This is a genomic window from Sphingomonas sp. Leaf30 (assembly GCF_001422525.1).
In the GTDB taxonomy this organism is placed as follows: Bacteria; Pseudomonadota; Alphaproteobacteria; order Sphingomonadales; family Sphingomonadaceae; genus Sphingomonas; species Sphingomonas aerolata.
The window spans coordinates 822,224-913,714 of sequence record NZ_LMKZ01000018.1 but is presented as its reverse complement, the minus strand read 5'-3'; the positions used below and the strand labels follow the sequence as shown (position 1 = coordinate 913,714).

Sequence of the window (91,491 nt, the reverse complement as noted above, 5' to 3'; positions counted from 1 at the left end):
GTTGGGGGAGCGTTGCGCTTCACGACGTGCCCTCACCCTCCCGCCGCTGCGCGGCGGGCCCCTCCCTCTCCCCGGGGGGAGAGGGGTTAGAGGGTCCAGATTGCTACGTTGGCTAGCAGGACTGCGGCCATTACCAGCATGAGTATGCCCTTTCGGCGATCGCGGTTCTTCACGATCAGCGTGATGCCGCCGATCAGGCAGGCGAACATGCCGAGCATGGCGATGGCGGGCGCGGCGGCGGCGATGGCGGTCAATGCGGCGGTCATGCTGCCAGCACCGCGGCATAGGCGGCGCGGTCGACATTGCCGCCTGACAGGATGACGAGCAGCCCGGGTTCGGGATGCACCTTGCCTGCAAGCAGCGCCGCGAGCGCGACCGCGCCGCCGGGTTCGATCACCAGCCGCAACCGCTCCGCCGCCCAGCGCTGCGCCGCCGCGGTCTCCGCCTCGCTGACCGCGACGCCGGTCGCATCGCGCCGCGACAGCACGTCGAAGGTCAGCGGCGACACGCGCTGCGTCTGGAGCGAATCGCACGCGGTCGGCGGCGGGTTCGGCCCGACCGGCTCGATCCACGACGCTTCGAGCGACCGCCGCATGTCGTCCCACCCCTCGGGCTCGACCACGGTGATCGCCGCGTCCTTGACCGCTAGCGCGACCCCCGCCGCAAGCCCGCCGCCGCCGCACGGGACGACGATGCGGCTGGGCGACCCCAGGCCGAGCGCCGCCATCTGGGCGTGCGCCTCGATCCCCGCGCTGCCCTGCCCCTCGATGATCCACGGGTCGTCGAAGCTCGGCACCAAAGTCGCGCCGCGCGCCTTGGCGAGCCGTGCGGCGATCGCCTCGCGGCTTTCGGTCGCGCGGTCATAGGCGACGACCTCCGCACCGAGCGCCAGCGTCGCGTCGCGCTTCGTCCGCGGGGCGTCCGACGGCATGACGATCGTCGCGGCGATACCGAGTCGCCGCGCCGCCCACGCCACGCCCTGCGCATGATTGCCCGACGAGAAGGCGACGACGCCGCGCGCGCGGATCTGATCGGGAATCGCGGTCAGCCGATGCCAGGCGCCGCGAATCTTGAACGCGCCGACCGGTTGCAGCGATTCCGCCTTGAACGCGACCGCTATTCCCCGGATTTCGGCCACGAACAGCGGCGTCGGCGGCAGGATGCGCGCGATCTTCTCTGCCGCGTCACGGACCCCGGCCCGTGTCGGCTGTCGCAAAATCGTCACACGTCGTCTCCTGTGGTGCAGATGCTATTTACATGGGGGGCGTGCGCCCCTAAATCGCGCTTCCGCTGCCCCATGGGACTTCCAACCGCAAGGCAGTGTTTTCGTAATTTGTCTCAGGACATTGGAGGTCCCTTGAATTGGTCAAGCATCATATCGCGCTGGGGTTAGCGAAAGCCCATTCGACCGCCGACACTCCCTTCATCGGGGGCGGCATCGACATCGCTAAGGGGCGCCCGGTCAATCCGGTCACGCTCGTTCGTCCGCACGCTGCTGCGCGCGCCGCTCGGTTCTTCGTCGAGAAGTTCCCGGGCCGCTCGATGTATGCGGTGAAGGCGAATCCATCTCCCGAACTCCTGCAGATCCTGTGGGACAATGGCATCACGCATTACGACGTGGCGTCGATCGCCGAAGTGCGCCTGGTCGCGCGGACGCTGCCTGAGGCGACCCTGTGCTTCATGCACCCGGTCAAGGCCGAGGAAGCGATCGCCGAGGCGTATTTCACGCACGGCGTCCGCACCTTCAGCCTCGACAGCCTGGAAGAGCTGGACAAGGTCGTGCGCGCCACCCGCGAAGCCACCGATCTGACGCTGTGCGTCCGGCTGCGCGTGTCGTCCGAGCATTCGAAGCTGAGCCTCGCGTCGAAGTTCGGTGCCGCGCCGCATGAAGCCAAGGAGCTGCTGTTCGCGGCCCGCCAGGCGGCGGACGCGCTCGGCATCTGCTTCCATGTCGGCAGCCAGGCGATGACTCCGGAAGCCTATTCGAACGCGATGGAGCGCGTCCGCGCGGCGATCGTCGAGGCGGCGGTCACGGTCGACGTGATCGACGTCGGCGGCGGCTTCCCGTCCTCCTATCCGGGGATGGAGCCTCCTCCGCTCGAGCGTTTCTTCGAGACGATCCACCGTGCGTTCGAATCGCTGCCCGTCAGCTATTCGTCCGAGCTGTGGTGCGAGCCCGGCCGGGCGCTGTGCGCGGAATATTCGTCGATCATCGTGCGCGTCGAAAAGCGCCGCGGGACCGAGCTGTACATCAACGACGGCGCTTATGGTGCGCTGTTCGATGCGGCGCATATCGGCTGGCGCTTCCCGGTCGAGCTGCTCCGCGAGCCGGACAGCCGTGCCAAGGACATGGAGTTCAGCTTCTATGGTCCGACGTGCGACGACATGGATCACATGGCCGGCCCGTTCCTGCTGCCCGCCGACATCCAGGCCGGTGACTATATCGAGATCGGCATGCTCGGCGCCTATGGCTCGGCGATGCGGACCGCGTTCAACGGGTTCGGATCGGACGAGACGGTGATCGTCACCGACGAACCGATGGTCTCGCTGTACGACGAACGGTACCAGGACCTCGCGTCCAACGTCGTCACGCTGTAACCACGACCTACTATTTCTACCGTCATTCCCGCGCAGGCGGGAATCCATAAACGCTATCGGCGCGGCTCCACCTAGCCCCCGAGTTTATGGATCCCCGCCTGCGCGGGGATGACGACGTTTGAGGATGATGACCATGACCGAAGACACCCGCATCGACGCGCAGCGCAAGGCTGAGCTCCTGTCCACCACCGTCGAGCATATCGACATCACAAGCTTCGACGCGCGGCCGATCGTCGACGCGATGAAGAAGATGTCGTTCACCAGCCGCGACCTTGGCCGTGCGACCGACATCTACAACCAGATGCTCGCCGACAAGGACTGCACGATCTTCCTCGTGATCGCGGGCTCGACGAGCGCCGGCGGTTGCATGGACCTCTATGCCGAGCTGCTGCGCAACAACATGATCGACGGCATCGTCGCGACCGGCGCGACGATCGTCGACATGGATTTCTTCGAGGGCCTCGGCCACAAGCATTACCAGGCGCTCGAAGTGCCGCACGACGACGTGCTGCGCTCGCTGATGATCGACCGGATCTACGACACCTATATCGACGAGGAAGAGCTCCAGCACGTCGACCACACGATCTTCGAGATCGCCGAGACGCTGGAACCCCGCCCCTATTCGAGCCGCGAGTTCATCCGCGAGATGGGCAAGTACCTCGTCGAGCACGGCAAGAAGGAGAACAGCCTCGTCAAGCTCGCCTATGAGCATGACGTGCCGATCTTCTGCCCGGCGTTCGTCGACAGCTCGGCCGGCTTCGGTCTGGTCAAGCATCAGGTCGATGCCGCGAAGGCGGGCAAGCCGTACATGGTCCTCGACGCGATCGCCGATTTCCGCGAGCTCACCGAGATCAAGATCAAGGCGGGCACCACCGGCCTGCTGATGATCGGCGGCGGCGTGCCGAAGAACTTCATCCAGGACACCGTCGTCTGCGCCGAGATCCTCGGTCACGACGACGTCCAAGTCCACAAGTACGCGGTGCAGATCACGGTCGCCGACGTGCGCGACGGCGCCTGCTCGTCGTCGACGCTGCAGGAGGCGGCGTCGTGGGGCAAGGTCAACACCGGCATCGAGCAGATGGTGTTCGCCGAAGCGGGTTCGGTCATGCCGCTGCTCGCGTCGGACGCCTATCATCGCGGCCTGTGGAAGGACCGTCCGGTCCGCAAGTGGGGCGCGAGCTTCGACAAGGCCTGAGGCGGGCGCGCTGATCCTCCCCTGCAAGGGGGAGGATTCTGCGATTGCTCCCGGTGCGCGATTGATGCAGCCTCCTCCGGGGAACCGGGGGAGGCTTTTTCATGCATGACGACCTGATCCACAGCGAGATCCTGCGGCCGATGGTCGCGCTGATCGCCTGGACGCTGGTGATGCTGCTCTGGATGCTGGCGACGCGGCTGCCCGCGATGAAGGCGGCGGGGGTCGACCTCAGCCAGCTCGTCGGCACGCGCGCCGCCGACGCGGACCGTTCGCTGCCCGCCAGTGCGCAGTGGAAGGCGCACAACTACAACCATCTGATGGAACAGCCGACGCTGTTCTACGCGGTGTGTGCGGTGCTCGCGCTCAGCCATACCGGCAACGGGGTCAACGCGTGGATCGCCTGGGCCTATGTCGGCTTGCGGGTCGCACACAGCATTGCGCAGGCGACGACCAACCGGGTGCAGACGCGGTTCATCCTGTTCCTGCTGTCGAGCCTCGCGCTGATCGCGCTCACGCTGCACGCGGCGATGGCGGTATTCTGACGGGACCATTGCCGGCGATGCGTGTCGATCGCCCCTTCCCCTGCGCGATCGGGATCGGCTAGCTACCGCGCCATGACCTTCGACCGCCGAACCTTGCTCGCCCTGCCGCTCGCGGCCGGGATCGCCCCCGCCGCCCTGCTCTCCGACGCCGCCGGCCAGTCCGCGACGAACGGGAGCGCCAGTCGAGGCGCGCGTCTTGCCGGCGATCCGGTCTGGCCACCCGCCGAGCGGTTCGCGCTGTGGCCCGGCATTCCCGCGGGCGCGCCGACCCCGCTGCCGCGCCCGCGCCCGATGATCACCGGACGCCCGGGCGGCTACCGCGACGTGCAGATGCGCGGTGTCGTCCAGCCCGAGGTCGGCGTGTTCCGCGCCGCCCGCCCCGATGGCCGTGCAGTGCTGGTCTGCCCCGGTGGCGGCTATTCGATCACCTCGCTGCGCAACGAGGGGATCGACGTCGCGCGGGTGCTGAACGGCTTCGGCATCACGGTGTTCGTGCTCAGCTACCGGATGCCGGGCGAAGGCTGGGCGGACCGCGCCAACGTGCCGCTGTCCGACGTGCAGCGCGCGATGCGGCTGATCCGCGCCAATGCGAAGCGCTATGCGATCAACCCCGAGACGCTGGGCGTGCTCGGCTTCTCGGCGGGCGGACACCTCGCCGGCTCGCTCGAGATCCATCATGGGCTCGAGGTCTATCGCCCGGTCGATGCCGCGGACCGGCTGTCGGCGCGGCCGGCCTTTGCCGGGCTGATGTACGCGGTATCGAACATGGATCCGGGGCGCAGCCATGGCGGCTCGCGCGCGCAGCTGCTCGGGCCCAATCCCGATCCGGCGATGCAGGCGCGCTATGCGATCGACCGCAATCTGCGCAGCGGCGACGCGCCGCTGTTCCTGGTCCATGCCGAGGATGACGACACGGTGCCGGTCGCCAACAGCCTCGACATGCTCGCCGCCGCGCGTCGCGTCGACATTCCGGTCGAGGCGCATATCCTGCGGCGTGGGCGCCACGGGTTCGGTACGCGGCTGCCCGCGAGTTCGCCGGGTTCGCTCTGGCCGCAGCTGTTCGACCGCTGGATGCGCGAGGCGATCGGGCCCGAAGCGCCGCTCTGACGACGGGTGTGGGTGCGTGCCGTCCGTTCGCCCTGAGCGAAGTCGAAGGGCAGGCCGCGAACGCTGGCGCCGGGCCTAGCCGAACACCCGCTTCAGCGACCGTTCGAGCATCATCAGCTGCCACAGTGTGCGGCCATGCTCGGCGCGCCCGCCGCGATGCGCCTCGGCGAGCGCGGTGATCGCGGCCATGTCGAACCACCCCGTCTCGGCGAGCATCCGCGACGATCCCAGCGCGCTCGCCTCGCCCGCCAGCGCGCCGCGGAACCACGCGCTGATCGGCGTCACGAAGCCCATTTTCGGGCGGTAGAGGATTTCTTTGGGCAGATAGGGCTCCATCGCCTTCTTCATCAGCCATTTGCCCTCGCCGTGGCGCAGCCGCATGCCGACGGGCAAGGTCGCGCAGAACTCGACCAGCCGGTGGTCGAGCAGCGGTTCGCGGGCTTCCAGCCCGACCGCCATGCTGGTGCGGTCGACCTTCGTCAGGATGTCGCCGGGCAGCCAGTGCTTGAGATCGGCGTATTGCGCGCGGTCGATCGCATCGCGCGCGGGCGCATTGGCCATCGTCGCGACATAGCGCTCCTCCGCGCGGTAGCCGCCCAGCGCCGCCTGCGCGGCGCCCGAGAACAGCCGCGCGCGGACTTCGGGCGTCGTGACACCGACCGAGCGGGCATAGGCCTCGCCGCCCCCTGCCGCGATCGCGAGCAGGGTCGATTTCGCTCGGAACGGTCGCGGTGCCCAGTCGGCCTTGGGGTAATGCCGGCCGAGTGCGCCGAATATCTGCGTCCTGAGATGCGCGGGGAGCATGCCGCGCACGCGTTCCTCCGCGGCCTGGAAGCGGTAACGGCGATAGCCCGCCAGCGCCTCGTCCGCGCCGTCGCCCGACAGCGCGACGGTCACCCGCTCGCGCGCGAGCGCGCAGACCTGATAGGTGGCGAGCGCGGATCCGTCGGCGAACGGCTCGTCGAACGCGGCGACCAGCGTGTCGATCAGCGCAAAGTCGTCGGGATCGACGACCCGCTCGGCATGATCGGTCGCGAAGCGGCGTGCGATCGTCGTCGCATGGGTGCGCTCGTCATGCCCCGCCTCGTCGAAGCCGATCGTGCAGGTCCGGACCGCGCGCGGGCTCGCCTCCGCCATCAGCGCGACCACCGCCGAGCTGTCGACGCCGCCCGACAGGAACGCGCCGAGCGGCACGTCCGCGACCATCCGCGACCGCACGCCCGCGCGCATCCGCTCGACCAGTTCCTCGCCCAGCGCCTTGGTGGAGCCGGTCGCGCGGTTGGAGAAGTCGACGTCCCACCAGCGGCGCGGCGCGGGCATGCCGCGCCCGCGCTCGATCAGCAGAAAATGCCCCGCGGCGAGCTTCTTTACCCCTGCGACCAGGCAGGCGTCGTCGGGGACGTAGCCGAGCGCCATGTAATCCTCGACCGCGGACAGATCGGGCGCGCGCCGCACCAGCGGGTTGGCGAGCAGGCCCTTCAGCTCGGAGGCGAAGGCGACCGACCCGTCCGCCAGCTCGACATAATGAAGCGGCTTCACCCCCAGCCGGTCGCGCGCGAGGAACAGCGCGCGGGCGCCCGCATCGTGAATCGCGAAGGCGAACATGCCGTTCAGCCGGTCGAGCATCGACGGCCCCCAGGCGCGCCAGCCGTGGAGCAGCACCTCGGTATCACCCGCGGTCCGGAACCGCGCGCCGCCTGCGATCAGGTCGGCGCGCAGTTCGGCGAAATTGTAGATCTCGCCGTTGTAGCTGATCGTCAGCTCGCCGTCGGACATCGGCTGCGGCGAGCCTTCGAGGTCGATGATCGACAGCCGGCGATGCCCCAGCCCGACGCCCGGCGCGGTCCAGATGCCGTCGCCATCGGGACCACGATGCGCGAGCGCGGCGATCATCGCCTGGATGCGGTTCGGATCGACCGGCTTTGGCGTGCCCGGGTGAAAGATCCCGGCAATCCCGCACATTCAGCGCAGGCCCGCGGCGTGATCGGCGACCGTGCCGACCGGTCCGAGCGCGGCAAGGAAGCGCGCCATCGGTCGCGGATCGCCGCCCTCGACCGACAGATGCACCGCAACCGCGCGCTGCGGTCCGCCGAACAGCCGCGCCTTCATCGTCTCGATCTTCACGATCATCCCGTCATCGGTGGTAGCATCGCCGACCCGGTACCACGTCGCGACGATGCGCTCCACGGGTCCCGGCGCGGTAATCCGCATCGCCGAACCGCGCGCGCCCGCGGCGTCCGCGACCGGGGGAAGATCGGCGACGCGGACCCAGCGATCCTCCTCGCGCAGCACCCCCGTGCCGAACGCGATCAGCTCGTGCCCGTCGCCCTGCCGCCCGAACACCGCGAGCGCCATGTCGACGGTCGCGCCCGAGGCGTCGGCATAGCGGCCGAACAGATAATGGTCGGCCCCCGGATACCAGGGCATCCACGGCGCGCGGACGCTGACATCGACGCGGTGCCAGCCCGGCACGTCGGGCAGCGTAATCTGCGCGGGCAGCGCCTGCCGCCGCCCGGCGACCGCCGCACTCCACGCGGGAAACGCCGATGCCACCGCCAGCACGAGCAGCGTGATGACGGCGAGGTCGCCCCGATAGCGCGGCACCGTTTGCAGTCGCGTCGGGTCGAAGGCGGGATCGTCGGGCGCGCGGTCGAACCAGCGCCAGCCGATCGCCAGCACCGCAGCCATCACGAGCGCGAAGAACAGCCAGCCATAGACGATATGATCGATCCCCGTCGCCGCCTCGACCGAGGTGAGCTCGGCCGCCCAGATCGTCCCGAACGCGCGAAACCCGTTGGCGACGACCGGCACGACCACCGACACGACCAGGAACACCGCGCGCCGCCGCCACGACACGAAGCAGACATTGGCGACGAGCACCCCGAACGCGACCATCGCGATCACGAACTTGGCGCCCGAGCACGCCTCCGCCACCTCGAAATAATAGCGGCCGGCATGGATCAGCACGCCGTCGACGACCGCGGGCACGCCGACCAGATGCAGCAACGGCATGACGATCGCGACGGTCACGGCCTGCAAGGGCGGCTCGATCCCCTCGCCAAAGGGCACGAGGAACAGCGCATAGCCGAGCGGGAACAGCAGCCCGCGCGCGACATTGGGGCCGAGGATCGCGACGACCGCGCCCTGCAGCATCAGCACCAGCCCGAATTGCCGCGCGAGATTGACCGAGGCGGCGTCGCCCATCAGCCACCCTGCCCCGCCGACCGCGACCAGCGCCAGCCCCGGCCACCAGCCGACCGGCGTCAGCTGCGCGAGCGCGCCACGCCGCTGCCACACCAGCCAGGCGATCACCGGAGCGATGAACAGGCAGTGCCCGAAGGTCGTGCTGGTCCACCAGATCGTCGTCAGATCGGCGACGTCGCGGCGGAACAGCGCGAGCAGCAGGATCGCCGCGACGCCGAGCGCAAGCAGATGCCGGGGCCAGGACGTCGCGGGGCGATCGGTCACGATGGAGACCGGCTGCCATCGACTCCGAACAGCACATCGAGCGGCGCGAGCCGCGCGTCCCAGCCATAGCGTCGCAGCACCTGCGCGCGCGCGGCCCGGCCGAGGTCTGCCGCGTCGGCGGGTGTGTCGAGCAGCGCGAGGACCTGCGCGGCAAATTCGCTCGCGTTCGCCGCGACGCGGATCGTGCCGGCGTGGTCGATGCCCTCCGCCGCCGCCGCCGAGGCGACGACCGGCCGCGCCATCGCCATCGCTTCCAGCACCTTGTTCTGGATGCCGCGGGCGAGCTTCAGCGGGGCGACGCAGACATCGGCTGCGGCAAGCCAGCCGCGCACGTCGTCGACCGCGCCGGTGACGATCACCGCGTCGCCTGCCAGCGCCTGCACTGCGGGGGTTGGGGCGCGGCCGACGATCGCGAACCGGGCTGTCGGGTGGCGCGTGCGGATCCGGGGGAGGATGTCGCAGGCGAACCAGGTCACGGCGTCGATATTGGGGCGGTAGTCCATCTGGCCGGTGAAGACGATCAGCGGGTCTTCATGCGCCTCGCTCAGTACCGCCTTACTCTTCACCTCCCCGACGGAGGCCGGGGTCCAGTTGGGGGACGTTGATGGCGACGGACTGTCCGCTGTTACTGCGACCTTTCCAACTGGGCCCCGGCCTTCGCCGGGGTGGTGGGATGGGGTTGGGGCCTGCCCAGCATGCGAAGCCGGGCCACCCGCCCTGCCCTTCACCTCCCCGGTGGAGGCCGGGGTCCAGTTGGGGGACGTTGATGGCGACGGACTGTCCGGTGTTACGGCGGCCTTTCCAACTGGGCCCCGGCCTTCGCCGGGGTGGTGGGATGGGGTTGCGGCGTGCCCGCCATGCGCAGCCTCCCCCGCCGGGTCGGACTTAGTCGAACCGATGCCGTTCTCTACCGCGAGGACGCGTTCGGTCGCGCCACCCGCCCCGCCCCTTACCGCCCCGGCGGAGGCCGGGGTCCAGTTGGGGGACGTTGATGGCGACGGATCGTCCGCTGTTACTGCGACCTTTCCAACTGGGCCCCGGCCTTCGCCGGGGTGGTGGGATGGGGGTGCCCCCTGCTCAGCCTGCTCAGCCTTCCCAGCCTGCTCAGCCTTCCCAGCCTGCCCAGCCTTCCCAGCCTGCCCCGCCGGATCGAACGTGGCCGAGTCGATGCCATTCTCGACCGCGAGGATGCGTCCGGTGGCGCCGCCGGTGCGGAACAGGGTGGCTTCGGCTTCGCTGACGAACAGGCTGGCCGAGACCCTTGCCGCGATCTCCCGCTCGAAGGCCCCTAACAGCCGTGCCTCGCGGCGCATCATCCAGCGCATCGCACCGCGGGAGTCGTCGGCGAAGCCTGCGAACTTGGCGGAGTCCATGTCGACGAAATCCATGACCACGGGTGGCCCGTCATCGGGGAGGTACTGCGCCATCTGACCCGAGAAACAGTAGATGCCGTCGACGCGCGGCAGGACGCGGTCAACCGCGGCCTGCATGGCGGGAGAGGCGAACGCCGTCAGCGAGACGGGCTTGCCGGTGGCCAGCGCCTCGAGTCCGGCGCGCGCCTGCGACTTGCCGCGTGGCAGGATCGTGCAGCTCGCCAGCATGTCCGTGAAGGCGGCTGGCGGATCGAGGTCCGCCGCGTCGTCGGCAAATGCGACGAGATGGACGCGCATGCGTGCGCCGAGATAGCGGAGGACGTGGAAGCTGCGGATCTTGTCGCCGCGATCGGGCGGGAACGGCACCCGATGCGCGAGGAACAGCAGGTCGCTCACCCCAGACCCCGGGAAATCCACGGTCCGGCGAGGTTCGCCGCCCAGAGCGGCATCTTCTTCCAGCTACGCACCATCAGCGCATATTTGGGATTGAGCGGATTGACCTCGCGCGCGGGGCCGTCGCTGCGCTTGGCATAAAGCCGCGGCACGGGCGTAAATCCCCAGTTCTTCTTGAACGCCGCCGCGCCGGTGCCGGTCTTCGACCGTCCAAAGTCGAACCGCGTGCAGCCGCGCGCGCGGGCATGCGCCATCAGCGCGAAATACATCCGGTCGTTGGCGCGCAGGCCGCGCGCCGCCTCGGTCCCGCCGCCCCAATAGGGATAGACCGTCCCGCGGTGATAGAGGCTGAGCACGCTCGCGACCGCGCGGCCGCGGTGGCGGACGGTCAGCACGTCGGCATCCATCGTCTCGACGACGCTGCGGAACAGCCGCGCGGGAAAGACCGGCGTGCCCAGATTGCGCACCGATTCGGCATAGACGCGGTAATGCTCGGCGAGCATCGCGGGGGCGCGGCCGGTCGCGATGTCGAGATCGAAGCCGAGCGCGCGCCGCACCTCGGCGCGCTGCTTGCGCGGGATGGCGAGCAGTTCGGCATCGTCATCCGCCGCCAGATCGCGCGCGAACCCCAGATAGCTGTCCGCATCGCTGTCCCACCCCGCGGGCACAGCGCCACCGCGAAGCTCGACCGACGGGCAGCCGCGCCGCTGCGCCAGATCCCAGGCCGCCGCGGCGAGCGGCTCGACCGCGGCATCGCCGAGCACGCCGCCATCGACCGCAAACCCCGCCGAGACGAGCGCACGCCCGAACAGCGGCGACCGCATCTCGGTCAGCGGCAGCACGCCGGTGATCGTGCCGCCCCGCTCCGCGACCAGATAGCGTGCGCGCTGGCCGCAACCGCGCGCGACCGCGATGCTCCACGCGGGCAGGTGGAACGGCGTCGCCGCCGCCGTCGCATCGACGAACGCCGCGATCCGCGCGCGCTCGTCCGCGTCGGCGAGATCCGCCTCGCGCACTATGGCCGTCGTCACCGCAGCCGACCCGCCTCGACCGCGACCGCGGCATCGACGCGGCCCCAGTCATGCCGGCCGAGCAGCCCGCGCAGCTTGCCCGCCATCGCACCAAGCCGCGAATAATGCCGGATCTTCGAGCGCAACGGTGCCGCCGCGACACGCGGCTGGGCGGGGTCGATCTCCCAGGGGTGGAAATAGAACATCGCCGGGTGGTCGGCGGCGTTCACCTGGCGGACCGCGAAATCCATCAGCGCGGCGGGCAGCAGCCGGAAGAAGCCGCCGCCCGTGGCGACGCGGCGCGTGCCGAACTGCGCGACGGTGACGGGCACTTCGAGCAATGCGCTGTCGGCCAGCGGGCGGAAGGCGAAGCGCGGTGCGTCGCGCCAGCCATAATGATCGTGCGCGAGCGGTGCGACGCTCGACGAATAGGCATAGTCAGCCTCCGCCAGCACGGCGTGCGCCCAGGGCGTGCGCTGGTCGATCGAGAAGCTCGGCGCGCGGTAGCCGGTGACACGCTGTCCCGCCGCATCCTCGATCGCCGCGCGCGCCCGCGCGAGGTCGGCGCGGAACAGGCCTGCATCCATCGTGAAGACGCGCTGGTGATCCCAGCCATGGCTCGCAATCTCGTGCCCGGCATCGACGATCCGGCGGATCAGTGCGGGATAGCGGTACGCGACCCAGCCGAGCGTGAAGAAGGTCGCGTGCACACCGCGTTCGGCGAACAGCGCGAGTACCGCATCGGTGTTCGCCTCGACCCGCGGCTGGAGGCTGTCCCAGTCCGCCTTGTCGATCACCGTCTCGAACGCGCCGACCTGGAACCAGTCCTCGACATCGACCGACATGCCGTTGCGGATCGGGCCGGCCTTTACCGCCGTCGTCACCGGATCACGCCGCGTCGTGCCAGTGCGACGCGCCGCGGATCGGCTTGTAATCGGGCCTGGGCTCGTCGCCCTCGACCCACTCGACGAGCAGCGTCAGGACACGGCGCAGTGCCTGGTCCTGCTGCTCGACGCGCGCCTCGAGCATCGCGAGACGGTCGAGGACCGCGGGGTCGGTGGCGGGGTCGGTGGCGGGGTCGGGCGTGGCGCGGGGCTTTGCCGCGGGTTCGGGGGCAGGCTCGGGCGCGGGCGTCGTCGCGAGTGTCGGCAGGTCCGCGGTCAGGTCGCTCTGCACGGCGCGGACGACGGCGCCGTCGATGACGCGCAGATCCTCGATCGCGGCATAGAGCATGACGCGGCCCGCCAGCATGTTGAGGCGGCGGGGGATGCCGTCCGACCCGTCGAACAGCGCGGCGACCGCGTCGTCGGTGAACGCCGGATTGCCCTCCCACCCAACCACCGACAGGCGGTGCGCGATATAGTCGGCGACCTCATGCGGCTCCATCGGATCGAGATGGTGGATCGCGATGACCCGCTGGCGCAGCTGTTCGAGCCCGTCGGAGCCGTGGAGCCGGTCGCGGAATTCGGGCTGGCCGAGCAGCAGGATCTGCAGCAGCGCATGTCCGGCGGTCTGGAAATTGGACAGCATCCGCAGTTCCTCGAGCGCGGACACGGGCAGCGCCTGCGCCTCGTCGACGATCAGCAGCGTGCGCTTGCCGGTCCGCGCGACGGCGTGCAGCCCGCGTTCGATCGCGGTCAGCAGCTGCGCCTTTTCGAGCCCCGCCGGGTCGACACCGAGCGCGGTCGCGACGATCCGGAGCAGGTCGCTCGCCTCGATCGCGGTCGACACCAGCCGGATCGCGTTCAGGCTCTGATGGTCGATCGTGTCCATCAGATGCCCGACCAGCGTGGTCTTGCCCGCGCCGATATCGCCGGTCATGACGATGAAGCCCTCGCCCTGCGCCAGGCCATAGCCGAGATACGCCATCGCCTTGCGATGCGTCCCCGATTCGAACCAGAATCGGGGGTCCGGGGTGAGCTGGAACGGGCGTCCCGTCAGTCCGTAATGTTCGTCGTACATCTGCCAAATATCCTAGAACTGATACCGTGCACCGAGCAACGCCTGTGCGGACCAGTCGCTGTCGAAGTCGCCGACCTTGAAGCTGTATAACCCGAGCGACGCGGTCGTGCCGAGCCGTCCGAAATTGCGGTAATAGGTGCCGGTCGCGCCATAGGACCAGACCCCGCCATCGCCCGCGGTAACGAAACCGCCGCCGAGCTGGCTGTCGAAATAGTTCACGAACGCGGTCGCATTGATCCCCGATACCGAAGACAGCGACCGCGCGAAATAGAGCTGGCCGTAATAGCTCTCGTCCTCAAGGCCGGTGACGACGAGGCCGGGCGCGCCGCGCGGCGCGAACAGCCGGCGATTGGCATAGCCGATCCCGCCGCCAAAGGTCGTCCGCCCGCGCGTCGCGACGAGCACCGCGTCGATCCCGCGCGCGCGGTAGCTCGAGGTGGAGATCGACTGGAACACGTCGTCGAGGCAGCCGCCCGGCGCCGCACCGGTCGCACCGAACACGCAGCCGTTGAACTGTTGCGCGAAACCCTGGTTGGGCGCGAGGAAGCTCGTCGGCAGGTTGGCGAGGCCGGTGCGCAGCTGGCGACCGAAGGTCTGCACGCCGTCATAGACGTTGACCGCGACGCCGACGTCCTTCGACGCCTGGTAGGTCGCGGTACCGGTGACGCTGAGCGAGCCATAGCGTTCGCCGATCCGCGCCTCGACCGAGGTCCGCCGGTTCGGCCGCCAGATCACGCCCGCGTCGTAATAGAGCCCGTCGGTGCGATAGGCGATGCGGCGCGGCGATCCCGGCGCGGTCCGGAACCGGCCGTCGCGGTCGAGCACGGGGACGCCGGCGGCATCGACCAGCGCGTCCTTCTGGCTCGTCTCGATCCGTTCATAGCCGAGGCCCGCGGTCAGCGCGACATAGGGCGACACCGGCAGTACCGCGTCGCCGCGGCCGAAATAGCCCTGGTAGCGCTGGCTGAGCTGGCCGGCGGTCTCGCGGTCGAACCCCGCGCTGGCGGTCAGCCCGACCGGCAGCAGCGTGCCCGGCCGGAAGCCCGCGCTGGCGGTCGCGGTGTGGCCGATCGAATCGTCGTAATAATCGAGCCGCTGCCCGCCGGTCGCGGCGGTGCCGAAGGTCGGGGTCTCGACCTTGGTATAGCCCAGCCGGTAGTTCGCGTTGACCGCGACGTCGCCCACCTGCGCGGCGAAATTCGGGCCGCCATAGACGGCATAGACCTGCGCGATGTTCGACACGTTGCCGACCAGCACGCCGGGCGCGGCGCCGCGGATGTCCGAGCGCGACCGCGTGGCAATTCCGCCCGCTTCCAGCGAGAGGTTGCGCGTCAGCTGCGCCTCGACCCGCGCGAGGCCCGAATGGATGTCGGTGTCGCCAATATCGTCGTCATAGGCGAAGCGGCGTTCGTAGCGATAGCTGACCTGCCCGTTGATCCGCGCGGTCGACACCGCCGCATCGACGCCGGCGGCGAGCGAGGTGTAGGTGAGCACGTCGCCGCCGCCGAGATCCGCGGTGAGGATCTGCGTCGCCTCGATATAGGGCCGGACGACGACGCGCCGTGCGCCCTGCCCGCTACCGGACGCGGAGTCCGACTGGGCTAGCGCGGGCGCCGCGACGAACAGCGCCGCCGCGCCACCGAGGATCAGGCGGACATCGCTCACCGCGCGCCGCCTTGCTCGTAATAGCTGCCGAACCGCGCGCCGCCGGGGACGAACGACACCGCGTTGAGCACCAGCTGGATATGCTCGCAGCTGTCGAGCCGGTTGACCGCGGCGCGGACCTCACTCTCGGGCGTGTGGTCGGCGCGGACGACGAGCATGACCTGCCCGACCAGCATCGCGAGCACGCCCGCGGGGGACGCGGCGAGCGCAGGCGGCGAATCGAAGATCACGATGCGCCGCGGATCCGCCGCGAGCAGCCGCGCGAGCACCGCGCGGGTCCGCGCGCTGGCGAGCAGTTCGGTGTCCATCGTGGTCCGGTCGCCCGCGGGCAGGATCGAGAGATGCGGCACGTCGGTGCGGATCACCAGCGTCTCGACGTCGATGCTCGTGTCGGCCAGCGCATCGAGCAGGCCGGGGCCATCGTCGAGCCCGAGCTGCCGCAGCACGTCGGGCTTGGCGACATCGGCATCGACCAGCAGCACCTCGGTATCGCGCTCCGCCGCGATCGAGAGTGCGAGGTTGATCGCGCAGAAGGTCTTGCCGTCGTTCGGCCGCGCCGAGCAGACGAGGATCGTGCGCGCCTTGTCGGGCACCGCGCTGGCCTCGATCTGCGCGCGCGTAATCAGCAGCTGCCGCTTGATGAGGCGGAACTCCTCCGCGAGCGGACCGACCGGCGCGCCGGGCACCATCATGCCGTTCGCCGCCAGCATCCCGCGATCGATCATCGCCGTGTCGCTGGCGACGAACGGCAGGTGGAACTCGTCGGGCAATTCCTGCCCGATCGGCGCGCGAAGCTCGGCCGGGATCGCGAGGAAGGTCGCATCGTCGGAGTCCGGCGCGTCGGCTTCGAACGCGGCAACGGGCTCGGCGGCAGGCTCAGGCGCGCGTGCCGGTTCGACCGGCGGCACCGGCGGCCGGGCCCGCACGTGCTGGTTGAAATCATAGACCGTGGCGGCGCGTTCGAGCAGCGACGGCGCGCGTGGCGGCTCGCCGCTGGCATCGTGCGATTCGGGGATCTTGCTACGCATGGTCACGTCCTCAGGCCGCCAGGCCACGCTGCAGGATCTCGACGCCCAGCAGCAGCACATAGGCGGCGCCGAGTGCTGCCGTGCCGCCGAGGAACATCCGGAACTGCTTGGCGCGCAGCTCGGACTGGGTGCGCGTCACGACTTCGCCGATCGACCCGATCACCGGCATTCCCGCGACGCGTTCGAGCCGGGCGCTGGTCGCGAACGTGCCGCGGAGCTGGCCGAGCAGAAACGCGCCGCCGATCCCGGCACCGAGCCCGGCGATCAGTACGCCGGTCAGCAGCAGCATCCGGTTCGGTGCGCTTGGCTTTTGCGGCGTGGTCGGCGGGTCGATCACGCTGAACTTGACGCGATCGGTCTGCGACTGCGCCTGGCCGCGGAGTGCAATCTGCTCGCGCTGGGTCAGCAGCTGGTCATACTGGTCCTTCAGCACCTGATAATCGCGGTCGATCGCGCCCTGTTCGGCGGCGACGGTCGGATCCTCGGAGAGCTTCGCGTTGAGCTGGTCGAGATCGCCCTGCAGCTGCGTGCGGCGGATCCTGAGCGACGCGACCGCCGCCTGCTTGTCCGCCATCATCGCCTGCAGCGAGACATAGAGCGGATTGGGCGACGAGCCCGCGCCGCTGCCGCCCGACAGCGGTTCGCCGCGCGACGCCGCGGTTGCCTGGGCGAGCTGCGCGCGCAGTGCGACGACGTCGGGATGGCTTTCGGTATAGCCGCGCGCACGGGCATCGGCGAGCTGCCCCTGGATCGCCGCCAGCCGGGCGCGCGCGGGTCCGGCCGCACCGGCGACGCCGCCGCTGCCCGCGACGGTTCGCGCGACGCCGGCCATCTGTCCCTGCACCGCCGCCAGTCCCGATTGCGCCGCCGCGAGATCGCCATCGACCTGCGCCATCTGCGAACGCGCGGCACCGATCCGGTCGGCGACCGACCCGGTGCCGGGCAGCGCGCCGAGATAGCGATTCTGGAAGTCGGCGCGTTTGGCCTCCGCGTCCTGGAGCTGCTTCTGCCGCTGCGCCAGCTGCTTGTCGAGGAAGCTGAGGCTCTGGCTGGTGCTCGTCCGGTCGCCTGCCAGATTGCCCTCGACGAAGATGTCGATCAGCTTCTGCGTGATCGTCCGCGCCAGCTTCGGACTCGCCGCGGTCGTCGCGATCTCGAACAGATTGTCCTGCGCCGACGTCACCTTGATCGACTGGGCGAGGCTGGCGACGCGGTCGGCGACGTCGCGGTCGCTGGCGACCGTGTTGGCAAGGTCGGTGCCGCGCACGACCTTCTCCAGATTGACCGCGGAGGTCAGCGTCTGGCGGATCGTGTCGATGTCGGTGCGGCTCGAGGCCGACGGCTGGTCCATACTCGCGGGCAGCAGGTTCTGCATCTGGACAAAGACGCGCGCGCGCGATTCATAGCGGCTCGGGATCTGCGACACGAACAGCCAGCCGAGGACGCACACGCCCCACGCGATCGCGAGCGCGAGCCACCGCCGCGTCCAGATCGCGTGCAGCGCGACCCGCGCCTCGTCATAGATGCCGTTCATACCGCCACGCCTCAGAACATCGATTCGGGGATGATGATGACGTCACCAGGCTCAAGCCTGACATTGGCGGACGAATCGCCCTTTTTCAACAGGTTCGAGATTTGCAGCGAGAACTCGCTCTGCTTGCCGCTCGCCCGGTCGTAGCGCACCAGCCGTGCCTTGTTGCCCGCCGCATACTGGCTGAGCCCGCCGACCGCGATCATCGCGTCGAGCAGGGTCATATTGGCGCGATAGGGAATCGAGGCGGGCTTTTCGGTCGCGCCGACGATGCGGACCTGCTGGCTGTAGGTACCGCTGAAATTCTCGACGATGACCGAGACGATCGGGTTTTTGACATATTCGCCGAGCGCCTTCTTCATGTCGTCGGCGAGCTGGGCGGGCGTCTTGCCGACCGCGGACATGTCGTTGACCAGCGGCGTCGTGATCCGGCCGTCGGGGCGGACCTGGACCTTCGACGACAGTTCGGGATTGCGCCAGACGAAGATGTTGAGCTGATCGAGCGGGCCGATCACATATTCCTCGCCCGGCAGTTCCTTGTTCGCGACATAGGCCGCGGGCGGCAGTTCGGGCGGACCGCCGGTGCTGCTGCAGGCGGCCAGCGACGACGCGGCGAGCCCCAGCGTGAACAGGGAACGGGAAACGGGTCCGGAACGCATGGGCACTGATCTCCTGGCGCCATCCCGGCAACGGGTGTCCGATGGCCGGTTAAACTCGCACGGGCTATGCAGGGAAACAGGTGAAGATAGCGTTTAGGAGCGCTCCGCAACCCCGCCCGCCGCCACGCTCATGGCTGGGGTTGGACTGAAGTAACGATCTCGAGCGCGGGTGGATGCCCGAGAAACGCCGCCGGGCTCGCGCTGGCACCGTATGCGCCCGCCATGAAGATCGCGATCAGGTCGCCGGGCACGACCGGCGGCAGCGCGACGCGGTCGCCGAGCCGGTCGAGCGGGGTGCACAGCGGTCCCACGACCGACACCGCGTCGGCCGCGGCCGCCTCCCCCATCCGCGCGGCGACCGCGATCGGATAGTTGCGCCGGACCACGGTGCCGAAATTGCCGCTCGCCGCGAGCTGATGGTTGAGCCCGCCATCGACGACGACGAAGGTTTCGCCCTGGCTCTGCTTCACGTCGATGACGCGGGTCAGGTACACGCCGGCCTCGGCGACCAGCCACCGCCCCAGCTCGATCGCGAACCGGGTGTCGCGCAGCACGGCCGCGCGGGTCTCCAGTGCCGCGTGCAGCGCCCCACCCACCCGCTCGACGTCGAGCGCGATGTCGTTCGCGAAATAGGGCACGCCGAACCCGCCGCCCAGATTGACCAGCGTCGGCGCGACGCCCGCCGCGTCGGCGAGCCGCGCGGCGAGGTCGAGCGTCGCCGCCTGCGTCTCGATGATCGCGCCCGCGTCGAGCGCCTGGCTGCCCGCATAGATGTGGAACCCGCGCCAGTCCGCGCCCGCCGCGACGATGTCGCGCACCAGCGCCGCCGCACGCTCCGCATCCACCCCGAAGGGCGAGGCGCGGCCGCCCATCCGCATCCCCGATCCGCGCAGTTCGATATCGGGGTTCACGCGCACCGCCATCCGCGGCGCGATGCCCAGCCGCGCGCCGATCGCGAACCCGCGCGTGGCCTCGCCCTCCGATTCGACGTTCAACGTCGCGCCCGCGCGGATCGCTGCCGTCAGTTCGTCGTCGCGCTTGCCGGGACCGGCAAAGCTGATCGCGGGCGCCGGCTTCACCGCCAGCGCCATGCCGAGCTCGCCCGCCGACGCGACGTCGAGCCCGTCGACCAGCGGTGCGACCGCCGCGAGCAAGTCCGAATGCGGGTTCGCCTTGATCGCGTAGTGGAGGTCGATCGCGGGCATCGCCGCGCGGAACCGCGCGATCCGCGCCGCGACGATGGCGCTGTCATAGACGAACAGCGGCGTGTCGCCGGCGTGTGCGACCCAGGCCTCCGCGGACCGCCCGCCGATCGTCAGCGCGCCCAACTGGTGCGCAAATTCGGGCGGCAACGCCCCCATCGGCTTCATCATGCCTGTCCCTGTTCCTGTGCAGACGACCATGCCCGGACCTCGGCCGCGATCGCGGACCGGTCGAGCTTGCCGTTGGCGTTGCGCGGCAGCGCGTCGCGCCACAGATAGCCGGCGGGCTGCATGAAGCTCGGCAGCGCGGTGCGCAAGCGGGTCCTGAGCGCGGGCTCGGCAGCCGCGTCGCCTGCGAGCATCACGACGATCGCCTGCCCCAGCCGCGGATCGGCCACGCCGACCGCGACTGCCTCGCGGGCTTCATTGCCGGCGAGTACCGCCTCCTCGACCTCGAGCGGGCTGATCCGGTTGCCCGCGCTCTTGATCATCTCGTCGTCGCGGCCGACGAAGCGGAGCAGCCCGTCCGCGCCCTCGACCACCGTGTCGCCCGACCAGACCGCCATGCCGTTGCCGTCGGGCGCGGGGCGGAAGCGCTGCGCGGTCCGCTCGGCATCGCGCCAATAGCCCTGCGCGACCAGCGGGCCTGCATGCACCAGTTCGCCCGGCTCGCCCGGCGCGGCGCGGCGGCCGTCGGGCCGGATCACCGACACCTGCGCGAACGGGATCGCGCGGCCCATCGCATCGGGGTGCGCGTCGATCAGCGCGGGGTCGAGATAGGTCGAGCGGAACGCCTCGGTCAGCCCGTACATCGCGTAGATATCCGCGCCGGCGAACCGCGCGCGCAGCCCTGTGACGAGCCGCGGGGTCAGCGCGCCGCCCGAATTGGTCAACCGCCGCAGCCGCGCCGCGGTCTCCGCCGGCCAGTCCGCCTCGAGCAGCTGCACCCAGAGCGGCGGCACGCCGGCGAGCGTCGTCGCGCCGACCCGTTCGACCGCCTTCACGACGTCGCGCGCGACCATATAGTCGATCGGCGCGACCGCCGCGCCCGCCGCCCAGGTCGAGAAGAGCTGGTTCTGGCCATAATCGAACGACAGCGGGAGCACGCCCAGCACCCGGTCGTCGCGCGCGAGCTTCAGATAGTGTGCGACCGACACCGCGCCGAGCGACAGATTGGCATGGCTCAGCATCACCCCCTTGGGCCGCCCGGTCGATCCCGAGGTGTAGAGGATCGCGGCGAGCGTCGCCGGATCGGCATCGGACGGTCCCGGGCCGCCCTCGCGCTGCAGATCGAGCGTGGCCTCGTCGACGATTGCGCAGTCCGCCGGCACGTCGCCCGGCTCGAGCGTCGCCGCCCGCGCGCCCTGCGTCACCAGCAGCGCAGCACCACTGTCGGCCATGATATGCGCGACCTGCGCGCGCCGCAGCAGCGGGTTGACCGGGACATGGACCAGCCCCGCGCGCGCCGCCGCGAGCGGCATCACGCACGCCACCCGCGTCTTGGGCAGCCACGTCGCGACGCGCGCACCCTCTGCAAGACCCTGCCCCGCCAGCCAGCCCGCGAGCGCGGCGACCGCGGTTTCGAGGTCGCGGAACGTCATCGTCCCTGCGCGGTCGATCAGCGCAACGTCGTCGGCTGCGCCGCGCGACGTCAGGTGATCGATCGGAAACGGGACGGGGTCGGGCGGGGTCATGGGTCCTCCATAGCGCCAAGCCGTTGCCGAATTCACCCCCGCACGCTAGCGGGGCCCGGTTCGCAACGGTTCAGGCGATGCTCGTGATCTTCGAAGGTACTTCCCAGGTTGAAACGACGGTCCGCGCCGTCCTTGCCGACATCCTTGGCCTCAGCGCCGAGCGAGTCGCGGCATTCACCGACGACACGCCGTTGTTCGGCGCGCTCCCCGAACTCGATTCGATGGCGGTGGCAAGCGTGCTGACCGAGCTCGAGGACCGGCTCGGCATCCTGATCGAGGATGACGAGATCGACGGCGAGATGCTCGAGACGTTCGGCGCGCTCGTCCAGTTTGCGGCGCGCAAGGCGTTGGTCTAGCCTCGGCCGGGATGACCGGCCCCCGCTTCGATCGCTATGACTGGGCCGGCGGGCGCGAGACGATGCTGCGCTTCGGCCCCGATGCCGGACCGGTGGTCGTCGCGGTGCTGCCGCTGTTCGAGGAGGCGAACCGCACGCGCGCATTCCTCGTCGCGATGCTGCGCGCGCTGGCCGGGCGCGGGATCGGCAGCATCCTGCCCAACCTGCCCGGTACCGGCGAGAGTGTGATCGAGACGCGCGACCTGCGGTTGCCCGACCTGCGCCGGGCGTTTGCCGCGGTTGTCGGGACGCTCGACGTGCCGGTTTACGCGCTCACGATTCGGAGCGGTGCGCTTGTCGATTGTGACGCCAGCCTTACCGGGCGGTGGCGGCTCGCACCGCAGGCGGGCGATGATTTGTTGCGCGACCTGAACCGGATCCGCGCTGCGTCGACGATGCCCGACGAGGATGTCTATGCGGGCAACAGCCTGTCCGCCGCGCTGCTCGCCGATCTGCGCGACGCGGTGCCATATGCGGCGTCGCGAACGGTTCGACTCGAGAGCGATCCGCGTCCGGCGGATGCGCGCTATCCCGGGGCGCCGCTGTGGCGGCGGTCGGAGCCGGGCAGCGATGCAACGCTCTCCGACAAGCTGGCCGCGGACATCGCCGGGTGGATCGCCACATGCGGCGGCTGATCGCGGTCCCCTGCGAGGGTGAGACGCTGGTAGCGACGCTCGACGACGCGGCGGGCGCGACGGGGGTGCTGATCGTGTCGGGCGGCAACGAGATCCGCAGCGGTGCGCACCGCGGCATGGCGATGCTCGCGCGGCGGCTGGCGGCTGGGGGCACGCCGGTGTTCCGCTACGACCGCCGCGGCATCGGCGATTCGAGCGGCGAGAATGGCGATTTTCTGTCGGCGCAGGCCGATCTGGTCGCCGCCGCCGCCGCGTTTCGCGCGGCCGTGCCGCACGTCACACGTCTGGTCGGGTTCGGCAATTGCGACGCCGCGAGCGCGCTCGCGCTGTTCGGGGGGGCGGCGGGGGTCGACCGGCTGCTCCTCGCCAACCCCTGGGTGATCGCGCCGACCGACGACCTGCCCCCTGCCGCCGCGATCCGCGCGCGCTATGCGGCGCGGCTGCGTGATCCGGCGGCGTGGTTCAGCTTGATCCGCGGCGGGATCGATCTGCGCAAGCTGGTCCGGGGTCTGGTGAGGCTGTCGCGGGCGTCGGGGGAGGTCGAGGGCGACCTCGCCAGCCGGGTCTGCGGCGCGATCGACGGGTGGGCGGATCGCGTCGTCATCCTGCTCGCGACTGGCGACGTGACCGCGCAGGTGTTTGCGGATCGCTACCGCGGCGCGGCGCGGATCGTGCGGCTGGCCACCGATTCGCACAGCTTTGCCGGGACCGCGAATGCCGCTGCGTTGGAGGCGGCGCTCAGGGACGTGATCGACGGCACTGAGAATGCACAGGTCCCCGCCTCTCCCACTTCGTCATCCTGACGAACGTCAGGACCCAGGGTTACGGGCAGTGCCGTTCCTGGCTCTGGATCCTGACTTTCGTCAGGATGACGGAGGTTGGGATGGGACGCTGGCACTCCCCCGTCCGTCATAATGGCGAAAGGTGTGAGGGGAACACCGGCACCTCTCCTCTCGTCATCCTGACGAAAGTCAGGATCCAGGGTTACCAGCGGTGCCGTCTTTGACTCTGGATCCTGACTTTCGTCAGGATGACGGAGGGTGTGAAGGGCGCGGATCGGAAGGACGCACGCCCCCCCGCGCTTACTCCGCGGCTTCGGCCAGCTCCGCGAATTCCGCCGCCGCCAGGAACCGCTCCGCGTCGAGCGCGGCCATGCAGCCCGTGCCCGCTGCGGTCACCGCTTGACGGTAGACCTTGTCCGCCACGTCGCCGCACGCGAACACGCCCTCGACGCTGGTGCGCGTCGAGCCGGTCTCGACCGAGATATAGCCGTCCGAATCGAGATCGATATGCCCGCGGAACAGCTCGGTCGCGGGGTGGTGGCCGATCGCGACGAAGCCGCCATCGACCGCGAGGCGCGAGCGTTCGCCCGTCACCGTATCCTCGAGTTCGAGCGCGACGAGCCCGGCATTGCCGCCGCCGTCGACGAATTCGCGGACTTCCTTGTTCCACAGCACGGTCACGCCCTTGTGCGCGAACAGCCGCTCCTGGAGGATCTTCTCCGAGCGCAGCGAATCGCGGCGGTGGATCAGCGTTACGTCGGGCGAATGGTTGGTGAGGTACAGCGCCTCCTCGACCGCGGTGTTGCCGCCGCCAATCACCGCGACCTTCTTGCCGCGGTAGAAGAAGCCGTCGCAGGTCGCACAGGCGCTGACGCCCTTGCCCTTCATCGGCTCCTCGCTGTCGATGCCGAGCCACTTGGCCTGCGCGCCGGTCGCGATGACCAAAGTCTCGCCCTCATAGACGTCGCCGCTGTCGCCGGTCAGGCGGAACGGGCGGCTGCTGACATCGACCTTGACGATCGTGTCCCACATCATCCGCGTACCGACATGCTCGGCCTGCGCCTGCATCTGCTCCATCAGCCACGGGCCCTGGATGACGTCCTTGAAGCCGGGATAATTCTCGACATCGGTGGTGGTGGTCAGCTGGCCGCCGGGCTGGATCCCCTGGACGACGATCGGCGCCATCCCGGCGCGCGCGCCATAGATCGCGGCCGACAGCCCGGCAGGCCCGGAACCGAGAATGAGCATGCGGGTCGTGTGCGTCGTCATCGTGATATCCTTGGAGTTTCGGATCTCATCTAGGCGATGGAGCATGCGATTTGAACCATCGCGTCCGCAATCGGCGTGCATCGTTTGCCGCCCCGCTTCGTTGGAAGGCAAAAGCGGAGAGACGTATGAGCGACGACCGGACCATCGAGATCGAAGACTATACCGCACCCGCCGGCGGCTGGGGGTCGATGAAATCGCTCGTGGAGATATCCGCGCGCGAGAAGATCGGCCCCGAAGCGCTGCGCGAACTCACGCGACAGAACAAGCCCGAGGGCTTTGCGTGCGTCAGCTGCGCCTGGGGCAAGCCTGCGCACCCGCATGCCGCCGAATTCTGCGAGAATGGCGCCAAGGCGACCGCGTGGGAGCTGACATCCTACCGCGTGACGCCGGCCTTCTTTCAGGAGCATACGGTCACCGAGCTGCTCGGCTGGAAGGATTTCGATCTCGAACAGGCCGGCCGCCTGACGCATCCGCTGAAATATGACGCCGCAACCGACAAATATGCCGCCTGCAGCTGGGACGAGGCGTTCGCCGGGATCGGCGCGAAGCTCAAGACCTATGACCCGACCAAGGTGATCTTCTACGCCTCGGGTCGCGCGAGCCTCGAGACCTCGTACATGTACAGCCTCATGGCGCGGATGTACGGCAGCCAGAACCTGCCCGACAGCTCGAACATGTGCCACGAGACGACCTCGGTCGGGCTGAAATCAGCGATCGGCTCGGCGGTCGGGACGATCCACCTCTCGGACTACGAGAAGTGCGACGCGATCTTCTATTTCGGGCAGAATCCGGGTGTGAACAGCCCGCGCTTCCTCCACCCGCTGCGCGACTGCGCCAAGCGGGGTGTCGAGATCGTCGTGTTCAATCCGCTGAAGGAGCGCGGTCTGGAGAAATTCCAGGATCCGCAGAACCCGCTGGAGATGGTCACCGGCAAGTCGACGCCGATCGCCTCGCAATATCACCAGGTGAAGACCGGCGGCGACGTCGGCGCGCTGATGGGGATGTGCAAATATCTGATCGAGGCCGATGATCGCGCGCGTGAACTCAACACGCTGCGGATCCTCGACCACGCCTTCCTCGCTGAGCACACCACCGGGTTCGAGAAGTTCGCGGACGTCGCGCGCGGCACCGACTGGGCGACGATCGAGCATGAGAGCGGGCTGTCGCGCGTCGAGATCGAATCGGCCGCGAAGGTCTATGCGAAATCGAAGGCGGTGATCGCGGTATACGGCATGGGCCTGACCCAGCATGTCGGCGGCATCGACAACGTCCACATGCTCGTCAACCTGATGCTGCTGCGCGGCAATATCGGCAAGCCGGGCGCGGGCATGGGCCCGGTCCGCGGCCATTCGAACGTCCAGGGGCAGCGTACCGTCGGGATCACCGAAAAGCCCGAGCTCGCCCCGCTCGACAAGCTCGCCGAGCAATATGGCTTCGAGCCGCCGCGCGAGCTCGGCTGGGATACGGTCGCGTCGTGCGAGGCGGTGCTCGAGGGCGAGGCGCAGGCGTTCATCGGCCTGGGCGGCAATTTCGTCCGCGCGATCCCCGACCATGCGCGGATGGAGCCGGCGTGGCGCGGGATCGACCTGACGGTGCACATCGCCACCAAGCTCAACCGTTCGCACCTGCTGCCCGGCAAGACCTGCTATCTGCTCCCCTGCCTCGGCCGGATCGAGACCGACATGCAGGGCACCGGGCCGCAGAGCGTCTCGGTCGAGGATTCGTTCAGCCAGATCTATGGTTCGAAGGGCAAGGCGACGCCCGCCGCGGAGACCTTGCTGTCCGAGCCGGCGATCCTTGCGGGTATCGCCAAGGCGACGCTGGCGCCCAATCCGAAGCTCGACTGGGATGCGTGGGTGCGCGACTATGCGCGGATCCGCGATGCGATCGCCGAGACCTATCCGGACATGTTCTCCGACTTCAACGCCAAGATGTTCACGCCCGGCGGCTTCTGGAAAGGCGTGCCGGCGGCGCACCGCGAATGGCTGACCGAGAGCGGCAAGGCGGAGATCAACGTCCCCCACTCGCTTAACGTCACCGGGTTCGAGGAGAGCGAGGGGCGGTTCCGGCTGATGACGCTGCGGTCGAACGATCAGTTCAACACCACCGTCTATGGCTATCACGACCGGTTCCGCGGCGTGAAGGGCACGCGCGACATCGTCTTCATGAACCGCAGCGACATGCTGCGCATGGGGCTGACCGATGGTGACGACGTCGATCTGGTCGGCGATGCGGGCGACAATGGCGACCGCCGCTTCAACAAGCTGCGCGTCGTCGAATATTCGATTCCGGAAGGGTGCGTCGGGGCCTATTACCCCGAGTGCAACCTGCTGATGCCGGTCGCGCACCATGCGCGCGAAAGCCATGTGCCTGCCGCCAAGTCGGTGCCGGTGCGGATCGAGAAGACACGCTGAGCCCGCCCAGGATCCTCGGCGTCGTCCTGGCGGGCGGTCGGTCGTCGCGGTTCGGGTCGGACAAGGCACAGGCGCTGCTTGACGGGCGCCGCCTTGCGGATCACGCCCGTGCGCTGCTCCGGCCGCATGTCGATGACGCGGTGGTCGCGGGGCGGGATGGCCTGATCCGCGACCTGCCGGGGCCCGATCTGGGGCCGCTGGGGGGCATAGCGGGTGCGCTGCACCATGCGGCGGGGCTCGGCTACATATCGGTCCTCACGATCGCCTGCGACGTGCCTGCGTTGCCCGACGGGTTGCTGGCGGCGCTGGCCCGCCGCGCGCCTGCCTTCTGTCCCGATGCGCCCGTGCTGGGGCATTGGGAGACCGCGTCCGCCGCCGCGCTGCTCGCGCATATCGAATCGTCGCCGCGCCGCTCGGTGCGCGGCTGGGCGGAGGCGATCGGCGCCTTGCCGATCCCCGCGCATGGGGTCATCCCGAACATCAACACCCCCGAGGACATGGCCGCGCTGTGACGACTGCCCGTACCGAAGCGATCACCATCCTGCGCCCCGACACCGTCGCGGCGGGAACGCGCGCGATCGCGATCGAGGTGCCCGTCGCGATCGAGGTCGACGGGCTGGGCTATGCGGTGATGATGATGACGCCCGCCGACCTGCCCGCCTTCACCACCGGGTTTTTACTGACGGAGCGGCTCGCCGACAGCGCCGACGACGTACGCGACATCGACGTGTTCGAGGCGGAGGCGGGTTGGATCGTCCGGGTCGGCCTGTCGGAGCGGTGCAGGGGGCGGATCCACGACCGCGTCCGCCACCGGACCAGCGACACGAGCTGCGGGCTGTGCGGCATCTCCGGGCTCGAACAGTTGCGCAAGCCGGTGGCGGGCACCCCGCCCCGCCCCGACGTGCCCGTCACCGCGATCTTCGCCGCGCTGGCGGGGCTGCGTGCGCACCAGCCGCTCAACGCCGCGACGGGGGCGATCCATGCCGCCGCCGCCTGCGACCGGTCGGGAGCCGTGCTGGCCGCCTATGAGGATGTCGGGCGCCACAATGCGCTCGACAAGCTCGTCGGCGGGCTGGCGATCCGGTCGACCGAGCCCCCCGCCTTCATCCTCGTCACCTCGCGGATCAGCTTCGAGATGGTCGACAAGGCGCTGGTCGCGGGCGTGGCGATGCTGGTGGGGATCTCCGCGCCGACCAGTCTCGCGATCGATCACGCGCGCGCACACGGCCTGACGCTGCTTGCGCTCGCCCGCAGCGACGCGATCCTGGTCGTCAACGACCCGTTCGGTGTGTTTGAAAATGGTAGCGAAGGAGGGACTTGAACCCCCGACCCCAGGATTATGATTCCCGTGCTCTAACCAACTGAGCTACTTCGCCGTACCGTCTGCGGGGAAGCATTCTTCCCTGCGAGGCGCGGCCTATAGGAAGCGGATTCGAGGCGGTCAAGCAAACATGTGACGCGAAATCGCTTCCCAGGGCCCGCCGCGATACCACCAGGCGCCGAGCCCGGCGATTTCGACGTCCCGCGCCACGAAGTCGCGCTGCAGATTGCCGAGCAGCAGCTTGGCGACCGACGGGTTGACCTTGTTCTGGATCGTGACGTGCGGACGCCAGCCGCCCGCGTCCTGCGGCGTCAGCATCCCCGTAAACGCATCGGCCAGCCGCGCGCGGATCCCGACCAGCTCGGGCGATTCGATCCGGTAGGCGACACCACGCCCCAGCGACATCAGCCCGCCGATCCGCGCCCGCGGTGCGGGCAGCCCGCGCGTCTCCTGGTTCAGCCGGTGCTTCAGCTCGTCGAGGCCCGAGGGCGGCAGGTGGTGGAACAGCGTCAGGTGCGAATCGAGCTGGTTGCGCTCGGGCGGGAAATGCTCGCGCCGCATCGCGTCGAAGAACGCGGTGTCCTGGCGGCCGAACAGCGCCGTGACGATGATCGGGGCGACTTCGGTCGTGCTTGCCATCATGCAGATACTTCCCCGGCGCAGGCCGGGGTCCAGTTGGAAAGGTTGATGTAACTTTGCGTGATGTCCGCCATCGACGTTTCCCAACTGGGCCCCGGCCTCCGCCGGGGAGGTGCGGGGTGCCGACCGACTGAGATCAAATCTCGATCTGGCTGCCGAGCTCGACGACGCGGTTGGTCGGCAGGCGGAAGAATTCCATCGCGCTTTCGGCGTTGCGCAGCATCCACGCGAACAGCTTTTCGCGCCACAGCATCATCCCCGGCTTGTCCGAGGCCAGCAGCGTCTGGCGCGAGAGGAAGAAGCTGGTGTCCATCATCTTGAAGTCCGCGCCACAGCTGTGCACCTGGCGCAGCGCGGCGGGGACGTCGGCATCCTCCATGAAGCCATAGCGCAGGATCAGACGGTGGAAGCCGTCACCCAGCTCGTCGCGCACTGCACGGTCGTGCGCGGGCCAATAGGGCTGGCCGACGATCTTGACGGTCAAAAGGATGACGCGCTCGTGCAGCACCTTGTTGTGCTTGAGGTTGTGGAGCAGCGCGTGCGGCACGCCGTCGGAGGTCGAGGTCATGAACACCGCGGTCCCCGGCACGCGCGACGCGGAGTTCGCCGCCGAGCCGATGAACACCTTGATCGGCATCGCCGCCTCGCGCATCCGGTCGATCATCAGCTGCCGCCCCTTCGACCAGGTCGTCAGGAAGGTGAAGATGATGAGGCCGATCAGCAGCGGGAACCAGCCGCCATCGGGTACCTTGGTCAGGTTCGCCGCCAGATAGGCGCCGTCGACCAGGAAGAAGATCGCGAGCAGCGGGATCGCGGCGATCTTCGGCCAGTTCCACAGGCGGAACAGCACGACGCCGAGCAGGCAGGTGTCGATCAGCATCGCCCCCGTCACCGCGATGCCGTAAGCGCTGGTCAGGTTCGACGAGGTGCGGAAAAACAGCACCAGCAGGATCACCATCACCATCAGCGCGCCGTTGACCAGCGGGATGTAGATCTGGCCCGCGGTCGCGGCACTGGTATGCTCGATCCGCAGGCGCGGGATGAAGCCGAGCTGGATCGCCTGTTGCGTGACCGAGAACGCGCCCGAGATCACCGCCTGCGACGCGATCACCGCGGCCATTGTCGCGAGCAGGACGAGCGGCAGCTGGAGGCTTTCGGGGGCGAGATTATAGAACGGGCTGACGAGCGCCGCCTGGCCATCGCGGAACAGCAGCGCGCCCTGGCCCATGTAATTGAGGATCAGTGCGGGCAGGACGAAGAACAGCCAGGAGATGCCGATCGGCCTGCGGCCGAAATGCCCCATGTCCGCATAGAGCGCCTCCGCGCCGGTCACCGCGAGCACCACCGAGCCGAGCGCGAGGAAGGCGCGGGTCGGGTCGATCAGGAAGAACTCGACCGCATAATGCGGGGAAAAGGCCCAGAGCACGCCCGGCGTCTGGATGATGCTGAGGATGCCGAGCACCGCGATGACGCTGAAATACACCAGCATGATCGGCCCGAACACCATGCCGATTCGCGCCGTGCCGCTCTTCTGGACCCAGAACAGCGCGATCAGGATCGCGATCACGATCGGCAGGACGAGCCCGGCAAAGCTCGGCGCGGCGACCGCGAGCCCCTCGACCGCGGACAGGACCGACACCGCGGGGGTGATCATGCTGTCGCCGTAGAACAGCGCGGTCGCGAAGACGCCGAGCAGGATGATCCCCTTGCTCCAGCGCCGCGTCTTGGTCTTGCCCGAGACGAGCGCGAGCAGCGCGAGACTGCCGCCCTCGCCCTTGTTGTCCGCGCGCATGATGATGATGACGTATTTCACCGTCACGACGATCATCATCGACCAGAACATCAGGCTGATGACGCCCATGATGTGCGCCGAATCGAGCGCGAGCTTGTGGTGCCCCGCAAAGGTCTCGCGGAATGCGTAGAGCGGGCTCGTGCCGATATCGCCGAAGACGATGCCGATCGCGCCAAAGGCGAGTTTCAGCATGCCGTCCGCATGATGGTGGCCGGTATCCGGATCGAGACCGGCGGGGGGCACGGTCGAGGCCGCGGCTGTGGGATCGACGCTCACTGGACGGTGAATCGACCCGGAAGTGCAGCAATCATCATCGAAATTCCGATTTCACCCTGTGCCCCAAGCTGGCGCATTTAGCATGGGGGTTGGAGAGCGGCAACGGGACCGCCGGCAACGTGGATTAACCGGGGCTGATCACGCCGCTTCGCCTGTTGGAAGTAGGGAGCTATCAGTAACGGGCGTTGCCGTGCATGGCCAACGTGCGCAGGAAAACGTCAGCGCGTGACGACTTCGCGAATCACGAAATGCGAGGCCAGTCGCGTGACGCCCGGCAGTTGCGACAGTGTCTCGCGGTGGATCCTCTCGAACGTCTCGCCGCGCCGGAGCTCGACGTGGAGCATGTAATCCGCCTCGCCGCTCATCAGGAAACATTGCGCGACCTGCGGACAGCTGACGATCTCCGCCTCGAACGCCGCCATCGTCTCTTTGCGCTGGTCGCGGAGCGTGACGTTGACCAGGACGATGCTCGGATCGCCGCGCGCCGCGCGCGACAGGATCGCGCGATAGCCGGTGATCGCGCCACTCTCACGCAGCTGCGCGACGCGGCGATGCGCCGCGCTTGGCGACAGCCCCACCGCCTCGCCCAGCTCGGCGCTCGTCAGGTCGGAGTTGGCCGCCAACAGGTCCAGGATCCTGCGCTCGATCGCGATACTCACAAATTTCCCGCTTCGTCATGTCTGAGTGCAATATTCTCCCGAATATGATAGGGCAGCGGGACGGCTTTGCGAACCCTTCCCGGTCGATGCGCGCTACACTGCGGTCAAAGATAATGGAGTGGAAATGATGCGCGTCGGTGTTCCCAAGGAAATCAAGAATCACGAATATCGCGTCGGCCTGACCCCGCCGTCGGTCGCCGAACTGGTCGCCGCGGGCCATGAGGTCGTCGTCGAGACCCAGGCAGGCTCGGGCATCGACTTCGAGGACCAGGACTATGTCGACGCGGGCGCGACGATCCTGCCGACCGCCGCCGCGGTGTTCGCCGCCGCCGACATGATCGTGAAGGTCAAGGAGCCGCAGCCGGTCGAGATCGCGATGCTCGAACCGCGCCACCTGCTCTTCACCTATCTCCACCTCGCCGCGGACAAGCCGCAGGCCGAAGGCCTGATGAAGTCGGGCGCGACCTGCATCGCGTACGAGACCGTCACCGACCATCGCCGCGGCCTGCCGCTGCTGAAGCCGATGTCCGAGGTCGCGGGCCGCATGTCGGTGCAGGTCGGCGCGCATTATCTAGAAAAGGAACAGGGCGGCCGCGGCGTCCTGCTCGGCGGCGTCCCCGGTGTCGCACCCGCCAAGGTCGCCATTCTGGGCGGCGGCGTGTCGGGCGTCAACGCCGCGCAGATGGCGGTCGGCATGCGCGCCGACGTGACGATCTACGACATTTCGAACGATCGTCTGGCCGAGCTCGACATGTTCTTCTCGAGCCAGATCAAGACCGCCTATGCCTCCAAGGCGGCGATCGCGGCGGCGGTGAAGAACGCGCATCTCGTCATCGGCGCGGTGCTCGTGCCGGGCGCGGCGGCCCCCAAGCTCGTCACGCGCGAGATGCTGAAAACGATGAAGCGCGGTTCGGTGCTGGTCGACATCGCGATCGACCAGGGTGGTTGTTTCGAGACGAGCCATGCCACCACGCACGAGGATCCGGTGTTCGAGGTCGACGGCGTGATCCATTACTGCGTCGCCAACATGCCCGGCGCGGTCGCGCGCACCTCGGCCTTCGCGCTCAACAACGCGACGCTGCCGTTCGCGCTGAAGCTCGCCAATCTGGGTGCGGAAGCCGCGATGAAGGCCGACCCGCACCTCGCCAACGGGCTCAACGTCTACAAGGGCAAGATCGCGTACAAGGCGGTCGCGGATGATCTGGGTTTACCTTACGAAGCTTGGTCGAATTAAGCGGGAACGGATGCGGAACACGGGGGTTGGACAGGCGAAAGGAATTTCACGCATGTCCGACACCCCGAACCCCAAGTCCGAGCCCTTTTCGAACGCCGAGAAGGATCCGCATGACTGGACGACCGGCGACGAGAAGATGACCGGCGCACAGGCCAGCTATCTGAAGACGTTGTCCGAAGAGGCGCATGAGGAATTCGACGAATCGCTGACGAAGGCCGATGCCTCGCTCAAGATCGACGAGCTTCAGGGCAAGACCGGCCGCGGTCAGTAAGCCCTTTTGCGGCACGGAACGGGACCCAGGATCCCCGGCATCGCGCCGGACGATCCGGGTCCCGTTTTGCGTCGGTGACTAGCTCGCCGGTGCGGCGTCCTGTGCGGCCATGACCTGATCGAGCAGCGCGAGGCGCACCGCAATCTCGTCGTGATAGGACACGCTTTTCGGCGTCAGCGCGAGCGCGCGGGCCCAATAGGGTCGTCCCGCCGCAAAATTGCCCGACCGGACATAGGCGAGGCCGAGGAAGAAGGGCGGCGCCGGGTGGCGCGGTGCGATCCGCATCGCCTGCTGGAACGCGAACAGCGCCGGCGGCGAGACCTGATCGCCGTCATGCGCGGCCAGCGCATTGGCAAGCCCGGTCCACAGGACGAGGCTTTTCGGCGCGACGCGGATCCCGCCGAGCAGGACCTTCACCGCCGCGCGACGCTCGCCGATCCGCGTCATCGCATCCGCCGCGACCAGATAGGCGGCGGCACCGGTATAGCGTTCGAGCATCTTGTCGCGCAGCTCGATCATCGACCCGTCATCGGGCGTGATCGTCGTGCCCGTCACGACCGGATGCCCGGCAAGCTCGGGCTCACCCTGTAACGCATAGCCCGCCGCGCCAAGCATCAGCGCGGCGGCGACCATCGACCATAACAGCCGGTCGACCCTCAGCACCGCCAGCAGCGCGAACGCCCCGACCGCGATGATCCCGAGCCAGAGCCAGCCCATCAGCGCGTCCTCCGGCGGAAACTCGACCGCGCGATCCACGCGCCGATCGCCAGCAGCGCGATCGGCGCCAGCCATAGCGGCCAGGTCAGCCCCGACAGCGGCGGGTCATAGGTGACATAATCGCCATAGCGCGACACCAGCCAGTCGCGGACCGAGGCGGGCGTCTCGCCGCGCGCGATCCGTTCGCGGACCAGCGCGCGCATGTCGGCGGCCATGTCGGCATCGCTGTCGGCGATCGACTGGCCCTGGCAGACGAGGCAGCGCAGCGTCTCCATCAGCGCCTTGGCGGAGGCCTCCTTGGCGGGGTCGGCGAGCTGGACATTGGCGTAATGCGCGGGCGGCGTGACGGGCTGCGCGACGGCGGGGGCGGGGGCGGTGCAGAACAGCAACGCGGCGGCCGTCGCGCCTGCCGCTAGCGCGAGGCTTGACCGCCCGCTCATCGCGCTTCCCTGACGGCCTGGACGATCTCGCCGATATTGTCCTCGCGGATGTCGCCGATGATCTGCTTGACGACGATCCCGCGGCCGTCGACCACGAAGGTTTCGGGCACGCCCGACGAGCCGAGCGCGAGCTGGACCCGGCTCGCGGTGTCGCTGCCAATCCGTGCATAGGGGTCGCCGTTGCGGCGCAGGAAGCCGGCGATCGCGGGCGTCGTGTCGCGGATCGCGATCGCGTCGATCGGGATGCCCATCGTCTTCAGCCGCATCAGGTGCGGAGCCTCGGCGATGCAGGGTACGCACCAGCTGGCGAACACGTTGAGCAGCCGCGGCTGACCGCCCTTGAACGAGGCGCTGGTCAGCCCCGGCTTGCCGGGCACCATCGCGGGCAGCGCGAAGTCGGGCAGCGGCTTGCCGACCATCGCCGAGCGCACGACCTTGTCCGCCGGCCGGAACAGCCCGCTCGCGACCACCGCGAACAGCAAGGCGAAGATCGCCAGCGGCGCCCAGAGCGCGAACCGCTTCATGCCCAGGCCGCCCGGACCGCGCTGCGCCGTTCGCGACGCAGCCGCCCGACCAGCGACAGCGCGCCGCCCAGCGCGATCAGCACGCCGCCGAACCAGATCAGCGTCACGAACGGCTTCCACCACAGCCGCAGCTGCCACCGCCCCTGCGCATCGGGCTGGCCGAGCACGGTATAGAGCTGGCCGTCGAGCGCGGTCAGGATCGCCGATTCATTGGTGCTGGTCGGCGGGTTGGCGAAGAAGCGGAGCTGCGGGTGGAGCCGCGTGCTGTCATCGCCACGCGTCGCGGTCAGCTGCGCCTCGAGCGCGGACCAGTTCTCGCCGATCACCGGCGAGATCCCGTCGAGCGTGACGCTATAGGGCCCCACGCGCGCCGCTTCGCCCGCGCGCACCGCGACCAGCGTTTCCCTGGTGAACGCGCTGTCCGACGCCATGCCGGCCAGGCTGACCGCGATGCCGAGATGCGCGAGGACCATGCCATAGGTAAACATCGGCGTGCGCCGGAGATTGCGCTTCCACAGGGGCGCGACGCTGGCGACTGCGAGGCCTGCCGCGAGGCTGAGCCCGGCCCAGGGCAGCACGCCCGGCCAGACGAACAGCAGCGCGACCGCCGCCACCACGGTGGCCGCGATCGGCAGCGCGACCCGGCCGACGACCGCCCTCGCCTCGTCACGACGCCAGCGCAGTAGCGGCCCGACCGCCATCACCGCGACCAGCAATAGCGCGATCGGTCCTGCGGCCTTGTTGAAGAAGGGCGGCCCGACCGACAGCTGCACGCCGAAGCTCGCCGCGACGATCGGATAGAGCGTGCCGATCAGGACGATGCCGAGGATCACCGACAGCAGCAGATTGTTCGCGACCAGCCCGCCCTCGCGGCTGACCGGATCGAAGGTCGTGCCCGCGCGCACGGTCCCGATCCGCGCCGCGAACAGCGCGAGCGCGCCGCCGATATAGATGGCGAGCAGCGCGAGGATGAACGCGCCGCGCTCCGGATCGACCGCAAAGGCGTGGACGCTGGTCAGGATGCCCGAGCGCACCAGGAACGTGCCGATCATCGACATCGAGAAGGCGACCACCGCAAGCATGATCGTCCACGCGCGCAGGCCGTCGCGCGTCGCGAGCACGGTCACCGAATGGAGCAACGCGGTCGCCGCGAGCCACGGCATCAGCGACGCGTTCTCGACCGGATCCCAGAACCACCAGCCGCCCCAGCCGAGCTCGTAATAGGCCCAGTAGCTGCCCGCGGTGATGCCGAGCGTGAGGAAGATCCATGCGATCAGCACCCAGGGGCGCATCGCTTTGGCGAAACCCGGCCCGACGTCACGCGTGACCAACGCACCGACCGCGAAGGAGAAGGCGACCGAAAGCCCGACATAGCCGGTGTAGAGCGTCGGCGGGTGGAACGCCAAGCCGGGGTCCTGGAGCAGCGGGTTGAGCCCCAGCCCGTCGGGTGCCGCCGGGGTCAGCCGTGCGAACGGATTGGAGGAGAAGAGCAGGAACGCATAGAAACCGAGCGCGATCGTAGCCTGAGCGCCGAGCGTCGCGACCAAAGTGCGTTCGGGAAGCGAGCGTTCGAAGATCGCGACCGCGCCGCCTGCCAGCCCCAGGATCGTCACCCAGAGCAGCATCGAGCCCTCGTGATTGCCCCAGGCGCCGGCGAACTTGTACAGCCACGGCTTGGCCGAATGGCTGTTCTCGACGACCAGCTTCACCGACATGTCGGAGTTGAGGAACAGGTTGATCAGCAGCGCCATCGCCAGCGCGGCGAGCACGCCCTGGACGATCGCCACCGGCCGCACCGCCGCGGCAACGTCGTCGCGGCCGCGCGCGATGCCGATCACCGCCATCGCCAGCTGCAGCGCCGCCAGCGCGCCGGCGAGCCAGAGCGCCGCGAGTCCGGCTTCGGCGATCATGAACCGCGGTCCGGTGCGAGCGTCTTGGTTTCGTGCATCTTGCCCGCCATTTCGGGGGGCATGTATTTCTCGTCATGCTTGGCGAGCAGGTTGGACGCGACGAACCGGCCGTCGGGCTGGAACTGGCCCTCGGCGACGACCCCCGATTTCTCGCGGAACAGGTTCGGGACGATTCCGGCAAAGACGACGGGCGTGGTCGCGGCACCGTCGGTGACGGTGAAGTGGACGGTGACGCCGTCCGCGGCGCGCTTGACCGACCCGTCCGCGACCATGCCGCCAAGCCGGACCGCGCGGCCGAGCGGCAGCCCGTCGCGCTTTACGTCAGACGGCGCGTAGAAGAACGACGCCTGGTCCTTCAGCGCGGACAGAGCGAGCAGCCCCGCGACGACAACCGCGCCGAGCGCGAGCAGCGCGAGGGTGAGCCGCTGATGCTTGGCCTTCATCGCTCCGCCTTCCGCATCGCCAGATAACTGAGCAGTGCGACGACGGCGCCGCCGCCCAGCGTCACGGCATAGGCGGCAATCACGAACGGCCAGGCGGTCATGCGCGCACCTTCACGCTCTGGCCATCCGACGCATCCGCGCCTCGGCCTTGGCGGTGGCGAGCAGGGTCCGCATCCGCATCAGCACGATACCGGCGAAGACGAAGGTGAAGCCCGCAAGCATGATCGGCAATGGCCAGAGGATCGCGCCGTCGATCGTCGACTTGGTCAGCCCGATGCTCGGCCCCTGATGCAGCGTGTTCCACCAGATCACCGAATAGCGGATGATCGGCAGCAGCACCGATCCGGCCACACCGTAGAGCGCGGGCACGCGCCCGTCGCCGCCGCGGTCCGCATCCGCCTTCGCCAGCGCCATATAGCCGAGATAGACGAAGAACAGCAGCAGCATCGAGGTCAGCCGCCCGTCCCATTGCCACCACGTCCCCCAGGTCGGCCGCCCCCAGATCGAGCCGGTCATCAGGCACAAAGCCGCGAACACCGCGCCGGGTAGCGCGATCGCGCGCGCGGCGATACCCGCCAGCGGGTGACGCCAGACGAGCAGCATGATGCTGGAAATCGCGATCCCGCTCCAACCGCCCATGCCGAGCCAGGCGGCGGGAACATGGATGTAGAGGATCCGCACCGTCTCGCCCTGCAGATAGTCGGGCGGGGTCTGGGTCAGTCCCGCCCAGCAGCCCAGCGCGATCAGCGCGACGCCCGCCCAGAACAGCGCAGGCGTCAGCGGCCTGGCGATCTTCAGGAAGCGCGCGGGATTGGCAAGGGCGTGCAGGGTGGCCACTGGGTGTTACCACTATGGCAAGTCGTGACGGACTTAAAGCCCCTCTCCCCACGTGGGGAGAGGGCGGGCGGATGAGGGGCTAGGGGTCGTTCGCGCCAACGTCCCCTCATCCGGCGCTTTGCGCCACCTTCTCCCCCGAGGGGAGAAGGATTTAGCGGCCGATCAGGCGCTTTGCGATCGAATCGGCGACGTCGGACGACGGTTCGCCACTGCGGTCGCTCTCGTCCCAGACCTGGATCAGCCGCTCGGGGATGCGTGCGATCCGGGCCTTCACTTCGGCTTCGTCACCCTGGCCGAGATATTCGAGCCCGACATTGATGATGCCGCCCGCGTTGATCACGTAATCCGGCGCATAGAGGATGCCGCGTGCGTGAAGCCGCGCACCGTCCTCGCGGACGCTCAGCTGGTTGTTCGCGCCGCCCGCGACGACCTTGGCCTTGAGCGCGGCGATCGACATTTCGGTTAGGATCGCGCCGAGCGCGTTCGGGCTGAAGATGTCGGTGTCGGTCGTCAGGATCCCCTCGGCGGGGACTGCTGTCGCGCCGAGCTCACCCGCCAGCGCCTGCGCGCGGCCCTCGTCGACGTCTGCGAGCGTCAGCACCGCGCCGTCCCTGGCGAGCAGCCGGGCGAGCCCGCCGCCGACCGAGCCGACGCCCTGGATCGCGACGCGCACGCCCTTCATGTCGGTTGCGCCGAGCCCGCGCTGCGCCGCCGCCTTGACGCCTAGATAGATGCCGAGCGCCGTGTACGGCCCCGGATCGCCGCCCGCCGCGCCGCTCGCGACCGGCAGGCCCGAGACGTAGCGCGTCTGCGTCGCGATCACCTTCATCCGCTCTTCGGACATGCCGACGTCCTCGGCGGTCACGTAGCGGCCGCCGAGCGATTCGACCGCGCGGCCGAACGCCTCGAGCTGTTCGGTGGTGATCACGTCGCCGGGCTTGGCCGCGAGGACGACGCCCTTGCCGCCGCCGAGCTCGAGCCCGGCCATCGCGTTCTTGAAGCTCATGCCGCGCGACAGGCGCAGCGCGTCGGTCACCGCGCGGCCGTTATCCGCATAATGCCAGAAGCGCGTGCCGCCGGCCGCGGGGCCGAGCTTGGTCGAATGCAGCGCGATCACGGCGCGGAGACCCGAAACCGGATCGGTGAAGACGTGAACGCCCTCATGGTCGTCGAAATCGGGAAGGTCCCAAACCGCTGTCATCGCCGGCTCCATCAGGAAGAAGAAAATTGCTTAAACCTGAAATATTATTTTCCGGCCGGTTTTACCAGCACAAAGCGGCGCGAGGCCAAGCAGTTGGGAAAATAATGGGGCGACCGACGGGACTTGAACCCGCAACATCCGGCATCACAAGCCGACGCTCTAACCAATTGAACTACGATCGCCGCGAAGGCCCGTGCCCCTAAGCGGGCTGTTCGGGTCCGTCAAGCGCCGCGATCATGCGGGGCGTCGAATGTCGTCAAAAACTGCCTTCGATCGCCTGGCTATAGCCGCCTGCCCCGCGCACGAAGCCGATCGATTCGAGCCGCTGCTGGACGATCGGGTCGGTCGGTTGCAGCGTCAGCACCGCGCGGTAGCGGCCCGTGCCGTCGATCCGCAGCGTGATGCCCTCGGTCCCCGCCTGGCTGGCGAGCGGCACGATGAGCGCGTCGCCCTCGCATTTGGGCGTCCCGCTGACCGACTGCGGCAGCGTGATCCCCGCGACCTCGCCGCCCAGCGTCGCGCGCACCCGCCCCTCGGCACGCTCGCACTGGCCATCGGCGAACCGCACGGTCACGCCGTCGAGATCGAGCGTGGTGACCGGCACCGGCGCGAACACCGCGCCGGTCGGGATCGTCGCGGTCAGATCATCGACGCCGAACCCGTGACGGCTGACGCTCGCCGATCCGCGCAGCGGTCGAGGGTCGGTTTCGGGGCCGGCCAGCACGATCCGCGCGCGACCCGCGAGCAGCGGCAAGGGCGCGAGCCGGGCATGGAGGTCGCCGAGCGACAGCTCGCCGAACCGCGCATCGGTCAGCGTCGCGCCCCAGATCGTGCCCGTCACGCGGCGCGCGACGAGGCCGGCATCCTCGATCCCGACCCAGCCAAGCGCAGCGCGCATCGGCAGGAACACGATCAGCGCGAGCAGCAGCATGCCGCCGAACATCGCGGTCGGGCCGGTCCGCAGCCGGATCCGCGTGACACGGCGTGCGCCGACGCCCACGAAGCGTGCGCTGTCGCTCATGCGGCGCGCGCCTTCAACGTCATCGTCACGCTCACCGTACGGTCACCCTTGTCGGTCATGGTCAGTGCGTCGACCAGGATGCCCGCGCGCTCGAGCCGCGCCAGCCATGCGGTCAGCGCACCCGGCCGCGCCGACGGCATCACGATCCGCACCCGGTCCGCGCCCTCCTGGTCGAGGCTGGTGATCGCGAACCCCGCCAGGTCCGCCTGGGTCCGCACGATCGCATCGAGCGAGCCGGTCAGCGGCGTGGGACGCGTTCGCTGCGCGTCGCGGAGCAGCGCGACCATCGCCTGCGTCTCGCCGAGCCGGGTCACGGCGTTGGCATGGCGTTCGCGCGCACTCGATAGACCGTCGCCGACCGGCCGGATCACCGCGCCCCAGAGCAGCGTCAGCACCGCGAGCGCCGCCATCACCAGCAACAGCCGCTTCTCGCGCAGCGATCGCCCCTCGAACCAGTGCCGCAACCCGGTCATGCGCCCTCGCTCCCGCCTGCACGGCCCGCCGTGATCGTGAATTCGCCCGACACGCGCCCCGCTGCCGCCTGGAAGACGCCCGCCTGCACCGCAAAGCCGGCACGCTCGAGCGCACTCCTGACATCGGTCGCCAGCGCCTCGCGCTCGACCGCGACGCCCAGTCGGACGGTCCCGTTCGGCTGGAAGTCGAGCGCGGTGATCTCGCTGCCCGGCGTCGCCTGGACCACGGCGAAGATCGTGGCGGTGGTCGTGCTGAAGCCCAGCCCCGGCCCGCGCACGCGCGACAGCCGTTCGCCAAGCTGGCGCCCGGCATCGTTCACCGTCTCGCCGCGTGGCAGGCCCGAGCGGGCGACCTGTTCGGTCTGCGCCTCGATCATGTCCGCGCCGAAGCTGTATTTCGCGATCCGGACCAGCGTAATCGCCAGCGTCACCGCGAGGATCAGCCCCGACAGCACCGCCAGCCGCCGGATCAGCGCCCAGTCGAGCGCGAATCGCCGCCGCCGCGCGAACACCCCCTGCCGCAGGTCGAGCGGCCATGTCGCGACCGCCGCCGCCAGCGCCGCCTCGAGCGCGGCGGGCTCGACGGCCACGGGCGGCGTGTCGCCCGTCACCAGCGCGGTCAGCCCCGGCTCGTCGGCAAATCCGGTCGACGTCCCGCGTACGACGGTGTCGCCGGCAAGCTCGGCGCGGACATAGCCCTCGTCCGGGCGCGGCAGCAGCATCGGTGCGGGGAGCATCGCGACCGGGTCGACGCCGGCCGCCGCAAGTATCCGCAGCCAGCCCTGCATCGCCTCGATCCCGACCACGCCGATCGGCCGGTCGCCCTGCCCCTCGTCACCGACCGCGACATGGAGTTCGCCGAGCGGCGCCGCGCTCGCCTCTGCCGCGAGCAGCCGGGCGGCGGCGGTCGCCTGCGCAGTGCTGCGCGACGGCAGTTCGGCCCAGTGCAAGGTCACCGCCTCTGCCGGGGCGACCGCGATGACGCCAGTGTCCGCGCCGAGGTCACTTCGCTCATCGGCGGTCGGGATCCCCTCGCCCTGCGCGACGATGCGCTGGTCGGCGATCCGCATCCAGCGAAAGCCGGTCACGCCGGAGGGAAGGAACAGGAGCGTGGTCATGATGGCTCGCCCCATTGCCGCGATACGAGCCGCGCGGGAAGCGTCGTCGCGTCCATCAGTGCCTGTTCCTGCAAAACCGTCGTCCCCACCGTCACGTCGATATCGAGCGTGAACCATTTCGACACCACTGCCGTCCCCCGTTCGCCGTCCGCATTGGCATTGCCCTGCAACGCCGCGCTCTTGAAGAACACGTCGGTGGTCGCGACCCCTTGCGGCGGGCGTTGCAGGATCATCTGGCGCGCGCCCGCGATCGACATCGTGTCGGGAAACAGCATCGCCAGGATCGGCGCCTGTTCGGGGAGCAGCGTGTTGACGTTGATCGGCGCCGCCTGCGCGACCGGCAGTGTACAGATCCACGGCCTGAGCGTCGCATAGATTTGCGGCGTCATGCCGACCACCGCGCGGAGTTCGCTCGGGTCGGTCATCAGCGCGCCCGCGGTGCGATAGGGCGTCTCGCGGTTCAGATAGGCGCCGTCCTCCGCGCCCATCGCCTGCTGGTCCTGATCACTGTCGATCCAGTCGGCGGCGCCCGCGGCGATCTGCTCGCCGACCTGCGCGGGGATATCGAGCAGCCGCATCAGCCGGACGAATTGCGGCCGCATCAGCGGGTCGGTGACATAGGCGCCGGCGCGCCCGCTCACCAGACTGTTGAGATTGAAGCAGTTTCCCCCGTCGCGCACGCGCGCGGTCGCAAAGCCGCCGCCGGGAAGCGGCATTCCGAACGGCTTGCCGCTCCAGTCGCCCTGCAACGTCACGCGTTTCACATTGGGCCCCAGCATCGCGTCGATCCGCGTCAGCGCGAGCGTCTCGGCGGCCAGCGCATAGGCGCGCGCCTGCTCCCCCGCCGCGGCATTGCCCGCGAGCCGCGTCGACAGCCGCAGCTTCTCGAGCGCCGCCCCCGCCATCACCGCGACGATCGCGACGAGCATGAGGACGGTCAGCAGCGCGGCGCCGCGTTCGTGCTCAGGGGGCTTCATTCTGGACCTCCCGCGCGGGCGGCGCATAGCCCGATCCGACGAGGAACAGCTGGCGATAGACCAGGCCGTCGGTGCGCTGGACGCTCAGCTCCATCGCCTCGGGCAAGGGCACGCCCTGCACGCCGTCCCAGCGGTCGCTCCACGCGCCACCCAATCGGTAGCGCAGCCGGACCTGGCGGACATTAGGCAGCAGCACGGCGGGCGGCAGCGGCGGCGCGCCGTCGACCATCGGATAGGCGATCCGCTGCAGCGCGCCGTCCGCGACCCGGTACGCAACCTTCTGCGTGCTCGACCGCGCTGCGCCGTCGATATTGGTCCAGCCACCGCGGACGAGGCGGAGCATCGGTGCGACGTCCGACCCGCTCTCGCCGACGAACGCGGGCAAGGGGGCGCCGGATTCGTCGCGCGTGCCCCGCAGCGCCGCCTGGCCGAGATCGGCGGACAGGATCGACATCGTCCGCGTCAGCGCGCCGAGATCGTCGAGCTTCGTCCCCGTCGCACTCTGCGCCTTCACGCTGAACGACAGGATCGCCACCCCCGCCGCCGCGATCATGCCAAAGATCAGCAGCGAGACCATCACCTCGACCAAAGTGAAGCCGTGCTCGGCGGAGCGCCTCACGGGCGTGAAGCCGTGTTCGGCGGAACGCCTCACGGGGGTGAAGCCGTGTTCGGCGGAACGCACCGTGCGTGGCACGGTCATGACGTCGTCACCGTCGTCGCGGTCTGACGCGGTGCGGGGCGGATCATCGTCAGGCGGCCGAGCACCGCGCCGCCGCGATCCGCGACCGCCACGTCGATCCGCAAGACGGACGAGCCGCCCATCGCGCGCACCGAGCGCGTCCAGGCCCAGCGGCGCCCGCCATTGGTCTCGGCGCCGGTCACGGTCCCGGCGGTCGGCGGCTGCGCCTGAGTCACCGCGTCTATCGCTACGTTGCGCGCCACCATCTGCGCGACCAGCGTGTCGTCGAGGATCGACGCGCCGCGGATCGTCGCACTCTCCAGCCTTACGAGCGCCATCGCCGCGAGGCTGAACACCGCAAGCGCGACCATGATTTCGATCAGCGTGAACCCGCGATCGGTTTCGGCGCGCATCGCTGCGCAGGGCAATTCACCGCGCATCGGTGCGCACGTATGAGGATCAGCGCGCATCGGCGCGCACGGTGCCATCGGCGTCGATCGTCACGGTCGCGTTCGCCCCGCCGCGGCTGAGCGTCACGACCGCGGGCCGGTCGACCAGCCCGGTCGGGTCGAAGGTCACGCGGACGCGCCCGCTCATGTCGCCGATCACCGCGCGCGTGCCGTCGTTCCAGCGTTCGACGCGCATCGGTTTCTCGCTGATCGGCGTCCAGCCGCCCGCGAGCCGCTGGTCGAAGCCATAGCCGCCGCCGGTGATCCAGACGCTGACCGGACGTGCCTCGACGATCGCCGAATCATGCGCCGCACGCGTCCGCGCCGCGAACCGCGTCGCCTCGTCGAACACGCGGCCGCGCGGATCGGGCATCACAAAGACCGCCACCGCCGATGCGAGCCCTATGATCGTCACCACGACCATCAGCTCGACCAGCGTGAAGCCGTGTTCGGCGTTAAGCCGGGACCTACTGCCAGCTGCCAATATCGGCATCGATCCCCTCGCCGCCTTCCTTGCCATCGGCGCCGAAGGTCCAGACGTCGGCCTCGCCATGCGTGCCCGGCGAGGCATAGAGATACGGGCGACCCCAGGGATCGTTCGGCAGCTTCTTGAGATAGCCGCCACGCTGGTAGCGCGACGGATCGGTCAGCCCGGCGGGCGCGGTGACGAGTGCGTTCAGCCCCTGCGACGTGTTGGGGAAGGTCATGTTCTGCAGCTTGTAGAGCTCCAGCCCGCCCTCGATCTGCGCGATATCCGCCTTCGCCTTCTGGATCCGCGCGGTATCGCCCGAGGGCAGCACGTTGAGCGCGACGATCGTCGCCAGCAGGCCGATGATGACGATGACCACCATCAGCTCGACGAGGGTAAAGCCGGCCTCGCGGCGCTTCTTCTTCTCTTCCGGACGCATACAAAACCTCATTGGCCTGCCAGCGTGTTGAGCTGGAGGATCGGGAGCAGGATGGATAGCACGATCGTCGCGACGATGCCGCCCATCACGACGATGATCAGCGGTTCGAGCAGCGACAGAGCGGTGGCGGTGAAGCGGTCGAATTCGCGTTCGAGATAGTCGGCGGCGCGTTCGAGCATCTCGTCGAGCCGCCCCGCCGCCTCGCCCGACGCGGCGAGATAGGTCAGCAGCGGCGGGAACACGCCCGCGCGCCGCATCGCCGCGGACAGGCTGCCGCCGCCGCGGATCGCGTCGACAATCTGGTCCGACGCGAGCCGCAGCCGGCGGTTGTGGATCGTGCTCGCGGTCAGGTTGAGCCCGTCGAGCAATGGCAGGCGGCTCGCGACCATCGTCCCCAGCGTTCGCGCCATCCGCGCCGCATGAAGGTCGCGCAGCAGTCGCCCGAGCATCGGGATCCTGAGCAGCCAGCTGTCGAAGGCGAGCCGGAAGCCCGGATCCTTCAGCGCGCGCCACAGGATCAGTCCCGACAGCAGCAGGACCAGCGCGATCACCCACCAATAGCCGACGAGGAAGGCCGAAAACGCCATCACCATCCGGGTCAGCAGCGGCAGCTCCTGCCCGACCGTGTCGAACTGTTCGACCACCTGCGGCACGACGAACATCATCAGCGCGGTGACCACCCCCATCGCGACGAGCGCGAGGATCGAAGGGTAGGCGAGCGCGGTGATCAGCTTGCCGCGGATCTCCGCCTGGCGTTCAAGCAAAGCCGCGAGCCGGTCGAGGATCGTCGGCAGCGACCCCGAACTCTCGCCCGCCGCGACCATCGCGCGGTAGAGCGGCGGGAAGCTTTTCGGCTCGCGCGCCATCGCATCCGCCAGCCGCCGGCCCTCGACGACGCCCGCATGGACGTGCTGGACGATCGCGCGGACGCTGTCCTGTTCGGTCTGGCGGGTGATCGTGCGCAGCGATTCCTCGAGCGGCGACACGCGGTTGAGCGTGGCGAGCTGGCGCGTGAACAAGGTCAGGGTCTTGCCCGACATCTTGGGCTTGCCGAGCTGCAGCCCGAACAGCGGCCGTCCCTTGGTCGCCTGCGGCGGCGCGCCCGGGCTGATCTTGACGACGTAGAATTTGCGCGCGTCGAGCGTTGCGCGCGCGAGGTCGATGTCCGCCGCGGCGACATGGCCGCGGCGCTCGGCGCCCTTGGTGTCGATCGCGACATAGTCGAAATCAGCCATGCGGGTTGCCCGGTTGCTTAACGCTTCCGTTCGTTTCGAGCGAAGTCGAGAAACCGTCGCCGCGCGCGCGGACAGGAGTTTCTCGACTTCGCTCGAAACGAACGGAAGGCCAGAGGGGCGTCATGCCGCCGCCACCTCGACAACTTCGGTCGTGTCGCGGCGCGAGACGCGGACCGCTTCCTCCGCCGTGGTCTGTCCCGACAGCACCAGCTCGCGCGCCGACTGCGCCAGGTTCGGCGACTTGGCAAAGGCATGCGCGGTGATGTCGGATTCGGCGCCGTCGGTGTTGATCAGCCGACGGATCGTATCGTCGATGCGGACCGCCTCGAACACGCCGATCCGGCCCTTGTAACCCGTCTGGTTGCAGTCGTCGCACCCTTGCGCGACGTAGACCACCGCGTCCGGCGCGATGCCGAGCAACGGCGCGACCGTATCCGACGCGGGTACCGCCTTGCGACAGGTCGGGCACAGCCGCCGCACCAGCCGCTGCGCGATCACCGCGCGGAGCGTCGAGGCGAGCAGGAAGCTTTCGACCTTCATGTCGCGCATTCGCGTGATCGCGCCGATCGCGTCGTTGGTGTGGACGGTCGACAGCACCAGATGCCCGGTCAGCGACGCCTGCACCGCAATCTCGGCGGTTTCGCGGTCGCGGATTTCGCCGACCATCACCACGTCGGGATCCTGGCGCAGGATCGCGCGCAGCCCGGCCGCAAACGTCAGCCCGACCTTCGGATTGACCTGGGTCTGGCCGACCCCGTCGACCGCGTACTCGACCGGATCCTCGACGGTCAGGATGTTACGGCTGCCGTCGTTGAGCAGGCGCAACGCGGCGTAGAGCGAGGTCGTCTTGCCCGAACCGGTCGGCCCGGTGACAAGGATGATCCCGTTCGGCTCGCTCAGCGCCTCGTTGAGCAGCGCGAACAAGGCAGGCGGCAAGCCCAGCGCCTCGAGGTCGATGCCCGCATTCTCCTTGTCGAGGATACGCAGCACGACGCGCTCCCCCGCCCGGCTCGGCAGCGTCGAGACGCGGACGTCGAGCAGCTTGCCACCCAAAGTCAGCCCCATGCGCCCATCCTGCGGCACACGGCGCTCGGCGATGTCGAGCCGCGCCATGACCTTGATCCGGCTGACGACGACCGGCGCGACGTTGGGCGGCATGCGCAAAGTCTCGCGCAGCACGCCGTCGATGCGCATCCGGACGACGAGCCCGGTCTCGTACGGCTCGATATGGATGTCGGACACGCCGTTGCGCGCGGCGTCGGCGATGATCCCGTTGATCAGCCGGATCGCGGGCGCATCGTCCGCGGTGTCGAGCAGATCCTCCGCGGTCGGCATGTCGCCCGCGAGCAGATCGAGCTCGTCACCCATCCCGACCGCGGCGAGCGCATTGGCTTGGCCGTCCATCGCATAGACGTTGGACAGCAGCCGGTCGAACGCGGGCGCCTCGACCGTGCCGATCGCGAACGGCCGGCCGAGATAGCGGCGCAGTTCGAGCAGCACCTTCGGGTCCGCACCCGCACGCATCGCGATCATGAGCTGCGAATCGGGGTCGGTGTGGTCGACGACGACTCCGAACTTGCGTGCGAAGGCATAGGGGATGGTGATCTGGGGGAGTGCGACGTCTTCGACCTCCGTTCCCCGGCGAAGGCCGGGGTCCAGTTGGGCAGCGGTCGCGATCGACGGGACAGGATCACCCAACTGGGCCCCGGCCTCCGCCGGGGAACGCGCAATGTCATGCCCCTCGCGGATGATCATTTCTTCACCGGCCGGAAGACCGTGCTCGTGCTGCGCACCGGTACCGCGATCCGCGGATCCTCGATGCTGCCGGGGATCGGCGCGGACGGGATCGGCGGCGCCGCGCCCATGTAATCGCGCACCAGCTGGTCGATCGACGGCTCGCGCTCGGGCTCGGCGAGCCCCTGCTGCAAGCGCAGATAGCCGTAACGCTGTTCGGTGATCCGCCGGCTGTCGCCTGCGGTGCGCAGGATCGTCGGCCGGATGAAGATCATCAGATTGGTCTTCGACCGCTGCTTCGCCTTCGACGTGAACAGATGCCCGAGCACCGGCAGGTCGCCGAGCAGTGGGATCTTCTCGATCGTCCGGCGTTCGTTGTCGTCGAGCAGGCCGCTGATCACCGCGATCTGGCCGTCGTCGACGGTCCGCACCGTCTCGACCTCGCGCTTGTTGAGGATCAGGTCGCTATTGTCGCTCGACACCGGCCCGGCGATCGAACTGACCTCGAGCCGCAGGTTGAGCTTGACCGTCCCGCTCGAATTCACCTGCGGCCGCACGGTCAGCTCGATGCCGACATTCTGCCGCTGCGTGGTGCGGAACGCGTTGTCGAAATTGTTCGACAGCGCCTGGCCCGTGGTGATCGGGATCTCCTGCCCGACCAGGCTGTGCGCTTCCTGGTTGTCGAGCGTGACGAGGTGCGGGACCTGGAGCAGGTTCGACGTCGTGTCGCTCTTCACCGCGTTGATGATCGCGCCGAAAAAGGTGCTGCCGATCTTGCCGCCAAAGCCACCGAACCCGCCGGTCGCGGCGAGGATCGAGCTGATCGCGGATTGCTGGAGCGTGTCGGCGGCGCTGCTGGTGTTCTTCGTCACCGTCGTGCTGCCGTCGGTGTTCGTCGTCGTCGTGGTCGAGGTGTTGAGCTGTGTCGCGCCGATCGCACCCGCGATCTGCAGGATGTTCGGCGCGGAATTGGAGAAGGTCGACGCGCCGAACGCGCCGCCGCTGGGATCGCCGACGATGAACTGCGCACCCAGCGTCCGTGCGGTCGTGTCCGAGACCTCGGCGACGATCGCCTCGACCAGCACCTGTTCGCGGCGCGTGTCGAGCTGGCGGACCACCTCGGCAAGCTGACGCTGGATCTCGGCGGGCGCGGCGATGACGATCGCGTTGGCGCCGATGAAGCGCGTGACGACCGCGGCGGTGCGGCCCCCCGCGGCGGTGATCGCGGGCTGGCCAGAGCCCGATCCCGACGATCCGCCGCTCGACTGGACCGGCTGGCTGACCTGCGCCTGCTGGGTGCCGCCAAAGCCCGATCCGCCGCCATTGCTGCCGCCGCCGCTGCTGTTCGCGCCGAAATTGGAGCGCGACAGCGGCTGGCTGCTCGGCTGGGTCGGGGTCTGGCCGACCAGTTCCTGCAGCACCGGCAGCAATTGCTCGGCGTCGGCGTTTTCGAGGAACACGACCTTGATCTCGGTCCCGTTGCGCGCCTTCTGGTCGAGGTCGGCGGCGACCTGTGCCAGTCGCGCGACCGTGGTCGGATCGCCGCGCAGCGCGACCGCGTTCGATCCCTCGACCGCGACCACCGACGCGGTCGGTCCCGATCCCGCGCCGCCGCCCTGCGCGCCGCCCGGGGCCCCGCCGGTGCCGATCAGGCCCTGCAGCGCGGTCGCGATGTCGCGCGCGCTCGCATTCTTGAGCGCGACGACGCGCGTCGACGAGGTGTCGGTGTCGACCCGGCGGATGACCTCGCGGATGCGGCGGATATTGTCGGCGAAATCGACCACCACCAGGCTGTTGCCGCCGCGGTTCGCAGTGACCGACCCCTGCGCGCTGACCAGCGGCCGGACGGTATCGACCGCACTCGCCGCGTCGGTCGCGCGCAGCCGGATGATCTCGGTGACATAGCTGTTGCGCGCTGCCCCCGCGACGCCGATCCGGCTCGGCTGCGACGCGGCATTGTCGAGCGGCTGGACGCGGAACGCCCCGTTCGAGGTCGGTACCGCGACCAGCCCGTTGGCGCGCAGCGTGGACAGGAACACCTCGAAATATTCGGACCGGCTGAGCGGCCGGTCGGTGACGACGGTCACCTTGCCCGACACGCGGTTGTCGATGATGAAGGTGCGCCCCGTGACCTTGGCGGCATCGGCGATGAACGCGCGGATATCGGCGTCGCGGACGTTGAGCGTCGTCTGCGCGCGCGCTTCCGCCGCCAGCGTCAGCGCCAGCACCGGAGCAAGGACCGAGGCGAAAACCAGATTCTTCATTGCAGCCTTGGTCTTGGAAAGGGGAAGGGAAGCGAGAGTCATGCCGGAGATCATTGCGGGGGTGCGATCGTGATGGCGAGCGGCAGCGTGTCCTTGCCGCGTTCGACGGTGATGGGCACGTTGCCGCCCTGCGCGAAATCGGCGGCGATGCGGTCGAGATCGCCCGGCCCGGTGACGGGACGCCCGCCGATCGAGGTGACGATGTCGCCGTCGCGCAGCCCCGCCTGGCGGAAGGCGTTGCCCGAGCCCTGCGACCGGACCGTCAGGCCGCTGACGCGGCCGCCGTCGATCCGCGGGATGAAGCCGATCTCGCTGCGCAACTGGCCGATCGGGATGCCCGCGTTGCCCGGCGGTGGCGCCCCGCCCGGCGCTGCGCCGGTCGGGGATACCGGCGCGACCGCGTCGGACTGGTCGAGGAACAGATCCTCGTCGACGCCGCCGCGATCGATCGTGACATGGTCGAACGCGACCGCCTTCAGCCGGACGCCGGGCTGGATCTCTTCGCCGACGACGATGCTGGTCTGGACATTGTCCGCGCCCGCGATGATCGCCGAGCTCCGGCCGGTCGCATCGTCGATCCGCGTCCCGAACAGCGTCAACTGCAGCGCGGTGACGGTCGCGGGTCCGGCGCCGGCGGGCGCGCCCAGCCGGAAGAACGGATCGAAGCTGCGCAGGATGTCGCCATTCGCCCCCGCGGGTGCGATCGCTGCCGGGCGCCACGCGCCGAGCGGCGTCACCGGCGCCACCGCGACCCAGATCAGCCGCGCGCATTGCACCGCCAGCCCCGCCATCAGCGCAAGCTCGGCGGCGGAATATACCGTGATCACGGGCAGCCGCCGCAGGATACGGCGCGCACGTGCGTCGATCGTCAATCGCATGAGCGAACCCCCTCCCCACTCTGCCGCCGCCACCGGAACACCCGTTGGCACCCCATTGGCGCTAGGCATGCCATGTTACAGTTACGCGTCAATCTGGCGATAGATTTATGCCGCGCTGGCGCAAGCGCGGATTGCCCGGCAAAACAGCATCATGGTCATCCGCTCCGCCGATACGCCGCCCGCCCCCTCTCCAGTCTCACTCGGCAGCGGCCTGCCCGCCGAGCCGGTCGTCGCGCGGCTGACCGCGGCCCCCGGCGTCCAGCGCGTGCCGAGCCCCAAGCTGACGCTGTTCCTCAACCGCGGCTTCCTGTCGCCTGCGCTGTGCGCCGCGCTGCTCGAACGGATCGACGCCGTCCGCCGCCCGTCGACGATTTCCGATTCGAACGGCGATGCGAGCTACCGCACGAGCGAGACGGGCGACCTCGACCCCGCCGATCCGGTGGTGATCGACGTCGAGGCGCGGATCGCTGCGCTGACCGGGCTCGACGGCATCTATGGCGAACCGCTCCAGGGGCAGCGTTATGCGGTGGGGCAGGAGTTTAAGGGCCATACCGATTATTTCGAGCCGACCGGTGTCGACTATGACCGCTATTGCAGCGTCGCGGGCAATCGCACCTGGACCGTGATGGTCTATCTCAACCAGCCCGAGGCAGGCGGCGCGACGCGGTTCAAGGCGATCGACAAGATCGTCCAGCCCGAGACGGGCAAGCTGCTCGCCTGGAACAACCGCCGGCCCGACGGCACGCCCAACCCCGCGACGCTCCACCACGGCATGAAGGTCCGCAGCGGCGTCAAATACGTCATCACGAAATGGTACCGCGAGCGCCCCTGGGGGTAACCGCCCCTACCCCGGTACCCGGGCTCGACCCGGGATGCGGAGCCACGCAGCGTGCCGCCCGCGACCCTGGGTCCCGGCGTTCGCCGGGATGACGGAGGCGGTGTAAGGCACGCTACCCCACATCGTCATCCCGGGCTCGACCCGGGACCCAGAGCAACGCAGCGCGCCGCCCGTGACCCTGGGTCCCGGCTTCCGCCGGGATGACGGGGCGGTGCTAGCCCCCCCGGCCCAGCCCCGCCGCCGCCCAGCTTCAGAACGTCGTGCTCAGCCCCAGCGTGAACACCCGGCCGAGATTGTAGCGGTTGATGAACACCTGCGCGCCATTGTCGAAGGTCTGCCCTTCCTGGAACCGCGTGCCGGTCAGGTTGCGCGCTTCGGCCTTGAGTTCCCATTTGCCACCGACGAGTTCGAAGCCCTGCCGTGCGACCAGGTCGAGGCGGATGCCGGGCTTTTCGATGATGTCGGGCTGGAAGCCGACGCCGCTGAGGTTCGAGGGGCCGCGATTGGTCACGCGGTTGCTGGCATAGTTGAACAGCAGCGTGATCGCCGACAGCGACGCCGTATCCTCGAGCCCGACCTGGACGTTGACCAGATGATCCGACTGGCCGGTCAGCGACGCGCCGTCGCGGAACTGGAGCGAGGCCGGACCGAAGCCCGCCTGGCACCCGCCGAGCGTCTGGTTGAGCACGTTCGGGACGCAGCTGTTGTCCGCGGTGATCGACGACTTCGAATAGGTGTAGTTGGCGATGAACAGCGCGCGCCGCGTCGCGAAGAAGTCCGAGTTGAGGAAATCGAGGTCGAAATATTTCTGGAGCTCGACCTCCGCGCCATACAGCGTCGCCTCGGGCAGGTTGGTGAAGCCGGTCTGCAGCCGGTCGTCCGCGCCGGTGTAGAAGCCGACCTGCTCGACCGGGTTCTTGATCTCCTTGTAGAAGCCGCCGAGCGTGAAGCGCTGGTCGCGCGCGAAGAACCACTCGTAGCGGCCCTCGAGATTGTAGAGCTCCGAGTCCTTCAGCAGCGGGTTACCGAAGAACAGCCGATCCGATTCGGGATCGCGGAACTGCTGCGGCGCGAGCTCGCGGAACTGCGGGCGCGAGATCGTCTTCGACGCGCTCGCACGCAGCTGCATGTTGTTCGCGAAGTTGTAGGTGAGCGTCGCGGCGGGCAGGAAATAATCGTTCTTCAGTCGCGTCGTCGTCGTGCCGATCGGGGTCACCTGCTCCTCGGCGGTCTCGTAGCGGACGCCGATCGTCGCGCGGACGCCGTCGGTCGCCTCGGCCTCGGCCTGGACATAGCCCGCATGGATGCGCAGCGACGCATCATAGGCATAGGCGCCGAGCGGCGTGCTGAACTGCAGCTGGATCTGGTTCGCGTTGAGCGAATCGATCCCGAGCAGATAGTCGGGACGCAGCAGATTATACGGATAGCCCGGCGCGGTGCCGCCGCCCGCGGCGGTCTGGTAGTTGAACTGGAGGCGCGTCGAATTGCGCTTCGTGTCCGAGTAGAAATAGCCGGTCGACAGCGTCATCGGCCGCTCGGTATCGAGCTTGTACGACAGGTCGCCCTGCCCGGTGTACAGATCCTCGTTCAGTTCACTGAAGATGATCGAGGCGAACGGCGTGAAGCGCTGGGTCACCTGGTACGCGCCGTTGCACTGCGCGCCGTCCGAACCATTGGGCGCCTCGACGCTGATCGGCAGACCGGTCGTGGTGGTTGCCGAGCACAGATAGTCGAACTGCCGCTCGTACGGCGCGTTGCGCTTCGAATTGGCATAGGCGCCGCGCGCGTCGAATTTCAGCGCGTCGGTCAGCTTGAATTCGCCGACCAGCTGGCTCTCGAACAGCTGGCGTTCGAACCAGTTGGTGTTCTGCTGGAAACGCAGCCCGCTCGAATTGTTGTAGACGGTCGCCGACGATCCGCGCGCCTGCTTCAGCGTGTCGTGGATATAGACGGTGGTCGAGCGGATCGTGTTCGGGCCGAATTCATACCCCAGCCCGATCAGCGCGTTGGTGACGATCCGGTTGTCGGTCAGCAGCGTCTGGAAATCATTGCGCAGCGTGCCGTCGGTCGACACCGAATCCTGCTGAGTCGACGAGCGCGTGCGGAACGTGTTGCTCGCGCTCAGCGATGCAATGATGCCCAGCCGGTCGGAGCCGAAGTCGAACACCGATCCGCCGCTCAGCTCGCCCGACCAGTTGGCCGGCAGCTGGTTGTTGCGCTGGAGCAGCGTGGTGTTCGCATTGGTCAGCTGCGCGACCTGATCGGTCGGGATGATCCCGGTGCCGCCGGGCGCGTTCTTGATGAAGGCAGGCACCTTGCGCGCGCCGTCGTCGAAGCCGATCCAGTCCGCATCGCCGCCATAATAGGTATAGCCGAGTTCGCTGGTCGTCACGGTGTCGGCGGAGATCGACCCGCCGATGCTCAGGAAGTTCTTCTCGGGGATCGCCTTGGTCGTGAGGTTGATCACGCCGCCGCCGAATTCGCCGGGATAGTTCACCGAATAGGTCTTCTGGACCAGCGCCGAGCCGACGATCGCGGTCGGGAAGATGTCGAGAGGAACCGAGCGGCGGAGCGGCTCTGGACTCGGCAAGGGCGAACCGTTGAGCAGCGACGACGAATAGCGATCGCCAAGACCGCGGACATAGACGAAGCCGCCGCCGACGACGCTGAGGCCGGTGACGCGCGTCAGTGCGCCGGCGATGTCGCCCTCGCCCGTCCGCGCAATGTCCGCGCTCGACAGCACCGAGACGATCTGTGCGGTCGCGCGCACGGTGTTCGGGATGTTGCGCCCGACGACGACGATGTCCTCGCCCGCCGCGGCGTCATAGCCCGGGCTCGACACCTCGACGCCGGCTTCGGGGGCGGCCTGCGGTGTGGCCTGCTGTGTGGTCTGCTCTTGGGCCGTCGTGCCCGGCGTCGCGGCATTGGTCTGGTCCGCCTCGGCCTGCGGCGTCGCGGCGGGCCGCGGCGGTGCGGCCGGCGCGGGCGCGGTCTGCGCGAGCGCGGCGGGCGCGACCAGCGTCGAGGTGAGGAGGAGCAGTGTTCCGTAGGCGCGGCGCTTGGACATGGCCTGTAATCCCGATTCGTAAAGTCATAGGCGAATGCCGGGACGGTCCCCCAAGGACCGCCCCGGCATCACGGCGCATTCAGATCGCGCCCGCCTCAGCGGCCCTGGCAGGCGAAGTAGACCGAGCTGAACGCGGGCGGTCCGACGTCCTGCAGCGCTGCATCCGCCGGCCGGACCGTCGTGCGGCCGCCCGTCGTCTGTTCGCCCGCGATCATGTTGACGCAGGCGACGTTGACCGGAGTCTTCACCACGCCGTTGACGAAGGTCATGTCGGCACCACCACGCAGGCGGATCGCGGCCGGGGCCAGCGCGGTCTGGATGAAGGTGAAGTTGGCGTAGCGGCCGAACGTGCGCGGCAGCAGGTCCTCGGCATTGTTCGAATCGATCTCGGTCGAGAAGGAGTCGGCGGTCGCACCGAGCGTGCGCTGGGCGGCGATCATGAACTGGATGAAGCCGCGATAGCCATTGTCGATATCGAAGCCGTCATCGTCCGCGCCGGTGATCGCGATATATTTCAGGTTGCTCGTGCCGCCGAAGATCTCGATGCCGTCATCCGCCGAATTGTGGCTCTGGATGTGGTCGAGCGTGGTGCCCGAGCCGGTGCCGCCGAGCGTCAGGCCCTGGAGCTCGTTGCCGTCGCTGATCGCGATGCCGCTGTAACGAATCTGGACGTACTGCATCGTGCCGCTGCTGTCGGCGGCCGTCGGGCCGCCATAGAAGCGCCCGGTGACACCCTCGATCGCCTGCTGGCAGGTCGTGCTGCTGCCGGCGGCGTTGTTGGGGCCGGTGCCGGTGGCGCAGACCGCGACCGGTGCGCGGCCGAGCATGACGATCCCGCCCCACTGGCCCTGCGTCGCGTCGCTGACGCCGTTCGACGCCAGGTTCTGCTGCGAGGTGAAGACGATCGGTGCGGTGGCGGTGCCGACCGCGTTGATCTTCGACCCGCGGTTGACGATCAGCAGGTCGTTGGTCGTCTCGCTCGAATCCGCGGCGATCACGACGCCGGCCTCGATGTTGAGGATCGCGCCATTGTCCGCACCGGTCGTGCCGACATCGGTGCCGATCTCGGTCTGGCCGCGCAGGCGGTAGAAGACGCCCGCGATCTTCGGCAGCGTCAGCGTGCCGCTGATCACGGTCGGCAGGCGGCAGGCGCGGAACGTCGCGACCAGGCCGTCATCGGTCGTGCCGGTCGGGCAGACGCTCGTCGCGGTGACCGCGCCAACCGAAGGCACCGCGGTGCAGCGTGCGCCCGCGCCGCCGAATTCGGCCGAGGTCGAGTTGCAGGTCCAGCCCTGGAACGCGGTGTCGGTCGGGCCGTTGAGCGCGCCGACGAAGTTCGTGCTGGTGAAGAAGCTGTTGAGCGTCGACGGATCCATCGGCGTGGTGAGCGACGTCGCCGAGGTCGGATACAGGCCGTTCAGCCCGGTGCTGACGCCGCTGACATTGTTGTTCGTGCCGGCGTTGACGACCGCGAGCTGCTCGTCAGGCGTGATCGTGATGGTGTTGACCGTGGTCGCGGCAGCGAACTGTGCCGCGGTGATCGCGCTGGGCGTCGGCGTCGGCGTGGGGGTCGGCGTCGGGGTCGGCGTTGCCGGCGGGATCACGATGGTGCCCGCACCCGGCGACGCGACGCTGTCCGCGCCTCCGCATGCCGACAGCGCCGCACAGGCGGTGCTCGTCAGCAGGATAAGGCCGATGCGCTTGAAGCTGGTCATTCACGGAACTCCCGGTCGATCATTGATTGCGTGGATCGACTCGGGTCCCCCTGCCGATCTCTCAACGGCGGTTAGGCGGCGTAGATGACAGCGAGATGCGGTTTCGATGACGGCCGGATGACGGCGGTGTTTCAGCAATGTGACACCGGGGCCGCGAGGTACGCGCCGAGCCGGGGCGGGACGACGACGGACGGTATCGCGGGGACCCGGGGTGCATCACCCCGCTTTCGCTGCGCGGCACAATGATTTAAGGGGCACGGACGCTAGCAAGGCCCTTATCCGGGCAATCCCGCGGATTTCACCGCGATTACAGGAATTTTCGACGAGTATGGCCTCTTTCAAGGACCCCGGTTTTCAGGAACGTACCGCCTCTGCGAACGACGCGAAGCTGAAGGCGCTCGAGAAACTGCGCGCCAAGCCTGCGATCGATCCGGCGGTCGCCGCCGAGCGCGCCGCCGCCCGCGCCGCCAAGGAGGAGGCCGAGCGCGCCAAGCGCCAGGCCAAGCGCGATGCCGAAGAGGAGGCCAAGGCCGCCAAGAAGGCCGCAGCTGCCGAAGCCGCAGCCCGCGCGCTCGAGGCCGAAGCCAAGTCGCAAATGTCCGACGCCGACAAGAAGGCACTCCGCGACGCCAAATATGCGGCGCGCAAAGCCAAGAAGAAGTGAGGAAACGGCCGGGAATTTCCCCGGCCTTTTTCTTTTGTGCCGCCGGGATTTTCGGTCGGCGCTTCGCCACACCGTCATCCTGACGAACGTCAGGACCCAGAGCCACAAGCACCAACGCCCGCAACTTTGGATCCTGGATCAAGTCCAGGATGACGGAGGCGAGTGACGCTTACCCCACACACATCGTCGTCCTGACGAAAGTCAGGATCCAGAGCCACGGACGCCAGCGCGCGTTACCCTGGGTCCGGGATGACGGACGGGGGAGAAGCCCCCCGCCCTCAGGCTGCGAGCGCGTCCTGCTCTTCGGGGGCGAGGCGGATCATGTAGTCGAACGCCGCCAGCGCCGCCTTCGAGCCTTCGCCCATCGCGATCACGATCTGCTTGAACGGCACGGTCGTCACGTCGCCGCCCGCGAACACGCCGGGGATCGACGTCTCGCCGCGGTGATCCACCTCGATTTCGCCGCGCATCGTCAGCGCGACCGTGTCGGTCAGCCATTCGGTGTTCGGCACCAGCCCGATCTGGACGAAGATGCCCTCGAGCTCGACCTGATGCAGCGTGTCGTGGTTGCGATCCTTGTAGCTGAGCCCCGTCACCTGCTTGCCGTCGCCGAGCACCTCGGTGGTCATCGCCGAGGTGACGACCTTGACGTTGGGCAGGCTGGCGAGCTTGCGCTGGAGCACCGCATCCGCGCGCAGATCGCTGTCGAACTCGATCAGCGTGACGTGCGCGACGAGGCCCGCCAGGTCGATCGCCGCCTCGACGCCGCTATTGCCGCCGCCGATAACCGCGACGCGCTTGCCCTTGAACAGCGGGCCGTCACAATGCGGGCAATAGGTCACGCCCTTGTTGCGATACGCTTCCTCGCCCGGCACGTTCATCTGGCGCCAGCGCGCACCGGTCGACAGGATCACGGTCCGCGCCTTCAGCGACGCGCCGCTCGCGAGCTGCACCTCGTGCAGCCCACCGACCTGCGTTGCCGGGATCAGCTTGTTCGCGGTCTGCAGGTTCATCACGTCGACGCCATATTCGGCGACATGCTGCTCCATGTGCGCGACGAGCTTTGGCCCCTCGGTATGCGCGACCGAGATGAAGTTCTCGATCGACATGGTGTCGAGCACCTGACCGCCGAAGCGCTCGGCCGCGATGCCGGTGCGGATGCCCTTGCGCGCAGCATAGATCGCCGCTGCCGCGCCGGCGGGGCCGCCACCAACGACGAGCACGTCGAACGGATCCTTGCCCGCAATCTTCTCGGCGGCACGCGCGGTGCTGCCCGTGTCGAGCTTCGCGACGACCTGCTCGACGCTCATCCGGCCTTGCGCGAACGGCTCGCCGTTGAGGAAGATCGCCGGCACCGACAGGATGTTGCGGTTCGTGACCTCGTCCTGGAACACGCCGCCCTCGATCGCGACATGGCTGATCCGCGGGTTGATCACGCTCATCAGGTTCAGCGCCTGTACCACCTCGGGGCAGTTCTGGCAGCTGAGCGAGAAATAGGTCTCGAACGCGAAATCGCCATCGAGCCCGCGGACCTGCTCGATCACCTCCTGCGTCAGCTTCGACGGATGCCCGCCGACCTGAAGCAGTGCGAGCACCAGCGAAGTGAACTCATGCCCCATCGGGATACCGGCGAAGCGCACGCCGATATCGGTCCCGGCGCGGCGGATCATGAAGGACGGGCGGCGCTTGTCGTCATCCTTGCGGACCATCGTCACCGAATCCGACAGTGCCGCGATCTCGGTCAGCAGGCCCTCGAGCTCGCGCGACTTGGCGCCGTCGTCGAGCGAGGCGACGAGTTCGATCGGCTGGACGATGTTCGCCAGATAGGTCTTGAGCTGCGCGGTAAGGTTCACATCGAGCACGGACGCTCTCCTGTCTGGTGAAAGGGACGCGCGGCAGGCTGCCGTCGCGAAAATCGTCACCCCGGACCGGGTCCGGGGTCCACCATGCCGCACGACATCGGGGCGTCATGCGGCAGGGTGGCTGCCGGACCGAAGTCCGGCAGGCCGGGGAAGGAGCGAACCCCTTCCCGTTTGGTGACGAAGCCGGGCGACCGGCTCCGTCAGTGGCTCAGATCTTGCCGACGAGATCGAGCGACGGGGCGAGCGTGGTCTCACCCTCTTCCCACTTGGCGGGGCAAACCTCGCCGGGGTGCGCTGCGATATACTGTGCGGCCTTGACCTTGCGCAGCAGCTCCATCGCGTTGCGGCCGACGCCTTCCGAGGTGATTTCCATCAGCTGGATCACACCCTGCGGGTCGACGACGAAGGTGCCACGATCGGCCAGGCCCTGGCCTTCGCGCATCACGTCGAAGTTGCGCGTGATGGTGCCCGACGGATCGCCCAGCATCGTGTAATCGATCTTGCCGATCGCCGGCGACGTGTCGTGCCAGGCCTTGTGCGAGAAGTGAGTGTCGGTCGACACGCTGTAGACCTCGACGCCCATCTTCTGGAACGCGGCATAATTGTCGGCCAGATCCTCGAGCTCGGTCGGGCAGACGAACGTGAAATCGGCCGGGTAGAAGAAGAAGACCGCCCACTTGCCCGTGACGTCGGCGTCCGACACCTCGATGAACTTGCCCTGGCGATAGGCCTGGGTGGTGAACGGCTTCAGCTGGGTGCCGATGATCGACATGGGGTAGCTCCTTAGAATTGTGCGACGCATCATATATGGGATGCTGCGGCGCAGCGTGAAATGCAGAATGCCGATCTAGTACATTCACGCAGTCGATCACAGAGCCGTCAAAGATCGACTAAGGCACTGAAAGACCTTTAGAAACAGAAACGCCGGCCCGCTCGCGTTGGAGAGGACCGGCGTAAATCTGGTGGGCGCGACAGGGATTGAACCTGTGACCCCACCCGTGTGAAGGGTGTGCTCTACCGCTGAGCTACGCGCCCGAAACTGGTTCGGAAGCGGGCCTTTAAGCGCGGCGTGCCGCGCTGTCCAGCCCTGTCGGTCATGATCGGTCGATCAGTTGACCGAATCCTTCAGCCCCTTGCCCGCCTTGAACTTGGGCTGGGTCGACGCCTTGATTGTCATCGGCTCGCCGGTGCGCGGGTTGCGTCCCGTCGAGGCCTTGCGCTTCGAGACCGAGAAGGTGCCGAACCCGACCAGCCGGACTTCCTCGCCCTTTTTCAGCGCGGCCGAAATCGCGTCGAAAACGGCCTCGACGGCCTTGACCGCATCGCCCTTGACCAGCCCCGACGTGTCCGCGACCGTCGCGATCAGTTCCTGCTTGTTCATACAGTTAATCCCCCAAACAAATACCGAATTGGCAGCGATGGAATCGCGGCGCCAATCTCCAGGCAGTAACGCGGCGGCATCGTCTGCTGTCAAACGAAACCGCCGCGCGATGCTCTAACCGCGCGGTTCGGTAACGGCCATCGTGACGCGGCGAAATACATCACCGGATGCGCTCAGTGGTGAAGACCACCCCCGACCGGCGGGATCGGCGCGGGCGGCAAGGCCGCCAGCTCGTCCGCGTCGGTCCACTCGATTGCCTCGAGCGGTTCGGTCAGCGCAAGCCGCAACACCTCGTCGACATGGCTGACGGGGATGATCTTCAGCCCCTCCTTGATGTTCGCCGGAATGTCCGCGAGGTCCTTTTCATTCTCCTGCGGAATGAGCACGGTGGTGATCCCGCCGCGCAGCGCCGCGAGCAGCTTTTCCTTCAGCCCGCCGATCGGCAACACGCGGCCGCGCAGCGTCACCTCGCCGGTCATCGCCACCTCGCGCCGGACCGGCACGCCGGTCATCGTCGAGACGATCGACGTGACGATCCCGACACCCGCCGACGGCCCATCCTTGGGCGTCGCGCCTTCGGGCAGATGGATGTGGATGTCCTTGCGGTTGAACAGCGACGGCTTGATGCCATAGCTCGGCGCACGCGCCTTGACGTAGCTGAACGCGGTCTCGATCGACTCCTTCATCACGTCGCCAAGCGTCCCCGTCAGCTTCGCCGCGCCCTTGCCCGACACGGTGACGCTTTCGATCGTCAGCAATTCGCCGCCGACCTCGGTCCAGGCGAGCCCGGTGACCGCGCCGATCTGGTTCTCCGTCTCGGACAGGCCGTGGCGATATTTCTGCACGCCCGCGAACTCGGCGATGTTGTCGGGCGTGATCGTCACGCTCGTCGCCTTGCCCTCGAGGATCCGGCGCAGCGCCTTGCGCGCAAGCTTGGCGATCTCGCGCTCGAGCGTCCGCACGCCCGCCTCGCGGGTATATTGCTGGATCAACGTGCGCAGGCCCTCCTGCGTCAGGATGAACTCGCCGTCCTTCAGGCCATGCGCCTCGATCTGCTTGGCGATCAGATGCCGCTCGGCGATCTCGACCTTCTCGTCCTCGGTATAGCCCTCGAGACGGATGATCTCCATCCGGTCGAGCAGCGCCTGGGGCAGGTTCAGCGTGTTCGCGGTGGTCACGAACATCACGTCCGACAGATCGAGGTCGATTTCGAGATAATGATCCTGGAACTTGCCGTTCTGTTCGGGGTCGAGCACCTCGAGCAGCGCCGACGCGGGATCACCGCGGAAATCCTGGCCGAGCTTGTCGATCTCGTCGAGCAGGAACAGCGGGTTCGACGCCCCGGCCTTTTTCAGGTTAGTAACGATCTTGCCCGGTAGCGAGCCGATATAAGTGCGGCGATGCCCGCGGATCTCCGCTTCGTCGCGCACGCCGCCCAGCGACTGGCGGATAAACTCGCGGCCGGTCGCCTTGGCGATCGACTTGCCGAGCGAGGTCTTGCCGACACCCGGCGGGCCGACGAGGCACAGGATCGGCCCCTTCAGCTTATTGGTGCGCGCCTGGACCGCAAGATATTCGATGATCCGGTCCTTGACCTTCTCGAGCGCATAATGATCCTCGTCGAGCACCGCCTGTGCCGCCGAGATGTCCTTCTTGATCTTCGACTTCTTGCCCCAGGGGAGCCCCAGCAGCACGTCGAGATAGTTGCGCACGACGGTCGCCTCGGCGCTCATCGGCGCCATCGTCTTCAGCTTCTTGAGCTCGGCGGTCGCCTTGGAGCGCGCTTCCTTGCTCATCTTGAGCGTCGCGATCTTCTGGGTCAGCTCGGCGATCTCGTCGCCCTCGCCCTCGTCACCCTCGTTGCCGAGCTCGCGCTGGATCGCCTTCAACTGCTCGTTGAGATAATATTCGCGCTGCGTCTTCTCCATCTGGCGCTTGACGCGGCTCTTGATCTTCTTTTCAACCTGCAGGACGCCGAGCTCGCCCTCCATCGCCGCAAACGCCATTTCGAGGCGCTTGGCGGGGTCGGTCTGCATCAGCATCGCCTGCTTGTCGGCGACCTTGATCTGGATGTTGGCAACGACGGCATCGGACAGCCGGGCGGCCTCGGTGATCTCGGACAGCTGGGTCGCGGTCTCGGCGGGCAGCTTGCGGTTGAGCTTTGCGTAATTCTCGAACTGGTCGACGACCGAGCGCATCAGCGCCGCGATCTCGGGACCCTCGACCTCGGCGTCGGCGACCGTCGCGACTTCGGCGGTGAGGAAGTCACCGCTCTCGTCAAGCGTCTCGAGCGTCGCGCGAACCTTGCCCTCGACCAGCACGCGTACCGTGCCGTCCGGCAGCTTGAGCAACTGGAGCACGGTCGCGGTCACGCCCATCGTGTAGAGATCGTCGCGCGCGGGATCGTCCTCGGCCGGGTCGAGCTGCGCGACCAGGAAGATCTCCTTTTCTGCCGCCATCGCCGCCTCGAGCGCCGCGACCGATTTCTCGCGGCCGACGAACAGCGGAACGATCATGTGCGGAAACACGACGATGTCGCGTAGCGGAAGAACGGGATAGTGGGTCATGCAAGCTCCGGTACCGGACCGAACAAGGTCGGCGTCAGCTCATTATATGGTGAGGATGGCGGATCCATCAATCGCCGGGCTACGTAATCGCCGAAGCGCCCCCACACACGGTCCGGGACTCCGTCACACCATGCCGTCCTATCATGGGTGCGCCTATCGCTCTTGTATCGATCCGACCGCCGCGCAACAACGCGCCGCATGATCCCGCGCCTCCTCCTCGCCGCCAGCTGCACCGCGCTGCTCGCCATCCCCCCGGCTTCCGCGCAGCTGCCGCGCAAGGGCGAACCCGCGATCACCGCGCAGACGCAGCGTTCGGGGGGCGTGCTCACCCCCGAACAGACCGCGCTGCAGTTCGACCATGCCGATCTCGCCTTCGAGGTGCTGCCCGATGCGCAGCGGCTGAACGGCGTCGCGACGCTGCGCTTCACCGCGCGGGCGCCGGTCGCGCGGCTGCCGATCGATCTCGACCGCAACCTGCCGGTGAGCGCCATCGCGATCGACGGCGTCGCGCTGCCAGCCTCCGCCTGGACCAATCCGGAGGGGCGGCTGACCATCACGCTGCCCCGGCCGGTGCCGGCGGGCGGGAAGGTGACCGCGACGATCACCTATGGGGGCACGCCGCATGTCGCGGTGAAGGCGCCGTGGGACGACGGCATGGTCTGGTCGAAGACCCCCGACGGGCGCACCTGGTTCGCGACGACGGCGGAGGGCTATGGCTGCGACCTGTTCTGGCCGTGCCTCGACTTCCCGACCGGCGAGCCTGCGCTGGTCGATCTCCACATCACCGTGCCCAAGGGGCTGAAGGCGCCGTCGAACGGCGTGCTGGTCGGCGTCGACACGTTCGCCGACGGTCGCACCACCTGGAACTGGCGCGCCAAGCACCCCAACACCTATGGTATCGCGCTCAACGTCGGGCCGTATGAGGAGGTCCGCGGCACCTATAAGAGCCGCTTCGGCAACAGCATTCCGATGTTTTACTGGTATCTGCCCGGCGAGAAGCCGCAGGCGGAAAAGCTGTTCGCCGAATTCGCGCCGACGCTCGACTTCTTCGAGAGCATGATCGGCCCCTACCCGTTCGGCGACGAGAAGCTCGGCGTCGTCGAGACCCCGCACAAGGGCATGGAGCACCAGACGATCAACGCCTACGGCAACGACTATGCCAAGGCACCCGAGGGGTTTGACTGGCTGTTCCAGCACGAGTTCGCGCATGAATGGTTCGGCAACCAGCTGACCGCCGCCAACTGGGACGATTACTGGCTGCACGAGGGCTATGGCACCTACATGCAGCCGCTGTACGGTCAGTGGCGCGAGGGGCGCGCGCGCTATGCGACGATGCTGCAGGGTGAACGCGGGGCGATCATGAACCGCATGCCGATGACCCAGCAGCGAATCACCACCGAGGAGGAGGTGTACGAGCTCGACAAGGGCGGCGCCGGGCAGGACATCTACAACAAGGGGTCGTGGATGCTGCACACGCTGCGCAACCTGATCGGTGACACCGCCTTTTTCGACGTGACGCGCCGCGCAGTCTATGGCCGTCCCGATCCGAAGCCCGGCAACTTCACCCCCCGCTTCGGCTCGACCAAAGAATATGAGGCGATCGTCCGCCGCGTCACCGGCAAGGATTATGGCTGGTTCTTCGACGTCTATCTCCGCCAGGCGGCGCTGCCCGAGCTGATCGAGACGCGCACCGGCACCATGCTGACGCTGGCGTGGAAGGTGCCGGGGAATGGCCGCTTCCCGCTGCCGGTCGAGGTGCAGGTCGACGGCAAGACGCGGACGCTGCCGATGACGACGGGTACCGCGACGCTTGCCGTGCCGAAGGGCGCGCATGTCGTGGTCGACCCCGATGCGCTGGTCCTGCGCCGGAGCATCGCGCTCGAGGAGGTGGCCGCGTGGAAATCCGCACAGGCAGCGAAGGCGAAACCGCAATGACCGACGCATCCCCGGTCCCTCGCGAAAGCGGAGGCCCAGCAGCCGCAACCGTCGCCGCGCCCGATCCTGGGCTCCTGCGTGCGCTGGAGAACCTGTGGCCCGCCCGCGCCGCGGAGATGGCGGCGATCTTCATGGTCGGCGACGGGCTGCTCGGGCTGCTCCAGCCGCGGCGCCACGTCGATCTGTGGAAGGAGGGCGCGCTCGGCACCGAGGCGCTGGTCCAGCCGTTCGTCGACCGCCCGGGCCGCCGCCGCCTCTATGCCGTCGTCCAGATCGCCGCGGGCATCGCGCTCGCCGCCCGGCAACGCGCGCGCTGACGCGACCGGCGGCGAAGCCGGCGCGCGGTCTCAGGGGAGCGTGAAGCTGGTCGTCGTGATCCGGTGGAGCGTCGTCACCGGCCCGCGCGGCAGGCTGTGCTCGGTCATATCCTTGGCGGCGGCGGACAGCAGGTAGCGGCCCTTCTCGACGAGCGGCGGCGTGATCGCACCCGCGCCATCGGTGACCAGTTCGGTCGAGACGCGCGTCGGCGAGATCAGCGTGACCTTCGCGCCCGCGACCGGCTTCCCCTCGCGCGTCAGGACGAAGCGCGTCCCGTTCGCGGTCGCGGGTGCGATCTCGAACGGCAATTTGGTGCGCGGATCGGCACGACCGGCGCGCGCGTAGTAGATGATGCCCTCGCGCTTACCCGGATCACCCCAGGGCGCGAACACGTCGTCGTCCCAGACATGCACGTCACCCGCGGGCAGCTGCGCCTCGAGGAACCCGGCCTTGCGGACCAGCTCCGCCTGCGGGCGGGCGAGGATGCGCGGCGTCTTCAGATTGGCGAATTCGGGATCGCCGCCCGCGGGCATCGGTTCGGCAGGCTCGCCGAGATAGATTCGCGCGGGTCCTGTGCCGTCGCGCTCGACCCAGACCTCATGCGCATCCGCCGCGCCTGCTGCCATCAGCGCGAGCATCGCCGCGCCCATCCATGCCGTCTTCACATCCGCTCTCCCGCTTATTGGGTCGAAACCCGCTGAAGTGATGCTAATGCAAGTCACTCGCGGATACCACCCCAGCCGTCATCCTGAAGAAAGTCAGGATGACGGAGTGGGTGACGGATAAGCGCCCCTAGGGCACGACCGTCGTGAACAGATAGGCGGCGAAGATCACGAGGTGGAGGACGCCCTGCAGCACGGTCGTGCGTCCGGTGCCGAGCGACAGCGTCGCCACGAACAGCGACAGTGCGAGCAGCGTCATCCCCTTGGCGTCGATCCCCAGCGCAAGCGGCAGGTCAAGCACCAGCGAGACGATCGCGACGCTCGGGATCGTCAACCCGATCGTCGCCAGCGCGGAGCCCAATGCAAGATTGAGGCTGGTCTGCAACCGGTTGCGCCGCGCCGCCTTGTACGCGGCAAGACTCTCGGGCGCGAGCACCAGCGCGGCGATCACCACCCCGACGACTGCGAGCGGCAGGCCCGCGCCGAGCACGGCGGCCTCGATCGTCGGTGACAGCGTCTTGGCCAGCAGGACGACCGACACCAGCGCGGCGAGCAGCATGCCGAACGCGATTCCCGTCGCGCGCTGCGATGGCGGGGCGGCGTGCGCGTGCGTCTCAAGGTCCTCGGCGGAGGGCAGGAAATAGTCGCGGTGACGGACCGTCTGGACCAGCACGAACGTACCGTAGAGCACCAGCGAGACGATGGCGACGAATACCAATTGCGACGGCGCATAGGTCGGCCCGGTCGTCGACGAGGTGTAGTTGGGCAGGATCAGCGACAGCACCGACATCGCCGCCAGCACGCCCAGCGCCGCGCTCATCCCCTTCAACGTGAAACGCTGTTCGTGATGCCGCACCGCGCCCGCGAGCAGGCAGAGCCCGATGATGAAGTTGAGGATGATCATGATCGCCGCGAACACCGTGTCGCGCGCGAGTGCCGCGGCGTCGCCGGCATCCGACAGCATCAGCGACACGATCAACGACACCTCGATCACCGTCACCGCGATCGCGAGCACGAGCGTGCCGAACGGCTCGCCCACCTTGTGCGCGATGACTTCGGCATGATGGACCGCGGCGAGCACGCTGGCGATCAGCACCACGATCGCCGCCGCCGTCCCGATCGACCCCATCTTGGCGAGGCCGAAGAGCACCGCGACGAGCCCCAGGCCGGGTGCGATCAGCGTCCAGACCGGCAATGCCAGCCGGTCCGGCATCGTCTCCACCACCGTTACCTTCGGTTGTTCAGCCACTTCGATCGTCATGCGGTCTCCCTCGTTGCACTAAGACAACGAATGCCCGACGCCCGATAAGGGTCCGTCCCGCTGACGATCCACCGCCCACGCGGCCGCGAACGCACGCCCCGTCATCCTCACGTTCGTCAGGATGACGGACAATGAAGCGCCTTCCCGGAACAAAAAAAGGGCGCCGCTCGCTCGACGCCCCTTCCTCACCAGTATCGCCGCGGATCAGGCCGCGTCGCCGGCCTTCTTCTTCTCGGCGTAGACACGAATCGGTTCCTTGCGGCCCTCGATCACGTCCTTGTCGATCATCACCTCGTCGACGCCGTCCATGCCAGGCAGGTCGAACATCGTGTCGAGCAGGATGCTCTCGAGGATCGAGCGAAGCCCGCGTGCACCCGTCTTGCGTTCGATGCCCTTCTTGGCGACCGAGACCAGCGCGTCGTCGGTGAAACCGAGCGCGACGTCCTCCATCTCGAACAGCTTCTGGTACTGCTTGACCAGTGCGTTCTTCGGCTCCTTCAGAATCTTCACCAGCGCGTCGACATCGAGATCCTCGAGCGTCGCGATCACCGGCAGACGACCGACGAACTCGGGGATGAGCCCAAACTTGAGCAGATCCTCAGGCTCGACCGACTTCAGCGTCTCGCCCGTCTTGCGCTCGTCCGGCCCGGCGACATAGGCGCCGAAGCCGATCGACTTGCCCTGCAGACGATCGCCGATGATCTTTTCGAGACCCGAGAACGCGCCGCCGCAGATGAACAGGATGTTGGTCGTATCCACCTGCAGGAATTCCTGCTGCGGATGCTTGCGACCGCCCTGCGGCGGAACGCTCGCGGTGGTGCCTTCCATCAGCTTGAGCAACGCCTGCTGTACGCCCTCGCCCGACACATCGCGCGTGATCGAGGGGTTCTCGGCCTTGCGGCTGATCTTGTCGATCTCGTCGATATAGACGATCCCGCGCTGCGCCCGCTCGACATTATAGTCGGAAGCCTGGAGCAGCTTGAGGATGATGTTCTCGACATCCTCACCGACATAGCCGGCTTCGGTCAGCGTCGTCGCATCGGCCATCGTGAACGGCACGTCGAGGATGCGGGCGAGCGTCTGTGCGAGCAGCGTCTTGCCGCAACCGGTCGGCCCGACGAGCAGGATGTTCGACTTGGACAGCTCGACATCGGCACCCTTGGCACCGTGGTTGAGCCGCTTGTAGTGATTGTGCACCGCCACCGACAGGACGCGCTTGGCGCGCTTCTGGCCGATCACATAATCGTCGAGGACGTCGCAGATCTCCTGCGGAGTCGGCACGCCGCCGTCCTTCTTGGACACCAGCGCCGACTTCGTTTCCTCACGGATGATGTCGTTGCATAGCTCGACGCACTCGTCGCAGATGAAGACCGTCGGCCCGGCGATCAGCTTGCGCACCTCGTGCTGCGACTTGCCGCAGAACGAGCAATAGAGGGTGCTCTTCGAGTCGCCACCGCTCAGCTTCGTCATTCAATCACCTCTCGCGCATGTCGGTGCGCGTGCCGTTTCCGGGGCGGTCATCGTAACGCACCCCGGATATCCTACAATCAAATAAACCCGCTAGGCTTACGATTCGCCTTATGCAGGCTTCGCCGCGTCGTCCGCGGGGGCGGGACGCTTGTCGAAAACCTCGTCGACCAGACCGAAATCCTTCGCCTCGTTCGCTTCGAGGAAGGTGTCGCGGTCCATCCGGCGTTCGATCTCCTCGATCGGCTGACCGGTATAATGCGAATAGAGCTCGTTCATCCGCTTGCGGATGCGCAGGATCTCGCGTGCCTGGATTTCGATGTCGCTCGCCATGCCCTGTGCACCGCCCGATGGCTGATGGATCATGATCCGTGCGTTGGTCATTGCGACGCGCATGCCGGGTTCACCGCTCGCGAGCAGGAAGCTGCCCATCGAGGCGGCCTGGCCGATGCACACCGTGCCGACGCGCGGACGGATATACCGCATCGTGTCATGGATCGCCATGCCCGCGGTGACGACACCGCCCGGCGAGTTGATGTACATGAAGATGTCCTTCTTCGGGTTCTCGGACTCGAGGAAGAGCAGCTGTGCGGTGATCAGCGAGGCCATGCCGTCCTCGACGCCGCCCGTCACGAAGATGATGCGCTCGCGCAGCAGGCGCGAGAAGATGTCGAACGAGCGCTCACCGCGGTTCGACTGCTCGATAACGATGGGAACAAGGCCTGCTTGCGTCTGCTGCAGGCCGAGCCCGGCGCTGGCCAACGGGCTCGCGAAATCGCCGGTCTCGAACGGATTGTGCATGGAAATCTCTCTTATGCCCCAGTGAACCGCCAACATCGGCGCTCGCACGGGGGAGTTCAAGCCCTGCTACCCGTCAGGAGAACCACCTACCCCCCGCCCCTTCCGAGAGCGGGAGTCAGACGCCAGGCGCGGGGTAGGCCAGGTAGGCCAGCCGCCGTACCTCGCGACGGCCGCGAACGACGGTGTCGAGGATCAGCCCCGTGAACACGTTCAAAGCCGCGAAGATGCCGAGCCCGGTGATCAGGATCGCGGTCGGGAAACGCGGCACCTGATGGATTTCGAGATAGGTGAGCACCAGCGGGATGCCGAGCAGCAGTGCGAGCAGCGCGAACGCCCCGCCGATCGCGCCGAAGAACCACAAGGGCCGCTCGATCCGGTACAGCGTCATGATCGTCCGCAGGATCCGCCAGCCGTCGCCGTATGTGCTCAGCTTCGATTCGGACCCCTCGGGCCGCGCGAAATAGGGCGTCTCGACCTCGCCGATCGGCATCTTGAGTTCGAGCGCGTGGACGCTGATCTCGGTTTCGATCTCGAACCCCGCCGACAGTGACGGGAAGCTCTTCACGAACCGCCGCGAGAAGACGCGGTAGCCAGACAGGATATCGGTGAAGCTGCGCCCGAACAGCCGCGCGAGCATGCCCGTGAGCAGCGCGTTGCCGAACCGGTGTCCGCGGCGATAGCTTTCCTGGACCTGGCTGATCCGCGATCCGACGACCATGTCGAGCTGCTCGTCGAGCACGCGCGCGACCAAAGCGGGCGCGGATGCCGCGTCATAGGTCGCGTCGCCGTCCGCCATCACATAGATGTCGGCATCGATATCCGCGAACATCCGCCGGACGACCGCGCCCTTGCCCTGGATGCGTTCGGTCCGGACGACGGCCCCCGCCGCGCGGGCGACCGCGACCGTGCGGTCGGCGCTGTTGTTGTCGTAGACGTAGATCGTCGCGCCGGGCAGCGCGGCACGGAACCCCGCTACCGTCTGCGCGATCGCGGCCTCTTCGTTGTAGCAGGGCAGCAGGACGGCGATTCTCGGTTCGGTCATGCCCTGCCCTGTACAGTCGAAGACGGCGTAACGATCAACGCGTCTTCCAATCAACGCAAATCCCCGGCGGCGGCAGGGGTCCAGTTGGGGAAGGTCCATAACGAAGCTTTGCGCGCCGTCACAGCAACCTTTCCAACTGGACCCCGGCCTCCGCCGGGGAAGTGGCCCGAAAACGGGGGAGTGCCTCAGCGACGAGGCACTCCGATCGGCTTACGCCTCGGTCTTGGTCGCAGCCTTCTTGGCGCGCGGCTTCTTGGCCGGCGCGTCGGCAGCTTCGGTGCCCTCGGCATTTTCAGCCGCGACCGGCGACGATTCCATCACCGCCGTCTCGGCCTCGACCGGAGCCGCCTTCTTCTTGGCGGGTGCCTTCTTGGCGGGCTTGGCTTCGTCCGCGGCGTCCGAAGCGGGCGCCTCGTCCGTCACCGCTGCGTCATCGGCAGGTGCTGCCTTCTTCTTGGCGGCAGCCTTCTTCTTCGGCTTGTGGTTGTCATGGTCATGCACGTGCGTGCCGCTGGCGAAACCGTCCTCGCTCTCGATCGCGGCTTCCAGCTCCTCGCGGGTGGCTTCGCGGTCGGTGATCTCGGCCTTCTCGAACAGGAAGTCGACGACCTTGTCCTCGTACAGCGGGGCGCGCAGCTGGGCGGCGGCCATCGGCTCGGACTGGACATACTGCATGAACTGCTGGCGCTGCTCGGCGGGATACTGCTGCGCAGCCTGTGCGAGCAGACGCTGCATTTCCTGGTTGGACACCTCGACGCCGTTCGCCTGGCCGATCTCGGACAGGAGCAGGCCGAGGCGCACGCGACGCTCGGCGATCTTGCGGTAATCGTCGCGCTCGCCTTCCATCTCGGCCATTGCGGCCTCGGGATCGGCTTCGTGCGTGGCTTCGTGCTGGAGCTGCGACCAGATCTGATTGAACTCGGCTTCCACCATCGACGGCGGAACCTCGAAGTCATGACCCTCGGCGAGCTGATCGAGCAGCTTGCGCTTCATGTGCGTGCGCGTGAGCCCGTTATGCTCCTGCTCGATCTGACCCTTGAGCAGGCCCGAAAGCTGCTCGAGGCTTTCGAGACCGAGCGACTTGGCAAGATCCTCGTCGATCTTGCTCTCGCCTGCGGTCTTGACCGACTTGACGGTGATGTCGAACGTCGCCGGCTGACCCGCGAGCGACTTCTCCTGATACTCCTCGGGGAAGGTCACGTTCAGGACCTTCTCCTCGCCGGTCTTCACGCCGACGAGCTGATCCTCGAAACCGGGGATCAGACGCCCGGCACCGAGCTCGACGCCCATGTCGGTGCCCGTGCCGCCGTCGAACGCGACGCCATCGGCGGTCTTGCCGACGAAATCGACGGTGACGAGATCGCCCATCGCCGCGACGTAGTCGTCAGCGGCGTCGTCCCACTTCTTCTGCTGGTCGGCGAACTTCTGGAGCTGCTCGGTGACCGCCTCGTCGGCGACGGGCACGGTCAGGCGCTCAAGCTTCAGGCCGTCGATCGCGGGTGCGGGGACCTGCGGCAAGACCTCCATCTCGACCTTGACGACCGCGTCCTTGCCGAGGTCATAGCCGTCTTCCAGCTCGACCGAGGGCTGCATCGCGGGACGCAGCTGCTTTTCGGCGACGAGGCTCTGCACGCCTTCCTGGATCGCGGCGTTCAGCGCGTCCTGCGTCAGCGCGGGGCCGTGCATCTTGCGGATGAGGTTTGCCGGCACCTTGCCCGGACGGAAGCCCGGCATCTTCATCTGCGGCGCGAGGCGCTTCAGCTCGACATCGACCTTCGAATCGATATCCTTCGCAGTGATGGTGAGGGTGTAGGCGCGCTTGAGGCCCTCGTTCAACGTCTCGACAGTCTGCATGTCCGGCCTTTGTCTAAAAGAGCATTCGGGAAAAATTCATCTGGCGGTCGCCCCGCCAGTGCGGCGGAGTGGTGCGGGCGAAGGGACTCGAACCCCCACATCTTGCGATGGCAGGACCTAAACCTGCTGCGTCTACCAGTTCCGCCACGCCCGCACAGGACATCGCCGTAGCGGGCGCGTCTATACCAACGTTGTATCCCGGGGCAAGCACGCAAGGTAAGTCGGTGGGCAACTCGATACGATCGTGCGCGTTGATGCAGAAGAAGGAGAGAGCATCATGGCTACCCAACCCCCAGCAGAATTCCCGACGCCCTCGTCGCCTGCCGAGCCGACGACGCCGCCGCCCGAGTTCAATCCACCCGCGCCGGACATCGACGTTCCCGATCCGGGCGCGCCCTCGACCGATCCCGCCCCCATCCAGCCAGAGTTCTGATCATGGCCGATCCCCATGCGGGCACCAATCCCAAAACCCGCCCCGAGGACCGTGACGCGGACACGCGCAGCGATATCGAGCAGGCGGTACAGTCGCGCTCCGACGCGGTCGAACGCGGCGAAGGCGGCGACGAGCCCGAGACGTTCACCAAGACGGGCATGCCCGACGGCGTCGGCGGCACCGGCGGCGTGATCAAGAACCAGGATTCGGACGCGCAATAAGCCGCGCCGGTCAGCAACCATAAATGCGGGGGTGGATAGCACAGGCTGTCCACCCCCTTCTTGCAGGAACCGCCCATTTCCACGCCCGCCAGCACCCCGCTTTTCGGGCTGCTCCCCGACCTGGCCCAGCATCAGACGCTGTACGTGGCACTCGGGGTCGCGGTGCTGGTCTTCGTCCTTGCGCAGCGGATCCCGATCCTCCGGACGCTCGTCAATCTCGTGATGACGCTCGCGTTGGTCGGTCTGCTCTTCGTCGCGATCGGCCAGCGCAGCCAGTTCGATCCCTATCTCGGCAAGATCGCCAAGCTGCTGCGGATCGAGGACCAGACGGTTGTCGGTGGCGAGGTGCGGATCCGCATGTCGCCCGACGGCCATTTCTGGGCGCGGGCGCGGATCGACGGGGTCGAGCGCCGGTTGCTGATCGACAGCGGTGCGACGATCACCGCGATTTCGACGAAGACGGCCGACGCCGCGGGGATCGATGCGCGAACGAGCGTGGTGCCGATCGTGCTCCAGACCGCCAATGGTGCGATTCCCGCGCAGTCGGGCCGGATCGGCGAACTGAAGCTCGGCGCAATCGTCGCCCGCGACCTTCAGGTGGTGGTGTCGCCCGCGTTCGGCGACACCAACGTGCTGGGGATGAACTTCCTGTCGCGACTCGCATCGTGGCGGGTCGAGGAGAATGTGCTGATCCTGGTGCCGCACCATCCGCAGAAGGTGGCGGCGTAACGCTTCCGACCTGGGCTCATGCTCTCGCCCCTAGCCTCCCAACTACCACCACCCCGGCGAAGGCCGGGGTCCAATTGGAGAGGTCTTAGTAACGGTGCACAGCGCCTGATCGGCAACGTCCCCCAACTGGACCCCGGCCTGCGCCGGGGTGGTGAGCTTCTGGACACCCGCCCCCTACCGTTCCCCCGCGAAGGCGGGGGCCCAGGAATCCAGCAGCGTCGCGCGCGGTTACCCTGGACTCCCGCCTTCGCGGGAGAACAGAGACCGGGAGAACAGGGCTTACGGCGCCACCGAGTCCCCGAGCGCGCTCTTCAGCACCTCGTTCACCACCGCCGGGTTCGCCTTGCCGCCCATCGCCTTCATCGTCTGGCCGACGAAGAACCCGAACAGCTTGTCCTTGCCGCCGCGGTAATCCGCGACCTTGTCGGCATTCGCGGCCATCACCTCGGCGATGACCTTCTCGATCGCGCCGGTGTCGCTGGTCTGCTTCAGCCCGCGATCCTCGACGACCTTGGCCGCGCCGTCGCCGGTCTCGAGCATCACCTCGAACACCTGCTTGGCAAGACTGCCCGACAGCGTACCGTCGGCGACCAGCCCGAGCAGTTCGGCTGCCTGCGCCGGCGACACCGGCGAGTTGGCGATGTCCCTGCCCGTCCGGTTGAGCGCACCGAACAGCTCCGACGTCGTCCAGTTCGCCGCCGCCGCCGGCTTCACGCCCGCATCGAGCAGCGCGTCGAACCAGCGCGCCGCCTCGACCTCGGCGGTCAGCACCGTCGCCTGATAGGCGGTGATCCCGAGCGCCTCATACCGCGCGCGCTTCGCATCAGGCAGTTCGGGCAGCGACGCCCGGCATTCCTCGAGGAACGCATCGTCGAGCACCAGCGGCAACAGGTCGGGATCGGGGAAGTAGCGGTAATCATGCGCGTCTTCCTTCGACCGCATCGACCGCGTCTCGTTGCGATCGGGATCGTAGAGCCGCGTCTCCTGCACGATCTTGCCACCGGCCTCGAGCACCTCCACCTGGCGCCTGGCCTCCTGCTCGACCACCGCCATCACGAAGCGCACCGAATTGACGTTCTTCGTCTCGGTCCGCGTGCCGAGTTCGTCGCCGGGCTTGCGAACGCTGACATTGACGTCGGCGCGCATCGAGCCCTCTTCCATGTTGCCGTCGCACGATCCGACATAACGCAGGATCGACCGCAACTTGCGCAGGTACGCGCCCGTCTCGGCCGGCGATGCGAGATCGGGCTTCGACACGATCTCCATCAGCGCGACGCCCGAGCGATTGAGATCGACATAGGACTGGGTCGGATGCTGGTCGTGCATCAGCTTGCCCGCATCCTGCTCGACATGGATGCGCTCGACGCCGATCCGCTTGCCCGCGGCGTCAGGGTTCTTCTCGTCAAGGCTGATGTCGATCGCGCCTTCGCCGACGATCGGATGATAGAGCTGGCTGATCTGATAGCCCTGCGGCAGATCGGCGTAGAAATAATTCTTCCGGTCGAACCGCGACCATTTGTTGATCTGCGCCTCGATCGCCATGCCGGTGCGCACCGCCTGGCGGATGCACTCGCGGTTCGGCACCGGCAGCATCCCCGGCATCGCCGCGTCGACGAGGCTGACCTGCGTGTTGGGCTCGGCCCCGAACGCAGTCGCCGCGCCCGAGAACAGCTTGGCGTTCGACGTCACCTGCGCATGGACCTCGAGGCCGATCACGACCTCCCACTCGCCCGTGTCGCCCTGAATGCGATAGTCGCTCATATCCGGTTCCGATGATGAATATAGTTGATCGCGGTCAGTGCCGCGTTGCTGCCGAGCAGGCCGACCACCCAGCACGCCGAAAGAATACGCAGGATCGCGCCCTCGAAACCGAGCACCAGCGCCTCGTGATGCGCGGCCGCGGCGGCACCGCCGGCCAGCACCAGGAACACCGCGCCCAGCCGGTAATCGCCGCGCAGGATCACGCTGTTGCCGACGCACAGGCACAGGATGAACACCGCGAGCCCGAGAAAGAAGCGTGCGAGTACGGCGTGATCGAACGGCCGGTTGTCGATCTCGGTCAGCGACACGCCGACATAGGCGCTGAGGATCGCCCCGAACGCAACGTTGAGCGCGTTCTGCGCCTCGCGCAGCACGGCGACGTTGCGCGTGACGAAGGCGCGATCGGTTACCACCACGCCTCGGGCCGGGCGGTGAACCCCGCCCGCTGTTCGATCGCGAGCCCTGCGTTCAGCACGCCTTGTTCGTCGAGCGGCTTGCCGATGATCTGCAAGCCCAGCGGCAGACCCTGCTTGTCGAGACCACCCGGCACCGACATCGCGGGCAGACCCGCGAGCGATGACGGCACGGTGAAGACGTCGTTCAGGTACATCGCGATCGGATCGGCCGACTTCTCGCCGAGCGCGAACGCCGCCGATGGTGCGGTCGGGGTGAGCAGGACGTCGCACGTCTCCCACGCCTCTTCGAAATCGCGCGCGATCAGCGTCCGGATCTTCTGCGCCTGCGTATAATAGGCGTCGTAGTAGCCGGCCGACAACACGTACGTGCCGATCATGATGCGGCGCTTCACCTCGGGGCCGAAACCGTCGGCGCGCGTCGCCGCGTACATGTCCTGCAAGCCCGATCCGGCCGGCAGGTCGCGGATGCCGTAGCGCACGCCATCATAGCGCGCGAGGTTCGACGACGCCTCGGCCGGCGCGATGATGTAATAGGCGGGCAGCGCGTATTTGGTGTGCGGGAGCGAGACCTCGACGATCGTCGCGCCGGCATCCTTCAGCCAGTCGATGCCCTTCTGCCAGAGTGCCTCGATCTCCTCGGGCATGCCGTCGACCCGGTATTCCTTGGGGATACCGACGCGCAGGCCCGCGAGGCTGGCCGACAGACCCGCCTCCCATTTCGGCACGTCGAGCTGAAGCGAGGTGCCGTCCTTCGCATCGAACCCGGCCATCGCCTCGAGCAGGATCGCGCAGTCGCGGACGTCACGCGCCATCGGCCCCGCCTGGTCAAGCGACGAGGCGAACGCGATCGTCCCCCAGCGCGAGCAGCGGCCATAGGTCGGCTTGATGCCCGAAATACCGGTGAAGGCGGCGGGCTGACGGATCGAGCCGCCGGTGTCGGTGCCGGTCGCGCCGGGGCACAGCCGCGCGGCGACTGCCGAAGACGAACCGCCCGACGACCCGCCGGGTGCGAGCGCGGCATTACCGCCGTCGTTGCGCTTCCAGGGGCTAATCACGTTGCCGAACGCGGAGGTCTCGTTCGACGAGCCCATCGCGAACTGGTCCATGTTCAGCTTGCCGAGCATCCCCGCGCCCGCATCCCACAGATTCTGCGAGACGGTCGACTCATAGGTCGGCGTGAAGCCTTCGAGGATATGGCTCGCCGCGGTCGTCGTGACGCCCTTGGTGCAGAACAGGTCCTTCATGCCGATCGGCACGCCGGCCAGCGGCTTGAGCGTATCGCCGGCGGCGCGTGCAGTATCGGCGGCGGTGGCGGCGGCGATCGCATGCTCGGGCGTCTCGACCAGGAACGCGTTGAGCGCCTTGGCCTGACTCACCTTGACGATGAACGCGTCGGCGACGTCGCGCGCCGAAAAGCTGCCGTCGCGCACGCCGTCGCGGATGCCGGCGATGCCGAGATCGGTAAGGTCGGTCATTATTCGATCACCTTGGGCACGGCGAAGAAGCCGTGCTCTGCCACGGGGGCGTTGGCCAGGACCTGCTCGCGGATATTGCCACCGGTCAGCGGGTCGGCGTTGACGACGTCGTCGCGCAGCCGCAGCGTGTTGGGGATGACGGCGGTCATCGGCTCGACGCCGGTCGTATCGACCTCGCCCAGCATCTCGATCCAGCCAAGGATGTTTCCGAGTTCCGGCGCCATGCGGGCGGCGTCCTCGTCGGTGATCGCGATGCGCGCAAGGCTCGCGATCCGCTTCACGGTTGCAGTATCTACGGACATGGCGCTCGGCTAGCACCGCGCGGCGCGAGCGCGCAACACCCTTCGTGTTCCCCCGCGGAAACGCACCCGTTGCAACCGCGCCGCGCATGCGGCACGGGGACGCCACCGCCTGCACGGAAGGTCCCGCTTGGCCCGCAAGTTTCTCTATTTCGTCACCGCGATGATCGTCCTCGCGATCGCCGCGCTGCTCGCCTATCGCCTGTTCGGGACCGAGCTGATGCGGATCGCTATGGTCCCGAGCGAGACGTTCCAGGCGCAGCGCAAGGCGCCCGCGAACATCTATGCGCGCAAGATCCTGTGGCTCGCGCGTCCCGACCGTCCCGGCAACCCCGCGCTCTGGACACCCGAAGGCTATGCACCCGGCACCCCGGGAACGGGCGCGGCGATCTTCTTCATCCACCCGACCTCGTACATCAGCCGCGACCACTGGAACGCGCCGATCGACGATCCCGAGACCAATGCGCGTGCCGAACTGTTCCTGCGCGGCCAAGCGAGCGCGTTCAACGGCGCGGGCGACATCTGGGCGCCGCGCTATCGCCAGGCGACGTTCGGCGCGTTCCTGACCAGCGAGGCCGACAGCGAACGCGCGCTCGCGCTCGCATACGGCGACGTCACCGCCGCGTTCGACCGGTTCCTCAAGGAAGCCGGCCCGACCCGCCCGATCATCCTCGCCGGACACAGCCAAGGCGCGCTCCACCTCACCCGGCTGCTGCGTGACCGGATCGCGACCGACCCGAAACTGCAGGCACGGATCGTCGCGGCCTATGTCGTCGGCTGGCCGGTCTCGCGCGTCACCGACCTGCCGCGGATGGGCCTGGCCGAATGCCGCACCGCCGACCAGACCGGCTGCGTCCTGTCGTGGGAAAGCTTTTCCGAGCCCGCCGATCCGTCGCTGGTCGTCGAGACCTATGACCGGACCACGGGGTTCGACGGGCAGCCGCGCAAGGGCACGCCGATGATCTGCACCAACCCGGTGACCGGCACCGCCGATGCCAGCGCGCCCGCGACCGCCAATCTCGGCACGCTGGTCCCCTCCGCCGACCTGTCGAGCGCGACGCTGTCGGTCGGCAACGTGCCCGCGCGCTGCGGCGACCGGGGTATCCTGCTGATCGGTGAGGGCCCCGATCTCGGGCCTTACGTGCTCCCCGGGAACAACTACCACGTGTACGACTATCCGCTGTTCTGGGCGAATGTGCGCGCGGACGCCAACCGCCGTCTTGCGGCGTTCACGCGATGATCACGCTCTCCCCCGCGCAGTTCCGTGATGCGCTCCCTAATGGCGGACGGCTGATCGGCCTCGACGTCGGCACCAAGACGATCGGCACCGCGCTGTGCGATGCCGGCTGGAGCTTCGCGAGCCCCGCGCTGCTGATCCGCCGCACCAAGTTCCAGAAGGACAAGGCCGCGCTCGCCGAGATGATCGCGGCGCAGAAGGTCGTCGGGCTCGTCATCGGCCTGCCGATCAACCTCGACGGCAGCGAAAGCCCGCGCTCGCAATCGACGCGGGCGTTCGCGCAGAACCTCAAGGACATGGGGTTGCCGATCCTGCTGCAGGACGAACGCTGGTCGACCGTCGCGGTCACCCGCACGCTGATCGAACAGGACGCCAGCCGCGCCAAGCGCGCCGAGCTGGTCGACAAGATGGCGGCGGCGTATATCCTCCAGGGCGCGATCGACGCGCTGGTGACCGCGCAGATCTAGCGGACGACGCGGTAGAGTGTCGACGTGCCGTTCGTCCACACGACGCGCAGGTCGCTCGCCTGCGCCACCCCTGGCGGAAACCCCAGCGTCCAGACATGCGTGAACGCCGTACGAGGAAACCGGGCGATCGCACGGTTGAAGCCGGAGGGCGTCGTCGCGCAGTGCATCGCATAGACGCTCTGCGACGGATCCCGGGCATAGGGCTCGGCCTCGACATAGCGGATCCTGAGCAACTGCTGGCCGGCCAGCGCCCATTGCGAATTGGTGAACACGTCGCGGCGGACGATCGCCATTCCAGGAAGCTGGTCGGTGCGCTGCTCGCTCCACCCATTGTTGCAGGGCCGTGCGACCAGCGACAATATCGCCGCACCGCGGGGCATCGCGGCGATCGCGCGCAGCTCGCTCTGCTGCTCGCCAGAGCGCAGGACGAAGCTCAGCGTCGTCCCGCCGAGCCGCAAGGCGCAGAAGAGCAATCCGGCGAGCGCGAGCGCACGACCGAACCGCGCCTCTGCGACCGGCGCCACCGCGATCAGCGCAAGCATCAGTGCGGCAGGCGCCATCCGCATATCGACATACGCCCCGCCCATCATCCGCTGGGGCAAGGCGAGAAACGCGACCAAACATAGGACCGCGGGCCAGCCGAGCAGTGGGGTGAAGCCGAGCCTGGGGCTGCGCGCCGCGCCGTACAGGAGTATGGCTGGCGCGAGCAACGACCCCACATCGAACCACTCCCAGCGATCGCGCAGGATCGACAGCAGGTACACCGTTTTCGCGGGCAATGCGAACCAGCCGTCAATCGCCAGTTCGGCCCCCGGTTGCCTAACCATGATCATGGCCGCGATCGGAAGGGTCAGCGGCAGGCACTGCAAGACCACGCCCGGCACCGCGTCGCCCCATCCACGCCCCGTCTCGCGCTGTCGCGCCAGCTCGGCGCCCGCTGCCATCAGCCCGAACATGCCCCAGCCGAAACTGTGCGTCGCCCAGAGCATCGCGCCGATCGGCCCGAACAGGACCGCGCGCACTGCGAGACGGCGCTGACGGCCGAGCCGGATCGACCCTGCCAGCGCGCAGAATGCCAGCGCCTGCGACAAGGCGAAGTTGACGAAACCGAACTGGAACGGCCAGGCATAGGTAAGGGGCAGCACGAAAATGGCGGTGGGTGGAAGTCGTCCATGCGCCTCACGGGCCGCCCATAAGAGTCCCGTTGCCGTCAGCATGGGAATGGCGATGACGGCAACCTTGGCGGCGGGTTCGAGACCGAAAACGCGCGCCAACGCGGGCACCAGCAGATCCATCCCCAGATTGGGGATCAGCGACCAGTCAAAAGCATAATATCGGGCAAGATAGGGCGAGCTCGGCAACGCGGTCGCGATGTGCCAGCGCCCCATATGCCCCGGCAGGTCGCCGAGCGGCGGTAGCGCCGGCCACAGCAAAGGCACCGCCGTCACGAGCACGAGCGCGGTGGCAAGCCATGCGGTTTCCCACCACGACCGCGGGCGCAGGGTCGTATCACCAGTATCGGTAGGATGGCCGTGCATGCCGCCCCCTTGCCACAGCCCGACTAAAGCGAGGTTAACCATGCGTGCCTCGCCCCGCACATGCACGCGAACGAAGCCAAACCTTGCCCCCGCCGCTGCACCGCACTACCCAGCGCGCTTGATGCAACGTTCAGATCACCGCCCCGCCACCCTCATCGAGGGCGGCGCCGTTTTCCCGCACCGGCACCTGACCGGGATCGACGGGCTCCAGCCGCACGAGATCGCGTTCCTGCTCGACGAGGCCGAAACCTGGGTCGAGGCGAACCGCACCCATGCGACGCCCGACAAAAGGCTCGCGGGCCTGACACAGATCAACGCGTTCTTCGAGAACAGCACGCGGACTTTGCTGTCGTTCGAGATCGCGGGCAAGCGGCTCGGCGCCGACGTCGTCAACATGCACGCCGCGCAGTCGAGCGTGAAGAAGGGCGAGACGCTGATCGACACCGCGATGACGCTGAACGCAATGCGCGCGGACGTCATCGTCATCCGCCACATGGCGAGCGGTGCGGTGCGGCTGATCGCCGACAAGGTCGACTGCCCCGTCCTGAACGCAGGCGACGGCCGCCACGAACATCCGACCCAGGCGCTGCTCGACGCGCTGACGATCCGCCGCCGGCGCGGATCGATCGCGGGGCAGCGCGTCGTGATCTGCGGCGACGTGCTGCACAGCCGCGTCGCGCGGTCGAACATCCTCGCACTCACCGCGCTCGCCGCCGAGGTCCGCGTCTGCGCGCCGTCGACGCTGATGCCCGCGGCAATCCACAAGATGGGCGTCACCCCGTTCACCGATTTCGATGCCGCGCTGGAGGGCGCCGACGTGGTCATGATGTTGCGCCTGCAGAACGAGCGGATGGACGGCGCGTACGTCCCCTCCACGCGCGAATACCGGATGCGCTACGGCCTGACGCTCGAACGGCTCGCGCGCGCGGCGCCCGATGCGCTGGTGATGCACCCCGGGCCGATGAACCGCGGCGTCGAGATCGATTCGGCGGTCGCCGACCATGCCCGATCGGCGATCACCGAGCAGGTCGAGATGGGCGTCGCGGTCCGCATGGCGTGCCTCGACGTGCTGACCCGCCGGGCGCGCGGCGTGGAGGGCTGGGCATGATCCTTGCGCTCACCAATGCGACGCTCGTCTGCCCGGTCGGCGGCGTCAACAAGGGCAATCTCCTGATCCGCGACGGCGTCGTCGTCGCGACCGGGCTGGTCGATATCCCCGCCGATGCGCAGACGATCGACTGCGCGGGCAAGACGCTCGCCCCCGGCATCGTCGATCTGGGCGTGGCGAAGATAGACCGGGCCGCGTTCCGCGCGGGCGGGATCGTCCGCGTCGGGCTGATGCCCGACCAGTCGCCCGTGCTCGACGATCCCGGCATCGTCCAGCGCGCCGCGCTGATCGGCAAGCCCGACCTGTGGATTCACCCGATCGCCGCCGCGACTCAGGCGCTCGCCGGTGATGACCTTGCCGAGATGGCGGTCTGCCTCTCGGCGGGTGCGCGCGCGGTCGGCACCGGCAAGGGCTGGATCGCCGACAGTGGCGTGATGCACCGCGTGCTCGCCTATGCGCGCGACCTCGACATCGCGGTCGTCACGCATGCCGAGGATGGCGGACTGACCGCGGGCGCCGTGGCGACCGCGGGCGAGACTGCGACCCGGCTTGGCCTGCCCGCCGCCCCCGCGATCGCCGAGGCGCTCGCGATCGCGCGCGACCTGATGCTGGCCGAGGACACCGGTGCACGGCTTCACATCCGCCAGGTGACGACGGCCGCGGGCTTCGACCTGATCCGTGCCGCCAAGCGTCGCGGCGTGGCGGTGACCTGCGGCATCACGCCCGCGCATCTCCATTTGTCCGACATCGCGGTCAGCGACTTCCGCAGCTTCGCGCATCTCTCGCCGCCATTACGCGCGGAGACCGATCGCCAGGCGGCGCTGGCGGCGGTCGCCGACGGCACGATCGACGTGATCTGCTCGGCGCATGATCCGCGCGGACCAGAGGAAAAGCGCCTGCCCTTCGCCGATTCGAGCGCCGGGATGGCGGGGGCCGAGACGCTGCTGCCGCTCGCGCTGATGCTGGTGCGCGACGAACGGGTGACGCTGTCGCGGCTGTTTACACTGTTGAGCCGCAACCCGGCCGCGGTGCTCGGGCTCGACACCGGGACGCTCGAGGTCGGCAAGCCCGCCGATCTGCTGCTGTTCGATGGTCAGGCGCCGTGGCAGATCACTGGCGACGCGTTCGCCGCCAGCGCGAACAACACGCCGTTCGACGGCCTGCCGGTGCAGGGCAAGGTACTGCGCGTCTGGAAAGGCGGCCGCGAGATCTGACGGGCATCGCGCGCCGGATCTCGCCTGTCAGTCAGCGGGTGGCGACCTCGACGCCGCCGCCGCGCAGCCACTGCGCCATCTGGTCGCCGGCCCCCTGCCGGACGAAGCACGCGCCGCCGGTCGCGCGGTAGCGCCGGCAGACCTGGTCCGCCTCGTCGCGACCAAACCCGCCGACCGAAAGGCGGTAATAGGCCTCGCCATTCGTCCGGAACGCCATGCCGTTGGGTTGGCGGCCGGAGAAGCCGTCGAAGCGACGCGTCGCCTGGCTCCAGGCGGCCTTGGCGACGCCGGCATTGTCATAGGCGCCGATCTGAACATACCAGTCGCCCGTCCCCGCCGGGATCGCGCGCACGCCGCGTTGCGCACGCGCGGCCAGCACGGCGCCCTCACCGCGGCTGGCGAGCATCGTCGGCATGCCGCCGGGCAGGGCCTGGACGACTTCGCGCGGCGCGGCGAAGGTGATCCTCGACGGGGCCAGAGCCGATCCCGCTTCGGCCAGTGCGACGGGACGCGCGCTGCGTTCGACCGCGGCCAGCGCCTCGATCGGCGAGACCGTCGGCATGAGCGGTGCGCGGTTGAGCGCGAGCGCGGCGGGCTGGCCGGCATCGGCGATCGCGCGCACGCCGAGCAGGCCGGCGACCTGATCATATGACGTCGTCGGCTGTGCGAAACGGGCCCATTGTTCGAGCCTCGCATCGACCTCGGTCGGCGCGAGGTCGGCGGCGGCGACGACGCGCGCGGCCTGCCACTGGCCCGCCAGCGCGAGCGCGAGCGCGAGGTTCTGCCGGGCCTTCGCATTGCTCTCGGACGAGCGTGCGACCTCGGTCAGCAGCCCGATCGCGCCGCCTGCATCGCCCGCCAGCGCCAGCGCGAGGCCCCGATCGCTCGGCGGTATGATCGATGCGTTGCGTTCGAGCGTCTCCCGCGCGCCCTGCGTGTCGCCACCGGCGATCTGCGTCAGCGCCAGGTTGAGGGCCGCCTTCCCGTCCGCCGGCGACAGCGCCAGCACATCGGCAAACCCCTGCCGCGCCGAGGTGAACCGCCCCGCCTGGAGATAGCTCTGTGCGAGCAGCAGCCGATACGCCGCCGATTGCGGCATCATCGCCACCGCCGCCTCCGCGAAATAGACCGCGGCGCCGCCATCGTGCCGGGCCAGCGCGACCTCGGCACGGTGCGCGTTCACCGCGCCCGCCTTGGCCTCGAGATCGGCGTTGCGATCGCTCGCCGAGGCGAGACCGCGGCCGGTCTCGCCCGCACTGCACCCGACCATCGTGCCACCCAAAACAAGGGCCGACAGCCCCATCGAAAGAAGGATTCGTGTCGTCATCGGCTATGATCCCACCGGTTCATTTCGGGGCCCTGGTCACGGGAAGCTGCGCAACGAGCGCGTCGACCTCGGGCAGATTTTGAAGAAAGGCATCGAGCGCGAGCGTCACGAGGTATTGCGACGAATGCCGCGTCATTGCACTCGCGAGTCGAAGCCGGACATGACGATCGCTGTCGAGGCGGAGCGTGAAGGCGGCCTTGCCGGTGCGCGTTCTGGTTGCGCTCTCGCGCGCGATCCGGCGTGCGGTCGCTAGCGTCACCGACGTCACAAGAGCGGCATCATCCTCAACTGGCACGACCGTGGCCGTACCGAGCGCGAGCGGTCGCATCGCCGGGCGGGCGTCGCCCTTGCGCGCCAGCAGCGACGCCGACAGCGAGCCCAGCGGCTTCGGCACGTCGGCCGATTCGGGATGCGGCTGAACGGGCGGGCGGGCGGGCATCGCGCTCATCCGACCACCCGCCGGCCGAAGCCCGGCGCGGGCCCGCGCTGCCCGAACCCCGCGCCTGCATTGGGCACGCTGAACACCGTGCGCCGGAAATTCTTTTCGAGCCGGTCGGTGACATAGGTCCAGAGCGCTTCGATCTCCGCCGCGGACTTGCCCTTGGGATCGACCTCCATGACCGTGCGGCCGTCGATCATCGAAGCGGCGAAATCGGTGCGCTGGTGGATCGTCATCGGCGCGACGGTGCCGTGCTGAGAGAGCGCGACGATCGCCTCGGCCGTGATCCGCGCCTTGGGGGTCGCGGCATTGACGACGAAGATCAGCGGCTTGCCCGCGCGATCACACAGATCGACGGTCGCGCCGACCGCGCGCAGGTCATGCGGGCTCGGCCGGGTCGGGACGACGATCAGCTCGGCGATCTGAATCACCGTCTGGATCGCGACCGTGATCGACGGCGGCGTGTCGATCACCGCGAGCTTGAACCCCTGCTGGCGAAGGATTTCGAGATCGGCGGCGAGCCGCGCGACCGTGGTCTGCGCCAGCGCCGGCGCCCCCGCCTCGCGCTCGTTCCACCAGTCGGTCAGCGACGCTTGCGGATCGATATCGATCAGCACGACCGGCCCCTGCCCGGCGCGCTCCGCCTGTACCGCGAGATGCCCGGACAGAGTCGTCTTTCCCGACCCGCCTTTCTGCGATGCCATCGCCAGAACGCGCATAAGCCCCCTTACGTCTCGTCAACCAAGGCCCGCGATGCCATGCCAGCGGATAAGAAGCGGTTAACGCGTGGTTCCCAAGCCGTTACGACGACGTGCCGCACCCCCGCACCCGACCGGCGCACGGCTTAACCCGATCTTTGCCTTCGCCGGGCTATCGCGACATGACGATCATCATTTGGCTTTAACGAGGTACTCGATGCGCAACCTGATTCTGGGCGCGGCGGCGACGGTAGCGGCGCTGGGCGCGGTGCCGGCCGCGGCGGACGTGAAGGCCGGCGTCGATGCCTGGAGCCGCGGCGACTATGCGACCGCGATCGACCAGTGGCGTCCGCTCGCGATCGCGGGCGACGCCGATGCGCAGTTCAATCTCGCCCAGGCCTATAAGCTCGGCCGCGGCGTCACGCTCGACCCCGCGCTCGCCGAAAGCTGGTTCCGCAAGGCGGCGCTGCAGGGTCATGTCCAAGCGCAGGACAATTACGGCCTCGCGCTGTTCCAGGCCAACAAGAAGGCGGACGCGCTGCCCTGGCTCGAAAAGTCGGTGGCGCGCGGCGAACCGCGGACGCAACTCGTGCTCGGGACGATGTTGTTCAACGGCGACGCGGTGCCCCGCGATTACCCGCGCGCCTATGCGCTGATGTCGCGCGCGAGCACGTCGGGATTGCAGTCGGCCTCGCAGACGCTGGCGCAGATGGACCAGTATATCTCCCCCGAAGACCGCCAGCGCGGCACGGCGCTCGCCGAGCGCTATGCAGCGCAGGAAAAGATCGCGCGGTCGGGACTGTCGCCTGCGTCGCCGCCGCCGATCTCGGCCACTGGCCCTGCCAGGCCCGCTCCCCAGCCCGCTCCCCGGCCGGTGACGCCGGTCGCGCGCACCACGGTCCCCGCCTCATCCGTGTCCCCCGCGCCGGTGCCCCCGCGCGCTGCGCCGGAGCGTGCTGCCTCGCAAGCCGCGACCAGACCCGCACCGGTCACCCCGCCCCGGCTCGCGTCCGCGCCCAAGCCGGCGCCGAAGCCCGTGCCGAAGCCAGCAGCGAAGCCGGTGGCCGGGTCGGGGAAATGGCGGATCCAGCTTGGCGCGTTCCGCGATCGCGGCAATGCCGAGACGCTGTGGGGCAAGGTCAAGGGCAGGCTGGGCGGCGCGCAGCCCAGCTATGTCGCGGCGGGACCGGTGACGCGGCTGCAGGCGGGCGGATTCGCCAGCCGGGCGGACGCGACGCGCGCCTGCGCCGCGTCAGGCCAGCCCTGCGTCATCGTCGCCCCCTGACGCATCCCGACACGCCCGGCATTCAGCCGCGCCGGCTCGAGATCCAGCTCGTGTCGCGTTCCGGACTCTGCGGCAACGCGGCGAGGACCGCCAGCGCGTCGCGGTCGTCGATCGTGATGACCCCGCGCCGCCACGTCGCGATCCCCGAGGTCCGCAGCTGGCGCAGCGTCCGGTTGACATAGACCGGGGTCAGCCCGGTCATGTCGCCGATATCCTCCTGCGTCAGCGGCACCGGCACGACATTCTCGATCGTCGGGTCGTTGCGCCGCAGCCGGGTGCGCAGTTCGAGGATCAGCGCGGCGATCCGGCTCGCCGCGCTGGTCCGCCCGATCGACGCGAGCCGCTCCATCAGCAAAACGCGCTCCTGCTGCGAGACGAGGAACAGCAACGCCGCGAGCCGCGGGTTGCTGCTGAACACCTGCCCGATCGCTGCGGTCTCGATCACGCCGAGCTTCGCCGCCGAGACCGCTTCGATCGTGTCGCACGCGGTCGGGGCGGCAAGGCTCGGCATCCCGACCAGATCGCCGGGCAGATGAACCTTGACGATCTGCCGCGCGCTCTCGCCGACGATGATGCTGCACGCAACCCAGCCGCTCAGCAGTATATAGACCTGTGGGTCAGGCGAGCCCTGCATCCGCAGGGTATCACCACGCTTCAACCCGATCGTCGGCCCGGCGAGCCGCCGGAAGGTATCAATGTCGTCGTCATCCGCACAGGTGAACGCCTTGAAGCGCTCATAATCCCAGCCAGCATCCATTCGTCTCAGCCAATCGATCGTAAGTCTTTGGCGCGACCCCTAAATTTTGCGCGTGACTTGGCAAGCTGAGATATGGTGCACGGCCTTAACCTGGATCACCAAAGTGGGACTCGGCGGCCTACGGACGCGGTGACGGGGGTTAATCGTTTACCCACGCCGCACGGGGCAGCCCCTGTGCGTAGAGCAGCGTCGTCAGATCGCCATGGTCGATCCTCGCCGCCGCCGCCGCCGCGACGATCGGCTTGGCGTGATACGCGACGCCCAGGCCGGCCGCTTCGATCATCGCCAGGTCGTTCGCGCCGTCGCCGACCGCCAGCGACTGTCCCTCGACCAGCTGCCCGTCAGCGATTGCCGCGCGCAGCGTCTTCAGCTTGGTCTGCGATCCGACGATCGGCTTTTCGACCGCCCCCGTCAGCACGCCGCGCTCGACCTTCAGGACATTGGCGATCGCGCGGTCGAAACCGATCTCGCGCGCGACCGGCTCAGCAAAACGCGTGAACCCGCCCGAGACGAGCACCGTCGCGGCCCCTCGGGCGCGCATCGTCCGTACCAGCGCCTGCGCACCCGGCATGATCGTTACCCGTTCGGCGAGGCAGCGTTCGATGTCGCTCTCAGCCAGCCCCTCAAGCAGCGCGACGCGCGCATCGAGTGCCGCCTCGAAGTCCAGTTCGCCGCGCATCGCGCGTTCGGTGATCTCGGCGATCTGCGGCTTGATGCCCGCATAGTCGGCGAGCTCGTCGATGCACTCGACGGTGATCATCGTCGAATCCATATCCGCGATCAGCAGCGCCTTGGTCCGGGTCAGGCTCGACTGCACGACCACATCGGTTTTGCCGAACGCCCCCTCGAGCGCGGTCCGCGCCGCGTCGGGCGCCATGCCGAAGATCAGGTCGGCGGCGTCGCCTTCGTCGATCCAGCCGCTCGCACCCGGCGCGCAGCCCGCATCGCGGAGCCGGTCCATCGCGGTCGAAATATCGCCTGCGGTCAGCGTGCCCGAGGCTATAAGCGTTGCCGTGAACATCAATAATCTCCCGAAGGTCGCGCTCATCGCAGGGCCGACCGCGAGCGGCAAGTCCGCGCTCGCGCTTGCCATCGCCGCGCGCCACGACGGCGTCGTCATCAATGCCGATTCCGCGCAGGTCTATGCCGATCTGCGCATCCTCACCGCGCGTCCTTCGGCCGAAGAGGAAGCGAGCGTCCCGCACCGCCTGTTCGGCCATGTCGACGCCGCTGACGCGACCTATTCCGCCGCGCGCTGGGCCGCCGAGGCGACGCGCGCGATCGACGCCACGCTCGCCGAGGGCAAGCTGCCGATCCTGGTCGGCGGCACCGGGCTCTATATCCGCACGCTGCTCGACGGCATTGCCCCCGTCCCCGCGATCGACCCCGATCTGCGCGAGCAGGTCCGCGCGCTCCCCGTCGCCGAGGCGCATGCCGCGCTCACGCTGCTCGACCCGCCCGCCGCCGCGCGGCTCAACGCCGCCGACACCACGCGCGTCGCGCGCGCGCTCGAGGTGGTCCGCGGGACCGGCCGCACGCTCGCCGACTGGCAGACCGAACGGGTGGGCGGGATCGGCGACCGGCTGGACGTTCGCGCGCTGATCCTCATCCCCGACCGCGACTGGCTGAACGCACGCATCGACCAGCGCTTCGCCGAGATGGCCGAGACCAGCCAAGCGGAAGTCACCGCACTCCTCGCCCGCACCGACATCCCGCCGGACGCACCGATCCGCCGCGCGATCGGCGTTCCCGAGATCGCCGCGCTCGTCCGCGGGGAAAACTCGCTGGCCGAGGCGATCGCCGCCGGATCGCTTGCCACGCGGCGCTATGCCAAGCGGCAATATACCTGGCTTCGCCACCAACCGCCGGCCGCCTGGACGCGCACGGACGCGCTCGATTTCTCAACGCGCTTGCAGCAATTTGAAACTATATTGCTAAAATGATGTTTGACACGCATCTTTTATATCGGTAGCCGCCCCCTCCACGAGGCGCTAAAGGCGGCGCATTCGAAAGGATTTTGACGTGATGACCGAGAAGAGTGGAGCCGATATCCTGATCGAGGCGCTGTGCGATCTCGGCGTGGAGGTCGTGTTCGGCTATCCGGGCGGTGCCGTGCTGCCGATCTACGACGCGCTGTTTCGCAGCGGCCGGATCAAGCACATCCTGGTGCGCCACGAACAGGCGGCGACGCATGCGGCGGAGGGCTATGCCCGCTCGACCGGCAAGCCCGGCGTGGTGCTCGTCACCTCGGGGCCCGGCGCGACCAATGCGGTCACCGGGATCACCGATGCGCTGATGGATTCGATCCCGATGGTGGTGATCACCGGTCAGGTGCCGACCGCGCTGATCGGTACCGACGCGTTCCAGGAGGCCGATACCGTCGGCATCACGCGCCATTGTTCGAAGCATAATTATCTCGTGAAGGATCCGGCCAAGCTCGGCGGGGTGATCCACGAGGCGTTCCACATCGCCACCTCGGGTCGTCCGGGGCCGGTGGTCGTCGACATCCCCAAGGACGTGCAGGTCGCGACCGCGCGCTACACCAAGCCCGGCCCGATCCAGCACAAGACCTATCGCCCGCAGGTGAAGGCCGACCAGTCGCAGATCGAGCAGCTGGTGGACATGCTCGCCGCGGCCGAACGCCCGATCCTGTACACCGGCGGCGGCATCATCAATTCGGGCCCGGCCGCGAGCCAGCTGCTGTGCGAGCTCGTCCGCATCACCGGCGCACCGGTGACGTCGACGCTGATGGGCCTCGGCGCCTATCCCGCGAGCGGCGAGCAGTGGCTCGGCATGCTCGGGATGCATGGCACCTACGAGGCCAACATGGCGATGAACCAGGCCGACCTCGTCGTCGCGCTCGGCAGCCGGTTCGACGACCGCGTGACCGGACGGCTCGACGCGTTCAGCCCGAATTCGCGGAAAGTGCACATCGACATCGATCGCTCGTCGGTGAACAAGACGGTGCGCGTCGATCTCGGGATCATTGCGGACGTCGGCCATGCGCTCGAGGACATGGTGCGGATCTGGAAGAGCCGCCGGCATCCCAAGCCCGACACCACCGACTGGCAGCGGCGGATCGCCGGCTGGCGTGCGGTCAAGTGCCTCGACTTCCCCGAGAACGACCCGAACGAGATCATGCCGCAGCGCGCGATCCGGGCACTGTTCGACGCGACCAAGGCACGCAACCCGATCATCACGACCGAAGTCGGCCAGCACCAGATGTGGGCAGCACAGCATTTCGGGTTCGAAAAGCCGAACAAGTGGCTGACCAGCGGCGGTCTCGGCACGATGGGCTACGGCCTGCCCGCCGCGATCGGCGCGCAGCTTGGCAACCCGAACGCGCTGGTGCTCGACATCGCCGGCGAGGCGTCGATCCAGATGAACATCCAGGAGCTGGCGACCGCCACCCAATACCGGTTGCCGGTGAAGATCTTCATCCTCAACAACCAGTATATGGGCATGGTCCGCCAGTGGCAGGAGCTCACCTATGAGAGCCGCTACGCCGAGAGCTATTCGGATTCGCTGCCCGATTTCGTCCGGTTGGGCGAGGCTTATGGCTGGAAGGGCATCCTGATCGAGACGCGCGACCAGCTCGACAGCGGGATCGCGGAGATGCTGGCCTATGACGGCCCGGTGATCGTCGATTGCCGCGTGTCGCAGCTGACCAACTGCTTCCCGATGATTCCGAGCGGTGCTGCGCATACCGACATGATCCTGCAGGCGAACGA

General features: G+C 68.2%; 84 protein-coding genes, 4 tRNA genes and 1 pseudogene (1 of these 89 running past the window's edge). 26 read left to right on the top strand and 63 right to left on the bottom strand.

What is annotated here, in order from left to right:
* Positions 1–86: 86 nt before the first annotated feature.
* Both ASE89_RS17995 and ASE89_RS17990 read right to left on the bottom strand, forming a co-directional pair.
* Positions 87–266, bottom strand: a complete 180-nt coding sequence (locus tag ASE89_RS17995) for a hypothetical protein (protein WP_031395612.1) — start codon at positions 264–266, stop codon at positions 87–89.
* Positions 263–1,225: a threonine ammonia-lyase gene (locus ASE89_RS17990; RefSeq protein ID WP_056680389.1), complete on the bottom strand. Its 963-nt coding sequence runs from the start codon at positions 1,223–1,225 to the stop codon at positions 263–265. Before ASE89_RS17990 ends, ASE89_RS17995 begins: the two co-directional genes overlap by 4 nt.
* Positions 1,226–1,362: 137 nt before the next feature.
* Here ASE89_RS17990 and ASE89_RS17985 point away from each other — a divergent pair, with 137 nt between their 5' ends.
* From ASE89_RS17985 to ASE89_RS17970, 4 genes are all read left to right on the top strand, one after another.
* On the top strand, positions 1,363–2,598 hold the full coding sequence (locus ASE89_RS17985; RefSeq protein ID WP_037531086.1) for a type III PLP-dependent enzyme: 1,236 nt from the start codon (positions 1,363–1,365) through the stop codon (positions 2,596–2,598).
* A gap of 133 nt (positions 2,599–2,731) precedes the next feature.
* Complete coding sequence (locus ASE89_RS17980; RefSeq protein WP_031396469.1) at positions 2,732–3,793, top strand: 1,9-bis(guanidino)-5-aza-nonane synthase; 1,062 nt, start codon at positions 2,732–2,734, stop codon at positions 3,791–3,793.
* A gap of 116 nt (positions 3,794–3,909) precedes the next feature.
* Complete coding sequence (locus ASE89_RS17975) at positions 3,910–4,335, top strand: MAPEG family protein (protein WP_056680918.1); 426 nt, start codon at positions 3,910–3,912, stop codon at positions 4,333–4,335.
* 72 nt (positions 4,336–4,407) lie between these two features.
* Entirely contained in the window at positions 4,408–5,442 is a 1,035-nt protein-coding gene (locus ASE89_RS17970; RefSeq protein WP_056680382.1) for an alpha/beta hydrolase, read from the top strand.
* 75 nt (positions 5,443–5,517) lie between these two features.
* Here the strand turns inward: ASE89_RS17970 and ASE89_RS17965 are convergent, their stop codons facing one another.
* The 12 genes and pseudogenes from ASE89_RS17965 to ASE89_RS17905 form a co-directional block, all read right to left on the bottom strand.
* Positions 5,518–7,404, bottom strand: coding sequence for an XrtA/PEP-CTERM system amidotransferase (locus ASE89_RS17965; protein ID WP_056680379.1), 1,887 nt, complete (start codon positions 7,402–7,404; stop codon positions 5,518–5,520).
* Entirely contained in the window at positions 7,405–8,910 is a 1,506-nt protein-coding gene (gene xrtA / locus ASE89_RS17960) for an exosortase A (RefSeq protein ID WP_236701856.1), read from the bottom strand.
* A pseudogene (locus tag ASE89_RS21640) lies at positions 8,907–9,440 on the bottom strand (glycosyltransferase); the annotation flags it as partial. The pseudogene ASE89_RS21640 and the gene xrtA, both read right to left, overlap by 4 nt.
* A 1,235-nt stretch (positions 9,441–10,675) precedes the next feature.
* A complete protein-coding gene (locus ASE89_RS17945; protein WP_056680373.1) occupies positions 10,676–11,707 on the bottom strand; it encodes a FemAB family XrtA/PEP-CTERM system-associated protein in 1,032 nt (343 codons plus the stop codon).
* Complete coding sequence (locus ASE89_RS17940; protein ID WP_056680914.1) at positions 11,704–12,531, bottom strand: XrtA system polysaccharide deacetylase; 828 nt, start codon at positions 12,529–12,531, stop codon at positions 11,704–11,706. The genes ASE89_RS17945 and ASE89_RS17940 overlap by 4 nt, the downstream gene beginning before the upstream one ends.
* 43 nt (positions 12,532–12,574) lie before the next feature.
* Positions 12,575–13,648, bottom strand: coding sequence for an ExeA family protein (locus tag ASE89_RS17935; RefSeq protein ID WP_056680370.1), 1,074 nt, complete (start codon positions 13,646–13,648; stop codon positions 12,575–12,577).
* A 12-nt stretch (positions 13,649–13,660) separates the two neighbouring features.
* Positions 13,661–15,313 (bottom strand): hypothetical protein, encoded by a 1,653-nt coding sequence (locus ASE89_RS17930; protein WP_236701855.1) that lies wholly within the window; start codon positions 15,311–15,313, stop codon positions 13,661–13,663.
* Positions 15,310–16,341 (bottom strand): AAA family ATPase, encoded by a 1,032-nt coding sequence (locus ASE89_RS17925; RefSeq protein WP_056680908.1) that lies wholly within the window; start codon positions 16,339–16,341, stop codon positions 15,310–15,312. Before ASE89_RS17925 ends, ASE89_RS17930 begins: the two co-directional genes overlap by 4 nt.
* Before the next feature lie 10 nt (positions 16,342–16,351).
* Positions 16,352–17,875 carry an XrtA system polysaccharide chain length determinant gene (locus ASE89_RS17920; protein WP_056680367.1) on the bottom strand — a complete coding sequence of 508 codons (1,524 nt, stop codon included), beginning with the start codon at positions 17,873–17,875 and terminating at the stop codon, positions 16,352–16,354.
* An 11-nt stretch (positions 17,876–17,886) separates the two neighbouring features.
* A complete protein-coding gene (locus tag ASE89_RS17915) occupies positions 17,887–18,531 on the bottom strand; it encodes an XrtA/PEP-CTERM system exopolysaccharide export protein (RefSeq protein ID WP_031393819.1) in 645 nt (214 codons plus the stop codon).
* A 128-nt stretch (positions 18,532–18,659) separates the two neighbouring features.
* Positions 18,660–19,901 (bottom strand): pyridoxal-dependent decarboxylase, exosortase A system-associated, encoded by a 1,242-nt coding sequence (locus tag ASE89_RS17910; RefSeq protein WP_056680364.1) that lies wholly within the window; start codon positions 19,899–19,901, stop codon positions 18,660–18,662.
* On the bottom strand, positions 19,901–21,427 hold the full coding sequence (locus ASE89_RS17905) for an acyl-CoA ligase (AMP-forming), exosortase A system-associated (protein WP_056680361.1): 1,527 nt from the start codon (positions 21,425–21,427) through the stop codon (positions 19,901–19,903). Before ASE89_RS17905 ends, ASE89_RS17910 begins: the two co-directional genes overlap by 1 nt.
* Positions 21,428–21,504: 77 nt before the next feature.
* Here ASE89_RS17905 and ASE89_RS17900 point away from each other — a divergent pair, with 77 nt between their 5' ends.
* The 3 genes from ASE89_RS17900 to ASE89_RS17890 are packed head-to-tail and all read left to right on the top strand — an operon-like array spanning position 21,505 to position 23,260.
* A complete protein-coding gene (locus ASE89_RS17900) occupies positions 21,505–21,783 on the top strand; it encodes an acyl carrier protein (RefSeq protein WP_031441379.1) in 279 nt (92 codons plus the stop codon).
* 11 nt (positions 21,784–21,794) lie between these two features.
* On the top strand, positions 21,795–22,457 hold the full coding sequence (locus ASE89_RS17895) for a hypothetical protein (protein ID WP_056680358.1): 663 nt from the start codon (positions 21,795–21,797) through the stop codon (positions 22,455–22,457).
* Entirely contained in the window at positions 22,445–23,260 is an 816-nt protein-coding gene (locus ASE89_RS17890) for a hydrolase 1, exosortase A system-associated (protein ID WP_056680355.1), read from the top strand. The genes ASE89_RS17895 and ASE89_RS17890 overlap by 13 nt, the downstream gene beginning before the upstream one ends.
* A 279-nt stretch (positions 23,261–23,539) precedes the next feature.
* Here the strand turns inward: ASE89_RS17890 and trxB are convergent, their stop codons facing one another.
* Positions 23,540–24,508, bottom strand: a complete 969-nt coding sequence (gene trxB / locus ASE89_RS17885) for a thioredoxin-disulfide reductase (RefSeq protein ID WP_031395129.1) — start codon at positions 24,506–24,508, stop codon at positions 23,540–23,542.
* A gap of 125 nt (positions 24,509–24,633) precedes the next feature.
* On the opposite strand from trxB, the gene ASE89_RS17880 reads away from it, so the two are divergent.
* The 3 genes from ASE89_RS17880 to fdhD are packed head-to-tail and all read left to right on the top strand — an operon-like array spanning position 24,634 to position 28,243.
* Complete coding sequence (locus tag ASE89_RS17880) at positions 24,634–26,922, top strand: FdhF/YdeP family oxidoreductase (protein ID WP_056680349.1); 2,289 nt, start codon at positions 24,634–24,636, stop codon at positions 26,920–26,922.
* Positions 26,829–27,434, top strand: a complete 606-nt coding sequence (gene mobA / locus ASE89_RS17875) for a molybdenum cofactor guanylyltransferase (RefSeq protein ID WP_330219067.1) — start codon at positions 26,829–26,831, stop codon at positions 27,432–27,434. The genes ASE89_RS17880 and mobA overlap by 94 nt, the downstream gene beginning before the upstream one ends.
* On the top strand, positions 27,431–28,243 hold the full coding sequence (gene fdhD / locus ASE89_RS17870) for a formate dehydrogenase accessory sulfurtransferase FdhD (protein WP_056680902.1): 813 nt from the start codon (positions 27,431–27,433) through the stop codon (positions 28,241–28,243). Before mobA ends, fdhD begins: the two co-directional genes overlap by 4 nt.
* Here fdhD and ASE89_RS17865 read toward each other — a convergent pair.
* The 4 genes from ASE89_RS17865 to ASE89_RS17850 form a co-directional block, all read right to left on the bottom strand.
* Positions 28,222–28,298 (bottom strand) — tRNA-Met (locus ASE89_RS17865). The two genes, fdhD and ASE89_RS17865, sit on opposite strands and share 22 nt — an antisense overlap.
* Before the next feature lie 65 nt (positions 28,299–28,363).
* Positions 28,364–28,882, bottom strand: a complete 519-nt coding sequence (locus ASE89_RS17860) for a 2'-5' RNA ligase family protein (RefSeq protein ID WP_056405672.1) — start codon at positions 28,880–28,882, stop codon at positions 28,364–28,366.
* Between the two features lie 136 nt (positions 28,883–29,018).
* Positions 29,019–30,866, bottom strand: coding sequence for a potassium transporter Kup (locus ASE89_RS17855; protein WP_107932838.1), 1,848 nt, complete (start codon positions 30,864–30,866; stop codon positions 29,019–29,021).
* 302 nt (positions 30,867–31,168) lie between these two features.
* On the bottom strand, positions 31,169–31,609 hold the full coding sequence (locus ASE89_RS17850; protein WP_056680347.1) for an Lrp/AsnC family transcriptional regulator: 441 nt from the start codon (positions 31,607–31,609) through the stop codon (positions 31,169–31,171).
* 127 nt (positions 31,610–31,736) lie between these two features.
* Between ASE89_RS17850 and ald the strand changes: the two genes are divergently transcribed.
* Positions 31,737–32,843, top strand: coding sequence for an alanine dehydrogenase (gene ald, locus ASE89_RS17845; RefSeq protein WP_037532307.1), 1,107 nt, complete (start codon positions 31,737–31,739; stop codon positions 32,841–32,843).
* 52 nt (positions 32,844–32,895) lie between these two features.
* The gene (locus ASE89_RS17840) at positions 32,896–33,114 is read left to right on the top strand and encodes a DUF3072 domain-containing protein (protein WP_056405507.1); all 219 of its coding nucleotides are present in this window, start codon (positions 32,896–32,898) and stop codon (positions 33,112–33,114) included.
* A 78-nt stretch (positions 33,115–33,192) separates the two neighbouring features.
* Here the strand turns inward: ASE89_RS17840 and ASE89_RS17835 are convergent, their stop codons facing one another.
* The 20 genes from ASE89_RS17835 to ASE89_RS17740 all read right to left on the bottom strand — a co-directional run bounded on the left by ASE89_RS17835 (position 33,193) and on the right by ASE89_RS17740 (position 50,922).
* Positions 33,193–33,831, bottom strand: coding sequence for a tetratricopeptide repeat protein (locus ASE89_RS17835; RefSeq protein WP_056680899.1), 639 nt, complete (start codon positions 33,829–33,831; stop codon positions 33,193–33,195).
* On the bottom strand, positions 33,831–34,271 hold the full coding sequence (locus tag ASE89_RS17830; RefSeq protein ID WP_056680343.1) for a cytochrome c-type biogenesis protein: 441 nt from the start codon (positions 34,269–34,271) through the stop codon (positions 33,831–33,833). Before ASE89_RS17830 ends, ASE89_RS17835 begins: the two co-directional genes overlap by 1 nt.
* Entirely contained in the window at positions 34,268–34,795 is a 528-nt protein-coding gene (locus ASE89_RS17825) for a redoxin family protein (RefSeq protein ID WP_031440727.1), read from the bottom strand. Before ASE89_RS17825 ends, ASE89_RS17830 begins: the two co-directional genes overlap by 4 nt.
* The gene (locus ASE89_RS17820) at positions 34,792–36,705 is read right to left on the bottom strand and encodes a heme lyase CcmF/NrfE family subunit (RefSeq protein ID WP_056680340.1); all 1,914 of its coding nucleotides are present in this window, start codon (positions 36,703–36,705) and stop codon (positions 34,792–34,794) included. Before ASE89_RS17820 ends, ASE89_RS17825 begins: the two co-directional genes overlap by 4 nt.
* A complete protein-coding gene (gene ccmE / locus ASE89_RS17815; protein WP_031395338.1) occupies positions 36,702–37,148 on the bottom strand; it encodes a cytochrome c maturation protein CcmE in 447 nt (148 codons plus the stop codon). Before ccmE ends, ASE89_RS17820 begins: the two co-directional genes overlap by 4 nt.
* Before the next feature lie 111 nt (positions 37,149–37,259).
* The gene (gene ccmC, locus ASE89_RS17810; RefSeq protein WP_031440724.1) at positions 37,260–37,985 is read right to left on the bottom strand and encodes a heme ABC transporter permease CcmC; all 726 of its coding nucleotides are present in this window, start codon (positions 37,983–37,985) and stop codon (positions 37,260–37,262) included.
* A gap of 151 nt (positions 37,986–38,136) precedes the next feature.
* Positions 38,137–39,186 (bottom strand): Leu/Phe/Val dehydrogenase, encoded by a 1,050-nt coding sequence (locus ASE89_RS17805; RefSeq protein WP_056680896.1) that lies wholly within the window; start codon positions 39,184–39,186, stop codon positions 38,137–38,139.
* 105 nt (positions 39,187–39,291) lie between these two features.
* Positions 39,292–39,368, bottom strand: a tRNA-His gene (locus tag ASE89_RS17800).
* Between the two features lie 74 nt (positions 39,369–39,442).
* A complete protein-coding gene (gspN, locus tag ASE89_RS17795) occupies positions 39,443–40,207 on the bottom strand; it encodes a type II secretion system protein N (RefSeq protein ID WP_056680337.1) in 765 nt (254 codons plus the stop codon).
* Positions 40,204–40,680: a type II secretion system protein GspM gene (gspM, locus tag ASE89_RS17790; RefSeq protein WP_056680335.1), complete on the bottom strand. Its 477-nt coding sequence runs from the start codon at positions 40,678–40,680 to the stop codon at positions 40,204–40,206. Before gspM ends, gspN begins: the two co-directional genes overlap by 4 nt.
* Complete coding sequence (gene gspL / locus ASE89_RS17785) at positions 40,677–41,798, bottom strand: type II secretion system protein GspL (RefSeq protein ID WP_056680333.1); 1,122 nt, start codon at positions 41,796–41,798, stop codon at positions 40,677–40,679. The genes gspM and gspL overlap by 4 nt, the downstream gene beginning before the upstream one ends.
* Entirely contained in the window at positions 41,795–42,775 is a 981-nt protein-coding gene (gene gspK / locus ASE89_RS17780; RefSeq protein ID WP_056680331.1) for a type II secretion system minor pseudopilin GspK, read from the bottom strand. The genes gspL and gspK overlap by 4 nt, the downstream gene beginning before the upstream one ends.
* The gene (gene gspJ, locus ASE89_RS17775) at positions 42,762–43,475 is read right to left on the bottom strand and encodes a type II secretion system minor pseudopilin GspJ (RefSeq protein ID WP_082451677.1); all 714 of its coding nucleotides are present in this window, start codon (positions 43,473–43,475) and stop codon (positions 42,762–42,764) included. Before gspJ ends, gspK begins: the two co-directional genes overlap by 14 nt.
* Complete coding sequence (gene gspI, locus ASE89_RS17770; RefSeq protein ID WP_056680893.1) at positions 43,472–43,867, bottom strand: type II secretion system minor pseudopilin GspI; 396 nt, start codon at positions 43,865–43,867, stop codon at positions 43,472–43,474. The genes gspJ and gspI overlap by 4 nt, the downstream gene beginning before the upstream one ends.
* A gap of 46 nt (positions 43,868–43,913) precedes the next feature.
* Positions 43,914–44,396: a GspH/FimT family pseudopilin gene (locus ASE89_RS17765; RefSeq protein ID WP_081874201.1), complete on the bottom strand. Its 483-nt coding sequence runs from the start codon at positions 44,394–44,396 to the stop codon at positions 43,914–43,916.
* On the bottom strand, positions 44,371–44,811 hold the full coding sequence (gene gspG / locus ASE89_RS17760) for a type II secretion system major pseudopilin GspG (RefSeq protein WP_031395041.1): 441 nt from the start codon (positions 44,809–44,811) through the stop codon (positions 44,371–44,373). The genes ASE89_RS17765 and gspG overlap by 26 nt, the downstream gene beginning before the upstream one ends.
* Positions 44,812–44,819: 8 nt before the next feature.
* Positions 44,820–46,046, bottom strand: a complete 1,227-nt coding sequence (gspF, locus tag ASE89_RS17755) for a type II secretion system inner membrane protein GspF (RefSeq protein WP_056680328.1) — start codon at positions 46,044–46,046, stop codon at positions 44,820–44,822.
* 120 nt (positions 46,047–46,166) lie between these two features.
* Positions 46,167–47,801 (bottom strand): ATPase, T2SS/T4P/T4SS family, encoded by a 1,635-nt coding sequence (locus ASE89_RS17750; RefSeq protein ID WP_082451675.1) that lies wholly within the window; start codon positions 47,799–47,801, stop codon positions 46,167–46,169.
* Positions 47,798–50,044: a type II secretion system secretin GspD gene (gene gspD, locus ASE89_RS17745; protein ID WP_056680326.1), complete on the bottom strand. Its 2,247-nt coding sequence runs from the start codon at positions 50,042–50,044 to the stop codon at positions 47,798–47,800. Before gspD ends, ASE89_RS17750 begins: the two co-directional genes overlap by 4 nt.
* A gap of 50 nt (positions 50,045–50,094) precedes the next feature.
* The gene (locus tag ASE89_RS17740; RefSeq protein ID WP_056680324.1) at positions 50,095–50,922 is read right to left on the bottom strand and encodes a type II secretion system protein N; all 828 of its coding nucleotides are present in this window, start codon (positions 50,920–50,922) and stop codon (positions 50,095–50,097) included.
* Positions 50,923–51,073: 151 nt separating this feature from the next.
* Here ASE89_RS17740 and ASE89_RS17735 point away from each other — a divergent pair, with 151 nt between their 5' ends.
* Entirely contained in the window at positions 51,074–51,760 is a 687-nt protein-coding gene (locus tag ASE89_RS17735; RefSeq protein WP_056680322.1) for a prolyl hydroxylase family protein, read from the top strand.
* A gap of 250 nt (positions 51,761–52,010) precedes the next feature.
* Here ASE89_RS17735 and ASE89_RS17730 read toward each other — a convergent pair whose 3' ends face one another.
* Both ASE89_RS17730 and ASE89_RS17725 read right to left on the bottom strand, forming a co-directional pair.
* Positions 52,011–54,827: a TonB-dependent receptor domain-containing protein gene (locus ASE89_RS17730; RefSeq protein ID WP_056680319.1), complete on the bottom strand. Its 2,817-nt coding sequence runs from the start codon at positions 54,825–54,827 to the stop codon at positions 52,011–52,013.
* Positions 54,828–54,922: 95 nt separating this feature from the next.
* On the bottom strand, positions 54,923–56,542 hold the full coding sequence (locus ASE89_RS17725) for a hypothetical protein (RefSeq protein ID WP_056680316.1): 1,620 nt from the start codon (positions 56,540–56,542) through the stop codon (positions 54,923–54,925).
* Positions 56,543–56,870: 328 nt separating this feature from the next.
* On the opposite strand from ASE89_RS17725, the gene ASE89_RS17720 reads away from it, so the two are divergent.
* A complete protein-coding gene (locus ASE89_RS17720) occupies positions 56,871–57,206 on the top strand; it encodes a DUF6481 family protein (RefSeq protein WP_031396424.1) in 336 nt (111 codons plus the stop codon).
* Between the two features lie 278 nt (positions 57,207–57,484).
* Here ASE89_RS17720 and ahpF read toward each other — a convergent pair whose 3' ends face one another.
* The 5 genes from ahpF to lon all read right to left on the bottom strand — a co-directional run bounded on the left by ahpF (position 57,485) and on the right by lon (position 63,016).
* Entirely contained in the window at positions 57,485–59,068 is a 1,584-nt protein-coding gene (ahpF, locus tag ASE89_RS17715) for an alkyl hydroperoxide reductase subunit F (protein WP_056680313.1), read from the bottom strand.
* A gap of 208 nt (positions 59,069–59,276) precedes the next feature.
* On the bottom strand, positions 59,277–59,840 hold the full coding sequence (gene ahpC, locus ASE89_RS17710; protein WP_031396422.1) for an alkyl hydroperoxide reductase subunit C: 564 nt from the start codon (positions 59,838–59,840) through the stop codon (positions 59,277–59,279).
* A 188-nt stretch (positions 59,841–60,028) separates the two neighbouring features.
* Positions 60,029–60,103 (bottom strand) — tRNA-Val (locus tag ASE89_RS17705).
* A gap of 73 nt (positions 60,104–60,176) precedes the next feature.
* The gene (locus tag ASE89_RS17700; RefSeq protein ID WP_031438963.1) at positions 60,177–60,449 is read right to left on the bottom strand and encodes an HU family DNA-binding protein; all 273 of its coding nucleotides are present in this window, start codon (positions 60,447–60,449) and stop codon (positions 60,177–60,179) included.
* Positions 60,450–60,622: 173 nt separating this feature from the next.
* Positions 60,623–63,016 carry an endopeptidase La gene (lon, locus tag ASE89_RS17695; protein ID WP_056680308.1) on the bottom strand — a complete coding sequence of 798 codons (2,394 nt, stop codon included), beginning with the start codon at positions 63,014–63,016 and terminating at the stop codon, positions 60,623–60,625.
* Positions 63,017–63,214: 198 nt separating this feature from the next.
* Here lon and ASE89_RS17690 point away from each other — a divergent pair, with 198 nt between their 5' ends.
* Positions 63,215–64,951, top strand: coding sequence for a M1 family metallopeptidase (locus tag ASE89_RS17690; protein ID WP_056680305.1), 1,737 nt, complete (start codon positions 63,215–63,217; stop codon positions 64,949–64,951).
* Positions 64,948–65,268, top strand: coding sequence for a hypothetical protein (locus ASE89_RS21330; RefSeq protein WP_236701854.1), 321 nt, complete (start codon positions 64,948–64,950; stop codon positions 65,266–65,268). Before ASE89_RS17690 ends, ASE89_RS21330 begins: the two co-directional genes overlap by 4 nt.
* A gap of 30 nt (positions 65,269–65,298) precedes the next feature.
* Here ASE89_RS21330 and ASE89_RS17680 read toward each other — a convergent pair whose 3' ends face one another.
* From ASE89_RS17680 to ASE89_RS17650, 7 genes are all read right to left on the bottom strand, one after another.
* A complete protein-coding gene (locus ASE89_RS17680) occupies positions 65,299–65,934 on the bottom strand; it encodes a DUF4198 domain-containing protein (protein WP_236701853.1) in 636 nt (211 codons plus the stop codon).
* 127 nt (positions 65,935–66,061) lie between these two features.
* Positions 66,062–67,192, bottom strand: coding sequence for a calcium:proton antiporter (locus tag ASE89_RS17675; protein WP_197975092.1), 1,131 nt, complete (start codon positions 67,190–67,192; stop codon positions 66,062–66,064).
* 204 nt (positions 67,193–67,396) lie between these two features.
* On the bottom strand, positions 67,397–68,662 hold the full coding sequence (gene clpX / locus ASE89_RS17670) for an ATP-dependent Clp protease ATP-binding subunit ClpX (protein WP_031396414.1): 1,266 nt from the start codon (positions 68,660–68,662) through the stop codon (positions 67,397–67,399).
* Positions 68,663–68,770: 108 nt separating this feature from the next.
* Positions 68,771–69,460 (bottom strand): ATP-dependent Clp protease proteolytic subunit, encoded by a 690-nt coding sequence (locus ASE89_RS17665; protein ID WP_056680303.1) that lies wholly within the window; start codon positions 69,458–69,460, stop codon positions 68,771–68,773.
* 115 nt (positions 69,461–69,575) lie between these two features.
* Positions 69,576–70,502 carry a glycosyltransferase family 2 protein gene (locus ASE89_RS17660; protein WP_056680300.1) on the bottom strand — a complete coding sequence of 309 codons (927 nt, stop codon included), beginning with the start codon at positions 70,500–70,502 and terminating at the stop codon, positions 69,576–69,578.
* A 210-nt stretch (positions 70,503–70,712) separates the two neighbouring features.
* Positions 70,713–72,356: a trigger factor gene (gene tig / locus ASE89_RS17655; RefSeq protein WP_031396411.1), complete on the bottom strand. Its 1,644-nt coding sequence runs from the start codon at positions 72,354–72,356 to the stop codon at positions 70,713–70,715.
* Positions 72,357–72,425: 69 nt separating this feature from the next.
* Positions 72,426–72,510, bottom strand: a tRNA-Leu gene (locus ASE89_RS17650).
* Between the two features lie 123 nt (positions 72,511–72,633).
* On the opposite strand from ASE89_RS17650, the gene ASE89_RS20890 reads away from it, so the two are divergent.
* The 3 genes from ASE89_RS20890 to ASE89_RS17640 are packed head-to-tail and all read left to right on the top strand — an operon-like array spanning position 72,634 to position 73,739.
* Positions 72,634–72,789: a hypothetical protein gene (locus ASE89_RS20890; protein WP_166747620.1), complete on the top strand. Its 156-nt coding sequence runs from the start codon at positions 72,634–72,636 to the stop codon at positions 72,787–72,789.
* 2 nt (positions 72,790–72,791) lie between these two features.
* The gene (locus ASE89_RS17645; protein WP_056680297.1) at positions 72,792–73,010 is read left to right on the top strand and encodes a hypothetical protein; all 219 of its coding nucleotides are present in this window, start codon (positions 72,792–72,794) and stop codon (positions 73,008–73,010) included.
* A 60-nt stretch (positions 73,011–73,070) separates the two neighbouring features.
* Positions 73,071–73,739, top strand: a complete 669-nt coding sequence (locus ASE89_RS17640) for a retropepsin-like aspartic protease family protein (RefSeq protein WP_236701852.1) — start codon at positions 73,071–73,073, stop codon at positions 73,737–73,739.
* Positions 73,740–74,018: 279 nt separating this feature from the next.
* On the opposite strand, the gene gatB is transcribed toward ASE89_RS17640, so the two are convergent.
* From gatB to gatC, 4 genes are read right to left on the bottom strand one after another with little or no spacing between them, the layout of a single operon-like run.
* The gene (gatB, locus tag ASE89_RS17635) at positions 74,019–75,500 is read right to left on the bottom strand and encodes an Asp-tRNA(Asn)/Glu-tRNA(Gln) amidotransferase subunit GatB (protein WP_056680294.1); all 1,482 of its coding nucleotides are present in this window, start codon (positions 75,498–75,500) and stop codon (positions 74,019–74,021) included.
* Complete coding sequence (locus ASE89_RS17630) at positions 75,497–75,916, bottom strand: hypothetical protein (RefSeq protein ID WP_031438974.1); 420 nt, start codon at positions 75,914–75,916, stop codon at positions 75,497–75,499. The genes gatB and ASE89_RS17630 overlap by 4 nt, the downstream gene beginning before the upstream one ends.
* Positions 75,907–77,391: an Asp-tRNA(Asn)/Glu-tRNA(Gln) amidotransferase subunit GatA gene (gene gatA / locus ASE89_RS17625; protein ID WP_056680292.1), complete on the bottom strand. Its 1,485-nt coding sequence runs from the start codon at positions 77,389–77,391 to the stop codon at positions 75,907–75,909. Before gatA ends, ASE89_RS17630 begins: the two co-directional genes overlap by 10 nt.
* On the bottom strand, positions 77,391–77,693 hold the full coding sequence (gene gatC, locus ASE89_RS17620) for an Asp-tRNA(Asn)/Glu-tRNA(Gln) amidotransferase subunit GatC (protein WP_031396405.1): 303 nt from the start codon (positions 77,691–77,693) through the stop codon (positions 77,391–77,393). The genes gatA and gatC overlap by 1 nt, the downstream gene beginning before the upstream one ends.
* Before the next feature lie 127 nt (positions 77,694–77,820).
* Between gatC and ASE89_RS17615 the strand changes: the two genes are divergently transcribed.
* Entirely contained in the window at positions 77,821–78,930 is a 1,110-nt protein-coding gene (locus ASE89_RS17615) for a DUF3089 domain-containing protein (RefSeq protein ID WP_056680287.1), read from the top strand.
* Positions 78,927–79,394 (top strand): Holliday junction resolvase RuvX, encoded by a 468-nt coding sequence (gene ruvX / locus ASE89_RS17610; RefSeq protein WP_031396403.1) that lies wholly within the window; start codon positions 78,927–78,929, stop codon positions 79,392–79,394. Before ASE89_RS17615 ends, ruvX begins: the two co-directional genes overlap by 4 nt.
* Here the strand turns inward: ruvX and ASE89_RS17605 are convergent.
* Positions 79,391–80,932 carry a hypothetical protein gene (locus ASE89_RS17605; RefSeq protein WP_056680283.1) on the bottom strand — a complete coding sequence of 514 codons (1,542 nt, stop codon included), beginning with the start codon at positions 80,930–80,932 and terminating at the stop codon, positions 79,391–79,393. The genes ruvX and ASE89_RS17605 overlap by 4 nt on opposite strands.
* A 121-nt stretch (positions 80,933–81,053) precedes the next feature.
* On the opposite strand from ASE89_RS17605, the gene ASE89_RS17600 reads away from it, so the two are divergent.
* Positions 81,054–82,040 (top strand): aspartate carbamoyltransferase catalytic subunit, encoded by a 987-nt coding sequence (locus ASE89_RS17600; protein ID WP_056680280.1) that lies wholly within the window; start codon positions 81,054–81,056, stop codon positions 82,038–82,040.
* A complete protein-coding gene (locus tag ASE89_RS17595; protein ID WP_056680277.1) occupies positions 82,037–83,254 on the top strand; it encodes a dihydroorotase in 1,218 nt (405 codons plus the stop codon). Before ASE89_RS17600 ends, ASE89_RS17595 begins: the two co-directional genes overlap by 4 nt.
* 31 nt (positions 83,255–83,285) lie before the next feature.
* On the opposite strand, the gene ASE89_RS17590 is transcribed toward ASE89_RS17595, so the two are convergent.
* Genes ASE89_RS17590 through ASE89_RS17580 form a run of 3 tightly spaced genes read right to left on the bottom strand, consistent with a single transcriptional unit; the run spans position 83,286 to position 85,739 of the window.
* Positions 83,286–84,581, bottom strand: coding sequence for an SPOR domain-containing protein (locus tag ASE89_RS17590; protein ID WP_056680274.1), 1,296 nt, complete (start codon positions 84,579–84,581; stop codon positions 83,286–83,288).
* Positions 84,582–84,600: 19 nt separating this feature from the next.
* Positions 84,601–85,020 (bottom strand): hypothetical protein, encoded by a 420-nt coding sequence (locus tag ASE89_RS17585; RefSeq protein WP_082451731.1) that lies wholly within the window; start codon positions 85,018–85,020, stop codon positions 84,601–84,603.
* 5 nt (positions 85,021–85,025) lie between these two features.
* Positions 85,026–85,739 carry a ParA family protein gene (locus ASE89_RS17580; protein WP_056680268.1) on the bottom strand — a complete coding sequence of 238 codons (714 nt, stop codon included), beginning with the start codon at positions 85,737–85,739 and terminating at the stop codon, positions 85,026–85,028.
* A 196-nt stretch (positions 85,740–85,935) separates the two neighbouring features.
* Here ASE89_RS17580 and ASE89_RS17575 point away from each other — a divergent pair, with 196 nt between their 5' ends.
* Entirely contained in the window at positions 85,936–87,003 is a 1,068-nt protein-coding gene (locus tag ASE89_RS17575) for an SPOR domain-containing protein (RefSeq protein ID WP_056405462.1), read from the top strand.
* A 22-nt stretch (positions 87,004–87,025) separates the two neighbouring features.
* Here ASE89_RS17575 and ASE89_RS17570 read toward each other — a convergent pair whose 3' ends face one another.
* Positions 87,026–87,760, bottom strand: a complete 735-nt coding sequence (locus ASE89_RS17570) for a Crp/Fnr family transcriptional regulator (protein ID WP_056680265.1) — start codon at positions 87,758–87,760, stop codon at positions 87,026–87,028.
* A gap of 139 nt (positions 87,761–87,899) precedes the next feature.
* Complete coding sequence (gene serB / locus ASE89_RS17565) at positions 87,900–88,781, bottom strand: phosphoserine phosphatase SerB (protein WP_056680262.1); 882 nt, start codon at positions 88,779–88,781, stop codon at positions 87,900–87,902.
* Between serB and miaA the strand changes: the two genes are divergently transcribed.
* A complete protein-coding gene (gene miaA, locus ASE89_RS17560; protein ID WP_192003094.1) occupies positions 88,774–89,703 on the top strand; it encodes a tRNA (adenosine(37)-N6)-dimethylallyltransferase MiaA in 930 nt (309 codons plus the stop codon). The two genes, serB and miaA, sit on opposite strands and share 8 nt — an antisense overlap.
* An 82-nt stretch (positions 89,704–89,785) precedes the next feature.
* Positions 89,786–91,491, top strand: the 5' portion of a protein-coding gene (locus ASE89_RS17555; protein WP_056680259.1) for an acetolactate synthase 3 large subunit. Its footprint extends 43 nt past the window's final position; the window shows 1,706 of its 1,749 coding nt (coding positions 1–1,706); its start codon is at positions 89,786–89,788; its stop codon lies beyond the right edge, outside the window.

Bases quoted from the DNA above. Each gene is read 5' to 3' on its own strand.
- ASE89_RS17575 (WP_056405462.1), top strand. From the start codon at position 85,936: ATGCGCAACCTGATTCTGGGCGCGGCGGCGACGGTAGCGGCGCTGGGC.
- ASE89_RS17720 (WP_031396424.1), top strand. From the start codon at position 56,871: ATGGCCTCTTTCAAGGACCCCGGTTTTCAGGAACGTACCGCCTCTGCG.
- tig (WP_031396411.1), bottom strand. From the start codon at position 72,356: ATGCAGACTGTCGAGACGTTGAACGAGGGCCTCAAGCGCGCCTACACC.
- ASE89_RS17605 (WP_056680283.1), bottom strand. From the start codon at position 80,932: ATGCACGGCCATCCTACCGATACTGGTGATACGACCCTGCGCCCGCGG.
- ASE89_RS17830 (WP_056680343.1), bottom strand. From the start codon at position 34,271: ATGAGCGGGCGGTCAAGCCTCGCGCTAGCGGCAGGCGCGACGGCCGCC.
- ASE89_RS17965 (WP_056680379.1), bottom strand. From the start codon at position 7,404: ATGTGCGGGATTGCCGGGATCTTTCACCCGGGCACGCCAAAGCCGGTC.
- gatA (WP_056680292.1), bottom strand. From the start codon at position 77,391: ATGACCGACCTTACCGATCTCGGCATCGCCGGCATCCGCGACGGCGTG.
- ASE89_RS17725 (WP_056680316.1), bottom strand. From the start codon at position 56,542: ATGACCAGCTTCAAGCGCATCGGCCTTATCCTGCTGACGAGCACCGCC.
- ASE89_RS17580 (WP_056680268.1), bottom strand. From the start codon at position 85,739: ATGCGCGTTCTGGCGATGGCATCGCAGAAAGGCGGGTCGGGAAAGACG.
- ASE89_RS17905 (WP_056680361.1), bottom strand. From the start codon at position 21,427: ATGACCCCGCCCGACCCCGTCCCGTTTCCGATCGATCACCTGACGTCG.
- ASE89_RS17570 (WP_056680265.1), bottom strand. From the start codon at position 87,760: ATGGATGCTGGCTGGGATTATGAGCGCTTCAAGGCGTTCACCTGTGCG.
- ASE89_RS17805 (WP_056680896.1), bottom strand. From the start codon at position 39,186: ATGACAGCGGTTTGGGACCTTCCCGATTTCGACGACCATGAGGGCGTT.
- ASE89_RS17825 (WP_031440727.1), bottom strand. From the start codon at position 34,795: ATGAAGCGGTTCGCGCTCTGGGCGCCGCTGGCGATCTTCGCCTTGCTG.
- clpX (WP_031396414.1), bottom strand. From the start codon at position 68,662: ATGACGAAGCTGAGCGGTGGCGACTCGAAGAGCACCCTCTATTGCTCG.
- ASE89_RS17730 (WP_056680319.1), bottom strand. From the start codon at position 54,827: ATGTCCAAGCGCCGCGCCTACGGAACACTGCTCCTCCTCACCTCGACG.
- ASE89_RS17925 (WP_056680908.1), bottom strand. From the start codon at position 16,341: ATGCGTAGCAAGATCCCCGAATCGCACGATGCCAGCGGCGAGCCGCCA.
- ASE89_RS17940 (WP_056680914.1), bottom strand. From the start codon at position 12,531: ATGTCGGTCGATGTCGAGGACTGGTTCCAGGTCGGCGCGTTCGAGACG.
- ASE89_RS17995 (WP_031395612.1), bottom strand. From the start codon at position 266: ATGACCGCCGCATTGACCGCCATCGCCGCCGCCGCGCCCGCCATCGCC.
- gspF (WP_056680328.1), bottom strand. From the start codon at position 46,046: ATGGCTGATTTCGACTATGTCGCGATCGACACCAAGGGCGCCGAGCGC.
- ASE89_RS21330 (WP_236701854.1), top strand. From the start codon at position 64,948: ATGACCGACGCATCCCCGGTCCCTCGCGAAAGCGGAGGCCCAGCAGCC.
- ASE89_RS17660 (WP_056680300.1), bottom strand. From the start codon at position 70,502: ATGACCGAACCGAGAATCGCCGTCCTGCTGCCCTGCTACAACGAAGAG.
- ASE89_RS17910 (WP_056680364.1), bottom strand. From the start codon at position 19,901: ATGAAGCCGATGGGGGCGTTGCCGCCCGAATTTGCGCACCAGTTGGGC.
- ASE89_RS17665 (WP_056680303.1), bottom strand. From the start codon at position 69,460: ATGCACAATCCGTTCGAGACCGGCGATTTCGCGAGCCCGTTGGCCAGC.
- ald (WP_037532307.1), top strand. From the start codon at position 31,737: ATGCGCGTCGGTGTTCCCAAGGAAATCAAGAATCACGAATATCGCGTC.
- ASE89_RS17590 (WP_056680274.1), bottom strand. From the start codon at position 84,581: ATGACGACACGAATCCTTCTTTCGATGGGGCTGTCGGCCCTTGTTTTG.
- gspK (WP_056680331.1), bottom strand. From the start codon at position 42,775: ATGAAGCCCCCTGAGCACGAACGCGGCGCCGCGCTGCTGACCGTCCTC.
- ASE89_RS17600 (WP_056680280.1), top strand. From the start codon at position 81,054: ATGCAACGTTCAGATCACCGCCCCGCCACCCTCATCGAGGGCGGCGCC.
- ASE89_RS17675 (WP_197975092.1), bottom strand. From the start codon at position 67,192: ATGACGATCGAAGTGGCTGAACAACCGAAGGTAACGGTGGTGGAGACG.
- ASE89_RS17855 (WP_107932838.1), bottom strand. From the start codon at position 30,866: ATGCTGAAACTCGCCTTTGGCGCGATCGGCATCGTCTTCGGCGATATC.
- ASE89_RS17750 (WP_082451675.1), bottom strand. From the start codon at position 47,801: ATGATCATCCGCGAGGGGCATGACATTGCGCGTTCCCCGGCGGAGGCC.
- trxB (WP_031395129.1), bottom strand. From the start codon at position 24,508: ATGACGACGCACACGACCCGCATGCTCATTCTCGGTTCCGGGCCTGCC.
- gspG (WP_031395041.1), bottom strand. From the start codon at position 44,811: ATGCGTCCGGAAGAGAAGAAGAAGCGCCGCGAGGCCGGCTTTACCCTC.
- ASE89_RS17920 (WP_056680367.1), bottom strand. From the start codon at position 17,875: ATGAACGGCATCTATGACGAGGCGCGGGTCGCGCTGCACGCGATCTGG.
- ASE89_RS17690 (WP_056680305.1), top strand. From the start codon at position 63,215: ATGATCCCGCGCCTCCTCCTCGCCGCCAGCTGCACCGCGCTGCTCGCC.
- ASE89_RS17880 (WP_056680349.1), top strand. From the start codon at position 24,634: ATGAGCGACGACCGGACCATCGAGATCGAAGACTATACCGCACCCGCC.
- ruvX (WP_031396403.1), top strand. From the start codon at position 78,927: ATGATCACGCTCTCCCCCGCGCAGTTCCGTGATGCGCTCCCTAATGGC.
- ASE89_RS17820 (WP_056680340.1), bottom strand. From the start codon at position 36,705: ATGATCGCCGAAGCCGGACTCGCGGCGCTCTGGCTCGCCGGCGCGCTG.
- gspM (WP_056680335.1), bottom strand. From the start codon at position 40,680: ATGACCGGGTTGCGGCACTGGTTCGAGGGGCGATCGCTGCGCGAGAAG.
- ASE89_RS17840 (WP_056405507.1), top strand. From the start codon at position 32,896: ATGTCCGACACCCCGAACCCCAAGTCCGAGCCCTTTTCGAACGCCGAG.
- ASE89_RS17645 (WP_056680297.1), top strand. From the start codon at position 72,792: ATGGCCGATCCCCATGCGGGCACCAATCCCAAAACCCGCCCCGAGGAC.
- gspD (WP_056680326.1), bottom strand. From the start codon at position 50,044: ATGAAGAATCTGGTTTTCGCCTCGGTCCTTGCTCCGGTGCTGGCGCTG.
- ASE89_RS17765 (WP_081874201.1), bottom strand. From the start codon at position 44,396: ATGCCGATATTGGCAGCTGGCAGTAGGTCCCGGCTTAACGCCGAACAC.
- ASE89_RS17890 (WP_056680355.1), top strand. From the start codon at position 22,445: ATGCGGCGGCTGATCGCGGTCCCCTGCGAGGGTGAGACGCTGGTAGCG.
- ASE89_RS17900 (WP_031441379.1), top strand. From the start codon at position 21,505: ATGCTCGTGATCTTCGAAGGTACTTCCCAGGTTGAAACGACGGTCCGC.
- gspL (WP_056680333.1), bottom strand. From the start codon at position 41,798: ATGACCACGCTCCTGTTCCTTCCCTCCGGCGTGACCGGCTTTCGCTGG.
- ASE89_RS20890 (WP_166747620.1), top strand. From the start codon at position 72,634: ATGGCTACCCAACCCCCAGCAGAATTCCCGACGCCCTCGTCGCCTGCC.
- ASE89_RS17915 (WP_031393819.1), bottom strand. From the start codon at position 18,531: ATGCGTTCCGGACCCGTTTCCCGTTCCCTGTTCACGCTGGGGCTCGCC.
- ASE89_RS17935 (WP_056680370.1), bottom strand. From the start codon at position 13,648: ATGTACGACGAACATTACGGACTGACGGGACGCCCGTTCCAGCTCACC.
- ASE89_RS17735 (WP_056680322.1), top strand. From the start codon at position 51,074: ATGGTCATCCGCTCCGCCGATACGCCGCCCGCCCCCTCTCCAGTCTCA.
- ccmE (WP_031395338.1), bottom strand. From the start codon at position 37,148: ATGAAGGCCAAGCATCAGCGGCTCACCCTCGCGCTGCTCGCGCTCGGC.
- ASE89_RS17835 (WP_056680899.1), bottom strand. From the start codon at position 33,831: ATGGGCTGGCTCTGGCTCGGGATCATCGCGGTCGGGGCGTTCGCGCTG.
- lon (WP_056680308.1), bottom strand. From the start codon at position 63,016: ATGACCCACTATCCCGTTCTTCCGCTACGCGACATCGTCGTGTTTCCG.
- ASE89_RS17970 (WP_056680382.1), top strand. From the start codon at position 4,408: ATGACCTTCGACCGCCGAACCTTGCTCGCCCTGCCGCTCGCGGCCGGG.
- gspN (WP_056680337.1), bottom strand. From the start codon at position 40,207: ATGAGCGACAGCGCACGCTTCGTGGGCGTCGGCGCACGCCGTGTCACG.
- ASE89_RS17980 (WP_031396469.1), top strand. From the start codon at position 2,732: ATGACCGAAGACACCCGCATCGACGCGCAGCGCAAGGCTGAGCTCCTG.
- ASE89_RS17740 (WP_056680324.1), bottom strand. From the start codon at position 50,922: ATGCGATTGACGATCGACGCACGTGCGCGCCGTATCCTGCGGCGGCTG.
- ASE89_RS17585 (WP_082451731.1), bottom strand. From the start codon at position 85,020: ATGCCCGCCCGCCCGCCCGTTCAGCCGCATCCCGAATCGGCCGACGTG.
- gspJ (WP_082451677.1), bottom strand. From the start codon at position 43,475: ATGACCGTGCCACGCACGGTGCGTTCCGCCGAACACGGCTTCACCCCC.
- ASE89_RS17595 (WP_056680277.1), top strand. From the start codon at position 82,037: ATGATCCTTGCGCTCACCAATGCGACGCTCGTCTGCCCGGTCGGCGGC.
- gatC (WP_031396405.1), bottom strand. From the start codon at position 77,693: ATGTCCGTAGATACTGCAACCGTGAAGCGGATCGCGAGCCTTGCGCGC.
- serB (WP_056680262.1), bottom strand. From the start codon at position 88,781: ATGTTCACGGCAACGCTTATAGCCTCGGGCACGCTGACCGCAGGCGAT.
- ASE89_RS17895 (WP_056680358.1), top strand. From the start codon at position 21,795: ATGACCGGCCCCCGCTTCGATCGCTATGACTGGGCCGGCGGGCGCGAG.
- gspI (WP_056680893.1), bottom strand. From the start codon at position 43,867: ATGCGCGCCGAAACCGATCGCGGGTTCACGCTGATCGAAATCATGGTC.
- gatB (WP_056680294.1), bottom strand. From the start codon at position 75,500: ATGAGCGACTATCGCATTCAGGGCGACACGGGCGAGTGGGAGGTCGTG.
- ASE89_RS17700 (WP_031438963.1), bottom strand. From the start codon at position 60,449: ATGAACAAGCAGGAACTGATCGCGACGGTCGCGGACACGTCGGGGCTG.
- ahpC (WP_031396422.1), bottom strand. From the start codon at position 59,840: ATGTCGATCATCGGCACCCAGCTGAAGCCGTTCACCACCCAGGCCTAT.
- ASE89_RS17860 (WP_056405672.1), bottom strand. From the start codon at position 28,882: ATGGCAAGCACGACCGAAGTCGCCCCGATCATCGTCACGGCGCTGTTC.